General features: G+C 68.7%; 110 protein-coding genes and 1 pseudogene (1 of these 111 cut by a window edge). 59 read left to right on the top strand and 52 right to left on the bottom strand.

What is annotated here, in order from left to right:
• Positions 1-64: 64 nt before the first annotated feature.
• Positions 65-292, bottom strand: a complete 228-nt coding sequence (locus PQI07_RS31070) for a hypothetical protein (RefSeq protein ID WP_274928748.1) — start codon at positions 290-292, stop codon at positions 65-67.
• A gap of 1660 nt (positions 293-1952) precedes the next feature.
• On the opposite strand from PQI07_RS31070, the gene PQI07_RS37805 reads away from it, so the two are divergent.
• The 3 genes from PQI07_RS37805 (at position 1953) to PQI07_RS31060 (ending at position 3930) form a co-directional block, all read left to right on the top strand.
• A complete protein-coding gene (locus PQI07_RS37805; protein ID WP_342462676.1) occupies positions 1953-2573 on the top strand; it encodes a DUF6634 family protein in 621 nt (206 codons plus the stop codon).
• Between the two features lie 476 nt (positions 2574-3049).
• Positions 3050-3361 (top strand): hypothetical protein, encoded by a 312-nt coding sequence (locus PQI07_RS31065; protein ID WP_274928747.1) that lies wholly within the window; start codon positions 3050-3052, stop codon positions 3359-3361.
• Between the two features lie 2 nt (positions 3362-3363).
• Positions 3364-3930, top strand: a complete 567-nt coding sequence (locus tag PQI07_RS31060) for a type II toxin-antitoxin system VapC family toxin (protein WP_274928746.1) — start codon at positions 3364-3366, stop codon at positions 3928-3930.
• Between the two features lie 386 nt (positions 3931-4316).
• Here the strand turns inward: PQI07_RS31060 and PQI07_RS31055 are convergent.
• The 6 genes and pseudogenes from PQI07_RS31055 to PQI07_RS31030 all read right to left on the bottom strand — a co-directional run bounded on the left by PQI07_RS31055 (position 4317) and on the right by PQI07_RS31030 (position 9887).
• Positions 4317-5553: pseudogene (locus PQI07_RS31055) on the bottom strand (IS3 family transposase).
• Between the two features lie 438 nt (positions 5554-5991).
• Positions 5992-6729 (bottom strand): hypothetical protein, encoded by a 738-nt coding sequence (locus PQI07_RS31050; RefSeq protein ID WP_274928745.1) that lies wholly within the window; start codon positions 6727-6729, stop codon positions 5992-5994.
• A 200-nt stretch (positions 6730-6929) separates the two neighbouring features.
• On the bottom strand, positions 6930-7661 hold the full coding sequence (locus tag PQI07_RS31045; RefSeq protein ID WP_274928744.1) for a hypothetical protein: 732 nt from the start codon (positions 7659-7661) through the stop codon (positions 6930-6932).
• Positions 7661-8374, bottom strand: coding sequence for a hypothetical protein (locus PQI07_RS31040; RefSeq protein ID WP_274928743.1), 714 nt, complete (start codon positions 8372-8374; stop codon positions 7661-7663). The genes PQI07_RS31045 and PQI07_RS31040 overlap by 1 nt, the downstream gene beginning before the upstream one ends.
• Positions 8375-8402: 28 nt before the next feature.
• Positions 8403-9137 carry a hypothetical protein gene (locus PQI07_RS31035; protein ID WP_274928742.1) on the bottom strand — a complete coding sequence of 245 codons (735 nt, stop codon included), beginning with the start codon at positions 9135-9137 and terminating at the stop codon, positions 8403-8405.
• A 498-nt stretch (positions 9138-9635) separates the two neighbouring features.
• Positions 9636-9887, bottom strand: a complete 252-nt coding sequence (locus PQI07_RS31030) for a hypothetical protein (RefSeq protein ID WP_053609012.1) — start codon at positions 9885-9887, stop codon at positions 9636-9638.
• Positions 9888-10094: 207 nt separating this feature from the next.
• Between PQI07_RS31030 and PQI07_RS31025 the strand changes: the two genes are divergently transcribed.
• Genes PQI07_RS31025 through PQI07_RS31015 form a run of 3 tightly spaced genes read left to right on the top strand, consistent with a single transcriptional unit; the run spans position 10095 to position 13407 of the window.
• The gene (locus PQI07_RS31025; protein ID WP_053609013.1) at positions 10095-10772 is read left to right on the top strand and encodes a recombinase family protein; all 678 of its coding nucleotides are present in this window, start codon (positions 10095-10097) and stop codon (positions 10770-10772) included.
• Between the two features lie 17 nt (positions 10773-10789).
• Entirely contained in the window at positions 10790-12436 is a 1647-nt protein-coding gene (locus PQI07_RS31020) for a DDE-type integrase/transposase/recombinase (RefSeq protein ID WP_164891434.1), read from the top strand.
• Positions 12436-13407 (top strand): ExeA family protein, encoded by a 972-nt coding sequence (locus PQI07_RS31015; protein ID WP_127993251.1) that lies wholly within the window; start codon positions 12436-12438, stop codon positions 13405-13407. Before PQI07_RS31020 ends, PQI07_RS31015 begins: the two co-directional genes overlap by 1 nt.
• Positions 13408-13413: 6 nt before the next feature.
• Here PQI07_RS31015 and PQI07_RS31010 read toward each other — a convergent pair whose 3' ends face one another.
• The gene (locus PQI07_RS31010; protein WP_274928741.1) at positions 13414-14304 is read right to left on the bottom strand and encodes a hypothetical protein; all 891 of its coding nucleotides are present in this window, start codon (positions 14302-14304) and stop codon (positions 13414-13416) included.
• Positions 14305-14467: 163 nt separating this feature from the next.
• Here PQI07_RS31010 and PQI07_RS31005 point away from each other — a divergent pair, with 163 nt between their 5' ends.
• Positions 14468-15271, top strand: coding sequence for a hypothetical protein (locus tag PQI07_RS31005; RefSeq protein WP_274928740.1), 804 nt, complete (start codon positions 14468-14470; stop codon positions 15269-15271).
• Between the two features lie 10 nt (positions 15272-15281).
• Here PQI07_RS31005 and PQI07_RS31000 read toward each other — a convergent pair whose 3' ends face one another.
• A complete protein-coding gene (locus PQI07_RS31000; RefSeq protein ID WP_274928739.1) occupies positions 15282-15770 on the bottom strand; it encodes a hypothetical protein in 489 nt (162 codons plus the stop codon).
• A gap of 333 nt (positions 15771-16103) precedes the next feature.
• Positions 16104-17963, bottom strand: a complete 1860-nt coding sequence (locus PQI07_RS30995; protein WP_274928738.1) for a hypothetical protein — start codon at positions 17961-17963, stop codon at positions 16104-16106.
• A 299-nt stretch (positions 17964-18262) separates the two neighbouring features.
• Between PQI07_RS30995 and PQI07_RS30990 the strand changes: the two genes are divergently transcribed.
• A complete protein-coding gene (locus tag PQI07_RS30990; RefSeq protein ID WP_274928737.1) occupies positions 18263-19606 on the top strand; it encodes a hypothetical protein in 1344 nt (447 codons plus the stop codon).
• 75 nt (positions 19607-19681) lie between these two features.
• Here PQI07_RS30990 and PQI07_RS30985 read toward each other — a convergent pair whose 3' ends face one another.
• A complete protein-coding gene (locus PQI07_RS30985; protein ID WP_274928736.1) occupies positions 19682-20275 on the bottom strand; it encodes a hypothetical protein in 594 nt (197 codons plus the stop codon).
• 210 nt (positions 20276-20485) lie between these two features.
• On the opposite strand from PQI07_RS30985, the gene PQI07_RS30980 reads away from it, so the two are divergent.
• The 3 genes from PQI07_RS30980 to PQI07_RS30970 all read left to right on the top strand — a co-directional run bounded on the left by PQI07_RS30980 (position 20486) and on the right by PQI07_RS30970 (position 22534).
• The gene (locus tag PQI07_RS30980) at positions 20486-20836 is read left to right on the top strand and encodes a hypothetical protein (protein WP_274928735.1); all 351 of its coding nucleotides are present in this window, start codon (positions 20486-20488) and stop codon (positions 20834-20836) included.
• Complete coding sequence (locus tag PQI07_RS30975) at positions 20833-21633, top strand: metallophosphoesterase (protein WP_274928734.1); 801 nt, start codon at positions 20833-20835, stop codon at positions 21631-21633. The genes PQI07_RS30980 and PQI07_RS30975 overlap by 4 nt, the downstream gene beginning before the upstream one ends.
• Before the next feature lie 61 nt (positions 21634-21694).
• Entirely contained in the window at positions 21695-22534 is an 840-nt protein-coding gene (locus PQI07_RS30970) for a metallophosphoesterase (RefSeq protein ID WP_274928733.1), read from the top strand.
• A gap of 84 nt (positions 22535-22618) precedes the next feature.
• Here PQI07_RS30970 and PQI07_RS30965 read toward each other — a convergent pair whose 3' ends face one another.
• Entirely contained in the window at positions 22619-23794 is a 1176-nt protein-coding gene (locus tag PQI07_RS30965) for a hypothetical protein (protein WP_274928732.1), read from the bottom strand.
• Positions 23795-23920: 126 nt separating this feature from the next.
• On the opposite strand from PQI07_RS30965, the gene PQI07_RS30960 reads away from it, so the two are divergent.
• Together PQI07_RS30960 and PQI07_RS30955 are read left to right on the top strand one after the other, a co-directional pair.
• On the top strand, positions 23921-24385 hold the full coding sequence (locus tag PQI07_RS30960) for a hypothetical protein (RefSeq protein WP_274928731.1): 465 nt from the start codon (positions 23921-23923) through the stop codon (positions 24383-24385).
• Positions 24386-24756: 371 nt separating this feature from the next.
• Positions 24757-25632, top strand: coding sequence for a metallophosphoesterase (locus PQI07_RS30955; protein ID WP_274928730.1), 876 nt, complete (start codon positions 24757-24759; stop codon positions 25630-25632).
• A gap of 190 nt (positions 25633-25822) precedes the next feature.
• On the opposite strand, the gene PQI07_RS30950 is transcribed toward PQI07_RS30955, so the two are convergent.
• The 3 genes from PQI07_RS30950 to PQI07_RS30940 are packed head-to-tail and all read right to left on the bottom strand — an operon-like array spanning position 25823 to position 29572.
• Positions 25823-27346: a coiled-coil domain-containing protein gene (locus tag PQI07_RS30950; protein ID WP_274928729.1), complete on the bottom strand. Its 1524-nt coding sequence runs from the start codon at positions 27344-27346 to the stop codon at positions 25823-25825.
• Between the two features lie 15 nt (positions 27347-27361).
• On the bottom strand, positions 27362-28372 hold the full coding sequence (locus tag PQI07_RS30945; RefSeq protein WP_274928728.1) for a DUF6384 family protein: 1011 nt from the start codon (positions 28370-28372) through the stop codon (positions 27362-27364).
• Positions 28373-28396: 24 nt separating this feature from the next.
• Positions 28397-29572: a cell surface protein gene (locus tag PQI07_RS30940; protein ID WP_274928727.1), complete on the bottom strand. Its 1176-nt coding sequence runs from the start codon at positions 29570-29572 to the stop codon at positions 28397-28399.
• A gap of 295 nt (positions 29573-29867) precedes the next feature.
• Here PQI07_RS30940 and PQI07_RS30935 point away from each other — a divergent pair, with 295 nt between their 5' ends.
• From PQI07_RS30935 to PQI07_RS30890, 10 genes are all read left to right on the top strand, one after another.
• Entirely contained in the window at positions 29868-30353 is a 486-nt protein-coding gene (locus PQI07_RS30935) for a MarR family transcriptional regulator (RefSeq protein WP_274928726.1), read from the top strand.
• A gap of 53 nt (positions 30354-30406) precedes the next feature.
• Positions 30407-30982, top strand: a complete 576-nt coding sequence (locus PQI07_RS30930) for a hypothetical protein (RefSeq protein WP_274928725.1) — start codon at positions 30407-30409, stop codon at positions 30980-30982.
• On the top strand, positions 30979-33183 hold the full coding sequence (locus PQI07_RS30925; protein ID WP_274928724.1) for a penicillin-binding protein 1A: 2205 nt from the start codon (positions 30979-30981) through the stop codon (positions 33181-33183). The genes PQI07_RS30930 and PQI07_RS30925 overlap by 4 nt, the downstream gene beginning before the upstream one ends.
• Positions 33184-33306: 123 nt before the next feature.
• Positions 33307-34068 carry a sigma-70 family RNA polymerase sigma factor gene (locus tag PQI07_RS30920; protein ID WP_274928723.1) on the top strand — a complete coding sequence of 254 codons (762 nt, stop codon included), beginning with the start codon at positions 33307-33309 and terminating at the stop codon, positions 34066-34068.
• A gap of 107 nt (positions 34069-34175) precedes the next feature.
• Positions 34176-34517: a hypothetical protein gene (locus PQI07_RS30915; RefSeq protein WP_274928722.1), complete on the top strand. Its 342-nt coding sequence runs from the start codon at positions 34176-34178 to the stop codon at positions 34515-34517.
• 56 nt (positions 34518-34573) lie between these two features.
• The gene (locus PQI07_RS30910; RefSeq protein ID WP_274928721.1) at positions 34574-34942 is read left to right on the top strand and encodes a hypothetical protein; all 369 of its coding nucleotides are present in this window, start codon (positions 34574-34576) and stop codon (positions 34940-34942) included.
• A 31-nt stretch (positions 34943-34973) separates the two neighbouring features.
• A complete protein-coding gene (locus PQI07_RS30905) occupies positions 34974-36425 on the top strand; it encodes a hypothetical protein (RefSeq protein WP_274928720.1) in 1452 nt (483 codons plus the stop codon).
• A gap of 7 nt (positions 36426-36432) precedes the next feature.
• Positions 36433-37170 (top strand): hypothetical protein, encoded by a 738-nt coding sequence (locus tag PQI07_RS30900; RefSeq protein ID WP_274928719.1) that lies wholly within the window; start codon positions 36433-36435, stop codon positions 37168-37170.
• Positions 37167-38525 (top strand): tRNA-guanine transglycosylase DpdA, encoded by a 1359-nt coding sequence (gene dpdA / locus PQI07_RS30895; protein ID WP_274928718.1) that lies wholly within the window; start codon positions 37167-37169, stop codon positions 38523-38525. The genes PQI07_RS30900 and dpdA overlap by 4 nt, the downstream gene beginning before the upstream one ends.
• Positions 38526-38610: 85 nt before the next feature.
• Entirely contained in the window at positions 38611-38997 is a 387-nt protein-coding gene (locus PQI07_RS30890; protein WP_274928717.1) for a hypothetical protein, read from the top strand.
• A gap of 77 nt (positions 38998-39074) precedes the next feature.
• Here the strand turns inward: PQI07_RS30890 and PQI07_RS30885 are convergent, their stop codons facing one another.
• The gene (locus PQI07_RS30885; protein ID WP_274928716.1) at positions 39075-39557 is read right to left on the bottom strand and encodes a hypothetical protein; all 483 of its coding nucleotides are present in this window, start codon (positions 39555-39557) and stop codon (positions 39075-39077) included.
• Positions 39558-39611: 54 nt separating this feature from the next.
• On the bottom strand, positions 39612-40109 hold the full coding sequence (locus tag PQI07_RS30880; protein ID WP_274928715.1) for a hypothetical protein: 498 nt from the start codon (positions 40107-40109) through the stop codon (positions 39612-39614).
• A 143-nt stretch (positions 40110-40252) separates the two neighbouring features.
• Here PQI07_RS30880 and PQI07_RS30875 point away from each other — a divergent pair, with 143 nt between their 5' ends.
• On the top strand, positions 40253-41638 hold the full coding sequence (locus PQI07_RS30875; RefSeq protein WP_274928714.1) for a hypothetical protein: 1386 nt from the start codon (positions 40253-40255) through the stop codon (positions 41636-41638).
• A 72-nt stretch (positions 41639-41710) separates the two neighbouring features.
• On the opposite strand, the gene recD2 is transcribed toward PQI07_RS30875, so the two are convergent.
• The gene (gene recD2 / locus PQI07_RS30870) at positions 41711-44032 is read right to left on the bottom strand and encodes an SF1B family DNA helicase RecD2 (RefSeq protein ID WP_274928713.1); all 2322 of its coding nucleotides are present in this window, start codon (positions 44030-44032) and stop codon (positions 41711-41713) included.
• 498 nt (positions 44033-44530) lie between these two features.
• Between recD2 and PQI07_RS30865 the strand changes: the two genes are divergently transcribed.
• Positions 44531-45556: a hypothetical protein gene (locus PQI07_RS30865; RefSeq protein ID WP_274928712.1), complete on the top strand. Its 1026-nt coding sequence runs from the start codon at positions 44531-44533 to the stop codon at positions 45554-45556.
• Between the two features lie 29 nt (positions 45557-45585).
• Complete coding sequence (locus PQI07_RS30860) at positions 45586-46248, top strand: hypothetical protein (RefSeq protein ID WP_274928711.1); 663 nt, start codon at positions 45586-45588, stop codon at positions 46246-46248.
• Between the two features lie 56 nt (positions 46249-46304).
• Here the strand turns inward: PQI07_RS30860 and PQI07_RS30855 are convergent, their stop codons facing one another.
• On the bottom strand, positions 46305-46994 hold the full coding sequence (locus PQI07_RS30855) for a DsbA family protein (protein WP_274928710.1): 690 nt from the start codon (positions 46992-46994) through the stop codon (positions 46305-46307).
• A gap of 231 nt (positions 46995-47225) precedes the next feature.
• Here PQI07_RS30855 and PQI07_RS30850 point away from each other — a divergent pair, with 231 nt between their 5' ends.
• A complete protein-coding gene (locus PQI07_RS30850) occupies positions 47226-48053 on the top strand; it encodes a DnaJ C-terminal domain-containing protein (RefSeq protein ID WP_274928709.1) in 828 nt (275 codons plus the stop codon).
• Between the two features lie 4 nt (positions 48054-48057).
• Here PQI07_RS30850 and PQI07_RS30845 read toward each other — a convergent pair whose 3' ends face one another.
• Positions 48058-48507: a ribbon-helix-helix domain-containing protein gene (locus tag PQI07_RS30845; protein ID WP_274928708.1), complete on the bottom strand. Its 450-nt coding sequence runs from the start codon at positions 48505-48507 to the stop codon at positions 48058-48060.
• Positions 48508-48663: 156 nt separating this feature from the next.
• Here PQI07_RS30845 and PQI07_RS30840 point away from each other — a divergent pair, with 156 nt between their 5' ends.
• Both PQI07_RS30840 and PQI07_RS30835 read left to right on the top strand, forming a co-directional pair.
• Positions 48664-51123, top strand: coding sequence for a DNA gyrase subunit B (locus PQI07_RS30840; protein ID WP_274928707.1), 2460 nt, complete (start codon positions 48664-48666; stop codon positions 51121-51123).
• Positions 51124-51299: 176 nt separating this feature from the next.
• Positions 51300-52148, top strand: a complete 849-nt coding sequence (locus PQI07_RS30835; protein WP_274928706.1) for a hypothetical protein — start codon at positions 51300-51302, stop codon at positions 52146-52148.
• Between the two features lie 10 nt (positions 52149-52158).
• Here PQI07_RS30835 and PQI07_RS30830 read toward each other — a convergent pair whose 3' ends face one another.
• The gene (locus PQI07_RS30830; RefSeq protein WP_274928705.1) at positions 52159-53316 is read right to left on the bottom strand and encodes a DNA cytosine methyltransferase; all 1158 of its coding nucleotides are present in this window, start codon (positions 53314-53316) and stop codon (positions 52159-52161) included.
• 146 nt (positions 53317-53462) lie between these two features.
• Between PQI07_RS30830 and PQI07_RS30825 the strand changes: the two genes are divergently transcribed.
• The 3 genes from PQI07_RS30825 to PQI07_RS30815 all read left to right on the top strand — a co-directional run bounded on the left by PQI07_RS30825 (position 53463) and on the right by PQI07_RS30815 (position 57950).
• Positions 53463-53996, top strand: a complete 534-nt coding sequence (locus PQI07_RS30825) for a bactofilin family protein (protein ID WP_274928704.1) — start codon at positions 53463-53465, stop codon at positions 53994-53996.
• Positions 53997-54022: 26 nt separating this feature from the next.
• Positions 54023-56698: a DNA gyrase subunit A gene (gyrA, locus tag PQI07_RS30820; protein WP_274928703.1), complete on the top strand. Its 2676-nt coding sequence runs from the start codon at positions 54023-54025 to the stop codon at positions 56696-56698.
• A 160-nt stretch (positions 56699-56858) separates the two neighbouring features.
• Positions 56859-57950: a phospholipase effector Tle1 domain-containing protein gene (locus PQI07_RS30815; RefSeq protein WP_274928702.1), complete on the top strand. Its 1092-nt coding sequence runs from the start codon at positions 56859-56861 to the stop codon at positions 57948-57950.
• 30 nt (positions 57951-57980) lie between these two features.
• Here PQI07_RS30815 and PQI07_RS30810 read toward each other — a convergent pair whose 3' ends face one another.
• From PQI07_RS30810 to PQI07_RS30795, 4 genes are all read right to left on the bottom strand, one after another.
• A complete protein-coding gene (locus tag PQI07_RS30810; protein WP_274928701.1) occupies positions 57981-58655 on the bottom strand; it encodes a hypothetical protein in 675 nt (224 codons plus the stop codon).
• Entirely contained in the window at positions 58655-60295 is a 1641-nt protein-coding gene (locus PQI07_RS30805; protein ID WP_274928700.1) for an extensin family protein, read from the bottom strand. Before PQI07_RS30805 ends, PQI07_RS30810 begins: the two co-directional genes overlap by 1 nt.
• Before the next feature lie 73 nt (positions 60296-60368).
• Complete coding sequence (locus PQI07_RS30800; protein WP_274928699.1) at positions 60369-60821, bottom strand: hypothetical protein; 453 nt, start codon at positions 60819-60821, stop codon at positions 60369-60371.
• 13 nt (positions 60822-60834) lie between these two features.
• Positions 60835-61275: a hypothetical protein gene (locus PQI07_RS30795; protein ID WP_274928698.1), complete on the bottom strand. Its 441-nt coding sequence runs from the start codon at positions 61273-61275 to the stop codon at positions 60835-60837.
• Between the two features lie 175 nt (positions 61276-61450).
• On the opposite strand from PQI07_RS30795, the gene PQI07_RS30790 reads away from it, so the two are divergent.
• Positions 61451-62458: a hypothetical protein gene (locus PQI07_RS30790; RefSeq protein ID WP_274928697.1), complete on the top strand. Its 1008-nt coding sequence runs from the start codon at positions 61451-61453 to the stop codon at positions 62456-62458.
• Positions 62459-62567: 109 nt separating this feature from the next.
• Here PQI07_RS30790 and PQI07_RS30785 read toward each other — a convergent pair whose 3' ends face one another.
• The 4 genes from PQI07_RS30785 to PQI07_RS30770 form a co-directional block, all read right to left on the bottom strand.
• Entirely contained in the window at positions 62568-63749 is a 1182-nt protein-coding gene (locus PQI07_RS30785) for a lytic transglycosylase domain-containing protein (RefSeq protein ID WP_274928696.1), read from the bottom strand.
• Positions 63746-64033 carry a hypothetical protein gene (locus PQI07_RS30780; RefSeq protein ID WP_274928695.1) on the bottom strand — a complete coding sequence of 96 codons (288 nt, stop codon included), beginning with the start codon at positions 64031-64033 and terminating at the stop codon, positions 63746-63748. The genes PQI07_RS30785 and PQI07_RS30780 overlap by 4 nt, the downstream gene beginning before the upstream one ends.
• Positions 64033-65034, bottom strand: a complete 1002-nt coding sequence (locus PQI07_RS30775) for a hypothetical protein (RefSeq protein ID WP_274928694.1) — start codon at positions 65032-65034, stop codon at positions 64033-64035. The genes PQI07_RS30780 and PQI07_RS30775 overlap by 1 nt, the downstream gene beginning before the upstream one ends.
• Before the next feature lie 124 nt (positions 65035-65158).
• A complete protein-coding gene (locus PQI07_RS30770) occupies positions 65159-65908 on the bottom strand; it encodes a hypothetical protein (RefSeq protein ID WP_274928693.1) in 750 nt (249 codons plus the stop codon).
• Between the two features lie 655 nt (positions 65909-66563).
• On the opposite strand from PQI07_RS30770, the gene PQI07_RS30765 reads away from it, so the two are divergent.
• Positions 66564-67610: a tyrosine-type recombinase/integrase gene (locus PQI07_RS30765; RefSeq protein ID WP_274928692.1), complete on the top strand. Its 1047-nt coding sequence runs from the start codon at positions 66564-66566 to the stop codon at positions 67608-67610.
• 2 nt (positions 67611-67612) lie between these two features.
• On the opposite strand, the gene PQI07_RS30760 is transcribed toward PQI07_RS30765, so the two are convergent.
• From PQI07_RS30760 to PQI07_RS30730, 7 genes are all read right to left on the bottom strand, one after another.
• Entirely contained in the window at positions 67613-68002 is a 390-nt protein-coding gene (locus PQI07_RS30760; RefSeq protein ID WP_274928691.1) for a hypothetical protein, read from the bottom strand.
• Positions 68003-68015: 13 nt separating this feature from the next.
• Positions 68016-68468, bottom strand: coding sequence for a hypothetical protein (locus PQI07_RS30755; RefSeq protein WP_274928690.1), 453 nt, complete (start codon positions 68466-68468; stop codon positions 68016-68018).
• An 8-nt stretch (positions 68469-68476) separates the two neighbouring features.
• Positions 68477-70945, bottom strand: a complete 2469-nt coding sequence (locus PQI07_RS30750) for an ATP-binding protein (RefSeq protein WP_274928689.1) — start codon at positions 70943-70945, stop codon at positions 68477-68479.
• Positions 70946-70957: 12 nt separating this feature from the next.
• Positions 70958-71227, bottom strand: a complete 270-nt coding sequence (locus PQI07_RS30745) for a hypothetical protein (protein WP_274928688.1) — start codon at positions 71225-71227, stop codon at positions 70958-70960.
• Between the two features lie 128 nt (positions 71228-71355).
• Complete coding sequence (locus PQI07_RS30740; protein ID WP_274928687.1) at positions 71356-71625, bottom strand: hypothetical protein; 270 nt, start codon at positions 71623-71625, stop codon at positions 71356-71358.
• Positions 71626-71682: 57 nt separating this feature from the next.
• Complete coding sequence (locus PQI07_RS30735) at positions 71683-72480, bottom strand: hypothetical protein (RefSeq protein WP_274928686.1); 798 nt, start codon at positions 72478-72480, stop codon at positions 71683-71685.
• A gap of 187 nt (positions 72481-72667) precedes the next feature.
• Positions 72668-73174 carry a YcbK family protein gene (locus PQI07_RS30730; RefSeq protein WP_274928685.1) on the bottom strand — a complete coding sequence of 169 codons (507 nt, stop codon included), beginning with the start codon at positions 73172-73174 and terminating at the stop codon, positions 72668-72670.
• Between the two features lie 218 nt (positions 73175-73392).
• Between PQI07_RS30730 and PQI07_RS30725 the strand changes: the two genes are divergently transcribed.
• Entirely contained in the window at positions 73393-74013 is a 621-nt protein-coding gene (locus PQI07_RS30725) for a hypothetical protein (RefSeq protein WP_274928684.1), read from the top strand.
• Between the two features lie 9 nt (positions 74014-74022).
• On the opposite strand, the gene PQI07_RS30720 is transcribed toward PQI07_RS30725, so the two are convergent.
• A complete protein-coding gene (locus PQI07_RS30720) occupies positions 74023-74373 on the bottom strand; it encodes a hypothetical protein (protein ID WP_274928683.1) in 351 nt (116 codons plus the stop codon).
• 117 nt (positions 74374-74490) lie between these two features.
• Here PQI07_RS30720 and PQI07_RS30715 point away from each other — a divergent pair, with 117 nt between their 5' ends.
• From PQI07_RS30715 to PQI07_RS30705, 3 genes are all read left to right on the top strand, one after another.
• Positions 74491-75510, top strand: a complete 1020-nt coding sequence (locus PQI07_RS30715; protein ID WP_274928682.1) for an alpha/beta hydrolase family protein — start codon at positions 74491-74493, stop codon at positions 75508-75510.
• Positions 75511-75669: 159 nt separating this feature from the next.
• Positions 75670-76488: an outer membrane protein gene (locus tag PQI07_RS30710; RefSeq protein WP_274928681.1), complete on the top strand. Its 819-nt coding sequence runs from the start codon at positions 75670-75672 to the stop codon at positions 76486-76488.
• 114 nt (positions 76489-76602) lie between these two features.
• Entirely contained in the window at positions 76603-77844 is a 1242-nt protein-coding gene (locus PQI07_RS30705; RefSeq protein WP_274928680.1) for a methyltransferase, read from the top strand.
• A 39-nt stretch (positions 77845-77883) separates the two neighbouring features.
• Here PQI07_RS30705 and PQI07_RS30700 read toward each other — a convergent pair whose 3' ends face one another.
• The 5 genes from PQI07_RS30700 to PQI07_RS30680 form a co-directional block, all read right to left on the bottom strand.
• Positions 77884-78552, bottom strand: coding sequence for a DedA family protein (locus PQI07_RS30700; RefSeq protein ID WP_274928679.1), 669 nt, complete (start codon positions 78550-78552; stop codon positions 77884-77886).
• 127 nt (positions 78553-78679) lie between these two features.
• Positions 78680-79594, bottom strand: a complete 915-nt coding sequence (locus PQI07_RS30695; protein ID WP_274928678.1) for a hypothetical protein — start codon at positions 79592-79594, stop codon at positions 78680-78682.
• 38 nt (positions 79595-79632) lie between these two features.
• On the bottom strand, positions 79633-80550 hold the full coding sequence (locus PQI07_RS30690) for a hypothetical protein (RefSeq protein WP_274928677.1): 918 nt from the start codon (positions 80548-80550) through the stop codon (positions 79633-79635).
• Positions 80551-80573: 23 nt separating this feature from the next.
• The gene (locus PQI07_RS30685) at positions 80574-80837 is read right to left on the bottom strand and encodes a hypothetical protein (protein WP_274928676.1); all 264 of its coding nucleotides are present in this window, start codon (positions 80835-80837) and stop codon (positions 80574-80576) included.
• 38 nt (positions 80838-80875) lie between these two features.
• Positions 80876-82339, bottom strand: coding sequence for a hypothetical protein (locus PQI07_RS30680; RefSeq protein ID WP_274928675.1), 1464 nt, complete (start codon positions 82337-82339; stop codon positions 80876-80878).
• Positions 82340-82488: 149 nt separating this feature from the next.
• On the opposite strand from PQI07_RS30680, the gene PQI07_RS30675 reads away from it, so the two are divergent.
• From PQI07_RS30675 to PQI07_RS30630, 10 genes are all read left to right on the top strand, one after another.
• Positions 82489-83019: a hypothetical protein gene (locus PQI07_RS30675; RefSeq protein WP_274928674.1), complete on the top strand. Its 531-nt coding sequence runs from the start codon at positions 82489-82491 to the stop codon at positions 83017-83019.
• The gene (locus PQI07_RS30670; protein WP_274928673.1) at positions 82961-84661 is read left to right on the top strand and encodes a secretin GspD/PilQ domain-containing protein; all 1701 of its coding nucleotides are present in this window, start codon (positions 82961-82963) and stop codon (positions 84659-84661) included. The genes PQI07_RS30675 and PQI07_RS30670 overlap by 59 nt, the downstream gene beginning before the upstream one ends.
• Positions 84658-85467 (top strand): hypothetical protein, encoded by an 810-nt coding sequence (locus tag PQI07_RS30665; protein ID WP_274928672.1) that lies wholly within the window; start codon positions 84658-84660, stop codon positions 85465-85467. The genes PQI07_RS30670 and PQI07_RS30665 overlap by 4 nt, the downstream gene beginning before the upstream one ends.
• Positions 85464-85859 (top strand): hypothetical protein, encoded by a 396-nt coding sequence (locus PQI07_RS30660; RefSeq protein ID WP_274928671.1) that lies wholly within the window; start codon positions 85464-85466, stop codon positions 85857-85859. The genes PQI07_RS30665 and PQI07_RS30660 overlap by 4 nt, the downstream gene beginning before the upstream one ends.
• A gap of 4 nt (positions 85860-85863) precedes the next feature.
• Positions 85864-86094, top strand: coding sequence for a hypothetical protein (locus tag PQI07_RS30655; protein WP_274928670.1), 231 nt, complete (start codon positions 85864-85866; stop codon positions 86092-86094).
• 11 nt (positions 86095-86105) lie between these two features.
• Complete coding sequence (locus tag PQI07_RS30650; RefSeq protein WP_274928669.1) at positions 86106-87809, top strand: GspE/PulE family protein; 1704 nt, start codon at positions 86106-86108, stop codon at positions 87807-87809.
• The gene (locus PQI07_RS30645) at positions 87806-88258 is read left to right on the top strand and encodes a hypothetical protein (RefSeq protein WP_274928668.1); all 453 of its coding nucleotides are present in this window, start codon (positions 87806-87808) and stop codon (positions 88256-88258) included. The genes PQI07_RS30650 and PQI07_RS30645 overlap by 4 nt, the downstream gene beginning before the upstream one ends.
• A gap of 3 nt (positions 88259-88261) precedes the next feature.
• Positions 88262-89437: a type II secretion system F family protein gene (locus PQI07_RS30640; RefSeq protein WP_274928667.1), complete on the top strand. Its 1176-nt coding sequence runs from the start codon at positions 88262-88264 to the stop codon at positions 89435-89437.
• Positions 89438-89746: 309 nt separating this feature from the next.
• Complete coding sequence (locus PQI07_RS30635; RefSeq protein WP_274928666.1) at positions 89747-90253, top strand: hypothetical protein; 507 nt, start codon at positions 89747-89749, stop codon at positions 90251-90253.
• Positions 90254-90505: 252 nt separating this feature from the next.
• A complete protein-coding gene (locus PQI07_RS30630; protein ID WP_274928665.1) occupies positions 90506-90934 on the top strand; it encodes a type II secretion system protein in 429 nt (142 codons plus the stop codon).
• A 545-nt stretch (positions 90935-91479) separates the two neighbouring features.
• Here PQI07_RS30630 and PQI07_RS30625 read toward each other — a convergent pair.
• On the bottom strand, positions 91480-93111 hold the full coding sequence (locus PQI07_RS30625) for a hypothetical protein (protein ID WP_274928664.1): 1632 nt from the start codon (positions 93109-93111) through the stop codon (positions 91480-91482).
• Positions 93112-93608: 497 nt separating this feature from the next.
• Between PQI07_RS30625 and PQI07_RS30620 the strand changes: the two genes are divergently transcribed.
• From PQI07_RS30620 to PQI07_RS30605, 4 genes are all read left to right on the top strand, one after another.
• The gene (locus PQI07_RS30620) at positions 93609-94691 is read left to right on the top strand and encodes a MucR family transcriptional regulator (protein WP_274928663.1); all 1083 of its coding nucleotides are present in this window, start codon (positions 93609-93611) and stop codon (positions 94689-94691) included.
• Positions 94692-94831: 140 nt separating this feature from the next.
• Positions 94832-95860: a hypothetical protein gene (locus PQI07_RS30615; RefSeq protein ID WP_274928662.1), complete on the top strand. Its 1029-nt coding sequence runs from the start codon at positions 94832-94834 to the stop codon at positions 95858-95860.
• Positions 95861-95951: 91 nt separating this feature from the next.
• Complete coding sequence (locus tag PQI07_RS30610; protein WP_274928661.1) at positions 95952-96797, top strand: L,D-transpeptidase family protein; 846 nt, start codon at positions 95952-95954, stop codon at positions 96795-96797.
• Positions 96794-97120, top strand: coding sequence for a hypothetical protein (locus PQI07_RS30605; RefSeq protein ID WP_274928660.1), 327 nt, complete (start codon positions 96794-96796; stop codon positions 97118-97120). Before PQI07_RS30610 ends, PQI07_RS30605 begins: the two co-directional genes overlap by 4 nt.
• A gap of 26 nt (positions 97121-97146) precedes the next feature.
• On the opposite strand, the gene PQI07_RS30600 is transcribed toward PQI07_RS30605, so the two are convergent.
• Complete coding sequence (locus PQI07_RS30600) at positions 97147-98622, bottom strand: exodeoxyribonuclease I (protein WP_274928659.1); 1476 nt, start codon at positions 98620-98622, stop codon at positions 97147-97149.
• 113 nt (positions 98623-98735) lie between these two features.
• Between PQI07_RS30600 and PQI07_RS30595 the strand changes: the two genes are divergently transcribed.
• The 3 genes from PQI07_RS30595 (at position 98736) to repB (ending at position 102662) form a co-directional block, all read left to right on the top strand.
• On the top strand, positions 98736-99566 hold the full coding sequence (locus tag PQI07_RS30595) for a hypothetical protein (protein ID WP_274928658.1): 831 nt from the start codon (positions 98736-98738) through the stop codon (positions 99564-99566).
• A gap of 745 nt (positions 99567-100311) precedes the next feature.
• Positions 100312-101625, top strand: a complete 1314-nt coding sequence (gene repA / locus PQI07_RS30590) for a plasmid partitioning protein RepA (RefSeq protein ID WP_274928657.1) — start codon at positions 100312-100314, stop codon at positions 101623-101625.
• Positions 101625-102662 (top strand): plasmid partitioning protein RepB, encoded by a 1038-nt coding sequence (gene repB, locus PQI07_RS30585; RefSeq protein WP_274928656.1) that lies wholly within the window; start codon positions 101625-101627, stop codon positions 102660-102662. Before repA ends, repB begins: the two co-directional genes overlap by 1 nt.
• Before the next feature lie 12 nt (positions 102663-102674).
• Here repB and PQI07_RS30580 read toward each other — a convergent pair whose 3' ends face one another.
• From PQI07_RS30580 to PQI07_RS30550, 7 genes are read right to left on the bottom strand one after another with little or no spacing between them, the layout of a single operon-like run.
• Entirely contained in the window at positions 102675-104345 is a 1671-nt protein-coding gene (locus PQI07_RS30580; RefSeq protein ID WP_274928655.1) for a toprim domain-containing protein, read from the bottom strand.
• Positions 104346-104353: 8 nt separating this feature from the next.
• A complete protein-coding gene (locus PQI07_RS30575) occupies positions 104354-105637 on the bottom strand; it encodes a hypothetical protein (protein WP_274928654.1) in 1284 nt (427 codons plus the stop codon).
• Between the two features lie 20 nt (positions 105638-105657).
• Complete coding sequence (locus PQI07_RS30570) at positions 105658-106854, bottom strand: hypothetical protein (protein WP_274928653.1); 1197 nt, start codon at positions 106852-106854, stop codon at positions 105658-105660.
• A 12-nt stretch (positions 106855-106866) separates the two neighbouring features.
• Positions 106867-107973 (bottom strand): hypothetical protein, encoded by a 1107-nt coding sequence (locus PQI07_RS30565; protein WP_274928652.1) that lies wholly within the window; start codon positions 107971-107973, stop codon positions 106867-106869.
• Between the two features lie 2 nt (positions 107974-107975).
• A complete protein-coding gene (locus tag PQI07_RS30560) occupies positions 107976-108803 on the bottom strand; it encodes a hypothetical protein (RefSeq protein ID WP_274928651.1) in 828 nt (275 codons plus the stop codon).
• A complete protein-coding gene (locus PQI07_RS30555) occupies positions 108800-109339 on the bottom strand; it encodes a hypothetical protein (protein WP_274928650.1) in 540 nt (179 codons plus the stop codon). The genes PQI07_RS30560 and PQI07_RS30555 overlap by 4 nt, the downstream gene beginning before the upstream one ends.
• Entirely contained in the window at positions 109336-109827 is a 492-nt protein-coding gene (locus PQI07_RS30550) for a hypothetical protein (protein WP_274928649.1), read from the bottom strand. Before PQI07_RS30550 ends, PQI07_RS30555 begins: the two co-directional genes overlap by 4 nt.
• Positions 109828-109929: 102 nt before the next feature.
• Here PQI07_RS30550 and PQI07_RS30545 point away from each other — a divergent pair, with 102 nt between their 5' ends.
• Positions 109930-110154, top strand: a complete 225-nt coding sequence (locus PQI07_RS30545; RefSeq protein WP_274928648.1) for a hypothetical protein — start codon at positions 109930-109932, stop codon at positions 110152-110154.
• Positions 110155-110262: 108 nt separating this feature from the next.
• Positions 110263-110547, top strand: coding sequence for a DUF2312 domain-containing protein (locus tag PQI07_RS30540; RefSeq protein ID WP_274928647.1), 285 nt, complete (start codon positions 110263-110265; stop codon positions 110545-110547).
• 86 nt (positions 110548-110633) lie between these two features.
• Here the strand turns inward: PQI07_RS30540 and PQI07_RS30535 are convergent, their stop codons facing one another.
• Positions 110634-111197 (bottom strand): hypothetical protein, encoded by a 564-nt coding sequence (locus PQI07_RS30535; RefSeq protein ID WP_274928646.1) that lies wholly within the window; start codon positions 111195-111197, stop codon positions 110634-110636.
• A gap of 38 nt (positions 111198-111235) precedes the next feature.
• Here PQI07_RS30535 and PQI07_RS30530 point away from each other — a divergent pair, with 38 nt between their 5' ends.
• The gene (locus PQI07_RS30530; protein WP_274928645.1) at positions 111236-112270 is read left to right on the top strand and encodes a hypothetical protein; all 1035 of its coding nucleotides are present in this window, start codon (positions 111236-111238) and stop codon (positions 112268-112270) included.
• Positions 112271-112281: 11 nt separating this feature from the next.
• Positions 112282-112394, top strand: partial view of a hypothetical protein gene (locus tag PQI07_RS30525; RefSeq protein WP_274928644.1) — the start only. It continues 754 nt past the right edge of the window; only the first 113 of its 867 coding nucleotides appear in the window; it begins with the start codon at positions 112282-112284; its stop codon lies beyond the right edge, outside the window.

The following is a 112394-nucleotide window of genomic DNA, read 5'->3' as shown; positions in this document are numbered from 1 at the left end:
GAAGCTACACCACGCCAGGGGACACAACCTGCCGGAGACTGGTAGCGAAGCCATCGACTACGCACTAACCGCGCTTGCAGGCGTCGTCCGGCGATCCATCGAAGGCGCCGATGTTCTCCAACTTGACCAGCTTGCCACTGCAGCAATCGTCCACGATCCGGCAGAATTGGCGAGCGAGGCCGACGATCCGGGCTGCCTCCTTATCCTGCAGCACGCGCGTGACCGCCACTGCGACGTCGGTGTCGAGGTTCTTTGGCTCGCACGGGAGATGCGAGGAAAGCTGCTTCGGCAAGGGCAGGGGCAGCCATCGGCGCAGAAGGCTGTGTCTGATCGCTTCGTCCGCGGTCGTAGTCCGACGCTAGCGTCGTTCGCTAAATCCGGCCTTGCCTCACAGTGTCGGGAAAGCCGAGGACGCGCCGTTCGCGACAGAGCTGATCTCGTTCTCGAAGCCTTCCCCGTTTAGCGCACGTAGGTGGTCGAAATGGACGTTGAGGTGCCTGCGCCCCGAATGACGCGGATTGTGTTCGGTCAAGGCGAACTTATGAACTGTGGCGCAGTCCGGTTTCGCACCCGATCCGCTGGAGCAACTGCCCGGTCGAACGGCGGCTGCGCATTCCTTGTAGAGCGCGTCGCACGCCTGGACCGCTGCGGTGCAGACGAGGGTTCCCGAGTATCTATTGGCTCGGCGGTTGAAGACTATTAACTCTCCTTCGCAATTGCATATTCAAGATTCGTCATCATGCCCACATTTTTCCATCGATATCATGCCGGACATCTGTTTTAATACAAGTTTTTTTCAGTATTTGTCAAACCTCGCTGGCCGATCGATTTCGAGCATTCGTGATTAAGCAGCTCCCCAATAGCGGAATAATTCTCAAAAACGTATCAGGTCGGTGTGGCTCGAAGAATCGTTAGCGAGCACAAAACGACATAGGTTTCCGCTTGCACCGGACGCGGCATACGCTATCGTAGTTTGTAGAACTCGGCGCTTTGTTCCAGTTGATTCTGAACCAGAGCGCGATCTGGGAAGCCGATAGGCGCGGACCCGAAACAGGAACCGCCAGCATCGGATTTACGCGCGGCTTCGTCCAGCGAGACAATCCGCGACGATCCTCCCATTGAGGGAGCACGCACGTTAGGCGCTCAATGGTGCCGCGCGGCGAAATCTCTTCGATCGGAACCCGCATACGCACGGCTGGATCTCCGGCCGAGAGCAAAGCTGCCTCATGCACCCAAGCCAGGTCCGTACGCGAAGACTCGCAGCGTTGCAATTCGTCAGCCGCTTGCAGCAAGTCGGATGCGCTTTCATGAAGTGCGACGGTGGATGCCATCTCCTCCGCTCGGATCGTCAGGACGTGCCGATCTATCGAGGAGAACCGTGGCAGAATCTATCATCGTCGCTGAAGCCTGCCGAAACATTCGCCGATCATGTTGCTGCAATGGGGCAAAACAACTTCCGTGATCACCGAGCGGCATCGACATTGCCGGCGAGGAAGACAGAAGCGGGCCGATCCCGATCGCTTAGGGCTGATCTACATCTACGTCGACTCCGAACCATCGTTCAGCGGCGTCTAGAGACGAAATTCGAATTCCCGGGCGTCGCTTGCAAGCATTCTGCCGCCGAGGCGGCGCTCGACCGGCGTGGCGATGTCGATGCCGGGTCGTGTGAAGAAGTCCAACGTTCTATCCTACTGGAGCGTCGGCCGTCCGCGATCGAAGTGACGGTCATCCGTGTACCCCTGGAATCGCGTCAGCTTCGCAATCGTCCGATCGATGCTTCTCTGGAAGCACGGCACTACCACCTTCGCCTTCCAAGATCGACGCGGACCGATCAAACATCAAGGTCATCGGCATCCTAGTCGGATCCCTGCGGTGGATCATTCTCGACGTAGTCGCGTGGTGATGCCGATCGCTTGGTGGCCGGTGAACAAATTCTAGGTGCATTCGCCGACATGACTCGAGGGACGTTTGCCGCTGCCCTACGCAGCGTTGCTGCGAGGGGCGACAGATGCGGCCACATCCCTCCTGTCGAGATCCTGAGCTACCTTGGAGCATCTTGCCGACGTGCTGACCGGCCAATGCATGCTCGACGGTGGCCAGTTCACGACCATTTCCGACACGTGTTCGACCTCGTAGCGCTATTTAGCTCGAACCATAACCGATGGCTTCTAGGACGATCGCAAAAAGAAGCGGACGAACAACGTTGTAGGACGAATTGGAGAAGATCTATGACGATCTTGAACACCGGCGCTGGACCGTTTCCCGAGCTTGCAAGAACAGCAAGAAAGTATTTTGCACTAGCTGAAGATCTGACCCACATTGCTCGCGGCGAACACCCGACGGAGAACGCATTGCAAACTGCTCCGCAATTGACGGGTTGGCGGGTCTACATAGCACCGCGCCCTCATTTGGTCGGTGTAGTAATGGGGCACCCCTACCTTGAAAACGGCCGTGTGATAACGACTAGCGAGCTATTCACGTTCGATCCGTTCACCGGCTATGCGAGGACGTACTCGCGCTTCTATCGTCTCGGTCCGCACTTCCAAGCGCGCTCCGCCGTTCGCGAGCCATAGTGGTCGATGTCGCTGCAGCGCATGCGTGCCGCCTGACCGCCGTTCAACTGCTGACCTTCAACCCGTTAGGACTGGCGGCGCAGCGGATAAGGCAGCCGCGGCCTAGCCCTTCTCAAAACATTCAACCGTGTTCCTCGGCGGCGCCGGCAGAACCTGTGCCTCCCGTCGGCCGCTTGTGGTCACCATATTCCGTGTTTAACATATATAGGGTTGTGTTAAACGAGCGCGAACGCGAGAGAACCATGGCACCCGCGCCGACTGATGGCCGAGCTGGTAAGAGGGGCAAATTCCCGGGCAGCTTGGCTGTTTGCACGCTGCGCGTGGAAAGCCGTCTCAGCGATTTCAACGACTTGTAGCGGTCCAGGAACGAGCAAGCTTGGCGTTTGCCCGGGAATTTGCCCCGCTTACGCCGAGCTGTCCGTAAGTCACGGAAGCGACTGACTGAGACCGAGACCAGGAGCGCCGAGACGCACGCGGTGAAACTCGAACGCGCCAAGGGTCCGGTCGCGTTCGCCGGCGGGTCCGCGGTGTCGGTCAAAACTGGCATGCTCGTCCCCGCGGTGATGGTCCGGGCCGCCGACATGGCGCTGATTTCGAAAGAGACCCAACAGGTCGGTGCACGGCTCCCCGCAAAGTTGCTCGAACAAGCCAAGCGCCGCACCGGCATCGTGTCGACGACCGACCTTCTGGCCTTTGCGCTCGCCAACGTCGCGGTGGAGGACAACTTCGCCAGAGTGTTCGCGAACGCACGCGGCAAGCTCGACCCGGATCTAGACATCGGGTTCTGAAGGTGGCGCTTCTCGCGACGCACACGGATAAGCTCCGATCGCGTCATGACCTCGCTAGGATCACCCTGCGGACCCGCGACCAACTTGCCTACGTCGACGACGCGGCGGTGGCGGCCGGCGGGCCGCTTCTGCTCGACACCGGCGTCTACATTCATCAGTTGAAAGGTCGGACGCCGGTGCTCTTGGACCACCTGATTGGGGTCCGCCAAGTCAACCACAGCATCGTCGCTGTGCAGGAGATGCTGCACGCCATCGGCGTGCTGGACCCGATCGACCCCCGCACCGAGGCCAACGTCGCCGTCATCCGGGACGTGCTCGATGGAATCCCCACGCACCGCCTCTACCAGCCAAGCAGGCAGGCGATGGCGGATGCCGCAGTATACGCCGGCATCCTGTGCAGGCTCAGGTCCTACGTCAAGGACCGGCGGATGAAGGCCCTGCATGACTGCACGCTGTTCCTACAGGCCCGGGAGATGGGTTGCACGCTGGTCTCAGCCAATGTCGTCGACTTCGACCTGCTGCAGCAGCTCGGCCCGGAGGTCCGCCTGCTGTTCTACGAAGCCTCCTGACCGGCACCGGGACTTGCGGACCACCTTCCGAGCGATGACCACGCGTCGGCGGAGGATGCGGGCCCTTCCTGCGGAAAACCGTGCCGCGTCCATTCCGAACGATGCTCGTTAGGACCGGCGAAAAGGCCGGCATGATCCGCGGTCTCGCCGGGCTTGAGTGGGTCTACTGTGCCGTCCAGTGTAACCGCCAGCATGGTGATCTGCGGACGCCACATGAGCCTCGCCGCATATTGCGAGCCGTGCTCGCCCTGGTGGTCAAATACCATCCGGACCGCGCGCTCGCGAACCTCAGGTGAAAAGGGTGTGCGGCGCTTCGTCATGGCTCCATGCTCTCAAGAGTTGGAGCCTCCGGGAAACTCGGCGCGGTTCAACTGGAGTCGCCCCCATCAAATCGGACACGGGGCTGGTTGCATTCGAGCACGGATGAACTCGCGCGGCGAGCGCATGCCGAGCCCACGATGGGGATGGTGTTCGTTGTAGTCGGTGATCCAGGCGCCGATCCGAGCCAGAACGGTGTCGGCGTCGGACGGGGCTGTACGCGGGCATAGTCGCGCTTGAGCGTCTTCACGAACGCCTCGCTCACCCCGTTGCTCTCGGGCGAGCGCACCGGCGTGAAGCAGGGCACGAGGTTCAGGGCCGCCGCGAAGGACAGCGTCTCGGCGGCCGTGTAAGCAGAGCCGTTATCGGCCAGCCACTGCACGGGATGGGTCGGGCGCAGGCCGCTGAGCGAGCTTCCAGGCTGCCGAAGCGAGCCTCCACGCAGGTCAGCATGAGATCGCGCACCATCTGGCCGGTGACTCCGCCCGTCGAGGCCACCCAGGCGATCATCTCGCGATCACTCGCGATCATGGGTGTCGATGGCGAAGGCTACCCACACCACCTCGCCGTTCCAGCAGCCGATCTCCAGCCCATCCGAGGACCAGCTCTGGTTCGGGGCCGCGGCGATCACACGACCCGCGTGGGCGCGCACGGGTCGCCCACCCGTGTGGCGCTGGAGGAGCAGGCTGTCCCGCTTCATCAGGCGGAACACCCTCTTGTGGTTCAGGGCGGGCTCGCCAGTGGCGCGCCGCGTCCGGTTCAGGATCGCCGTCACTCGCCGATAGCCGTAGGTCGGCCGCACGTCCGTGATAGCGCGGATGGCGATCAGGACGGCCTCATCGTCGGCACGACGATAGCGACCGCGCGACCGCGACCCACTCCGTATCTGCTCGACGAGGTTGGAGCGGGCGACGCCGAGCACGTCGGCCACGGCCTTCACCGGGAACAGCCCGCAGGCGGTGACGGCAGCGGCCACGCGGCTTTTTTTACCCGTGCAGCGGCCAGCGCCTCCTTGAGCACCTCGACCTCCAACGTCTTGCGTCCCAGCAGCCGCTCCAGATCGCGCACGCGCGCTTCCAACTCGCGCATCCGGCTAGCAGCGACCACCTCGTCGTCAGCCTGCACCGCCACCTGTCCGCCCTCGGCCATGCGACGCCTCCACCCGAATAGAAGGCTCGGTGAGTGCCCATGGATCCGCGCCACTGCCGAGACGGTCATGCCGGGCTGCATCGTCTCCTCGACGAAGCGCACTTTCTCGTGGGCGGTGTAGCGCCTGCGGCGCTCGCGCCCGGTGATGATCTCGATACGCTGCGTGTCGTTCGGCCTAGGCGCACGCCTAGGCTTCCGCCTAGGCCCTCACGGCTGCGCCCGGTGTCCGGTCGAATTGGGGGCCACACCAGATCCACACGTGACCCTGAACGAAGGAACGACCTGTGCGAGTTACCGACACATCGGTTCGTTGAGCTCTGTGGCAGACTTCACAACTCCGAAGGAACGAGGTAGCAATAGAGCACTCCTTTCTGAGCGCTGGCGACCTCCCAGCGAAGATCCGATTTAGTCGCCTCTCAGAGACACGTATTTTGGCTTCTATTAGCTGGAAAAGAAAACTAACTACAGGTTGTGCAGCCGGAAATGCATATTTTATTCATCTCCCGAAATGGGCACTACCTGTCGGGGATTCGTCGGGACTTTGGCTTCCCATTCGTTCCCATAAAGGAACAACGATTCTCTACCATTGGGTCGTCACCAAGGTCTAAACTGGGGCCAGAGATCGAAAAAGATTGTGAGTTCAAGGGGATCCGCGAAAGTTAGCTTGAGAGGCACCGCATGCCTTATCACTATCTCGAAGGTGTAGCTCCCGGGCGTTGTCGGCGACCCGGACAGCACGACCGACCACACGCCCGTGTTGACGTCCTGTTGCGTCGACAGGGAGAGCCCCGGAGGCAGATCGCCGGTGGCGCGGGAGACGTTGAAGGGCTGGCGGCCGCCGGAGATGCGGAGCGACCCGCTGTACGGGATGCCGACCGATCCGGTGAAAGGGAAGTTGTAGGTGCCGAGCGTCGGCGAAGGAGCGGAGACGTAGATGGTCGGCGCGTTGTCCCGCACGACCATGCCGTTCGCATCCGTCAGCTGGACGATGACGCCCGAATAGTTACCCTCGTTGGCGAAGGTGCAGGACGTCGAGAGGATCGAGCCGGACTGCAAAGGAGTGGAGCAGCCCGGCGGGAGGGGCGATCCGACCATCTCGAACAGGTATGGCGACCGTCCGCCGGTGCCCTGCCAGGAGATGGAGTAGCTGCGGCCGTCGACCTTGTAGTAGGTTTGAGAGGTGACGACGTTGTTGGTGATGGTGGGGATCGGGTAGGTGCCGGCGGTCGTCGGCTGGCGGAACACGTAGGACGCGGCCAGCACCTCGGCCGGCTGGCCGAAGGCCATCACGGCGGACAGTGTGAGCGCGATCGCGCGACGAAGCAGCGGCATGACAGGTCCGGTCGTTCCTTCGCGACCAGATTAAGGCAGCAGGCCCGTCAGCGCAAAGGAACAAATCCGTTTATTTGCCGTTCGTTCCCACCCGATATGGAGCGGCGTCGGCCTTCTTCGGTCCGAATGCGCTCGTGATGCATGGTTTCCCGGGTTCGAGGCTTGTGGGCGGGCGCTCGAATCCGGCCTCCTTCAGCCCCTCAACCCTCGAACAGCACCCTCATCGACGTCGGGCTGACGGTCTCGATATCCTCGTGGCGGAGTTGGTAGCTCTTCGCCTTCGACTTGCCTGGCTCGAAGCCTTGGCAGCGCACGTCGAAGCGCGACGCGGGATCTCCCGCACGCTCGGCCACGAAGGAATCGCAGATCAGGAAGGCCATGCGCCCGATCTCGCCTACCGGGGTGAAGGCGCCCCAGCTTTCGAGCCCGACGGCCTTGCGGTTGCGGACCGTCGCCCAGACGGCGTGGACGAGCCTGTTCTCGAGGCTCGGGAACCTGCTGCCCCGCATCGTGTCCAGCAGGACCTCGGGCCGGCACCGCCAGAACTCGTGGAGCTTCACCACCCGCCTCTCGACGCGGCGGGTGGTGCCGTCGACGAGCTGGACCACGTACTCGCCCTGCATGGAGTGCCCGCGCTCGAACCGGACGATCGTCACCGGCTGGCCGTAGGACAGCGACGGCGGCTCGATCACGAACTTGCCCGGCCCGATCTCCCGGCTGGTCGTGGCGCTCGCCCACTGCGCAAGGGGGCGGCGGGCAATGGCGCCGGCATCCTCGTAGATCCAGGCCTTCCGTCCGACCGTCGTGGCCGGATCCACCGAACGCAGGTCGACGGGTCTGCATCCTTCCGCGATCGCCGGAGCTGCGGCTGCGATCGCGCCGGCTGCGATCAGCGTGCGGATGAGCGAGAGACGCATGCCGACGATACCCATCAGGACGCGAAGAGGATCTTCATCGAGGTCGGCGAGATGGTCTCCACGGCGGAGGGTTCGATGTAGAACGACTTGCCGCCGTGGTGGTCAGGGGAGAAGCCCATGCATCGAAGTGGCTCCTGCCACGAGTAGAACTTCTTGATGTTGGGGTCGTACACGTCGCAGATCGCGAAGGCGTACCCCGCCAGCTTCTCCTCAGGAACCCATTGACGTTTGTCGTCGACCGCCGTGGCCTTGGTATTGGAAATCCTCACCCAGGCAGAATGCACATGCTTCACGTCCGCGACGCCGGACATGCCCGAGGGGTGCTTCTCAAGGAGCGTCGCCGCCGAACAACTCCAGAATTCGAAGAACTGGACGGCCTGACCGTTTACGAAACGGAAGGTGCCGTCGGGCATTTTGACCTTGTAGATGCCGGATCCGAAGTTGGCCTGCTGCCACTCCACGATCTCGACCGGCTGCCCGTAGTCGAGGCGCCCGAGCTTGGAGTCCAAGGCGAAGTTGCCCGGTCCGACGGCCACGTAGAGGTCCGCCTTCGGCCATTCGGACGGCGACGAGAATGCCCTGGTGTTGACGGGGTCGTAGATCCAGGCCTTCATCCCGGCGGCCTGCGCGGGCACGATCTTCGTCCTGTCGACGGGCCTGCATTCGCCGGCATGCGCGACGGTCGACATGGTGACGGCTAGGACGGCCGCGGCGAGAAGCGACTTCATCGATCGGGTCCTTCGTGTTCCGGCCTGCTCAGGAGCCGAGGAGGATCTTCAGCGAGGTCGGCGAGACCGTCTCGACCGCCTTGGGATCGAGGGACATGCCGGGACCCCAGCCCCTCGGCGTGACGGCGTTGCAGCCGGCGAGATCGAACTCCCATTCGTTTCCCTTCCGGAGCGGTCCCCTCACCGACTTGCACAGCATCAGATCGACCTTCGCCACGTCGGCCGGGCTCATCCAGAGGCGGTCCTTCTCGATCGGGGTCGTCTTGTCGATGAGACGCACCCAGACGCCCTGGGTCCATTGCACGTCCTCGTTGAACGGATATTTGCCGTCCTTCGTCGGGACGCGGCGCACCTCAAGCAGTTGCCGAGCCGTGCAATGCCAGAACTCGTACAGGTGGACGGTGGGACCCGGGACAACGACCTGTCGCCCATCCTGGAGCCCGACGGTCACGCGCGCCCATCCCTGAGGCACCGGCTCGTACTTGATGATCTCGGCCGGTTCGCCGTAGGGGACGGCGTCGTTCTCGTCGATGTACCAGCTGATCGGCCCGTTCTGCTTCATCGTCGGCGCAGAAGCGAAGCCCTTGGCGCTCTTGACCATCATCCCGACGTTCTCGGCCCAGATCCATGCCTTCCGGCCAGGAAGCGAAGAGAGATCCACGGCCGCGACATCGATCGGGCTGCACCCTTCGTCGGCTTTGGCGGCCGGCGGTCCGAACAGTGCGACGACCAGAACGAGGGCGAAGATTGCGTGCGCTTTCATGGTCGTTCCGGATGGGCAAGTGCGGTTATCCTCGCCCGGCAACATTGAAGAATCGCCTCACTGGAATACCCGCAATCTTATCGATCCACCCGCTCGAGCCGCCGTTTGAAGGAATGGTGAATGCAGGGTTCATCCGGTGCCGGGGTGTGTGGCGACACGGGGCCGCGAAGCAGGTGAGACCCCGGACTTCCAGATGCCCCCGCCCAACCCGAGCCGGCATCTCGGATGCCCTCGGATCGGCGCAGGGTCACCACCGTTGGGGGACGATGAGGCCCCTGCCCGTCGTCACGATCCAGTCCCTACCTGTAGCGGCGCGCAATCGAACTGTGGCGGAGGCGCAATCGAGGGCGTTTTCCGGCGCACGATCGGTGAGACTGGAGACGGTCTCCGACGCACATTCCGTGAGACTGGGCGCACGATCGGTGAGACCGACGCGAGATCATCCGAGCCGACGCACGCTGCGTGAGACGGATCAGGTCGGCAGGCAAGATGAGCCTGTTATCCGACGCGTGTAGGTCCCTTCCTGTTGCCTGACTTGGCCGTGCTGCCGGCAGCCGCCAGGGCGGCGATCAACGCCTCACGTGGGACCGTGACGGTCACGAAGCGGTTCTTCTCGGGATCGCGATCCTCGGTTGCGGTCATCGTGATCTGGATCGTGGTCGCGCTCATGGCGACATCGAGCAGGACGGGATCGTCTTCGAAGTCCACCTCATACCGCCGGCCGCCGGCTTGTCGGAGAATGGCGAACATGGGCGATCTCTTTTCCGGACCAGGCGCCGTTCATCCGGCCCCTGGCCGTAGCGCCTCACGCACCACGACGACAAGGAAAACGGCCGGTTTTCTTGTGAGGCTCGGGTGCCGCTGAACAAAGCTCGGGGAGCGTCAGAAAACTCGTTGCGGAAATGAGCGCGAGATTGCAGGATGGACAGTATCTTTCCTGGCGGCCTCGGGGAGCTCATGCTGATCGGCTACGTCCGGGTCTCGAAGAGCGACGGCAGCCAGACGCTCGCTCCGCAACGCGACGCGCTTCTCGCCGCCGGCGTCGCCGATGAACGCATCTACCAGGATCTCGCCTCCGGCCGGCATGATGCCCGCCCCGGCTTGCTGGCCTGCCTGAAAGCCCTTCAGCCGGGTAACACCCTGGTGTTGTGGAAGCTCGATCGTCTTGGCCGCGACCTTCGGCATCTCGTCACCACGGCCGAGGACCTCCGCCTTCGTGGCGTCGGCCTCAAGGTTCTGGCCGGGGCCGGAGCGCAGATCGACACCACCACCGCCAACGGCCGTCTCGCCTTCGGCATCTTCGCGGCCTTCGCCGAGTTCGAGCGGGCGCTCATCACCGAGCGCACGACGGCGGGGCTCGCCGCGGCCCGGGCCCGTGGGCGCATGGGCGGGCGGCCACGCAAGATGGACCATGCAACGCTGACCATGGCCATGGCCGCCATGGCCGACCCGAAGGCTGTCGCGGCGGACGTCGCCAAACGCCTCGGCGTCACCACCACGACACTCTACGCCTATGTGAACGGCGACGGCACACCCAAGGCGGCCGGGCAGGTGCTGCTGGACGGCGCGGCCACGATCCGCAAGGGTGCGAAGCCGAGCGCACCTTCACCATCCAGCCAGACCGGTCTGGCGTGATGCCGGCCGGGGGCGCCGTGCCGACCGAGGCCCTGGTGACCCTCCGGCAGCGGCTTGCCGCACTCCCCGCCCGTCATCCGGAACGGACCACCCTGATCCGGTCGACCGCCGCGCTTTATGCCGTCAGCCGGGCGACCTTGTACCGCCTGCTGCGTGGCGGACGTCGCCCCCATGCCGCTCACCGCGCCGACCAGGGGCGGCCGAGGTCGATGTCGGCCTCCGAGATCGAACGCTGGTGCGAGATCGTCGCGGCCATGAAGGTCCGCACCACGAACCGCAAGGGCCGCCACCTGTCGACGGTGCGTATCCTCGGCCTGCTTGTCGAGCACGGGGTCGACACGCCCGATGGCTTCATGAAGCTGGCACCAGGCCGCCTGACCGCATCCACCCTCAACCGACACCTGCGGCGTCTCGGCTACGATCATGCCCGCATGGTCCGCGAGCCGCCCGCCGTCCGCTTCCAGGCCGCGCAAGCCAACGCGCTCTGGCACTTCGACATGAGCCCCTCGGATCTCAAGCAGATCGAAGTTCCGCCCTGGCTCGATCATGACCGCTCGGGCGCGCCCATGCTGATGCTGTTCAGCGTCGTCGACGACCGCTCCGGCGTCGCCTACCAGGAATATCGGTGCGTCTACGGCGAGGACGTCGAGAGCGCGCTGCGCTTCCTGTTCAACGCCATGGCCCGCAAGGAGACCGACGAGAACGGGAGCCCGTTCGGCGGCATTCCGGCGGCTCTCTACCTCGACAACGGCCCGGTCGCGAAGTCGGCTGTGTTCGGACGCGTGATGGAGAGCTTGGGTGTCGCGGTGACGACGCACAGGCCGGCCGGGTCGGATGGTCGGCGCACCACGGCACGCTCCAAGGGCAAGGTCGAGCGGCCCTTCCGCACCGTGAAGGAGGCCCACGAGACCCTGTACCACTTCCACCGGCCCGAGACGGAGGCGGAGGCCAATCGGTGGCTGGCGCGCTTCATCGACAGCTACAACCGTGGCGATCATCGCATCGAACCGCACAGCCGTATCGAGGACTGGCTGGCGCACCTGCCCGACGACGGTCTGCGGGAGATGTGCGGCTGGGATCGGTTCTGCGCCTTTGCCCGGGAACCGGAACGACGGGTCGTGGCGCTCGACTGCCGGATGACGATCGCCGGCGTGACCTACGAGATCGATCCCGAGTTCGCCGGCGAGACGGTCGTGGTGTGGTGGGGCCTCTTCGACCAGGAACTCTGGGTGGAATGCGAGGATCGGCGGTCCGGCCCCTTTCTTCCGGTCGGAGGCCCGATCCCGCTGCATCGCTATCGCAAGCACCGCAAATCCAGGCGTGAGGTCAAGGCCGAGCGGGTCGAGGACCTGGCGCGCCGGCTCGCGCTGCCGCGTGCGGCGCTGTCGGGCGAGGCCGACGTCGTCATGGCCGAGGCGCGACCGCCTCTGTCCGTCCCGGTGCGTCCCTTCCGCGATCCCGACCCATTCGGACAGCTGAGCTTCGCCAATCTGCTCGTCGCCCGGCGCGCCATCGCCGAGGCCATCAGGCTGCCCCTCGCCACCCTCCCGGCTGAGGATCGCGCCTTCATCGACGCCTTGCTGGCGCGGACCTTGGCCCGTCCCGAGGTCCTGGCCGCCGTCCGAGAGCGCTTCCCGCCCGGGCAGAGGGGAGGCGTCGGCTGATGCTCACCGAAGTGATGCGCTTCTACGACCTGTTGCGACCGCCGACCGACGTCGGCTTCTTCGAGACAGAGCACCATACCCAGGTCGCCCGCGATATCCGCGCCGCCATCGCGGGTGGTCGCCTGATCGCTGTCACGGCCGTCATCGGCTCGGGCAAGACACTGCTGTCGCGCCGCCTGCGTGCCGACCTCGAGCGAGAAGGCCGGGTGATCGTGTCGCGCTCGCTGTCGGTCGACAAGGCCAAGATCACCGTGCCGCTCCTGCTGGCTGCCTTGTTCTATGACCTGTCGCCGGAAAAGACGGTGACGATCTCCAGCCAGTCGGAACGCCGCGAGCGAGACCTGCAGGAGCTGTTCCGGCGCGCCAGGAAGCCCGTGGCGCTCTTCATCGACGACGCGCACGACCTCCACCCCAAGACGCTGACGGCGCTCAAGCGCCTCATCGAGCTGGTGGCGGAGGGCGGAGGGCAGCTCTCGATCGTGCTGATCGGCCATCCCAAGCTGAAGAACGACCTGCGGCGTCCCAAGATGGAGGAAATCGGCGACCGCACGACGGTGTTCGAGTTCGGAGGGCTGCGTGATCGGCAACGCGACTATATCGACTGGGTGATGAAGGCCTCGCTCCAGGATGGCATCGCGCAGGCCGACGTACTGACCGACGGCGCCGCCACCTTGCTCGCCGCCAAGCTGAAGACGCCGCTCCAGATCGGGCAGCATCTCGTGCGCGCCTTCGAAGCCGCCTTCGAGATCGGGGCCAAGCCGGTCGATGCCGACATGATCGATGCTGTGCTATCGCGCCAGCTCGACGAGTTGGAGCCCCGGCTGACGCGGAACGGCTACGACCTTCGCAGTCTGGCCGAGCAGTTCGACGCCAAGCCCGGCGAGGTCCGACGGCTCCTCCGCGGCGAACTCGAAGCGGCCCGGGCCGCCGAACTCCTGGACGAGATGCGGGCCGCCGGCCTGCCGACCTGATCCGTCTCACGCAGCGTGCGTCGGCTCGGATGATCTCGCGTCGGTCTCACCGATCGTGCGCCCAGTCTCACGGAATGTGCGTCGGAGACCGTCTCCAGTCTCACCGATCGTGCGCCGGAAAACGCCCTCGATTGCGCCTCCGCCACAGTTCGATTGCGCGCCGCTACACCTACCGCGGCGCTCGACCGCCTCGATGCGTCCCAGACCTGGAACGACGTCGCCTTTCGCGACCTCGAGAACCCGATGCGTTCGATCCTCGATCACGGCGACCCCGTCCTGGACCTCGCGCAGGGCCCAATCCGAAATTCGATCCGACGCCGCGGCCGCGGTCGCGATGGCGCCGGTCGTGGCCGGCTGCGGCACGGCGGCCGGTGTCGATCCTGCGGCAGTCGATCCCGCGTTCCCGATCCTGTCCGCGAGCGAGCCGAGCGACGTGCCGAGCTCCCTTTCCGAACGCTCGCGGTCAGCCTTGGCTTCCGCGAAGCGGAACGAGAGCAGCTTCTCCAGGCGATCGCCGCGGTCGGTGGCGGACGCTTCCGTACGCGTTGCCGTGCCGGCCGCCGCATCGAGCTGGTCTCGGATCCGCGCCAGCGCGTCCGTCGAGCCGCCGGCGGCACCGGACAACCGGGCGACGTCCTCCCTCAGACCGGCGATCTCCGCCTTCAGGGTCGTGGCCATTTCCCGGGACCCGTCGCGAGGAGCCGTGGCGACGCCCAGGACGGTTCCGAGGGCGAGCCCCGCGGCCGCGACCGAGACGATGCGGGGGTCGACCGCCTGCGCGAACCTCGCCCGCAAGGAACTGAAACGGGACGGCCCACGGTCGTTGCGCGGACCGGCCTCGTCGGCGGCTCCACCGGGTTTCTGCGCGCTCTCCAACGTGATCAGCTCTCCGGCCATGGCCCATCCCCTGAGTCGTTTCGGGACAAGCCTGGCGCGGAGTCGTTTACGAACGGTTCACTACAAGGGACGGGCGGGCTGGACCGGCCCTTCGCTCGTGGCCTGGTGCCGATCGCCCGGCTTGCGCGTTGTCGAGACCGTAGGCACGGCGGAGGAGGCGGAGATGGACGGACGCAGGCGCTCGCTCGGAACGGAGCCTTCGGCCGTGCCGCCGATCGTCGTCCGCCCCGTGCTCGACGGAGCCGCCGCGCATTCCCGGGAGGCCGCGCGTCTCGCCGAGGCCGCGGGGCTGCCGGCAGGCGCGATCTGGAACAGGTTCCAGCCCTGGGCCCCCGTCGACGACGGGGAACTCGCCGTCGGACGACACCTGATCCAGACGACCGGAGCCTACGACGACGACAGGGAGCGCAATCCGGACCCGACGGAGCCGCCGGTCGCCTTCGTCTGGGCGCTGGGCTCGATCGAGGAGATCGACGAGGCGCTGGACGGCATCGAGCGTCTGGGCGCAGGCGGCCGCCTGTCCAACGAGATACGCGACGTCGCCCGTCAGCTGCTCGGCCTGCCTGAGGCCGCGATGTTCGCGGCGCGCCGCGCCTCCTCGAGACGCGTATCCGGGATCCTGGTGCTGCGCCGATCCGTCGGCATCGCGATGGCGGGCGCCCCCTATGCCACCTACCGCGCCTGCATCGAGAGCTACGCGGTCCTCGCCGGCGGCACCGATCTGCGGGCCGCGCTGCTGGCTGCCGCCGGCTTCCAGATACAGGCGGACCTTCTCGCCCTCTCCGACGGCCTCCGGCGCGCCGGCCACGAGGGCGAGATCTTCTGTTCGGTGACCGAGGCGCCCTCCGCCAAGGGAGCGGCCGGTACGCTGCGGTCCGTGGCCGATTTTGCGGCCGACCTCGTGAAGCACCGGTACCGGGAGGAGACCGAGCGGGTCGGATTCACGACCTTCTCGGCACCGCGCTGAGACGGCCCGTCTACGCCCGCGGCGCAGGGATCGAGGTGATGCTCAGGTCGAGTTCCGGTCCGTGCAGATCGACGAGATCCCAGCCGAGATCGAGAGCCTGACCCTGTTGGCGGATCTCGTCGGCCAGGGCCACGTCCTCGTCGGCCATTTCGGGGTCGTAGGCCTGCGAAGCGAGGTCGAGGCAGAGCCGGAGGTAGTTCGACGGGATCGTCATGTCGGCGTCCGCGGACAGCTTCTCGCGACGCTCCGGCCGTTCCGCGGCCCGCTCCGGGGGCTGGAAGGAGCCGTCGATCTGGTCGGAGTAGTTCACGACGAGATCGTGGAGCATGTCCACGGCCTCGGTCTGGCGCGCCTGCTCCGCCTGGAGGACGACGTCTCCGCCGGTCTGGCCCTCGTTGAGGATGTTCGACGAGGCCAGCTCGTGGACGAGCTCCAGAGCCTCGGAGAAGGTCATGTGGTCGTGCTGGATGCCGTCGGAATCGACGTAGCTCGGTGACATGGGCGGGCCTGTTCGCGGAATGCGCGCCCTCGCGGAAGGAGCGGCGGCTGGATCGATGGAAGCAGGCTAGGTCGGATGGTCGAAAACCGCCATGTGCCCGACCGCTAAAAAGGCGAAGCCCGGTACCTTTCGGCGACCGGGCTGCTCTTTCGGATCCGATGTCATCCGCGTCGATGACGTTCTCCGGTCGGGGCGCGGGTACATCCGCCGTCGCCCCTGAGCCGCTCCGAAGACGCATTCGTCGTCGGCACCGGCCGGATCCGGGATTTCCATCCTATGCCACCGAGAGACCGTCGCGTCAAGAAGGAACGAAGCCCGACCGCTTCGTTCCTTTCAGTTGAGGACGACGTGGTCCGGCGCGCCGCCCTGCGGAGGCGACCGCCAGCCGTAGACGATCAGGTCGCCTCCCGCCTCGGTCCAGAGGAAGTCGCATCCTTCCCGTCTCACCCCGATCAGGTCGCCCTTCGGCGTCGGCCGGGTTCCGACCATCTCGCCGCTGACGAGCCAGTCCTTGAGGGGGCCGGCATGCTCCGCGTCGACCGTTAGGGCGCCGGGTTCGTCGACGATCTTCGTCTCCCAGGGCCCGAACAGGTCCCTGGCGGCGAGGAGCATCGCCACCATCTCGCGTTCGGGCATCCCGCGCTTCGAGCGCCACGCGTGAGGCGGGATCCCGAGCGATCGCGCGACCACCCGGGGAGCCTGACCGCGGCAACGGGCCGAGATCTCCTCGCGGAGCCTCTCCTGGTTGCGGTCGATCAGCTCCTCCAGGGCCTCCTCGCTGGCGAAGTCCTCGTCGTCGGCGTTCGCGACCGTCGCGGCCAGGAGCGCGTCGACCAGCTGCCCCTCGGGCGTGTCGGCATCGAGCAGGCGGGCGTCGCCCTCGGCCAGGATGTGGCCGATGTGGTTGTCGTCGAGACCCAGGTTGCGGAGCGTGAACATCTGCGCCGCGAGCGGGAGGGCGCAGGGTATCGTCGGACGTCCCCAGCGGTCGGCGCGGACCAGTCCCGCCTCGACGTTCGCGGTGTGGGCGTCCAGCCACTTCGTCGGCTGGACCCGAACCCAGCGCTCGACGCGCGCCGGGAACGGCCGGAACTCGCGCAGGAACTGGTCCCAGGGCAGACGGACCGGGGTGCCGAACCCCTCTTCGGCGATCAGGCCGGCCTCGAGCAGGCCTCCGGGCGCTTCGGCGTCGATGTCGAGCGCGTAGCACGGGCCGGAAAGGTAGGGTGCGTTCTCGTCCAGGCCGCGCGGCGCGGCCTGACGCGGCGCCTCCGTAGGCCAAGCCATGACGTGCAGCATGTCCGACATCTCGAAGACGAGGATGTCGTGGATGCCGAACCGGCGATGCGCGCTCGACCACCGCCCGTCGCCGAACCATGCGCGGCGCCAGTCCAGCGCCCATTGCGGCGTGTCGGCGTCAACCTGCTCCCCGTCCTCGGCCTGGGTCGACAGAAGGTCGGTTCCCTCCAGCCATATCTCGGCCGCGGCGACGACGTCCTCCACCTCCCGGTTGAGCACCATCACGACGGCGTGGTCGATGCGCGAAGCGAGGTCGGCTCCGGCGTAGCGGTCCATCATGGAGGCTATGTTCGCGGCCGACGACGTCTCGTACGAGCGGACCGGCTTCCAGAGGGAGCGGGGGATGCCGGTATCCCGGCAGAAGCGGTCGGCGAAGACGGAGGGAGCCCAGTCCACCGCGGCGCGGGCGCATGCGGCGTTCACGGCCTCGGCGCGCTTCGGAGCCGGGGCGGCCGCGCAGGTCAGCATCGCCGTGGCGGCCGCCGCGTCGACGTATTCGGCGACGGACACGACCGAAGCCCGAAGGATCTTTCTGGCCTCATCGGCGATGTGGGCGGCATGATCCGCCTCCTCGGCGAGCGGTCCGATCGCGGCCGCCTGTGCGGATAGCGGCGCCGACACCGGGACGACGGGCTCTCCCCGGCCGGACATGCGCACGGCACCCGAGGATGGGGCATCGGTGCGGACGACGGCGGCGTCGCGCGCCAAGGCCGACTTCGGCGACGAGGCGAGCACGGCGAACCGCGCGTCGAACTCGCTCCTGTCGAGCGTGAAGGTGCGGCCGTCCGGTCCGGTCACGTCCACGACCGCACCGTATTCGGTCGACCGATGTTCGATCGCCTGAATGGGCGCCTGTCCGAACAGGGGAAGACGGTCGTATCCGTTCGCGGCCATGCGAGGCCCTTTCAAATCCGACGGCATCTAGTACCGACCAGCTTGTAGCGTCAAACGCGTTCGGCGCCCGCTAGTTGCCGAGGACGTCAACTTGCGCGTCTTCGAAGGAGCGGATCGAAAACGCGCTGCGGATGCGCGAGCATTGTCCACGGCAAAGGTTAACGTCCCGCCAGGCCCGGGAAGGAACGCCGAAGGAGCGGCCATTCCGGTTTTCGGACGCCTCGCGTATCGTTCCCGAGCGCAGGGTGCACTCCTTACGGGAAGGGCGGCCCTCACATCCGACCATACGAGGACAGGACATGCCCGCACCCAGTCAGGAACAGTTCGAAGCCGCTCCTCTCTACCGTTTCCATCGCCCCGTCGAGGAGCCGGCACCCCGCGACTGGACGCAGTCCGAAGTCGTCATCGAAGGCCTGAATCTCGTACGGACCGACGGTCAGGACGACGCCTTCGAGTACCGCCTGGAGAACGTGCTCGTGGCCGTGGGCGGCCGGCACGAGCACGAAGGCGAGCAGGGCTTCCGCATCCAGTACCTGTCGAAGGACGAGCAGTTCCAGATCTTCGCGTCCGACCGCGAGGAGGCCGTCGCCCGCTTCGGCCGGATGATGGAACGCTCGATCGAGAACCGCGACGAGGTGCTGTTCGCCCGTCTGCGCGAACACGACGTCGAAGTCGACGAGATCGTCGAGAACCACGAGCCGGAGGACGAGGCCGACGATCCCGACTTCGATGGCGACGGCCCCGAGGACGGCGGGGAGATCGACGTCTACGGCGATGCCTACTTCGATCCCGTGCGGGTGGTCCGCGACGGGATGCGCATGTGGGTGCAGGGCGAGGATGCCTCCCGGTTGTGGCTCGAGGCCCGGCACGAGATGGCCCGCGTCGGAGAGGACGGCCAAGTCCTGTGCGGCGCCGGCGGGCCGATGCTGGAGCAGCTGCACCGGATCGGCCGCGGCAACGAGAACGGCGCGCGGCACATCGCCGACATCCGCGCCATCCGGGCCGGCATCGGTGCGGCCGACCGCATCGCTCCGACGGACACCCGGTACGCGGTCCATTACTTCGACCTGCACGACTCGGGCGTCGTCGACGATGTCGTCCCCCAGGAGAGCCTGGAGGCCTACCGCAGTCCGGGCATCGCCTACCACGACGGGCAGGAAGGCGGGACGGAACTGCCGGTCCCGGTCGATCCGTCCATGGTGCCGCACGACCGCACCTTCGAGCGGCACATCGGCGAGATCATGCGCGAAGAAGCCGGCATGCACGTCTACTTCGAGGAGATCCGCACCGGCGCCGTCTACCGGAACCCCACGATCCGCGGCGTGATGCGCGAGCAGATGTCGCCCTACCTCGGCGGCTTCCCGATGGAGCACGTCATGCGGGCCCAGGCCCCGCGGGATCCGGAGGGCCATGCGGCCTTCGTGGCGTTCTGGAGCGAGGGCGAGGTGGTCATGGACGTGCCGGTCCAGACGCACCCGAGCCAGCCGGGCTACCGCACCGAGCCGGGTCACGTCTTCCGCCGCGACGGCTGGGACGCGCTGGTCTTCTCCGATGCGATGGGCACCTACGCCTACGCATTCCCCTCGCCGCCGGACGTGGTCGCGAAGCCGGACGAGTCCGAGGCCTACGCGCCTCGCATGTGATCCGACCGATGTCTGCATGAGAAGGGCGCCCGGATCCGGTCCGGGCGCCCTTCTTCCGTCATGGGAGCGCGTGCCTCAGACCCTGGGTGCGCCAGACGGCATCGGTGCGTCGGCGGGCTCGATCTCGATCTTCCAGCCCGGCATGCGGACGTCCGGCGCGGCCTGATAGCTGCCCGAGAAGACGTGCTGGATGTGGAAGTCGCCGGAGAGCGAGTGTTCCAGCGCCTCCCGCAGGTCGAACGAATCCCACCGCATGTCGATGGCGACGAGGAAGGCGGTCCCGTCCTCGCGAACCCCGAGCCAGGCTGCGGTCGGAGCAGCCTCGGACCCGGGGTCCGCCACGATGATCTCGCCGGCCTCCTCGGCGGCGCCGGCGGCCGCCTTTCCGCGGCCGTACGTATGCCCCCCGGTCAGGTACGCCCCCTTCGTCGTCGTGCCGGCGAGCTGCATGACGCCCTGTCTGACGTGCCGGACGTGCTGGTAGAGCGGACCGCGGCGCGACCGGTTCTCGATCTCGAGCCAAGTCGAGGGCGGCAGATCGTGCGCACCGATCCCTACGAGATCGGGGAGCCCCTCGCCCTGGAGCAGGACCACGCCGGACCGCCTCCCGACGACCGGCACAGCCATCTCCATCAGATCGTCCCTGCCGTCGAACGTCCGCTTAGCCATGATGCACCTCGTGGGCCTACCTGTTCCTTCGATCCTGGCAGGGGACGGCGCCAGACGGAAGCCGGTTCCTTCTTGACGGAGACGGATCTTAATCGACGCTTCATTCCTTCGCGTCACCATCGTTCCGTCATGACGCTTGCATTCGCCACGATCGCCGATCGGACCGACGCGCCCGGCTGCGGATTTGCGGCCGCCCGACGTCGGCTGCGCATGCTCGAGGTCCTGCTCACCCCGGTTGCAGCTCGGCTGGGCGGCGTGTTCGTGGCCACGGGACCGTTCGTGTCCGGGGTGGCCGCGCCTGCCGGCCAAGCGGACCTTGTCGTCGCCCTGGTCTTCTACGCCGTCGGCCTTCCGGCGGCCGAAAGGGCCGTCGTCGCGGCTGCCGCGGTCGCGGGGCTCGCGCTGCGCATCGATACCCAGGTGCCTGCCGACGGGGCTTCCGCTCCGCGCGACCGCCTCGTATTCGGTGAACGGCGGTCCCTCTCCGACGGACGCCGTCCCGTCAGGCCGGCCTGGACCAGGGCCTCGGCGGACAACCGTCCCGGAGCGACGTTCCCGTGAAGCTCGCAGTCTATTCGGACCTTCATTTCGAGCTGACGCGCTTCGCCTGGAGCCCGCGCCTGTCCTCCGACGTGGACGTGCTCGTCGTCGCCGGAGACGTCTACGAGGGCGACATCGCCCGCGGCATCGCGTGGACGGCCCGGGCCGCCGGCGGCCGGCCATCGGTGTTCGTGCCCGGAAACCACGAGATGTGGGGGCGGACCCTCGAAGACGAGATCGAGAAGGGGCGAGAGAGGGCGGTCGCGCTCGGGGTGACGATGCTGGACGGCGAAGGGTGGGTCGACGTCGCCGGCTGCCTGTTCTGCGGCGGCACCCTCTGGACGGACCTCTCCCTCAACGTGCCTGCCGGCCAGCGCATCCACGGACGCCATCTCGGGGAGCACATCGACGTCCGCGGCGCCGGCATCGATCGGCGCGCCAAGCCTGCGGACGCCGTCCGCTGGCACCGTCGGATCGCCTCCGCCATCGAACGGGCGCTCGCGGAGCCCAGGGACGGCCGGCCGAGGGTCGTGGTGACCCATCACGCTCCTTCCGCCCTCAGCCTGCCTGCCGCCTTCCGCAAGGATCCTCGGGCGGCCTTCGCAGCGTCGGCCCTCGACCACCTTCTCGCGTCGGGCCCAGACGTGTGGATCCACGGTCACGTGCACCATTCGGTCGACCTCGTGTGCGAGGGCGGCACCCGCCTCGTGTGCAACCCGTTCGGCTATCACGGCGCCAACGCCGGCTTCGACGACGCGAAGGTCGTCGAACTGGGGACGCCGGGCGGTCCGAAGGTCGGTGTCGACGCCGGCGATTGACCCTTGCGTCGAGGTCGAACCAATTTCGTCATCGCAGGCATGTCCCTGCCCGGAGACCGACGTGCGCATCTGGCCCCTCAGCGACCTCCACGAGGAGTTCACGCGCTTCGAACCGCCCCCGATGCCCGAGCACGACGTCGTGGTGATCGCCGGCGATCTGGCCACGCGCATGCGCCGCGGGCCGGCGCGGATCCATGAGATGGGTCTGGACGCCAAGCCGGTCGTGTACGTGGGCGGCAACCACGAGTTCTACGGCGAGACGAGGGACCGGGAGCTGGAGAAGGCGCGTGAGGCCGCGCGGGCGTTCCCGAACATCCACATCCTTCAGGACGACGAGGTCGTCATCGACGGGACGCGGTTCCTCGGAGCGACGCTGTGGACGGACTTCCGCCTCTTCGGGGACGATCGCCAGCGGGAAGCCATGAGGCTCGCCGGCGAGAAGGGAGCGGGCATGAACGACTTCCAGCGGATCAGGCTCGCCTCAAAGGACTACGCCCGGTTCCGGCCCGACGATGCGGCGGCGGAGCATGCCAGGACGGTTGCATGGCTGCGGTCGCGGTTCGCCGAGCCGTTCGACGGTCCGACCGTGGTCGTCACGCACCATGCCCCCAGCGCCAGGAGCGTCATGGCCGGGACGGAGGAGGATCTGATCACGTCGGCCTACGCCTCGAACCTCGACGACCTAGTCGAATCCTCGGGAGCGTGTCTATGGCTGCACGGGCACGTCCACGAGGCGCACGACTACGAGATCGGCGGGACACGGGTGCTGTCCAACCCGCGCGGATACGTCGAGAGGATGGGCCACGGCCGCCACACCTGGATCCGAGCCCAGGACACGGGCTTCGATCCCCGTCTCGTCGTCGAGGTCGCCCCCGCCCCGAGGCCCGACCCGCGGCCGTGACGAGCGAGGCCGCGGTCGCCCGCGGCCTGCGTCTGCGTTGCGGATGAAGATGCTTCGGGGACCGCAGGGCACCCGGAGCCGGGATCACATCGCCGGCGCGGGCAGGTTTGCCGGCTCTTCGGGGGCGGCTTCCTGCCTGGGGCCGTCCGAGAAGGCGACGTCCAGATAGGACTTCATCATGTCGTAGACGCTGGCGTAGCCGTAGGCCGTGGTCTCCGTGGAGATGAAGCCGCCGCGGCCGGCGGGCAGCGTGACCGCCTCGGTGTTCGCGCGGGTGTGGCCGCCGCCGTGGATGAAGTTGTGCAGACCGAGTTCCCCGACGCCCCCGCGGGGACCGGGGGCGAGGTGGAGCGGAGCATCCCAGTCGCGCGTCAGGAAGTCCTTCAGCGGCACGCGGAACGCGAGCGTCGGGACCGAGCAGTAGCCCGCGTTCTCCATGACCTCCAGGATCTGTTCGGGCGTCTGCAGCCGGGGTCTGGCAGGATCGGTCGGCCAATCGAACGCCGCCCACTGCGTCGCCCGCTCCACCCTGCGCTCGAAGGCGTAGTCGGTGTCGTGGGCGAGACGGAGAGGGTTCACCGGATCGACCGCGAGCTCCGCCCAGCCCTCCAGGAGTTCCGCCTTCGGCACGTTGACGAACGAAAGGTAGGCGGCGAGCAACCGCTCCGGCACGACGTACTCCGGGTGGATCGACTTGTCCGCGCCCTGGATCGATTCGTCCTCGACGTTCGGGATGCCGTCCTCCTGCCCGGGCATGAAGCCGACGATCACGCGGATCGAGGACGCGATGCCGTCCATCGGCTTCGACGTGTCGGCCGCCTCGAGAGCCTCCGCCATCCGGCCGCGGAGCATGTCGCCGGCAGCGTCGAGCAGCTCGTCGAGATCCTCGTCGGGGAATGCCTTCGTCAGTCCCTTGGCGATGGCCGCGACCATCCGTTTGATGCCCTTCTGGGAGGCTAGGTTCGCATCGTAGTAGTCCTCCGCCGAGCGGGCGATCGTCTCGGCGACGAAGTCCTCCGCCGCATCGGGTCCCTCGCGAAGGAACGTCTCGAGGACCTTCTGGCCCCAGCTCTCGCTGCCGTTGCCTTCGTACTGGTCGTATTTGTCGAACCGTTCGAAACTTTCCTTCCCGGCGAGGGTTGCCAGCGCCGCCGTGAAGGCGTCGTGCGTTCCGAGTTCCTCCAGCACGGCCTCGAACCCGTCGCCGGTGATCTCGATGGGCTTGCGATGGTCGGGAAGGGTGATCGATACGGGGGTCATGGCAATCTCCTCGCGGAAGGAAAGCGTGTCGCGGCGAAAGGCGCAACGCGAGGTCGGGTCGCTGTCGTCTTGCGGAGCACGACGGTACCTTCGCCCGCCTATCCGCCATGATGCAGGAAGTTTCCCGTGATCGGACCCGACGTGGCGAACCTCGAAGGATTGACCGAGCGCTCGCTCGAGACCGACTGGCTGCTGCGCGATCACGACGGGCGCATCGAGGCGTCGTCCGACAACATCGCCACGGCCACGGCGTTCGCCTTCGAACGATGGCGCGAGCGGGCGTCCGAACTCGGCCACGACGATCCCCGGGATCTCTCGAGCGCCTGCAAGTTCTGCGCGCTGTTCGCGAAGGCGCTGTTCGGAGGGTCGGTCGACGGCAATTCCGACCACGTCTTCGTTCGCGTGGACGGGGTGATCGTCGATCTCTCCGCCGCATCGGCCGACGTGGCCGCCCTGGACGATCCCTATGGAACCGATGTCGACCATCTCGAGCATGAGGATCTGACCTACTCGTTCGGGACGTGCGTTCGTCGGGTCCGGGCGTGGCTGGCGGCCTATCCCATGCCGGCGCATTCCCGCCCGGCTCCCTGAAGAAGGGTCCGTTAAGGAGGTTCGAAGGAACTGGAGTCGAATGGTTGCGCGGTTGCTCGCCCTGGGCGATATCCGATGCCCCTGCAATCGAGGAGGTCGCCATGAACGGCCGATACAAGGACATGACGATCGACGGCGTCGACGGGAGCCAAGCCTCCTTCGCCGACGGTTCGTCGCATGCCCCGGCCCGATGCGGGGGCGTTCGATCGCGGTAGGATTCGGCGGCTGGTCCGTCTCTCCTCGTAGCGACCCGACGCCCTCCCGGAAACCGGCGAGGGCGTTTCGTTTCGAGACCGCGCGCGTCGCGGAGAGTGGCGGAATCGGTAGACGCAGGCGATACGGTCGTTGACCGGTCGCCGGGACCCAGGTCCATGAGGGTTTCGAGACCCTCCGCCGCGACCACGGCCGGCTCGACCGGCGGAACGACCGTCATGCACGAACTCAAGCTCTGGATCTGGTCGGATCTCCATCTGGAGCTCGACCCCTGGTGGTTCCCGAAGCGCCTCCCCCGGGCCGACGTCGCCGTCGTCGCGGGGGACGTCCACCGCGCGCCCGACTCCATCGCGTGGCTGGTCCGGCAGCTCGACGCAGGCGTCCTCAAGGTCCGCCGCGTCGTCTACGTTCCGGGAAACCACGAGTACTATCGGCGCGAGATGTGCGACGCGCTGAGCCGGGCGCGCGATGCCGCCCGGACCCTCGGCATCGACCTCCTGGACATGGACGAGGTCGTGATCGACGGGGTGCGCTTCCTGGGCGGGACGCTCTGGACCGACTACGCGCTCGACGGCGACGTACGGGGCGCTGCGGCCGCCTGCTACGCGCGGATGAACGACCACAAGCTGATTGAGGTCGAAGAGGTCGGCCGGACGCGGCTTCTCCGCACCGACGACGCGCGCGAGATGCACCGTGCCTATGTGGAATGGTTCGAACGGAAGCTGCGGACCGTGCATCCGGGGCCGACGGTCTGCGTCACGCATCATGGCGTGGCGCAGGCGTCGATAGGTCCGAAGTTCGAGGACGCGGCGACCAATCCCGGCTATGCGTCGGATCTGACGTGGCTGATCGACCGGTATCAGCCGGAGCTCTGGTGCCATGGACATGTCCATGCGAGCCGCGACTATCGGCTCGGACGCACGAGGGTCGTCTGCAACCCCAAGGGCTACGGCAGCCCGGGCTTCGAGGAGAATCTCGGTTTCATGCCCCGTCTGGTCGTGAGGGTTCCAGTGCCCGGCGGTCAGCTCGGCTGACGCGGTCCCGTGAGGTCCGCAGGCACGAAAAAGCGGCCGCTCGTGGAGCGGCCGCGAAGTTGATGCCGTATGCAGGGGTCGACGCGATCCTCGCCCACCCCGTCGGGACCCCTATTGTCGTTTTCATTCCTTCGTGTCAAGCCGGTCGGCTTCCGTTCCTTCCGGCCGGCGCAAGGAACGGATCGCCCGATCAGAAGTCTCCGCCGGTCGTGAAATCCGGCGCCGCGTCCGCCTGGGCTGCATCTCCTCCGAGCGCTGCACCGACGACGGCCCCGATGACCCCGCCCGTGACGAAGCCGCCCGAGCCGCCGATCGTGCCGCCCGTCCGGAACTCGTCGGATTGCGACGTCCTGCGCGAGCCCGCGTCCTCGTCCGACGATCCGCCGCGTCCCCAGACGCTGCCGGCATCACGGCTCCACGACGGCTCGTCGCGAACGACGGGCCGCGGCTTGGATTTCCGGCGCAGGTTGAGCTTCACCCGGTACGAATACGGCGAGAGCTTGCCTTCGGCCATCTGGACCAGGGCGGCGTTCCCGAGCTCGTCCTCGAAGAGGCTCTCGTCGTCGTCCCAGCCCTGGGCGGCCAGGAACTCGGCCTCGCCCTCGACCCCCTTCCGACGTTTCCGTACGTCGGCGAGCTCCTCCGAGGCCGCGGCCGAGACTCGCTCGGCTTCCGCGATGCGGCTCCGAGCGGCACGGATGGCCGCGACGAGCGCGTCGTCCTCCGGGTCCGGCGTAAGGGCCGCCGCCTTCTCGATCACATCCAGGTTGTCGCCGGCGAGAGAGCGTCCGAGGGCCGCTGCGGCCTCGATCCAATCCGCGTCGGTCCGCTCGGCCGCCTTCCTCAGTTCGCGGCCGTGCCGTCCGAGTTCCGGCCTCAGTCGATCCAGCCGCTTCCGCAGGTCCTCCGCCTCGGATTTCCGCCGGTCGGCCTCGGCCTCGGCCTCCTCCGCGGGGCCCGTATGGATCCGGCTCGCGGCGTCCAGGGAAGCCTGCGCGGCCGCGAGATCGGTCTGCAGCCGTTCGGTGTGCGAGGCGAGGCGTCGCGGTATCTCGTTCAGGTTATGGAAGTCGAGGCGCGCCCGGTCGTAGCCGACGAGCCGGGCGATCCAGCGGTCGAGCATCCGGAAGACGCCCCGGCCGGCGTAGGTCCCCGTCCCGTAGCCGCGTTCCCACAGATAGGCGAACATGGGTTCGGCGAGATAGGGCCGCGCCTTGCCGTCGAGTTCGGCGCGTGCGGCGGCCGTCTTCTCTCCCGCCCTGGCGGCCTGTCCCCGCAGGGCCGCGACGCCGGCGGCGGCGGTCCTGCAGACCTCGTCCTTCTCAAGCGCCTCCAGGGCCTCGTTCCGCCTGCGCCCGGCCGCGTCGGCCGCGTCGGCCGCGATCCGGACGGCGTGTTCGAGATCCGCGGTCAGCGTCTCGGCGCGTCCCTCGAGGGCCTTGATCTCGGCTCTCGTCTCGTCGATGCGCCGCTCGCGTCGTTCAAGGATCGAGGCGGCCTCCCGCGCCGAACCGTCGATGCGCCCCGAGAGGGCTCCGGCCTCGGCCGCCAACCTCAGGCCGGCGAGCCTGGCCCAGACCTTCGCCTCCTCGGCCCGGGAATTGGAGAGCAGCCGGCCGGCGTCGTCGGCGACGGTCGCGAGACGACGCTCGTCCCGCCAAAGCCGGTCCTTCCGCTTGTCGATCCGGCGCGCGAGTTCACGTCCATCGATCATCGCCGTCTCCTATCCTCAGCGGTTCCTGGAGCCGGGGGCCGGCTCCCACTTGGTGACCGCCCCGTCCCGCACGGCCATCCGCCAGTCGATCGAGAGCCTGCCCGCCTCCTTCACGCCGACCAGCTTGTTCGAGATGATCCCGTCGTCGGCCTTGTCGCGGCGGACCGCCTCGAACACCTCGTCGGGAACCCGCACGCCCCACTTCGTGACGGTGTCGACCATGTTGGTCTCCTCGTTGAGGATCCGCCGCGGAAGGGGGCCGTTCGGTCCGGCCGCCTCGACCACGAGGTAGTAGTTCCGGGCGCCGGGGTTGTCGCGCGGCACGCGCCAGAAGCCGGACGCCTCGTGCGGGCCGGTCACGATGCGGACCTCGTAGGCGAGGCGCATCTCCTCGACCATGCGGTCCGCGGCGGCGAGTTCGGCGCGGGCGCGGGTCGGATCGTTCGCGGCCAGCGCGTTCCGGGCGGCCTGGGCGAACGCGGCGGCCTTGATCCTGGGCTCCTGCTCCCTGGCCTCGCGATCGACCGTCGCGAGCATGGCCGCGATCCGGTTGGGGATCACATGCTGCCGTTCGTCCACGGCGGCGCTTTCCGTCGTCCGCCGCGACTGGTCGGCGAAGTGCAGGACCGCCACCGGAGCCAGTCCGATCCCGAGCGCTGCGGCAGATAGAAGGCCGGCCTTCCGCGCCCATCGCCTGCGGGTGGCATAGAGGCGGCCGAGCCGGACCTGCAGGCCGTCCGGCGGCGGGACGAAGACGAACCTCTTCTCGTCCTGCGCGCGGATCGCCTCCTCGATCAGCGCGTCGGAGACCTGGATGCCCTGCGCCTCGTACTGGGAGCGCACCCTGCGCACGAGCTCGGCGCGCGCCTCGTCCCCGGAGAGATCCTTCGCGACCGAGTTCCGCTCGTGTCGGATGGCGTCGACCGCATCCATCGCGAGCAGAACCTCGTCGAGAGGCGGCGCCGCATGCACTCCTCCGCCGACCGGCAGGGTCGGCATCGCCGTTCGTTCAAGCGTCTCGGCCATGATCCGTCTCGGAAGGATTGGACGTCAGGAAGCCCGGGCGGCCAAGGCGGCGAACCGCCGGCGGCCGGCCTCCACGGCTTCGCGGATCTCGGCCGAATTGCGCGTGGAGAGTTCGCGCTCCTCCGCGATGATGGAGGCCTGCCGTTCCTGGAAGCCCACGATGCTGTCCACGAGCTTGCGCACCGAGTCCGCCTTCGTGGTCGCGCCGTAGCCCGTCCGTAGGCCCTGCTCGAGGATCCTGTCGCCGGTCCCGGCGAGCGCCTCCAGACCCTTGGAGACCCCGGCCTTCATCGCCTCGATCGACTGGGTCGCCTCGTTGAGCCCCTTGAGACCCGTGAACGACACCTTCAGGCCGGTGAGCACGATCTCGTTCGTCGCGAAGAAGGAGACGCCCTGCTTGTAGACGCGGTCCTTCACGTCGGTCGCCTGCCGCGCCCTGGCCATCACGACGTCGGCCGTGTTGACGCCGATCGCGAGATTGTCGGCCAGATCCTTCGCGATCTGATAGGTCTCGTCGGCGGCCTGGAAGGCCGAGAGCCGGCCGTCGCGGTCCATCTCCAGGCGCGCTCTGGCGGCCGCGTCGTCGCCCGAATGCGCCTCCAGCGCAGCCGATGCCGATTTGACGTCGTCCCCGGCTGCGGACAGGGCCTCGTGCGCCTTGTTGGCAACTTCGATCGCGGCGATCTCGGCCTCCTTGAGGGCGACGCGGAAGTCGCCGTAGGCCGCGATGATCGCGCGTTCCCGCTCGACCTGCGTCGCCGCATCCTTCATCACCGCCTTGTAGGTCGCGGAGATCCGGTCGAACCGGTCGGAGATGTCGCCGCGAGTGACCTTCATGATCATCAGCGCGATGCGCTCGGACAGATCGATCCTTCCGTCGGCCAGCTGCTCGGTGAGCATCTTCAGATCGTCGATGATGGAATCGAAGTCGCCCGCGATCCCGCCGAACCGCTCGCCGACGGTCATCTCGGCGATGTGGCCGCGCACCACCTCGTTGAACCAGGACTGCTGCGACAACGTCCGGGCGATCGTCCCGACGCGCACCGGATCCACACCTTCGATCCGCGCGAGCAGGCGGACGACGGGCTGATCGGCCGCCGCGGCCGGAGGAGCGAGGCCGAGATCGCGAAGCACCATGACGGCACGGTCGAGGATCGCGCCGCCGGATGCGGCGGTCGTGGCGGGAAGACGGCTGTCCATCGGGAACTCCGGTTGCGGCCCGAGCGGGTCGGTGCTTCGCGGGCGCCAACAAGGTGGTCATCGCGGGCGCCGTGTCAACATTGGCGGTTCCTTCGATCGGGCGCCCCGCCGCACTTGGTTACCGGCCGCATGGAAGCAGCACGGGATCGATGTCCGCGATCGCTTGCCAGATGCCCGACCCGGCTGCATGTTCGGAAGTCGTTCCTTCGTCGAGCCTTTTCAACGGATGTCGTCCGGAGCTCAGCCAAATGACCGGCTGGACTGGTGCGCCGTCGCAGTCCGGATGGACCGGGCCGTGCGGGCGTTCGAGGATTTCGTGCGCGCCGAGCTCGCCCGGCACCGCGTCGACGGGCTGACGCCCCAGCAGGCGCTGTTCCTCCTGGCCCTCGAGGACCGCCCCCGGCGTCTGGTCGACGTCGTCAAGGCGCAACGCATCGTCGCCTCGAACGCGACCTACCTGGTCAAGAGCCTCGTGCAGACCGGCTTCCTCGAGCGGTATCCCGACCCGGACGATCGACGCACCGCCATCATCGCGCCGACGCCGAAGGCGGTCGCGGCGACCGAACTTCTCCGGAAGGCCCTCGTCCCCTCTCCTACCGAGGTGCATCGACTGCGCACCGCGTCGGCGGCGGCCGGCATGCTCGAGACGGCCTGTTCCGCGGAGACATCCCCGGCACCCCCGGTCGTCGAGGCGGCGCCGGCCGAGCCGCCGGCCCGCCGGGCGATCACCCGCATCCTTCTCCAGCCCCCATTCCGTGCCCAGGGGGGGCACGGCCGCTGAGACGGGTTGCGCCGCCGTTCCTTCCGGGCAATGTCGGAAGGAACGGAGCGACCATGTTCGGCATAGGCTTCCTCAACGAGAGACGGGCGAGACGCGCGGTCTCCGCGGCGAGCGCCGCGATCGCCGACGCCTTCGCCGGCCAGCCGGCGCACGAGCGTGCCGCCATCATGGCGATCTCGAACGCCATCCTCGCCGCAGTCGCGTCCGAGCACGGCGACCTCGTCCTGACGCGGCCGGCGGCACTCAAGCGCGCGACCGCGTCGACGATCCTGGGCGAACTCTCGACGTCGCTCTCCAAGCTCTCCGCCGTTCTCGACGCCCTGTCCGACCGCGACCACGGCGACCCCGTGCTCGACGGCGTCCACCGCCAGATGCGCGCCACCGAACTCGTCGTGGCGACCCTGGGCATCTCACTCGATCCCAAGGCCCGCAGCCCCGTGCTGGAGGCGTGGCGCGCCCTGTACCGGGCCCGACGCCACGCCGGCGAGGCCGTCGCGGCCCTGACCGCGTTCCGGGAGGAGACCGGCACGTCTCCCGTCCCCGAAGGCGTGCCCTCGACCCGCGGCGATCTGCTGGCGCTTGCGACGACGCCGCCGCCGTTCCTGATCCCGAAGGCGCGGTCCGCATGAAGCTTCTCCGGCTCGTCGTCGCGGGCGCGTTGGTCGGGACCGTGTCCGCGGGCGCGGTCGGAGGTGGGTTCGCGCTGGCCCTGGCCAGGCGGGAGATCCCGACGCTGCCCGACCCTTCCCAGCTCAGAACCTACGTCCCGGCACTCGCCTCGGAGATCAGGGCCGGAGACGGCAGTCTGATCGCGCGCGTCGCGGACGAGAACCGCCGCTTCGTGCCGATCGCGGCCATCCCGCCCCTCGTCGTCTCGGCCTTCCTTTCGGCCGAGGACCGCAACTTCCGCCGCCACCACGGCATCGACGTGTCGGCCCTGTTCAGGGCTGCCCTCGTCAAGCTCCGCGGCGGCGCAAGGCAGATCGGCGGATCGACGATCACCCAGCAGGTGGTCAAGAACCTGCTCGTCGGCGACGAGCGGACGATCCGCCGGAAGATCCGGGAGGCCGTCGTCGCGCTGCGGCTCGAACGCGAGGTCGGCAAGGACCGCATCCTGGAGATCTACCTCAACGAGGTCTACCTGGGGTCCGGCGCCTACGGGGTCGCGGCTGCCGCGGACGCGTATTTCGGGAAGCCGCTCGACCGGCTGGACGCCGGCGAGGCCGCTCTCCTCGCGGGCATGCCGAAGGCGCCGACCGCTGCCGACCCGCGCCGGCACCCGGAGCGGGCCCGCGAGCGGCGCGACTACGTCCTGCGCCGCATGGCCGAGGACGGCGCGATCGACGCCGCGACCGCGCGCGCCTTCGCATCGCGTTCGGTCGCGGTCGTCCGTCGGGGTCCCGCCGCCGAGCCGCGGTACGGCTGGTTCGCCTCCGCTGCCAAGCGGTCCCTCTCCGAGCGTCTCGGGCCTTCGGTGGTCGGGCGCGGCGGGCTCCAGGTCCGGACCACGCTCGACCCCTTCCTGCAGGACAAGGCCGAGGAGGTGCTGAGACGGAACCTCGTGCAGATCGATCGCAGGAGCGGATGGAGAGGGGCGGAGGAGCGGCTGAAGCCGCCGTTCGCCGCAGCCTCGATACCGGAGGAGCCCGCGGGCGCCGATCCCTGGCGTTCGGGCGTCGTGGTGGAGGCGGGGCGCTCGGCGCGGATCCTTCTGCGAGACGGACGGTACGTCGACGTCGGCCCGGACGGCTTCGCCTGGACGGGGCGGCGGACCGCCTCGGCCCTGCTCGCGCCCGGCGACGTCGTCCTCGTCGACCCCGGTCCGAAGCCTTCGCTCCAGCAGATGCCGGACGTCGAAGGTTCGATGGCCGTGCTCGACCCGCGGAACGGCGACGTGCTCGCGCTGGTCGGCGGCTGGTCGCGCGCGAGATCGGAGTTCGACCGCGCCAGCCAGGCGCGCAGACAGCCGGGCTCGTCCTTCAAGACCTTCGTCTATCTCGCCGCGGTCGGGATCGGCTTCGACGGATCGTCGCCCGTCCTCGACGTGCCGATCGCCATCGACCAGGGGCCCGGCCGCGGATGGTGGCGTCCCTCGTCCGAGAGCCGCGAGGGCGGGATGGGGCTGATGCCGATGCGGCGGGCCCTCGAGCTGTCGCGGAACATGGCATCGGCCCGCCTGCTCAACGACGTCGGCATGCCCACCGTCGAGACCCTCCTGCGCAAACTCGGCTTCGAGCTGCCCTACCCCATGCCGATGTCGGCGGCGCTCGGCACGGTGGAGACGACCCCGCTGTCGATGGCGGCGGGCTACGCGGCCATCGCGAACGGAGGGGTTGCCGTCAGACCGCGGTTCGTGGCCGCCGTTTCGCGGGATTCCCGGGAGATCGAGCCCGGCGCCTGGAGCGGCACCGGGGAACGCGTGGTCGGAGAGGTCGATGCCGCCATCGTCGCCGACGAGCTCAAGGGCGTGGTGACGCGAGGTACGGCCCGGAGCGCGTTCGCCGGCTTCCCGGACCCGCTCGGCGGCAAGACCGGGACCACCAACGACAACAAGGACGCGTGGTTCGTGGCGGTCGCGCCCAACGTCGTGGTGTCGACCTGGATCGGGCGGGACGACGCGAGGCCTCTGCCGTCCGGCGCATCGGGAGGGCACACGGCGGCGCCGGTGGCGCGTGAATTCCTGGACGCGATCCGCCCCAGGCTGCGGCCCGAACCCTTCCCCCTCCCCGCGGGCGCCCGGACGGAACTCGTCGATCCGGCCACCGGCGAGCCTTCGGCGCGCGGCGTTGAAGTCGTCGTCCGGGACGGTCCCGTTCCTTCCGATGACTGATACCGAAGGCCGGTTCCATTCCGTTGCAGGCCTTCGATTGCGTTTTTCATTCCTTTACCATTGACACGGATCTGCCCTTGGACTCTCCATGGGCCTGCGACTTCCCGTTTGCGAAAGATCGGCATGACACTGACGCACAAGGTCGCGTTCCGCGAGACCATGCTCACTCTGGACGAGGAGAGCGGTCTGGTGGACCGCTACAGGACCGATGGGTGCCGCAAGTCGCTGGACCGTCTCGTCCGAACCCACGCACGCATGGCCTTCTCGGTCGCGAGGCGCTGGTCGAACAACGAGGCCCACATGCAGGATCTCGCCCAGGAGGGCATGATCGGCATCATGAAGGCCGCCGACAAGTTCAACCCCAGCTTCGGCAAGCGCTTCGCCCAGTATTGCCGCTGGTGGATCCTGAGCAGCATCTCGTCGAAGGCCTCCGAGGTCGTCTGCGTCGTGGACATGCCCGACCGAGTCTTCATCGCGCACCGCCGCAAGCGCCTGGAGGGCGACGACGCGGCCATCGTCGGAGCCGCCGTCAACAGCCTGTCGATCTCGGAGCCGCTGAGCGGCGAGGAAGGTTCGGCGACGATCGGCGACACCCTGGTGAGCGAGGAGGCGTCGCCGGAGGCGGAGGCCCTCCGTTCGCAGACGAACCTCTACTTCCGGCAGGCCGTCGAGAAGGCGATGGAAGGCCTCAACGATCGGGAGCGGGAGATCCTGCGCCGCCGCCGTCTGACCGAAACCCAGGAGACCCTGGAGGACATCGCCGCCGGCTTCGACCTCACGCGCGAGCGCATCCGTCAGATCGAGAACGCGGCGATGAGGAAGGTCGAGAGGAACCTCCGCGAGGCCGGCTTCCGCCCGGAGGAGCTGGAGGATCTCGGAGCCTGACCGCGGCGGACGCGCGCCCGGAACTCCCCGAGGCATCCGAAGGAACCGATCGGGAATCGGCCTACCCCGCGAAGACGCGGCGGCATCTGAGCATACGGACGGCGGCCATGACGACGAGCACGGAGCAACCGGTCGACCAGCTGCTCGAGATCCTCTCGACGGCGGGCGGAGCGGTCGGCCTGGGCGTCGAGGATTTCGAGCGCCGCGACGACGGGATCGCGATCCGGCCGGCCGGCATCGTGGTCGAGATCGCCGAGCCCCTGGAGGGCGAGCGGCGCTGGCGGATCGGCTTCTTCTACGAGGTCGCCTCCCTGGGGGCCGAGAAGTCCACGCCCCGGCGCGAGACGCTGCAGGTCGCTCCCTTCGACGATCTGATCGGCGTCGCCAAGCTGGCGCTGGTGGCCGCGTCCGAGAAGATGATCGACAGGGCGATCGACGCACGGGCCTGATTGCGACTTTCAGGGCTCTTCTCCATCCTCGGGGAAGGTCCTCGAAGGTATCGTACATGGCCAGGATTGCAGTCCACGACGACGTTCTCGAAGGACTGATGAAGGCGGCGCAGACCGTGGCCCGCCTTGTCGAGGAAGGGCTGCTGGCAGCCGACTCCGTCGCCGCCACCGTGTCCGCCCGCGCCCTCGAGAGCGTCGGCACGCCCTTTCTGCCGGATGGCCGTCTCGGTCCGGACGCGGAGCGGGCCCTCGTCTGGGTGGGTCGCGATCAGATCGAAGCCCGCATCGCCGGCATTCCGGACGAAGGCGTGGCCGAGATCCTGAACGGCGACTGGAGCGGCATCGGCCAGGAGGCCTTCGACGCCCGCGACGACCTCATCGCTTCGTTCGGCGAGGCGTACGCCCCGCCCTCCCCGACCGTCTGATCCCGCTCCGCTCCGACCTCAGGAGGGTCTCATGGCATCCGCCGCAAGGACACGCCCGGCTCCCACCGGTTCCTTCGACTTCCGGAGCGTCGCCCGCCGGCTCCGGGAGAGCACGATGCTCACCCGCGCCTCCGCGCCGGGCTACGCGTCCTTCGGCGCCCTCGCCGCCGTCGAGCTCGGCGCCGTGACCGGCCTGCGCACGCGCCTCGTGACGGCCGCCCAGACGGCCGCCTTCACCGTCGACGAGGCCCGGACGCGGCTTCGGGACCTCGTGTCCGGCGGCTTCCGGCCGAAGAGCATGAAGGACCTCGACCGGCACCTGGGCGCCAGGAAGCTGAAGGTCGAGATGCGCGCCTACGGGGCGGGCTCGGCCGCGACCTACATCGTCGACCAGGTCACCAAGGGCGCCGTGCCGGCCGCCCAGGTCCATCGGAGCCTGTCCGCGGCCTCCCTCGAGCGTCGCTTCGGAGCCGACGTCGCTCCCCGGGGCATGCGTCCGTCCGAGCGGCCGACTCCGCCCGATCCGAACGTGGTGCGCGTGCGCCGCCTGCTCCACGGAATCCTGCCGCGGACGAAGGACGCCCCTGCGTTCGGCAGCTGGGAGCAGCTGCAGATGTCGCTCCCCGTCCTCACGGACGGTCTCGCCTACACGGTCCAGGGCGGCAAGGGTTACATCGGACGGCCGTTCGCGACCGCCTCGGCGGATCCGGCCGAGAACCGGCGCATCCTGGAGGATGCGCGTCGGCAGGGGCTCAAGCTCATCCTCCCGGCCTCCGAGCGCGAGGACGCGCTCGAGGGGCGTCTGGTGCCGGGGATGCCGGTGCTCGTGGCCGCCGACAGCGTTCCCGCCCGCAAGGTCGATCCGCGCCTCGACCACGACTTCATGGCCGACGCATTCGGCGAGGGGTTCGAGGAGAACGTCCTTTCGATCCGCTCCACCGCGGCCGAACGGGAGATGTTCTCGAACCCGTCCGCCGTCGCCGCGGACCCGTCCTCGAACGTCGTCGACATCGCCCGCTTCCGGGCCGACGAGTTCAGGAACCGCTTCACGCGGCGGCCGGAGCCGGCGGCGGCCGAGGCGTCGGCCGCGCCGAAGCTGTCGGTGCGCACGACCCAGACGCTCGACGGCCGCGAGATCGTCAGCGCCTGGGACGGCGCCAGGAGCCAGGATCTGGGGCCGGCCTCGGCGATGGCTCCGGGGACGTATCTGAAGGAATGCGCCTTCGAGATTCCGCGGGGCTACGTCCGCGTCGACGAGGAGGGCTCGGTCCATCACTTCAGCATGGACATGAAGCCCCACAATCCGAACGGGCCGGCGGTCGTCCACGCCCCCGGATCCGGTCGCGATCCCGAATGGGCGCTCGACGGCGTCATGATCTCCGAGGCGGAATTCCTCGACCGGACCGCCCACGGGCCCGAGGTGCACGCGTCCGAACCGGTCGACCCGGCTCCGGAGGCGATGCGCAGCCGCGCGGTCGGGTGAGGCCGCCTTGCGCATCCTGACGACCTGCTCCGCCGTCAAGAGCGTCGAGCCGCACCCGGACCTGCTCGCGAGAGCGCTGGACCGGGCGCCGCTCGCGGCCGTCTCGGCCCGGTGGAACGACCGGCTGCACGCCGCAACTCCGGCGTGCTGCGCGGCCGCCCTCTACGCCGGACGCGGGTTCGGACATGCGCTCGCGGCCGCGGACGGGTACCCCTGGGTGGCCTCGGCCGGGCTCGGGCTGTTGTCGCCGGACACGCAGGTGCCCTCCTACGGCGCGACCGTGGCGACCGGCCCCGAGGACGACGTCTTCCGTCGCGTCGTCGGGCCGCGCGATCCGGCGGGCTGGTGGCGCGGGCTCCGCAGGTCGCCCTACGCTTCGCCCATCGGCGACCTGTTCGACGGTACAGGCCCCGTCCTGGCCGCGCTGTCGGCCCCCTATCTCGCGATGCTGGCCGACGATCTCGCGGGTCTGCCCCCGACCGATCTGGGCCGGCTGAGGATCTTCACCGCCACGGCCGTCGCCGCAGTCGATCCGCGGCTGCAGGCCCTCGTCATGCCCTGCGACCGGGCCCGCCAGGAGGACGTCGGCGGCTACCGCGGCGTGGTGGCCGACTACGCGCAGCGCGCGCTCCGCCATTTCGCGGAGACGATCCTCCCCTACGCGCCCGACGCCGATGCGGACGAGCACGCCGAGCTGATGGCCGGCCTGCGCCCGGCGGTTGCACCCGGCTTCGCGCCGCGATGAGCCGTTTCCTCTATTCGGACAGCCTCGACATGGTCGACCCGGGCTTCGACTTCGCCCGGGAGAGGTTCACGACGGGTCGGACGGACCCGTTCAACGACGACGTGTTCGCGCACGAGTTCTTCGGAACCGCCCCCTACGACGGCATCCTCCTGTCCTACGCGACCGTCGGCCACCCCGGGGAGCCCTCGGCCGGCGGACGGTACTCCTTCTCCCGCGCCATGCGTCTCCGGCGCGTCGGCGCGAAGCGCTTCTTCCGGTGCGAAGAACGACCTGCCGACTGGATGATGATGGGGGACTGCGGGTCGTTCAGCTACGCCCGCGAGACCGATCCCCGATGGGACGTCGACTCGGTCCTCGAATTCTATCGGGACGCCCAGTTCACGCACGGATGCTCCCTGGATCACATCGTCTTCTCGTTCGACGAGACGGTGTCGGGGCTGTCCGGCGGCACGGACCAGGACCGGTACCGCTTCGACGTGACCCTGGAGAATGCGGAAGCCTTCCTGCGCGGCGCGGCCGATCTGGGCCCGGGCTTCACGCCGATCGGCGTGGTCCAGGGCTGGAGCCCCGACAGCATGGCCGAGGCGGCCAGGCGTCTCGTCGCCATGGGGTACGACTACATCGCGGTCGGCGGCATGGTTCCGCTGAAGGTGCCGCAGATCAAGAGCGCCCTCGCGGCCGTGCGCGAGGCGGCACCCGACGTCGCGATGCATGTGCTGGGCTTCGCGAAGGCCGACAACATCCACGAATTCCAGAGGTTCGGGATCGACAGCTTCGACACGACGAGCCCCTTGCTGCGGGCATTCAAGGACGCCAAGAGCAACTACTATCTCCGGAACCCCGATGGAGGAATGGAATACTTCACCGCCATCCGGATCCCGCAGGCGATCGAGAACCGCGATCTGAACGCGCTCAGTCGGATGGGCGTCACGAACCAGGAGCAGCTGCAGCGCCTGGAGCGCGAGGCGCTTGAGGCCGTCCGCGGCTACGCGCGCCACGAAGTCGGCTTGGAGACGACGCTCGACGCCGTGATGACCTATGCAGCCGCGGGGATCGACGGAAGCGACGCACGCGGGGCCGAGGCGCAGGCCCGGCTGCCCGGAGCCGCCAGCAAGGCCGGGCTGAGGGAGCGGTACGAGCGCACCCTGGCATCCCGTTGCTGGGACCGGTGCGGCTGCAGGGCGTGCGGCGAGATCGGGGTCGAGATCGTGCTGTACCGTGGCCTGCAGCGGAACCGGCGCCGCGGGTATCACAACCTCGCGGAATTCCATTCCCTGGTCCGGGACCTCCGATGCGAGGCCCTGCCGGAGCTGGAACCGGAGCCGGCGGTACCGGCCTACGGGCCGCGCCCCTGACCGCCGCGCCCAGCCTGCCTTAGGGGCATGGGAGAGCCGCTCCACGCCACATGGCATTCGCGGGACGCGTGCCGTAGCCCGGGACATGTCGTTCGATCAGGCCGTCGCCACCCCTCGCAATCCTGCCGCCCGGTGGCACCTTTCCTTCGAGAGCCTCTCACCGCACGCCTCGCCCTGCCGGTATCTCACGCCGACCCGCTGGGCCGCGATGCGGGAGAACTGCCTGGACTTCATCGACCGTTTCGGCGGACAGGCCCACGACCTCGGCTGGACGGCGCGCCAGCTGTTCGGCGTCCATCCGGACCACGGCACCCTCCGCGTGGACTACTGCGGCGCGCTCGTGGTCGGCCTCGGCGCCGTCAGGGGCGTCGAGGCGGAACGGGTCCTGTTCACGAGAACCTCGGCCTACAGGAACAGGCCGGGGCAGGAATGGGGACCGACGATCTGGGAGTTCGCCGCGAAGGCGGGATGAGGATCGACCAGGGAGCCAGTGCGAAGAAGGCGGCCCCGCTCTCGGGACTGGAGCGACCCTCCCCGGGCGGTCGCCGATCAGAAGACCACGGACGTGAAGTTCGAGGTGACCACCCGGCGCGGCGCGAACTGGACGCGATGCTCGGTGGCCCTGCGTTCCAGGACGTCGACCTCCACCGCCATGAAGGTCGCGTACAGGTCGATGACCAATCGCACGAAGACGGGGCCGTGATGGACGCCGGCCTGGAGCTCGCGCCGCCCTTCCGGATCGACCAACTGTGCGAGATGGGCGCACTCGTGAATCACAACCGGCGGCGTCCGACCCCAATCCGCGAATTCGAGGCGGTAGGTGCCGCCGCCGACGACGGCACGGCACGCCAGATCGGTGGACCCGCGATAGCGGATCTCCGGAACGGGCGCGCCGGTGAGGCGGCACAGCTTGTCGACGAGAGCCGCGATGTCGTCGCGGGAGAGGAGGAAGTGCGCGATCGGCTCCACGACTTCCTGCTCGAAACCGTAGACGCGGTGCTGCTGGTAGTCGCGCGGGCGTGGATCCGACATGGGGACCCGAGATCGGGAGCTTGGACGGGCTGGCGAAGGGTGCGGACGCGTGTCTCAGCGCGCCGCGGTATGGGTGGACGGCCTGCCGCAGGCGCGGTCCGCAGCGAGCTTGCTCTCGCGGAAGCCCTGGAGCGAATAGTTGTCGACGATCGTCGTGCCGTCGATGCTCGACGACCATACGACCTTCATCGTGCCCGGACGTGACATGGCGGCGAGCACCTCCTGCTCTGGCTTGCCGGCCCGGACGAAGGCGGCGTTGTTGAAGGGGAGCAGCTCGAAGGATTGGCCCTCGATCTCGATCTTGGCGTTCGAACTGGTGACGTCGGGAAAGCCCGACACCACGCTGACGGCGTCGTAGTTGCGTTCCGCCTTGTTGTGGACCACCGCGATGTACGCGGGGCCTCGGCCCGGAGGGGCGTTCGTCGAGGCTACGGGCTGGGCCTTGACGAAGCAGGTCGATCCCTTCGTACGCGCCTGCCAGTCGCCGGATGCGACGGCCGGCGAGCTGCCTGCAACGGCGGCGATCAGGAGCGCTGCGATGGCGGCACGCATGGCGGATCCGTTCCTTCGTTCCTTCGAAGTTTCAACATGGCGGCAGATTCCGGAAGGCGTCAAGAAGAGCGGGATTCCGCTTTTTCGTGGGTTCCTGGCACTGTCACGGCCAGATGGCGGGGAGCGGAGCCGCGAGGCGTGCGATGAAACTCATACTGACGGTCGACACCTTCAAATCGGGCGAGAAGAACGGCATCGCCTGGGCCTCGGCCAGCGGCATCGACGCCGCCGGCCGCCGCGCCCGCGCGGCTTTCCGCGATCCGCGGGAGGGTGACGGCCGCAAGCGCGCCACCGCGATGATCGACCAGATGGCCCGCACCATTCCCGACGGGCAGGACGTGACCGATATCCGCCCGGTCGTCGAATGCCTCGGCAGCTGGCGGGATCGTCCGCTCTACCGCGAAGGCAAGCCGATCATGAAGGGCGGCGAGCCGGTGAAGGAGCGCTACTTCGAGGTGGCCTCCTTCAACATCCTGTCCGGCCCGGCGCTCGAACTGCGTCGCACGAAGCAGCGCGCCTCCGAGGTGGTGGATGCGGTCGCCGCCGCACTGGAGTCCGGCGACAACGTGAAGGCAGCCGAGACAGCGCTGGAGTTCCTCCGGCTGTTCTCCGGTCGCCCGGCGGACGAGATCGAGGACGTCGATGCCGATGAGCCCGACGAGCCCGTGGCCCACGCGCCGGCCGCGGACGCGGTCGCCGGCGAGCCGGTGGCGGCATCCGAGGTCGACGGCATGGTCGCTCCGATCGAGGCCGTGACCCTCGAAGTCCAGCCCACTTCGGTCGCGCCGACGGCTCCGACGCCGGTCGAGATCGAGGCCGTCGCGCTGCCGACGGAAGCGGTCGCGGATCTCCCCGCCGTCGGGCCGGAAGCGGCCGACGTCGACCAGCCCCCGCCGACCGGGACCTTCCAGGCCGACGTCGCCGACCAGGTGCCGCCCTCGAAGCCGGCCGACGGCGGGGAGGTGGCGAAGCAGGCTGCATCGAGCGACGACTTCGAGAGCCTCGTCGCCGCCGTCGAGGCTGCCCCGCCCGTCCATCCCGAGGCGGCCCCGGAGGTCTCCGCCAAGCCGGCATCCGCCGCCCCCGCGCGACCGGATCTGGGCGGCCGCCCGACGACGGGCGCGCGCCCCGCCCTGCCGCCGCGGCCCGCGATGGGTGGTCTCGTGCGTCCGGGCGGTCCCGTACCGGCCCGTGGAGCCGGGCCCGTCGTCCAGTCCGCTGCGACGTCGCAGCCGGCCCGGACGGGCCAGGCGGCCAATCCGCCGGTGGGCGGCCCGGCACCGAACAGGGGCGCGGCGCCGCAGTCGGCGCCGGCACGCGTTGGCGGGGCTCCGAGCGTTTCCCGTCCGGCCACGCCGCCGCGCCTCGCGCCCTCCTCGGCCGTGGCTCCCCCCGGCGGGACGGGCTACCGGACTCCGGCTCCCGGCGAAGACCCGGAGGCGCTGGCTGCGGCGCTCTCCGCCAGGACGTCGCGTCCGGGCATGCCGCAGTCGCTCCGCCCCGCTCCGGCGCGGCCCGGCACGCGCTGAGACCTGACCGATCGACGTGACCAGGGGAAGCCGGCGCAAGCCGGCTTTTCCTTTTCGTGCCCGCCTTGCCGCTCAGCGCGGCGACGGGCCCGTCATCGGGGCTTCGTCGGGATCGTGGACGGGTGCTTCGGCCGGTGCCGAGAGGCGCAAGGCGAGACCGGTGAACCGGCGCGTGGTGTCCGCCTTGCCGATCGCGGACCGCAGGGCCCGCAAGTCGCCGACGAGATGGCACTCCTGCTTGGCGCGCGTCACCGCCGTGTAAAGCAGATTGCGCGAGAGCATGCTCTGGTGGGAGCTCGGCATCGCGAACAGGACGACCGGAAACTCGCAGCCCTGGCTCTTGTGGACCGTCGTGGCCCACGCGTAGTCGATGTCGTCGGCATCCTCGGCCGTGTAGAAGACCTTGTCGCCCGGATACTCGACCTGGATCGCCGGGACCTTGTCCTTGTCCCCGCGCTTGGTCTCGCCGACCCAGCAGATCCGGCCGACCTCTCCGTTGAAGACCTTCTTCTCGTAGTTGTTGCGCATCTGCATGACGCGGTCGCCGGACGTGAAGAGCCGATGGCCGAGCCTGACGGTGCGCTCGTCCTCCGTCGCCGGGTTGAGCGTCGCCTTCATGATCTCGTTGAGCTTCGCGACGCCGATCTCTCCCTGCCGCATGCCGGCCAGGATCTGGACGTCGCGCGCCACGTCGATGCCCCGCCCGGGCAGATCCCGCGACACGGTCCGGACGAGGTGGTCGGCGATGCCGGAGGCTCCGAAGGCCTCGGTGAAGGAGAAGCCGTCCCCCGGCCGTCCGCCGGCGACCGGCAGCGCGCCGGCGTTGATGTTGTGGGCCGCGGCGACGATGCCGTTGCCGTCCTTCTGCCGATGGACGACGGCGAGGCGGCAGACGGGTACCGCTCCCGACGCGATGAGGTCGCGCAGCACCTGTCCGGGGCCGACCGACGGCAGCTGGTCGACGTCGCCCACGATGGTGATCGCGCTGCCGGTGGCGACGGCTTCGAAGAAGGCCGATGCGAGACGGGTGTCGACCATCGAGAACTCGTCGACGATGATCTGGTCCTCCTCGAGAGGACGGCGCTGGTTGCGGGTGAAGCCGCCGGCCGCGGCCTCCCATTCCAGCATGCGGTGCAGCGTGGAGGTCTTGGCGCCCGTCACGTCCGCCGCGCGCTTCGCCGAGCGGCCGGTGGGTCCGGCGATGGCCACCTTGCGCTCGAGGACCTGCAGCACCTTGAGGATGACCCGCATCGTGGTCGTCTTGCCGGTGCCGGGGCCGCCGGTGATGATGCAGATGCCCTCCGACAGCGCCGCGACGGCGGCATCGCGCTGGCTCGGATCAAGGGAGATGGCGAGATCCCCGGACGCCTCGTCGACGAGGCGCTCGGCCTCGTCCGCCGTGTCGACCGCAGGGCGCGCCTCCGCCATCAGCATCGAGACCCGGTCGGCGATCTCGCGCTCGTCGCGCAGCAGCGGGATCGGATAGATCAGGTTCGTCACCGGATCGTGGGCGTGGGTGCGTCCGTCCGCCACCTCGTCCAGCTCGGCCCGGACGGCGTCGGCCGTGACGCCGATCTCGTCCGACACGATCTCGACGAGCATCGACGGCGGCAGGCCGCAGTGCCCGCCCTCCCGCGTCCGCGTGTCGAGGAAGAAGCGCAGGGCCGCCCGGATGCGCTTGGGGTCCCCGAGCCTGTGGCCGGCGGTGTGCGCGACCTCGTCGGCGGACCGGAAGGCGATGCCCTCGATCGTTTCGGCGAGGATCCAGGGATTGTCCTCGATGATCTGCTTCGACCGGGCGCCGAACTGCTTGATGATCTTCTTGATCGTAAGAGGCCCGACGCCGAAGCGCCCGAGCCAAGCCACGAGCTCGGCCTGTCCGGCGTTCGACGCCCAGGCTTCGGCGATCGCGTTCGCCTTCTCCCGGGGGACGAACTTGGCCAACGCCTCGGCGTCGCCCACCACGTTCTCCAGATCCTCGCCGAACGCCTCGGCGAGCTTGTTCGCCGTGGCGGGACCCACTCCCTTGACGCTCTGGTTGCGGAGCCAGCTCACGATGCCCTTCGCCCCCTTCGGCAGCACGGGGGTCATCACGGCCGCACGGAAGGTCGGTTGGTTCCTGTACATGCCCCACTTGCCGTGGAGCACGACCTGTTCCTTCGGCTTCGGCCTCGTCGTGGGATGCGTGGTCGAGAACTTGAACTCCTCGCCGGCCGCGTTCTTCGCGAGATAGACGTAGTAGCTCCGGTCCGGGCTCTCGTGGACCTCGCGCACGATCCGGACCGTCATCTCGACGGTTTCGGCCGCGGGGGCCGCCCGCGAGGCCGTGTCGGAAGGCGGCTCGGCAGTTCGGCCGCCGGCCGCCGGGGGGCGGACCAGGACCTGCGGGGTCATGGGACGTGCGGACGGAGCCGGAGCCGGAGTCGCGACCGGCGTCGCCGGAACCTGGGGAGTCGAGGTCGGAGCCTGGTGAGCGGCTGCCGAAGCCTGGGGAGCCTGCATTCTGACCGCGGTCGGAGGGGCCACGATCCTGGGAGGGCCGGGCGGAAGCCGGCGCGTCGGCGTGGACGCCACGTGGCCGAACAGATCGCCGAACGGAGCCGGTCCAACCGGCTGCGGCGCCCGATCGGGGGCGGCCGGGGAAGCGTGCGAAGGAACGTGTGCGGAGACGGCGACGGCGGGGGACGTCTGCGCGCGCGGCGGCGCTGCGACGGGAGCCGGCGGCCTTCGCAGCATCAGGACGCGGGGCAGCGCCTTCGCCTTCGTCTCGTCCAACGGCATCCGGTCTCCTCGATTCCTTCGTAGACGGCTTCCCCGCACGGGAAAAGTCCCTCCTGTTGACGAAGGAACGGAAAAACCAGAAGGTCTGGTTGCATCTCCGGAAGGCACGTCATGCTCAAAAGGGTGGGATACCTGCTTTTGCTGTTGGCGTTCTGCCGCGGCGACGCCGCGGCGGCTGCCGCGACTTGCGAGCCCGGCCCCTATCTCAAGGGGGTTCCGTTCCTTGCCGAGCAGATGACGTCCGCCGCGGGGCCGGACGGCACCGTGATCTACAGACACAAGGAGGACCCGCGCATCGAGGTCGCGTTCGCGACGACGTCGAGCGAGCCGGTGTCGGCCACGACCCGGCTGGGCTTCGCGGCCGAGATCTCCCGGCGGATGGCGCCCGAGGAGGCCGCGACACGGTCCCGCGGCGGTCAGATGCTCGTGGCCGCGATCCCGTTCTCGCCCGTCGCCTACCGGGTCGTGCGCCGCGCGGATCCGGAGATCGGATCCGATCTGATCGCCGGCAGGCTGGTCGTCTACGTGAACGCGGGGTGCGAACTGGTCGCCACCTACGCCGCGCCCGACGCCATGGTCCTGCGGGCCCGGTTCGGCGAGGTCGTCGGAGCCATCGACGCCGTGCGCGACGCGGTCGGCCGCATGGCGCCGTCGATCCAGCTGCGCGACGAGAACAACGCGCCTCGAGGCGGGCTGGCCTACCTGGTCGGCATCGGCCTGCCGGCCGTCGCGGCGATCATCCTCTCCTTCCTGCTCAACCGGTCGGTGGCCAAGGGAAGACCGGGAGCCCTGTCGAAGGCGGCGATGATCTTCGTGGCCGCCGCCTCGGGCATGGTCATGCTCGGCTCCGCGTACGCGGGCTTTCCTCCCGCGCTGCCGCCGGAGATCGGGGCTCTGATCCTGATCGTCGCCGCGAGCGCGGTCCTGACGTCCTTCATCCCCTCGGGGGTGCCGCTGCGGTTCGCCATCGCATTCGGTTGCGCGGCCGGCTTCGCCATCGTCGGGTACGCGGTGCTGGGCTGGGTCTCCGAACCCTACGGGATCGCCCTCGCGGGCGCCTGCATCTGTCTCGGTTCGATCCTCGCCGCGCTGTGGTGGACCCGGGCGACCGGCCGGTTCATGAGGCCCCTGCGCTGACCTCCCGCCGACCGCCGAGCGCGCGGCCCGTGGACGGGCGGACGACGGGCGGCGCGGCCGCTCCGGGCATTCCGGCGGCTGCCGCCGGCGAGATGATCGCGCGGTTCCTCGCTTCGCCCGAAATGCAGGCCCGCAGGGCGGCGCGGGAGCAGGAGCGTTCCCTCCGGCGCGCCGCAGCCATCGCCGAGTACGGATCCGAGGAGGTGGTCTGGCGCCCCTGCCGGGCGGAGGCGGCCCTCGAGGCGGCCTGCCGGCCGCTGATCGTGCTCAAGCCGATCCTGGGCGACGATCTCGTCACTCTGATGGGGTGGGACGGCGGCCGGTACCGGCTGATGCCGCCGGAGGTGCGCGGGGTCGTATCGGCAGCCTGTCCGGTTCCGGCCACCGTGCGAGAGGCCTGGAGGGAGCACGGCCATTGGGAGAAGCGTCGCGAGGACCGCCGCGCGTTCTTCGAGGATTTCGACGACGATGCCTGGGTGAAGGCCCGCGTCGCCCTGCTGGAGCATCTCCTCGACGGCCTTCCCGCCGGATCTCTCAACGACGTCAGGGCGCGGATGGACTGGGTGGAGCATCTCAACGGGATCGGGTTTGCCCGCGGCAATCCCGAGGATGGCGAGCTCCTAGCCACGCTCCGCGCAGACATCGAGAGGATGGGCGCTCTGATCAGGGGCTTCGCGGCCGAACGCGGCTGAGGCCGGACGGCCGGGGATGAGGCCGGGGACGGCCGGGGACGGCGCGGACCCGTCCGTCAGCTACCGCCGGCCAGACGCTTCGCGGCTGCCCGCACGGCCTCGACGCCGACGTCCTCGGTGAGGATCTCCATGCGGCCGTCCCGCACGACGGCGAGCGCCGGGAGACTGCGGATGCCGAGCCGGGCGGCGTCGCTCCTGGCTCGCTTGAGCAGCGACAGTGCGAACGGCCTGTTCTCCTCTCGGCCGAAGGGGAGTCCGCGGCCGGCGAGGAGGGCCTGCCGCCATTCGTCGTAGCGGCCGGTGCTCTTGAAGGCATCCAGAGCCGCGACCGAGATCGTCACGCCCTCGCTGGTGAGCGGCATGTCCCGATGCACGACGCGGATCTCGCCCGATTTCGCCAGATCGTCCAGGGCACGGCCGGCGACCCTGCAGGGTGCGCAGGTGTAGTCGACGAATTCGACGACCGTCGTGGGAGCGTCGGGCCGCCCGGTCGCGGGCGCGTCGTCCGGAACGATGCCGAGGCCGGCGTCGGCCCTCTCCGCGCGACGGAACCGCAGCAGCGTCTCGACCAGGATCTCCGGATCCGCGCGCAGCCGGGCCACGAGCTCGTCGACGATGGCGGCCCGATCGGCACGCGAAAGGCGCGGCGCCGCATCCGCTGCAGGGTTGAGTGCTCCGTCCGCAGCCGTGCATACGCCGGTCGCCGATAGCAGGAGCGCGGCCGCGCAGAGGTGTCGTGCAAACATCTTGGTCGGACGGCTCGAAGGATCGAAGCGACATCCTTTCCTTCGCCGCGCGGCGCGTCAATCCTTCGCCACCTCCGTGGTTACCCGCCGACAGCCGCGCCACGACGCAAGGACCGGTGGACCGGCCTCCGCAGCGGACCGCAGGAACCCGCTTCGCGCCTTGCGTCTTGCGGCATCGTGGACTGAGATCTCGCCTTCGGGAGGACGCGAGGTTCTCCGAAAGGGTCGGCCATGACGATGGAAGGCGTTGCGGGCAATCCCTGGGCGGTCCTGGGCGTACCGTTCGGATCCTCCCGCGAGGTTTCGCGCGCGGCCTACCGCCGCCTCGCGATGGACCTGCATCCCGACCGCAATCCGGGCGACGAGAAGTCGGCCGCGGCGCGCCTCGTCGTCCTGAACGAGGCCTGGGCGGAGATCTCCAGCGCTCCGAAGCCGGTCCGGCCGACCAGCCCCTTCGCGGCGGCCTTCGAGGACCTGGTCCGGGAATCCGAGGATTTCGAGGCCGCGCTTCGGCCCGGCACCCCCGAGCGCGGCTCAGACGCCGAGGCCGTCGTCCATCTCGGCTTCGCCGAGTCCCTCTCGGACCGGCAGCACACCATCACGGCGCGCACCTCCGACGGGCGCGTGCGGACCACGACCGTGGTCATTCCCGGTGGGGTGGCGGACGGTGAAGTGATCGTCTTCCGCGGGTTGGGCGAACCCGGGAAGGCCGGTGGCCGCCGTGGAGATCTCAAGCTGAAGGTCGCCGTCGAGCCGGGCACAGGCTTCGAGCTCAGGGGCCTGGACGTGCACCGCGAGGTCAAGCTTCCTGTCTGGGACGCCGCGCTCGGATGCGAGATCCCCGTGCCGCTGCCGCGCGGGGGCACCCGGCACCTTCGGCTGCCGGCCGGATCCGCCGCGACGGTCGAGTGCCGGCTCGCGGGAGAAGGGGTGGCGACGGGCGCGGCCAGAGGAGACTACGTCGTGCTGGTCTCGGTGCAGGTTCCGGACGCCGTCGCCGACCCGAAGCTCTCGAAGCTGTTCGCCGCGATGAGGCCCGGGCGGCTCGTGGCGGCCTGAGCCGTCAGGCGGCGGAGGGATCGAGGGCCGCGGGCGTCTCGATCTGCAGGGTCGGGTCGGCGAGGAGGCGCCTCGCGCCCTCCTCGCCGATGGCCTGGACCGACGTTCCGCGCTCGACCGCGAAACTCAGTGCCGCGTCGACGATCGAGCCCTCGAACCAGCCCGCGAGACCGTTCAGGCCCCTGCGGGACGGACGCGTGTCGTCGCCTCCCCGAGGCTTCGCGCGGCGCATGGACCGGACGAACATCCGGCGGTGCTCGACGACGAAGAGCGGCGGGTGGCCGAGCGGCTGCAGGCCTTCGTTGATGCAGGCGGCGAGCACCTCCTGCATGGTCCGCTCCTCGTCGCGGGCGCGCGCCCTCAGCCGTCCCAGAACGTCCGGGTCGAGGAAGACGACGATCTGCTTCTTCCCGGCGCGGCTGGCTGGCCGGCCGAATCCGGGCGGTGTGCGCACCTGTCCGAGCTCCTTGCGTCGGATCAGATTGACCGGATCGCCCCGGCGGGCAAGCCGTTCCTTCGTCTTGCCACCCGGGATTTCCTGGTCCATTCCTTTGACAGGTACCTGCGCCCGCCTCGATGGCCGCGCCGTGCACGAACGCGAAGGATCGTCATGCAGTCCGCAGACATGCCCGTGGCCACAGAGGCGGCCGTCTACGACGCCAGCTCAATCCAGGTGCTGGAGGGGCTCGAGGCCGTGAAGAAGCGGCCCGGCATGTACATCGGCGACACGAACGACGGCAGCGGCTTCCATCACATGATCTGGGAGGTCGTCGACAACGGCATCGACGAGTGCCTCGCCGGGCACGCGGACCGCGTGACCGTCACGCTGAATGCGGACGGCTCCGTCACCGTGATCGACAACGGGCGCGGCATCCCGGTGGATCCGCATCCGAAGTACCCCGGCAAGTCGGCCGCCGAGATCATCATGACGGTGCTGCACGCCGGCGGTAAGTTCGACCAGAACTCCTACAAGGTCTCCGGCGGTCTGCACGGCGTCGGCGTCTCGGTCGTCAACGCCCTCTCGTCGCTGCTCGAGCTGACGATCTGGCGCGGCGGCCGCGAGTTCCGGATGGCCTTCGAGCACGGCGACCCGGTCGGCCCCCTGCGGGAGGTCGGCGACGCCAAGGGCCGCCGCGGCACCTCGGTGACCTTCACGCCTTCGCTCCGCACATTCTCGGGCGTCGTCGAGTTCAGCGCCGACCGCATCGAGCGCCGGCTGCGCGAGCTCGCCTTCCTGAACTCGGGCGTTCGGATCATCTTCCACGACCGGCGCGTCAAGGACGTCGATCCGATCGAGATGATGTACGAGGGCGGCGTCGGCGAGTACGTCGGCTACATCGACCGGACCGCCGGGCGCGACCGCGTGATCGCGCGCCCGATCGTGATCCGTGCCGAGCGCACGGTGGAGTACGAGGGCAGCACGATCCCGATCGGGGTCGAGGTGGCCATGCAGTGGAACGACTCCGAGACCGATTCGGTCCTGGCGTTCACGAACAACATCCCGCAGAGCGACGGCGGCACCCACGTCCAGGGCTTCAAGCAGGCCCTGACCCGCTCCTTCATGAGCTACATCGAGCGCAACCCGCCGAAGACGAAGACCGTCGTATCGGGGGACGATCTCCGCGAGGGCCTGACGGCGATCGTCTCGGTGAAGCTGCCGGATCCGAAGTTCTCCGCGCAGACGAAGTCGAAGCTCGTCTCGGGCGAGGTCCTCGGTCCGGTCCAGTCGCTCGTCGGCGAGGCGCTCGGCACGTGGCTGGACGAGAATCCGGGCGACGTGAAGAAGGTCCTGGAGAAGGCGGTCGAGGCGGCCGCGGCGCGCGAGGCCGCCAAGAAGGCGCGGGAGATGACCCGCCGCAAATCCGTCATGGACGACGTCAACTCGCTGCCGGGCAAGCTCGCCGACTGCCGCGAGCGCGATCCGGCCAAGTCCGAGATCCTGATCGTCGAGGGCGACTCCGCCGGCGGCTCGGCCAAGCAGGGCCGGAACAGCGAGTTCCAGGCGGTCCTGCCGCTCCGCGGCAAGATCCTGAACACGGAGCGGGCCCGGATCGACAAGGTCATGAAGAACCCGGCCGTCGGAACGCTGATCAAGGCGCTCGGCTGCGGCATCGGCAAGGACAACCACAATCCCGACAAGGTGCGCTACCACCGCATCATCATCATGACCGACGCCGACGTCGACGGCGCCCACATCCGCACGCTGCTGCTCGCATTCTTCTTCAGGCGGATGCCGGAGCTGGTCCGGCGCGGCTACGTGTACAAGGCCGAGCCGCCGCTCTACTCGATCGAGAAGAAGGGGCGGAAGACCTTCCTCCACGACGATGCGGCTCTGGATCGCGAGCTCGTCCGGCTGGGGACCGAAGGCCTGGAGTACCGTCGTCCCGACGGATCGATCATCGCCGGCGACGAGCTCGCCGCGGCCGCCCTCCAGGCCAAGGCCGACGGCCACCTGTTCTCCGCCCTCGACACCGACGTGGGCTTCGCTCCTCTCAGCGACATGATCGCCATCTCGGGCGCGCTGACACCCGGGCACTGGGAGGACGAGAACGCCATGGCGGCCACCGGCGAGGAGATCTGCGCCCGCATGCCGGAGTCGGTCCCCGGCTCGCGCTGGTCGTGCGATATCGACCCGGCCGGCATACGCTTCCGCTGGATCCTCAAGGGCGTCTCGTACGAGCGCGCGGTGCCGAAGGAGCTGGCGGAGGGTGCCGTGGCCCACACGCTGCTGCGCCGGCACGATCAGATCGCCAGGTCCTACGGGACCCGGGGCGTGGTCTCGGACGCCGGCGGCGAGCGGCCGGTGCGCGGTCCTTCGGATCTCTACGGCCTCGTGCGCGAACGGGGCGCCAAGGGCATCACGATCGGTCGCTACAAGGGTCTCGGCGAGATGACCTCGAAGCAGCTGTGGGAGACCACCCTCGACCCCAGCGTCCGTTCCATCGTGCAGATCCGGGTCGAGGATGCCGAGGCTGCGAGCGTGAAGGTCGACCAGCTGATGGGCACCAAGCCCGAGACCCGCAAGCAGATGCTGGAGACCCGCGGCCACCTCGCCGACATCGACGCGTGAGGCCGGCCCGCGAGCGCGGCATTCTCGCAACGGCGGAAACCGCCATTTAACCCCGACGACCCTCCGACGGCCCGGCACGCCGGGCCGTTGTTGCTTAGGCCATCTCCTTCGGATAGGCCGGAACGGCGGTCGAAGGCAGTCGGCGAAAGCACGGCTGGGGCGCCCGGGAGTGCAGATTGTCCACGGTTTCGATCGGTCAGCAGGTCAAGGACTGGTACGGCGCAACCATCGCCAAGGTGGCCACGCACGAGACCGTCCGGGCGCTCGCGAGCCAATGGCAGCATATCCGCGACGAGCGCGAGCCGCTGCTGGAGGACTTCTGGCACAAGCCGCAGTCGGGCATCGCCGACCACGCCATCGTCCTTCAGAAGGGACGGAAGGACTACACCTACTTCCATCACGGGAAGGCGCTCCAGGAGAAGATCGGCTTCGGGATGCAGGGCAAGACCCTGTCCGAGCTGCGCACCCCGATCCAGCGGCGCATGCGCGAAGTCTTCGACCGGTGCACCGCCGAGGACGTGCCCTCCTACTTCCAGTGCTTCGACGAGTACGAGGCCGCCGGCACGCTGTGGGGCTATCTCTGCCTGCCGGTCCGGACCTCGAGCGACATCGAGACCATGTCGCTCGTGATCTACTGCCACTTCATCGAGGACAAGCCGTCGATCTTCCGCTCCCTGTTCGACCGGTCGAGCAGCGCCGTCATCGTGGCCGAGCCCATCCCGAACCAGTTCGGGCAGATCGAGAACGCCTGGATCGTATCTCGCAACGAGCGGGGCGACCGGTACTGCCGCAACGCGGCGACCGACTCGTACGAGGTCCTGCTGCGTGGCACCCACCTCTTCAGCATTCCCCACGTCTGGGAGGCCGTGGTGGAGGCGGCGCCCCGGGGCGTGAGCCACATCACGATCCAGCCGCGAGAGCCGACCAAGCCGTCGCTCCAGGTGACCGTCGAGATGATCGACGAACGGATCGTGCTGCGGATCACCGAGTCGGATCGCGCGCCCCGGATGCTGTCCCTGGACTGACCCTTGGCCCTCACGCCGCGAGGTCGAACAGATCGGCCTCGGCCCCGCTGGCCCGCTCCGCGGTCAGCAGATGCGCACGGACGGCATCCAGGAAGCCGGGCGCGAAGTTCATGCGGCCCCGATCGGCCCTGGCCAGGAAGCCTCGCGTCGCGCGCGCCGAAAGCGGCTGGGCGTCGCCGATGAAGGCCGCGATCGGAAGCCTGTCCCGCCAGAACGGCAGCGTCCCGATCTCCACGCGTCTGCGTGCGGCGCCCGGCCCGCCCCTCGCGGCCCTGGGCCACGTCCGGATCGGTCCGTCCATGCAGTGTTCCCGGACGTCCTCAAGCCGCCCGTGGCAGGCCAGCCGCGCGCCGATCCACTCGGCGACCGGGAGCGCGACGGCGTTGCCGACGATGCGCCACCGGGCTCCGTCGCCGCCGGCCGGCTCCGTCGCTCCCGTCGCCATGCCCTGGAGCCGCTCCGCGTCACCGAGGGCGATCCGCACCAGCCGGCCGTCGGGGAGCAGGACCGCCGGTCCCGACGGGATGCCCTTCGCGGATCCGCCCTGGATCGGCGGCGTGCAGTGGGGAGCCCAGCCGAGGCCCGAGGCTCCCCGCGTCCAGTAGAAGCCGACCGCGTCGCGTCCCAGGGCGAACGGCACCGACGGGTCGGCCGCCTCGTCGGCGAAAAGGATCTCCGCCGGGTCCAGGATTCGCGATGCGAGCATGAAGAAGCGCTCCCGGCGCTGCGGCAGCGCGGCCCGGGCATCCACGATCCTGTAGGCCCAGCGGTAGCCGCGGTCCTCGAACGCCCTCGCCAGGGTCTCCACCCAGCGTCCGCCATGGAGGCGCACGATGTTGGCGACGTTCTCCAGCAGGACCGTGGGCATCGGAGAGGCGTCGATCAGCCGGAAGATCTCGCGCACCAGCCCCGACCGCGCTCCGTCGAAGCCCTCCTTCGGACCCGACAGACTCACGTCCTGGCAGGGAAATCCGGCCGACAGCAGATCCGCCTGCGGCAGGTGGCGCATCAGGGAGACGTCGCGCTCGATGGCGACGCCGGGGAACCTGGCCGAGAGGACGCGGCGCGCGGGCTCGGCGATCTCGCACAGCAGCTCGCATGCATGGCCGCTTCGCTCGAGGCCGGCCTCGAGCGAGCCCGACCCGGCGAACAATCCCACAGTCCGCATGTGCTGGTTCCTTCCGTGGAAACCTTGTCACCCAAGCGCGGCAGGCGCAACCGGAAGGAACGGCACCCGGCAACGAAGGAACGGATCGTTGACACCCCGGCTGAAGCGGCGTTAGCTCGTCCGAAGCGATCAACGGAGAACGGGACATGGCGTCGGCAGCGGCGAATTCAGCCGAGCAGGCAGTACTGCACGTCGGACCGAGTTCGAAGCAGACGGGCGACCTCGTCCACGACGGCATCGTGCTGATCGAAGGTGCGGTCACCGGCCGGATCCATGCCCGGGAGGTCCGGATCCTCGCCTCCGGCGTCGTCGATGCGAGCATCCACGCCGACGTGGTCAAGGTCATGGGGACGGTCAGGGGCTCCGTGAAGAGCGCCACCGTGCTCGTCGGGCGCGGGGCCGAGGTCGCCGACGCCGACATCCAGTGCGAGATGATCGGCATCGAGCCGGGTGCCCGCTTCGACGCTTCGACGCGGACGCTGCAGCCGGGCGCGGTCCCGCGGTTCGACTACGACTCATCCTGGGCCCGCCTCAACCCTCAGGGCATGGCGCGCCCCGTCCACCCGCACGGCCGAACTGGGTTCGCCGTGGTGGAGGGCGGAGCCGGCCGCGCCTTCCCGCGGGACGAGATCCCGCACGCTTATCCCGAAGAGCGTTCCTTCCCCTCGTCGCGCATGTGACGCGCCGCAACAGTCACGATCGGAGCATGCCGACGATGGAAGTCGAAGAAGGTCTCATCAATCCCATCCGCGCGATCTCGTTGGAAGACGAGATGGACAGGTCGTACCTCGACTACATGATGTCGACGGTCACGGCGCGGGCCCTGCCGGACGTCCGCGACGGGATGAAGCCCGTGCACCGGCGCGTCCTCTACGCGATGGCCGAAAGCGGCTACACCGCGGACCGCAAGCACGTGAAGTCGGCCAAGGTGGTCGGCGACGTGATGGGTCAGTACCATCCCCACGGCGACTCCTCGATCTACGATGCGCTCGTGCGCATGGGGCAGCCCTGGTCGCTGCGCTACCCGCTGATCGACCCGCAGGGCAACTTCGGCTCGATCGACAACGATCCGCCCGCAGCGATGCGCTACACCGAGAGCAGGCTCGAGCGTCTCGCCGGCCGGATGGTCGCCGATCTCGACGAGGACGTCGTCGACTTCCGCCCCAACTACGACCACACCAGCCGCGAGCCGAAGGTCCTGCCGGCGCGCTTCCCCAACCTGCTCGTGAACGGGCAGATCGGAATCGCCGTCGGCCTCGCCACGAACATCCCGCCCCACCATCTCGGCGAGGCCATCGACGCGTGCCTCCTGGTGCTCGGCAACGCCGCAGCCACCCTCGACGACGTGCTGCGGGTCCTGCCCGGACCGGACCTGCCGACGTCGGGCGTCATCCACGGCCGCGCCGGCATCCGCCAGGCCTATCAGACCGGGAAGGGCGCGATCCGGGTGTCGGGCGAGGCGTCCGTCGAGACGTTCAAGGGCAACCGCCAGCGGATCGTCGTGACCCAGCTGCCCTACCTCGTGGTCAAGCAGGCCTTCGTCGAGAAGCTCGCCGAGCTGGTCGAGGACGCGAAGATCGACGGCATCGCCGACATCCGCGACGAGTCCTCCGACAAGGTCGGCATCCGAGTGGCGATCGACCTGCGCAAGGACGTCGATCCGGCGGTTGTGCTCAACCACCTCCGCGAGAAGACCGACTTCGTCCGGAACTTCAACGTCAACATGACGTGCCTCGACAGCCGGGGCCGTCCCCGCCAGATGGGCGTGCTCCAGATCCTTGGCGAATTCGTCCAGTTCCGGCGCGAGGTCGTCCGCCGGCGCACGCTCCACCGCCTCGAAAAGGCCCGTTCGGATCTCCACCGGCAGATCGGCCTCTACGCCGCGACCCTGCGGATCGACGAGGTCGTCGCCACGATCCGAGCCTCGAGCGATCCCGACGTCGCCCGCGAAGCACTCCTCCGAATGGAGTTCGAGACGCGGGGCGGGTTCGCCCAGCTCCTGTCGGAGGTCGATCCCGACATCGAGATCGGCGAGACCTTCCGCCTGTCCGACGTCCAGGCCCGTGGCATCCTCGAGATGCGCCTCGCGCGCCTGACCGGACTGGAGCGCGACAAGATCGCCGACCGGGCCCGCGAACTCTCGGGCGAGATCCGGGGACACCTCGAGATCCTCAACGACCGGACCGTGCTCGACGGCGTCGTCCGCCTCGAGTTCGAGGAGATCAAGGCGGCCTATCCCGACGAGCGCCGGACCAGGATCGAGGACTCGGCGCTCGACGCCCTCAGCGACGAGGATCTCGTCGAGCTGAAGGACATCGTCGTCACCATCACCGCCGGCGGCTACGTCAAGCGCACCGACCTCGCCGCGTACCGGCAGGGCCGCAGGGCGGCCGCCAAGGAGGCGGACGAGGACGTCGTCGCGACGACCATCGTCTGCACGACGAAGACGCCGCTGGTGTTCTTCACGAGCCGGGGCCTCGCCCACGCCGAGATGGCCCACAAGCTGCCCGAGGCCGCGGCGAACGCCCGGGGACGCGCGCTCGTCAACTTCCTGGAACTCAAGCCCGAGGAGACGGTGCAGGCGCTGGTGGCCCTGCCCGAGGACAAGGCCGCGCTCGACGCCCTCTCGCTGGTGTTCGTGACGGATTTCGGCACCGTCCGGCGCAACGACGCCTCCGACTTCGCCAAGGTGAACAAGGGCGGAAAGCTGGCGATCAAGCTCGAGGACGAGAACGGCGAGCCCAGGGGGCGCCTCGTGTCGGTCGTGCTGGTCTCGGCGGAGGACGACGTGGCCCTGGCCAGCCGCGACGGCCTGTGCTGCCGGTTCAACGTCGGCGACCTGCGCGTCATGAAGAGCCGCGATTCCACCGGCGTGGCGGGCATCTCCCTCGCCCGGAAGGACAAGGTCATCTCCGTCGCGGTGCTGCGCCACTTCGAGGCCACCGGCACTGAGCGCGAGGCCTACCTCGCCGGCGGGACGGCCAAGGCCAAGGACGAGGCCAGCGGCGAGATCGTCCCGTTCGAGCTGCCCTCGGACCGGATGCTGGCCATGCAGGAGGCCGAGCAGATGGTGCTGACGGTCACCGAAACCGGCTTCGCCAAGCGGACGTCCAGCCACGCCTACCGCATCACGGCGCGCGGCGGCCAGGGCGTCGAGGTCGCGAAGCTCGCCGACCGCACGGGCGATCTCGTGGCGCTGCTTCCGGTCGGGGAGAACGACGTCCTGGTGCTGACCACCGATGCCGGAAAGACGATCCGCGCGAACGCGGCCGACATCCCGATCATGGCGCGGGGCACGCAGGGGACGCGGGTCTTCGCGCTCGAAGGCAGACAGCAGATCGTGTCCGTCCTGCGGGTGGCGGCCGACCCGGCCGGCAGTTAGCCCGACGCCGACCCGACGATCATCGGAGGCCGCTGGAGCGATCCGGCGGCCTTCTTCGTCCGCGGGCCCGTTCGTAACCTCCGGGATCGAAGCGATCTCGCCCGACATCCGAACGCGTGCATACTGGATCCGCACCCGTCGGATCGGGCCGGAGTATCGGATGAGCGGACGTCGTCACCTGTTGTTCTTCGATGGAACCTCGAACAGCCTCGGCAGCCCGACGGACGTCCATCCGACCAACATCTTCCGGCTGATACGGGCGTTCACCTACGGCTTCTCCGGCGTTCCGCAGATATCGTACTACTTCTCAGGAGTCGGAACCCGCGGCGACCGCGTGTCCGCCGTCACCGGACGCGGCTTCGACGAGATCGTGGCCGAGGGATACGTCAACCTCGCGTCCAACTACATGGACGGCGACGCCATCTACATCTTCGGCTTCTCCAGGGGGGCAGCCGCCGCGCGGGCGCTGACCGGACTGCTGACCGATCCCGGACTGATCCCGGCGGACAACCTGGGCGTGTTTCCCGACGTGTGGCGGTACTTCATCCGGGACTCCGCCCTGTTCACGCGAACCCGCAGGATCCTGAAGGCGCGCTTCGACGACAAGCTCTTCCAGCCCCAGCCCCGCGTGAGGTTCCTCGGTGTCTTCGACACGGTACCGGGGACCGACTGGGACTTCATGAACCTGTTCACCAAGGTACGCTTCAGGAGCCTGACCCTCGACAGATGCGTCGATGCGGCGACGCACATCCTCTCGATCGACGACGACCGGATGCCGTCCTTCGCCCCCCTGCTGTGGGAGCGGTCCGCTCCCGGACAGGTCATGGAGCAGATCTGGCTGCCGGGGGTCCACGGCGATGTCGGCGGATCGTCGGAGGGAGAGGTGATCGGCAACGTCGCTCTTCTGACGATGCTCGATCGGATCAGGGCCCATTGCCGGGAACTGGAATTCGACGAGCACTACATCGAATCCGTGCGGGAGGATCTGCGGTCGGCCGCGGCCATCTCCATCAGCAGCGAGCGTCCGGGCGTGAAGCTGAAGCTTCTGAGAAGCGGACGGCGCAGCATCGGCGGGACCGGCACGGAGTCCCGCGGGAGGTTGCTCGAGCTGCTCAGCGGCAGGGAGTTCGCGGTCAAGGGCAGGAAGGCGACCTACGCACCCGAGGGCATGCCCGTGCTGCCGCTTCTGGCCACCCGCGAGGATCGCCTGTTCGAAGAGGTGGTGGAGCGTATCCTCGGACCACGCATCTGAGGGTCGGCACCGCCGGCGGTCCCGGTCCCGTCAGGGCGGGGTCGCGCCCGGCGGCGGAGATGCCGCAGCGGCCCGCAGCTCCTCGGCGGTGCGGCGGACGTTCTCGAAGGAGACGAACCGGCCGTCCTCGTACCTATGGAAACGCACGCCGTCCGACTCGGAGATGGTCGCGATCTGGCTGGGCTGCTCGTCCCAGCCGGGCTTCACGCCGACCTCCTGGGTCCGCACGTCGAGCAGGACGCGCCACTTCCTCTCGTCGTCGAACGAGAACACCAGGGTCCGGCACCCTTCCGTGTCCTTGCACGTGCTCGGCGACGTGATCTGGACGACCATCTCCGCCAGGCCGTCGCCCGTAAGATCGATCTGGCTGAACGAGAGGCCGATCGGATTGGTCTCGTGGAGCGCCGGCAGGATGTCGGCCAGCAGCTTGTCGCGCACGAGGACGTAGTCCGCGGCCTCCGCGTCCTGACGGATGAACAGCTGCAGGATCTTGAACCCGCGGTCCTCCGCCAGGTAGGTGTCGATGTCCATGCCGATCTCGTCGGCGTTCCATTCCGGATTGACCCCGACCTCGTTCGACTTCCGCATCTCCTCGATGTCGGGGACGGTGCTGGAGGGCGGAAGCGAGAGCTCGCGTGCGGGGTCGGCCAGAGCGGGGTGGCAGGCGAACAGCGCCACGGCCAGGATCGTGCGGAGGCGCTTCATCAGATCTTCGGCGAGCAGTTGTCGCGGACGCCCAGATGGATGTGTCCGACGATCAGGGGTTGGGTCTTCGACTTGTACCACCACGGCGTGAGGATGCAGCGGAAGCCGACGCCGGGGCCTCTCGACGTCACCTGCAGGTAGATCGGATCGGACCGGTTGGTCCAATGGGGCTTCCAGGTGCCGCTCGACCCCACCCAGTTGGTGACGTCGAAGGCCAGGCCCTGCCCGTGCTCGGACAGCTTGCTCCTCGCCGAGGCCGAGCCGTTGTTGACGCCGCGGCACACGAACGATCCGTACGACGTCACCTTGGACACGCCGATCTGCGAGGAGAGCTTCTCGAAGGCCTCCGCGGTGCTGCAGTTCATGATGGTGCCAGGGTTGGACATCTGGGTCCGGGAGAACGACTTGATCGCGAGGGCGGTGGGCACCGTGCAGTTGAAGCCGCCCTTGTTCTCCGTGATCTTGTTCATGCGCGTGAACTTCACGCCCATCTTCTCGAGCCGATCGTAGCAGCCGGGATCGTCGGCGGCGCCGGCCGGAGACGCCTTCGACGCATCCGAGTTGGTACCCGATCCGTTGCCGGAGCTGCCGCCCTTCCCTTCCAGGTCGTTGAGCTGGTTCGAGGAGTTGAAGGCGGGCTCGTCCTTGGCCTTCGAGCAGGCCAGGACGTAGCTCCACGACATCGTGCCCTGCGCGTCGGACTGCTTCGCGCACTTGTCGCGGTGCTGGCCCATGCTCTGGTTCTTGGCCCACTTCTCGGCCTCGTCGCACCCCTTTGCCGTCATCATGTAGGGCTTGTAGGTGTTGCAGAAGGCCTGGATCTTCGCCGGGAACCGGCCGCACTCGACGCCCTGGATGATCTTCATGGTCGGCGGACAGGTCCGGGAGGCCGCGTTGGTGCTGCCCTGATCGTTGGGCTTCTTGCCGTTCTGACCGTCGCCGCTGCCGCTGCCGCCACCTCCGCCGCAGCTCCCGGAGCCGCCCGACGAGCCGCCCGAGCCGCCCGTGATCGACGAGACGTCGTAGCCGCTGCCGCCGGCGATGTAGTCGCCGATGCACTTGCCGTTGCCGTCCGTCCCGGCACCGCCGCTGCACGACATGCCGTTGTTGAAGAACTGCTTCATGCGCACGTTGCCGAACTGCATGCCCTTCAGCAGTCCGGATTCCGTGATCGTGGTGCCGTTGATCGTCTGGCCGACGTACTTGTCGAAGCCGAACGCCTTGACCTGACTCCAGTTGGATCCGAGGTACGAGCTGTAGGCCGATTCCTGAGCCGCAGGGCTGTTCAGGAAGGCCTGACTGGAGTTGATCCCGTCCTTGCCGGACCACGTGATCTTGTTGTCGTTGCTGTTGCCGTCGCGGACGGCGTACCCGGACTCGATGAGGGCGGATTCGCCCATCTGGTACTTGCCGAGGTAGCCGTACTGGTTCTGCGCCTGATATCCGCCCGAACCTTGGGATTCACTGCCGGCGACGTTGGCCTTGAAGGCGTCGGCCCCGCAGTTCGCCGATCCCGATGACGACGAGCCGTCGGCGCCCGATCCGGATCCGCCGCTTCCCGCGGATCCCGCGTCCTGCCCGGATGCAAGGCCGGAGACGAGCGTCGCAGCGACGAACAGAAGGATCGAGGCGCGTCTCATAGCTCACCGTCGGAAGGAACGACATGAGCTTGGTTCCATTCGCCGACAAAATCCAGCCCGTTCCTTCGCCGGGCTACCGCTTCGGTGGGATCGCGTAGGGCCGGTCGCAGGCCGTGAGCGTCTCCGCGTCCGCGGACACGAAATGCCCGTCGATGTTGCTGCAGACCCGGCCGTCGAAGATGACCCGCCCGTCCTCGTAGATGCGCTCCGGGCAGTCCTGGCTGCCGCAGGTGGCGCTGCCCGAGATCATGGTGAAGGTCAGCGTGCGTCCCTCCGGAAACTTGACGGTCGTGGCTTCGATCTCGGTCGGAGACGTCGGCTGCGCGAGCACGGAGGCCGGGATGTCGGAGAGGTAGTCCCTCCAGAGCTTCGAGAACTCGGCATCGCTCGCCGGCTTGCGGACGTACTGCAGCTTGAACGCCGGCACGGGCGCGCCCTCGCGCGTCAGCGACTCCGCGGCCGTCTGTCCGACGAGCGCGAGGAGGAGCCCGCTCGCGGCGAGTGCCGTCTTGGCCTTCGAGATCATGGTACGGTCCCTTTCAGTGTGGTGCAGTCCAGGTGGCGAGGTACCGGCCGTTCCTGACGCAGTCTCCCTCGCGTTCGAACGCGATCGCCACGACGCCGTCGCCCAGATCGCGGATCTCGATGCCACCCAGGCGATCGAGGCGTCCCGAGACGGTTCCGGCCGCCCCCGGTGCGGCAGTGCCGGTCAGAGTGCAACCAGGAAGCTCGCGTGTCTCCGTGGACAGCACCCTGCGCGACGTGATCGACAGGTCGTAGCGGTCTCCCCGTCTCTCGAGATGGACGAACGGCACGAGGAAGCCGCCGGGCCGCGCCTCGTCGGCGTCGCCCGTCTGGTACGACAGGAAGACCTCCGGAGCCGTCCACCACGGCCCCGTGGTCGGATCGGCCTGATCCGAGAGGGACGGCGACGCGGCGAGGATGGCGGCGGCCGCCGTCATGGCCAGGAAAGAGCGCATGGGGCGATGGTACATCGCGTGCGGCGCCTTCGGAAGAGCCGTCCGGCGGAGAAGCGGATGGGGGTTAACCGATGTCCCACGTGCACGGACTCGTTCCTTCGTTTCGCTTGATCGCGAGCCCGTTCCGTGATGTGGTCGCAGGGATGCGAAGGAATGGAGCGGACGCACGGAACCGATGAAGCCGCTCTTCCGACCATTGGCGACCGCATCCGCGGCAGCCCTTCTCGCCGGTTGCGTGCCGCAGGGCGGTCCGTCCGTCGGCCTGCAGCCGGATGTCCGGAACCAGCAGGTTGCAGGCACGTCGAAGGTCGACGCCGAGGTCCAGAGGATCTTCGCGGTGGCCGGCCTGGATCCGGACGACCCGCAGAAGGCCAAGGCGGTCGACCGGCAGGCCGTCGGCACGGTCCTGGCTGTCCGGAGCGGCGGCCGGAAGGTGGGCATGGCGGTCGCGAGGCTGGGCCGCGACCGGATCGTCCTGCAGGACCCCGAAGCGGTGGCCCGGCTCGTTCCGGACGCGGACCAGGAGAAGCTCTCGCAGTCCCTCGGCGGCGTGATACCCACGACGGGTTCCGTCCAGGGCGCCCGCATCTCGTTCGACCGGCGTCACCTCGCCCTCGACATCGAGGCCGACCGTTCGTCGCCTGCCACGCTCCTGGCTTCGGCACCACTTCCCACGTCGCGGTTCGTCCCGTCGGGCCGCGTCGGGGAGCCCATCCCGGCCGACGTCGTCGCCTCCATCCGCGCGGGACGCGATCACGTCCAGGCCTCCGAATCCCAGGTCGCGGAGAACGCAGCCGCCGGCCTTCCCCAACCCTCCTCGCAGCCCAAGCCGGCCGAACGGAGCATCTTCGCTTCGCTGTTCGAGCCGCGCCCCGCGGCCGCGACGCCCGCCGCGCCGGCGCCGATCGCCGCCGCGCCGATACCCGTTCCCGAGCCGGCCCAGCCGCCGGCTCCGCCCGCAGAGCGCCCGACGGGACTGCGCATCCCGCCTGCCCTGGCGACCTACGCGTCGGGCCCCGCGGTCGTCACCGTCGAAGACGACTTCTACGCGTCGGCAAGACCGGGTCGGGCGGCCAACGCCATGGCGTATGCGCCCGCCACCACTCCTACCCCTCATGCCGCCAGCCTCGCGGCCGAACCGGACCAGGAGCCGCCGGCTTCACCGACGGTCAGGCGCTGGTAGTCCGACGGCGCGATCGGATCGGACGATCGGCGAATCCGACCGCCAGCGGTGGCGTGCCGGCGCCCGGGCTCACGACCGTCGAGGACGACCTCGCTCCGGCGAACCGACGCTACCTGCCGGCATCGGCGGACTGCACCCTCCCCTTCGCTAGGTACACCACGTAGTTGGCGACCACCTTCTTCACGTAGTTGCGCGTCTCCGAGAACGGGATCTCCTCGATCCAGTCGACGACGTCGACGGCTCCGGTCCGGGGATCGCCCCGGGCGGCCAGCCACTCGTTCACCCGTTGCGGACCGGCATTGTACGCCGCAACGGCAAGGACCGGATTTCCGGCGAACTGGGCGAGCAGGCCCGCGAGATAGTTCGAACCGACGGCGACGTTGTAGTCTCGGTTGATCCGCATCTGCACGGGATCGATGGCGATGCCGGCGCGCCGTCCGATGTGCTGCGCGGTCCCGGGCATCACCTGCATGAAGCCCTGCGCGCCCTTCCCGCTCTGCTGGATCTGGTCGAACTTGGACTCCTCGCGCGCGACGGCCCAGACGAGCTCGCGCGGCCCCCGCGGATCGGTCCAGCCGACCTTCACCTGGGGCCAGCCGCAGTCCACCAGCGAGATGCCGCTCCGCTCGCCCTGGCGCGCCATGTCGACGGCGAAGTCGTAGGCTCCGATCTCGCTGGCGACGCCGCAGCCGATGACGAGGCGGCGCGCGTCCCCCGCGGAGATGCGCTTCAGCGCCGCGTTCCTGACGGCCTTGTTGCCGGCGACCTGGGCGGCGCGCGCGAGCTGGCCTTCCGGCGTCGCGAGCGCCGCCTGGATGTCGGTCGCGGTCGCCAGCCGGCGGGCGGCCGCGGGCAGCTCGATCTTCACGCCCGTCCTGGCCGCGGCGGCCTGGCCGTAGAAGGTGTGCGCGTGCTGCGCCGAGGCGAGATAGGCCTTCCTGGCGTCGTCCGCGCGGCCCATGGCGGCAAGCGCCCTGCCGAGCCAGAAGCCGGCCTTGGACTTCTCGGCCGGCTCGTCGGTCAGCAGCGCCATCTGCTTGAAATGCTCGGCCGCGATGTCGGGCCGGTTCAAGTACCGGAAGGCGATCATGCCCGCGAGGAAGCTTCCGTCCATGGCGTAGCGGCCGGCGGCGACGCTCCTGGCGGACGCGTAGGCATCGACGATCGCGCCCCGATGCGCGCCGTCGAGCACGGCGTTGCGGAGCTTGGCGAACTCGCGGGTCTCCGCCTTGCCCTGGACCGGCGCCAGGAGGACGGCAATCGCGGCCGCCGCCGCGAGCAGGTGCTTCATCGTCCCGTCTCCGCCAGTTCGGTCGCCCGCGACACGAGCCGCGCGATCGCGTGGTTGAGGGCGAGCTTCGCCGCGTCGCCCGGAACGGAGCGCGGGACGCGCCCGACCGGTACGAGGCTCTCGCCGTCGCCGCCGACCGCCTCGACGACGAGGTCCTCGTCGTCGGCCGTGACGATGACGTCGAGGAAGGTCACGGCATCGCCGGAGAGCGTCGGCGAGAGGGCCCGCAGGGAGGCCAGCGCGGTCTCGACCATTCCGAACACGGTCGCGAGCTCGGTCGCCATCACACCGCCTCGGCCGCCCGGGGACAGACGAACGTGCGGTTCTTCTGCTTGTCGTCGCGCTGCTCGAGGATGCCGGCGGCCTTCAACCTGAGGAAGATCAGCCCTGCTCCGCGGCCGGTGATGGCGAGCGTCCTGGCCGCGTTGCCGATGGAGGAGACCGGGTGCGAGAGGAGGTAGTCGACCGTAGGCTCGATCAGCGGGGAGCGGCGGCGGTAGCGTCGGTTGACGTCGGCCAGGAGGTTGCGGCGCAGCCGTTCCACGTCGCCGATCTGCCGGGCCGCAGCCTCGAGGTCCGCGCGCCAGTGGGCGAAGAGGACGGAATGGAAGCCGTCGCGATCCTCGGCGGCGTCCTTGAGTGCCGACCGGTTCTGCGCGATGCCGCGCGAGAGGCCGGCGGGGAAGCCGATCGTCCGTTCGGACAGACGCAGGGAGAGCAGCCGCACCAGACGGCGGGCGTGACGGTCGGCCTGATTGAGTTCCGGGCGCCGGTAGATCCACCGGAGGAATTCGGCGGCGTCGGCCGGCTCGGCGGTCCGCTCGGCCTCGACCAGCGCCTCGGACATCGCCTGGACGATCGACTGCAGATCCGCCGCCGTCTCCGCGCGGCTCGCGGAGGGGTCCTCGGGATCGGGCCGGAGCGACCGGCCTCCGCCGAGGATGCCCGTCGCCAGATCGTCGGCCATGTCGAAGAGTTCGACCGGCCCAAGGGTCGCGCCCCTGAGCCCCCGTTCACGGAGGAGTGCTCCGTGCGCGGCCCTCGCGAAGCGGGCATTCTTCTCGACGTGGGTGGCCGCATCCTCCGATAGGATCCGGCAAAGCTCCGTCATGCCGACCGGAGCGAACCCCTCCGCCTCGGTCGCGTAGAGCGCCTCGCGCCGGCGACGGAGGGCGTCGACCGGCCCGGCGAGTCCGGAGGCGTCGTAGGCGGCCGAGGCACGTCCGGCCTGGAAGACCGCCTGACGAAGCGCCGTTGAAGGAGAGGATTCGATCGCGAGGGTCACCCATCCGAGATGACCCGGATCAGAGGGCTTGTCGAGCCGTTCCTTCGAGGCCGATCCACTCCTTCAAACGCAAAGAGCCCGGGCGCATGGCCCGGGCTCCTCGTGGATGTCCGATTTTCTGGTCTCAGGCGAAGGCGGCCATCTGGGGAGCCGGACGGATCTCCTGGCCGGTCAGGGCGTGGCCGCGCTCGACGAGCTCCATGACGCTCTGGCCGATCGTGGTCGTGAGGTGGGGCAGCGGGTACCAGCCCTGCAGGCTGTCCTCGAACAGGTCGACGACCAGACGCTCCAGCACGGCCTTCTCCGTCTTCACCCGGGTCTCGAAGTCGAAGAGGTTCTGGAGGTTGCGGCGGCCATCGACCTCCTCGTAGGTCCGGTAGAAGGCGTAGTCGAGGATCGCGTCGTAGAGATAGGAGTGCTCAAGCTCGTTCGGGCCCGCCTCCATGCGCCAGTCGTCGCGATTGGACAGCAGCAGCAGCATCGCGGCGGAGGTGAAGAGGAAGGCTCCCTCGACGCCGGCGTGACGGGCGTCCGCCTCGCGCTCGTGCAGGACCTTGCCGATGATGCGTGCGCAGACGAGGTCGCTGAGCGTGCCGGAGCGGGCCAGGGCCTCGAGGTCCATGTCGTGGCCGACCTCGACGATGATGTCGCCGGTGCTGGCGGAGGGGACAGCGTTGTCGCCGGCGCGGGCGGTGCGGTGGGTGACGGCGGCACCCTCGACCGCCACGACGTGGAAGGAGGCCGACTGCGGCGCGATCATCTCGCGGAAGGTGGCGCTCAGGATGCGGATCGCCTCGGGCATGAGGCTCGCGGAGTTCGTGTTGGCGGCGTTGGCGATGGTGGCGGAAGCGGGAACAACGGAAAGAATCGGCATCGGAACAAGTCCTGTTCTTATGACTGATTGGAGATGAGCAGACGGGCTTGAAAATCGCCAACGGCCGGTCGCAGACGCACGGACCCCGAGGGGGCGGACGCTGCATGCTCGCAAAGACGGGTGAGTTTCCGATGTCGTTTCGACGCGCGCAGAAGCGCGGTCGGTCGTGACGCCTGTGCGTCCCGACAGTCGGCCGGGAGTGAAAGCCCGGCGACCAACGGAAGTCCGCCTTTGGAACGCCGCCATCGAAGCCCTGGAAAAAGGGGTGGGCCCCGACGGTCGCAAGAGAACGAAACGTCTCTTGTGTTCCGTTTAGTAGGATCAGTTCAGAAACTGGAACTGGTTATAGCGGCGCTTCGGACGGCGGAAAAGCCCCCATTTTCGGGGACGTGCGCGACGCGGTTAACGACCCTAGGGGCCGATAAATACCCTTATAGGCCCCCAGGTTCGGGGGCCGGGCCCGGAGGCCTTCGGGTGTCGGGCCGGCGGGTTCTAGCGTCGGATTCGGCTTCCGTTAAGCCTGATAATCGATGCTCGTTAACGGAACGTTACGCGGCTTAAGGTTCCTTGCGGGCGGTTTCCGACCGATCTTCCGACGCGCCCTTGCGCGTCTCGGACCGCCGACTCATCCTCCTTTGATCGCAGGAGGTTAGTGGTGTCGGCAGGCTCGCTTGCCATGGTCGTCGAGACGGATCCGGCCCAGGCGCACGCCCTGGCCGCGCCGGAGATCCGCGCCCGCTTCTCGCGCCTCGTCGACGACGGCACGCCGCCCAACACCCGCCGCAGCTACGCGGCGGATCTGCGCTACTTCCGCTCCTGGTTCGAGATCTCGGGCTTCGGCGAGCCGTCGTTGCCGATCCGAACCGACATCCTGGTCCGGTTCGTGGTCGACCACGTGGAAGGGCTGCCCGAGCAGGTCGACGCGGCCCTGGTCGCCGCCGGCGTGAAGATGCGGGCCGGCCTGCCGCGGATCGCGACGGTCAGCAGGAAGATGGCGGCCGTCGCGTCCTGGCATCGCACCGCCGGATTCCGCTCGCCTCTCGCCGACGGCCCTGTCCGGGACGTCATGCGGCGCGCACGCCAGGCGGCGGCCCGCCGCGGTCAGCGACCGAGGAAGAAGAAGGCGGCGCTACGCGAGACCGTCCAGGCGCTGCTGGCGAACAGGTCGGCGCCGTCGGCCGCCGACGTGCGCGACGACGCGATGATCCTGTTCGCCTTCGCGTCGGGCGGACGGCGCCGCTCGGAGGTCGTCGAGGCGCGGATCGAGAACCTCGAGGAGATCGACGGCGAATACGTCTATCGCCTGGGCATCACCAAGACCGAGCAGGAAGGCTCGGATCGGACGGTTCCTGTCGCCGGCCGGGCCGCGGTGGCGTTGAGGGCCTGGCTCGCGCTGGTAGGCGAGGCGGACGGGCCGATCTTCCGGGCGGTCGACCGGCACGGCAACATCGGGCGGACGCCGCTCAACGGCCGGGCCGTGGCCCGAGTCGTCCAGCGTCGGGCCGCAGCGGCCGGCCTGGATGCCAGGGCCTACGGGGGGCACAGCCTCAGGTCGGGCTTCATCACGGAGAGCGGCCGGCAGGGGAAGAGCATCTTCGATGCGATGCAGCTCTCCGGCCACCGGAGCATGCAGACCGTCGCCGGATACCATCAGGCCGGCACCGCCCTCGCGAACGAGGCGGGCCGGCTGTTCGATCTCTGACTTCAGACCGTCGGTCCGGCGGCAGGGGCGAGATCCCTGGCGATCGCGGACTCTTCGAACCGCGCCATCTCCTCCGGGCCCATCCGGCTCCAGGCCGCGCGGGCGAGTGCCTGCAGATCGCCGAACTCGTGGTCGGGATCCTCGTCCGACCCGTGCTGCTCCGCGGCCAGCAGCCAGGTCGCCGGATCGGTCCGATCCAGCCCGACCTGCGTGTCGTGGAGGTTGAATTCGAGATTGTCGCCGACCTCGTCGTCCGCCGCGACGGCGGCGCGCGCCTCCTGGTCGAGCAGCGCGGCGGCGGTCGTGACGATCGACTTCAGCGCGTCGAGTTCACCCCTGCTTCCGCGGCCGCGGGCCTCGGCGGCGTCGATGTACGTCTGGATGTCGGCCATGGCGTCTTCGTCCTCAAGGCGCGGGAGCCGACACGGTCCGCTCCTCGTCGTCGTCTTCCTCCTCGTCCCCGTCAGGCGCGGGACCGAGCTCGTCGGCGAGTTCGGCCTCGGCCGCGTCCGGATCCCATTCGTCCACGGCCGCCCAGCGGTGAAGCAGGGCGGCCAGATCGACGTCCGAGGTCGGGGCGTCCGTGGTGGTGGCGATCTCGTCGAGCGTATGCCAAGCGTGGTCGGACGAGTGCCAGAAGCCGTTGGCGAGCCTCTGGAGCATTGGCATTCCGACGTCCCGGGGGACGAACTCGCCTCCGGGCGCCAGCTTGTCGACGAGCGCGGCCGCCTGTTCGGCGGTGATGCGCCCGGCCAGCACCAGGTCCGACGTGAACTTGTGGTTGGTGCCGTCGGTGTATGTCACGACGAGGCGGGTCGCCTCGCCCGGCCCGCCGATCTCGATCCTCGGTCCGCGCATCGACGCCTCTATATCCCCGGCCGCGGCGCGACCGGTTCGTCCGGCTGCGCGAAGACGTCCGCCGGCTCCCGGCCGACGAGGGCGGATTCCAGCATGTCGATACGGTCGCAGTCCAGTTCGCGCGTCCCGTCGGGAGCCATGATGGCGAGGACCTGGGCGGCCTCGCGCGGGAGCGCCTCCATCAGCACGTCCCCGGGACGCGGCCCGGGTTCGTCGTCGAGCGGCTGCACCCGGGTCCGGGCTCCGGCATAGACGGCATCGACGGCCGAGATCGCCGCGTCCATCGAGCGGTTGACCTCCCGGATCCAGCTCGGCGTCATCTTGCCTAGCATGAACGTCAGGGCGCCGGCGAAGCGCTCGTTGTGCGCGTCCGGTGCCACGACGTGCGCGACCTCGTGCATGGCGCGCGAGACCATGTCGGAGCGGTCGGCCGCCTGGGACGGGTTGAAGGCGAGGGAGAAGTCCTCGTCCTTCAGCGGATTGAGAAGGAAGTATCGCGTCTCGTCGGAATCGTCCGGACGCGTGAAGATCGCCAGAGCGTTCGACCACCCGTCCTCGCCGGTGTGCGGCTGGTGCTGCCACTTCGGATGGGCGAAGTAGAAGCCCGCCGCGTAGGGGAACGGCTTCTGGCGGGGCTGGGTCTCCATCAGGAGATCGACGCAGGCGTCGATCGCGACCTGCCACATCGCCAGGATCTTGCGCGGGCGCATGCCCTTGCCGCTCGCCGGATCCCAGCCGCGCGGGTCCGCCCGGCCGATCGCGGACAGGAGCTTCGTCCGCCGCTCCTTCGCGACCTTCTCGCCCAGCCGATCGGCATCGGGCCTCAGGTTCTCCTTCAGGATCGGAACGTCGTGCAGATCGCTCAGCTTGTCGGCATGACGACGGGATTCGTCGAAGTCGGCCTTGGCGCGCCGCTCGCGCAGCTCGTTGCAGAGGAAGGCCAGCATCTCGCCGCCAGCGGCCTCGAGCGCAGCGCTCTCGCCGTTCCTTTGCAGCGTGGTGACGAAGTTCCGGGCCTGGAGCGGATCCTCCCATCGACCGAGGAAGGTGTCGTCCAGAACGGTCGACCTCCTCAGAGCGTCGAAGAAGGCCGCGAAGTCCGCATGGGGAACACCCCCGATCCCGCCCTTCAGGAATTCATCGAAATCGTACTTGTTGTAGCGGACGTAGGTCCGCTTCTGCACCTGCGGGGCCGGAGCGGCGGCACCGCCCGCGCCGGACTCCGTCGCTCCCGGAGAGGACAGGGCCGAGGCGGCGAAATCGACGGAGAAGTCCATCTCCGCGCGACGCGCCACGCGACGCCCCTTCCCTCCCGACAGCACCGTGAACTGCTTCTCGTCGCGCTTCTCGAGCGCGGCCCGGGCATCCGTGCTCATCAGCTTCTGGAAATGGTCGACGGCGCGCTGGTACGGCTCCTTCAGCGAATCCCGGTTCGAAGTCATGACCTCGCGGGCCAACGCCGGCACCAGCTCGATCACGAGGTTCTTCGGCGAGTCCCACAGCGTCCGTTTGAACATCGATGCGCCGGAGACGCGGACGATCAGGTCGTTGCCGGCATCCTCCGAGACCAGGATCTTGCCGAAGGCGACGTCCTTGCGGCCGTCGGGCCTGTCGAGGATCTTGATGCGGGGATTGTCCTTCCAGGCGTCGAGCACCTCCTGCGGGTCCAGGGTGGCGAAGATGTCCTTGCGGGCCTCCCGCTTCTTCGCCGGCCGGACGCGCTCGACGCCGTCGATGAAGACGCGGCAGCGCAGGTCGCTCTGGGAAAGGTACTGCTCGAGCTGCCGCTGCATGTGTTCGACGGTCGGCTTCGACCAGCTGTTCTTTCCGGTGGACGGATCGAGATCGACCTCGAAACGGCACCCCTTGAGGAACCGGTCGTCGCCACGCATCTCGATGGCGTCTCGTTGCCGGGCTTCCGCGGCGGCCTCGACGAAATCGCGCTCCTCCCCCGGGGGCATGCCGGCCGCCCGTTCGCGGGTGCGGGCTGCCCAGTCTTCCATGACGCGATGCGCCTGCTTCATCCGGAAGCCGCGGTAGTCGCTGCCGTCGCCCTCGACCAGAAGATCCCGGGTGCGCACCGAGTAGCGGACCTGGCTGAAGTTCTGCATGATCCGGGCGCGGCCGAAGCCGCCCACCGAGTCGTCGCCGGTCTTCGTCGTCTCGCCGAGGCGGAAGTACACCTTGTTGAGGACGTCCAGGCTCATCCCGCCGCCGTCGTCCTCGAACACGAGGCGCGTCACGTTCCGCGCATCCGGCGGTCGGCCATCGAAGCCCTTCGGCACGGCGGAGGCGATCGAGATGTCGATCCTCGTGGCGCCGGAGTCGATCGAATTCTGCACGTACTCGCGGAAAATACTGAGCGTCCAGTCGTCGTAGGCGCGGTCGCGCTCGCGTACGTGGAACGACTTCGGGATCTGGACGGTGCCGCTCAGGGCATCGACCGGGAGTTCGTCGAGATCACTGCTGTCCGACATGTCCGATCTCCGTCAGAAGGAAGCCGCGAGGCGGAGGCAGGCGAAGTTCTGGCTGGCGACGTGGCGGCCCAGAACGCGGAACAGGCGGACCTGCATCCCGTCGCGCAGATGTTCGCGCATCGAAGGAGCGAGGAGGCCCGGAACGCGGGATACGGTACCGTCGTCCAGGCGGATGGCCATGCGTCCGTCGGTGCGGACGAAGACGGTCTCGGCCCGGTCGAGCTCGATCTGGTCGTGGGCCAGGGAGAGGCCGGTCTCGGCATTGGAGAAGGCGTCGATCATACCCGAACCCTCCGTGCGCGGCGTGACGGCCGCTGCGGGACGGACGCCGACGATCCCGGCTCCGATCCTTCCGCAAGGGGAAGAGATAACGGATCGACGCAAGGCGCAAGGAAGGAGTGGTGCGCCGGTCAGCGCGGACCGGGCGCGCGGCTCTCCGGCTCCTCTCCGAGGCGTTCGCGTACGCGATCCAGAACGCCTTCGGGGTCGTCGATCAGATCGTCGGCGCCTGCGGGCAGGACGGTCGAGATCACGGCGTCGGCGGATGCGAGCAGGGCTCTGATCCGTCCGATGATCTCGTTGGCTTCCTGCTGCTGCGCGGCACCCTCCAGATCGGGCACCATGCGCTCCAGGTCGTCCACGTCGGATGCGAGACGGCGGATGGGTTCGAGGCGGATCATCGTCGTCTATCGATCTGTTCGAAGTGTCGGTCGCGAGAGGAGTTCGCGGGCATTCGTTCAGGGACGCGGGCCCGCACGCTCCTGCTCAGCGGCGAACTTCGCCGAGAACACGGCATCCAGGTTCAGCGAGACCTCGACCAGAAGGTCGGCGACGTCGACGCCCTTGGGCACCGCCTTGAGGGTCCGGCCGCTCCAGGCCCGGTCCTGCGTGCCCTCCGGCCAGGGCGGCGCGACCGCATCCGGTATGTCGAGGACGTGGTATCCGGGTATGTACGCGCGTTCGATCATGAGTCTCCCCAGGTCGGGGACGACCGCGTTCAGCCGGACGACGGGGTTCTCGACGTGGTCCTGCCACCGTACCTCCGCCCCGTAGTCGTCGAGGCCGAGCGCGAAGGAGGCGATGCTCTCGCGGAATGCGACCATCTCCGGAGACGGCATGAGCTCGACCACCTCGGGGTGATACTCCTGCAGCTGCCGCCCGGCGGCGTTTCGGACCGAAGCATACTCGAGCGGCCGCGCCTCGCTGCGCGGGATCTCCCGGACCAGGCCGGTCTTCGCCATGGCGCGGAGCGTGTCGGAGTCGGGGAGCGTGCCGTAGCTCTTCTCGAGCGGAGGCTTGGGCGGCGAGAGCCGGGCCGGCGCGGCCGACGGCGTGCCGCCCGGGCCGACGCGATCGGCGACGAACAGTCCGCCCACCAGGGCATGCATCTCGTCGCCAGGCTGCGCGTTCAGCGCGTGGTAGACGTTCGAGATGATGCGCGACGACCCGATCCAGGTGTTCGATGGGCTCTGACCGAATTGCCGGTAGAACCGGAAGGGTCGTTCGACCCGGAAGAACGCGTTCATGAAGGACATGCCGGCACCTCGTTCGGCCGGACGGTATAGGGAGCCCTCGAAAAGGGCGAGGTCCGGAACGGGTGTCGTCGTCAGGGCGCCCTACAATCGCGGGTGCCGCGACAGGACACCCGGGCTTGCCATCGTCTGCCGCCGATCTTAGCATCGGCACGTTTTGGCGTGCCTATATACGACCGCTTGAGCGTATTCAGTAGCTCAGACCCCAGTGTCGGTCCGGGTTTCCGGTGTCCATGTGTATGAAGTTGTTGTACAGCGCTACCGCGCCGATATGGAATCCCTTGGCGACCCGGGCGATTTCCGGCAGCGTCGCGTTGGGATTGGGGATCAGATAGTCGACCGCGCGCGCCTTGGTGTGGAACGACTCGCGGGCCGCTCCGTAGCCCTGCCGACGCAGCATCTCGTTCGTGATCGTCGTGCGGAAGCCCGAGTTCACCTTCACGAAGCCGTCGCCGACGAAGGCGCGTTGCAGGACGTACAGGGCCGCGTAGAGCCGGCGATCGTTCTGGACCACGAGGTTCTGCCGGAAGTCCCGAAGCATGTAGTCCGCCTGCACGAGGCCGGTGGGGTTCCAGTTGGATCCGACGAAGAGGTCGATCGACAGCTTGTCGCCGGTGTTCGTGCTGTGGAGCCGCAAAGGAATGGATTTGACGTCGGCCTTGGCGTCCTCTGTCAGGAGGGCGACGAGTGCCGGCATCGACAGCGCCGCTGCAGCGAATGCCCCGACCGGTAGGCCCGTCAACGAACCGGCGGGTGCCAGCGCGCACGAGGCGAGACCCCGCATGAAGGAGCGACGGGAGAGGTTCGTTGACATGGTGCCGAGATGCCATTCCTTCGAACGATGGAATGGAGCTATCATGATTTCTTAACCGGTGCCAAGCCGGCACATGCCGGTCGATCACCTGGAGAACGTTCGTGACCGGATTGCCCGACGTGCTGGAAAGCGTCCGCGCCCTTGCCACCGGCCGGCGCCAGCGGCATCCTACCCTGCTGTCAGCGCTGTGCTGGCGCGAGGTCGGGGCCGGACCGGCCATGCGTTGGCGGGACGGACGTCTCGTCGATCTCGGCGCCAGCGCCGACGAGCCGGCCGCCGACGAGGCGACGCTGGCTCTGCCGCGACGGATCGACGACGTGGGGCTCGGAGCCCGCAGGTTCATGGAGCGCGTGGAGGAGCTCGTTCCCGATAGGCGTGGCGTGCTGGCGCTCATAGGAGGCGCCGATCTCGTGGTGCCTACGGACCCGCCCGTCCTGCGGATTCCCTTCGAGGCCGAGGCCGCGGAGATCGGCGCCTGCGCGATCGCCGCGCGCTGCTTGTTCCTGTGCGGACCGTGGCTCGTGGAGAGCGCCGGGCCACCGGGAGAGGTCCGCAAGCGCGTCGCGGCCTCGCTGTACCTCGCCGGCGTGGTGGCCGAGCGGGCCGGGGTGGTCGACGACGCCTTGGATGCTGCCGAGCACGTGGCCTCGACCGTGTTCGACGACCCCGGGATCAGGGCCTGGGGCCGAGGGCGCGTCGTCGAGTTCGCCGGACGAGTCTGATCCCCGCCGTCAGGCCTCGACGATCCTGCAGCGGCCCGACGCCAGGAGCATGCGGACCTGCCGGCGGAATCCGGCGAGCACGCCCCGCGGATCCTCGGGCGACGAGGTCTCGCCCGTATCGTCGACGCCTCTGAGGTCCACCTCGTCCGAAAGGACGCGCGCCTCGAAATGGATGAGCGGCTCCTCCGCCCCCCGCTCGACGACGCCTCCCGAGATCAGGCCGGCCGCCGCGTCCCAGGCCATGGTCGCCCGGGCACCCCCGCCGTCGGGATTGTCGACGATCCAGTCGACGCTGCGCCCCGGGCCGAACGTCGTCGGCGCCTGGGACCTCTCGAGGAATTCGCTGAGGGCGATCGTCACGTCGGGATCTCCAATCGATCGGATCCTGCCCCGTTCCGAAGCGCCGTCAAGACCGTCGTTGACGGCGGAACGAAGCAATGCGCTACTGATCCTCCGAATTCATGCCGGTTCCTTGCAATGTCGTTGACGCGCCGCGGCTTCGCCGCCGCCTGCATGGCAGCTCCGTTCTCGGTCGCGCGGGCGGACGACTTCCTCAGACCTCCGCCGTCCAGCACCGACCCGCGTTATGCGATGTACTCGCTCCAGGGTTCCTACGCCCCGACGGAGGCGCCGGTGGGCATGGCGCTTCCGGCGAGCGGAACCCGGGTCCTGATCTTCCACCCGCTGGGCGCTCCCTCCGGTCGGCTGGTCGTCTTCTCGCACGGGCTGCTCTCCGAGCCGCAGGTGTACCGGTCGCTCCTCAGCCACCTCGCCTCGCACGGCTTCATCGTGGCCTGTCCGATCCACGACGACAGCCTGATGGAGCGCGGGCTGCGTCTCCGCAGCGCCGCAGTGGACGGCGGCGCCGCCTGGAACCTGGGCGGCATCTCGGGCGACGCCGACGCGTGGGCTGCGCGCGCGAGAGCCTGCGCATCGGTGCTCGACGAGGCGGCCGTCGTATCGAACGCGGTCAACATGGTGGCGCTGACGGAACGCCCCCTGCTCGTCGGGCACGGGCTCGGCGCGTTCACGGCCATGCTCCTGATGGGCGCGTCCGCCCGATCCGGCGACGGACGAACCCTCTCGCTGGCCGATCAGCGATTCTACGGCGCCGCGCTGCTGTCGCCCTACGGCGAAGGCGCGTTCGGTCTCGACGCGAACTCATGGTCCGGGATGACCCGACCGATCCTGGCGGTGACGGGCAAGGGCGATTTCGACGCGAGCGGCCAGGACGGCGACCGCCGGGCGGATGTCTTCAACAAGACGCCGCCGGGATACAAGCACCTTGCGATGCTCCGCGACGCCTCGCCCAGCATGTTCTCGGGGCAGAGGGCGAGGACCGAACCGAAGGAGCTGATGCGTTTCGACGACGTGAAGGCCGTCACCACGGCGTTCCTGAAGGCCTACGGCTATCACGACCGACAGGCCTTCGCAGACATCGTCGGCGACTGGTTTCTTCAGGCCTCCATGCGCCGGCTCGACTTCCTGTACCGGTGAGCGGCCATGCGTGGCAGTTCGGCCACGCGATCATGGACGTTGGGGTGTCCTCCAAGAAAATATGGACCTCCATACCTTCGCGCCTTGCCAACTCGAAGGAATGATGCCCATGAAAGAGCAGTGCCGTTCCTTCAAGAGCACTGACTGGAGTTCGAACCGATGAAGGCGTTCCTTCTGACGATGACTGCCGCCGCCGCCTTCGCGGCCGCGCTTCCCGCACATGCCGCCGATCTCGGCGTTCCGGTTCCGGAGGTGCCCATGGAGGCGCCGACGCTGGCCGCCCCCGCTCCGACCATCGAGCGCGTCGCCCCGCGCGTCAGCGGCCTGATCGACTGGTCCGGCGCCTACGTCGGCTTCCAGGTCGGCGGCGCCTTCGACGGCCGCCTCGACGTCGGTTCCGACCCTGTGAGCCGTAGCCTTCTGCGCAACGGCCGCGACTACAGCGGCTTCATCGGCGGCGGCCACGTCGGGTTCGACTATCAGGTCGGCTCGGTCGTGGTCGGCGGCATCGGCGACATCAACTACGTGAACCTGCGCGGCAAGTCGGCCGGCCCGTTCTCCTATTCCGCCGACGGCAGCGTCAACAACTACTTCGCCTCCGGTTCGGCCGGGCTCGACGTCGAAGGCACGGTCCGTGCGCGCCTCGGTTTCGCCGGCCTCGATCTGCCGATCCTTCCCTACGTGACCGGCGGTCTGGCGATCGCCCAGGGCTCCGCGAACTTCCGTCTCGCGGGCACGACCACGGACGCCGTCGGCGTCACGACGGCCTCGAACATCACCCTGAAGGACACGCGCACGAACCTCGGCTACGCCGTTGGCGGTGGCTTCGACTACGCCTTCACGGACAACATCCGCGGCCGCGTCGAATACCTGTATCACGACCTTTCGCAGGCCCGATACTTCAAGGACATCCAGGGTGGTGTCGATGCCGGCGGCAGCTATTCGACCGTTACGGGTGGTGTCAGCTATCGCTGGTGAGCCTATAGATACCTAACAAGATCATATTCATACATAGAACGCCGGTCTGATTTGGGCAATCCGCCCCTCAGATCGGCGTTTTTCATTGCAAGCGATCTATCGGTAGGCGGTGACGTGCTCGATCGAGCGACCTGCGGGCGATCGCCTGTCCCACACGACGATCCCTATGCGGCCGCTTCGACGTCGGGGCAGCCGCGGGATCCGCTGTCCCGCTTCTACTCGAACACGATCGTTGGGAGCGTCGTGGTCCGCCGCGTCTCCATAGGCGCGCCCGGCACGGTGCTGGATCTTGGATCGGGATCGGGCGTCCTCGCTGCAGCCGCCTCGAAGATGTGGCCCACGGCGCGCGTGACCACGGTGGACGTGGATCCGGCCGCCCGATTTGCGAGCCTTGTCCTGGGTCTGGACCATCTGACCGCCGACGCGACCGATTTCGATCTCCCGGGACGGTTCGGCGGGAACGGCGTCGACGTCGTCCTATCCAACCCTCCGTTCGGAGGGCTGCCGCCTGCCGCCGCCTTCGCCGGCATCCTGGCAGCGGCCGGGCTCGACGCGATCGACGGGTTCGCGCCCAGCCTGGAGCTGCTGTTCGCGGCGCAGGCATTGAGGCTTGCCCGGCCAGGCGGGGCCGTCGTGCTGATCCTGTCCGACGGCCTCGCCACCGGACGACGGAACATCGCGGCACGACGGGCGCTGCTGGGCGCGCACGGGATCGCCTCGGTCACGCAGATGCCGGCGGGTTCCTTCCGACGCACGGAGGCGGCCGGCTTCGTGCTCTCGCTGATCAAGGGCGCCCCGCCTTCCGATCGGATCGAGTTGCGCAGGGTCCGCGTCGACGGCCGCGAGGATCCGCCGGTCGTCGTGGATTCCACCGAGGCGGCGACGCGTCTGGATCACGGATTCCACGCTGCGATCCGGTCCGGCAGCGAAGGACGTTGCCTGCGCGATCTGGGTGCCTCGATCGTCCGCGGCAGTGTGGAGCTCGGATCCGCCGAGCTGCCGCGCGAAGCCATCTTCCACACGACGGACTTCCCGTCCGGCGATGTCCGGAGCGCTTTGTGGCTGCCCTGCGGAGCGGTCCGTCCCGAGCGGCGGGTCGTCGTCGCGGAGCGCGGCGACATCCTGGTGGCGCGCCTCGGGAGGCGACTCGAGGACAAGGTCTGCCACGTCGCCGGCGGTTGGACCGTCCCCACGTCGGCCGTCCTGAGGGTCAGGCTGCCCGGGGAAGTCGGAAGCGCCATCGCGAAGGTCCTCATGACGCGTGCCGGTACCGCCCGCCTCGCCGCAACCGCCCGGGGGACCGGCGCCCGAATGCTCGGGCGCGAGGACCTCCTGACGATGCCGCTCCCGATCTGAAGGTCCCGGACGGCCGAACGGCGGGGCGGACCGGAGGTCTCAGCGGCTTCCGCCGGCAGGCGCGTCGGACAGCATCCTGTCGGCCTCGGCCTGCAGCTCGGCTCCTCGACGCTTGAGCAGGACGGCGCCGACGACAAGAGCGGCGGCCGCAACCGCGAGGAGCGCGAGCGACGCCGGCCAGGACCATGCGCGCACGCGTTGACCGAGGAGATAGGCTCCGCCTCCGACCGCGCCGGCCCAGACGACGGCCCCGGCGATGTTGCAGGCCAGGAAGCGGGGCCAGGGCATGCGCGTGGTGCCCGCCAGCAGGCTCACGGCCGTTCGCAGGACCGAGACGAAGCGGGCGACGATCACGACGCGCCCGCCGTAGCGCTGGAAGAGGTATCGGCCGAGACGCTGGCGGTCCGGGCCGAGGCCGATGCGCGGCCCGAACCGCGCCAGGATCCTCCTGCCGGCGCCCCGGCCGATCGCGTAGCCGAAATTGTCCCCGATCACGGCACCGGCTATCGCTGCGAGAACGACCGTGGTGATGGCGGGGGCGTGCGGGTCGCTGCCTGCCGCGAGCGCGGCGACGGCGACCAGAATGCTCTCGCTCGGCACGGGCACGCCCGTGCTCTCCACCATGACCGACAGGAAGACCGCCCAGGCGCCGTAGGATACGGCGAGATGCACAAGCGACGCTTCCGAGAGGATGTGGAACGAGCCCATGCCAGCTCGTGCTGGCACGCTTGGACGAAAGCAAGTGCTCCCAGGGCGCAAGCGCCCGTCCGGATGGGGGCCGCTCGGAATCGTGACAGCCGTCCCCGAGGCCGTCCCCTCGCCTTCCGGGCGCGCCTCAGCGCTGGGAGAGCTTCCCCGCCTGGTCCCATACGTAGCTTGCGGCGGCCTGCATGGATCCGAAGGTCTTCAAGGGCGTCCACGGCTGCGGCGGCGCACCCAGGCGCGTCTGGTACATCCAGATCCACAGGTTCGCGTCCGTCATGCGGCCGGATCTCGGGCCGCCCGACTGGCCGGCCGGAATGCAGACGTCGTCGGGGGCGATCTGCCGGTCGCGAGCGATCAGATCGACGTCGAGACGGCTGGAGGTGTCGGCTACCAGCACGCATCCCGTCCGGGCCTGGACGACGCCGGCCGCCTCGGCCTTCCAGGTGTCGAGCAGGATCCGCTCGCCGAGATTGACCGCCCATCGGTTCGCGTCGGCGTTGCGGTAGTAGGCGAACACGCGCGCCGGGCTCTTGTTGCCGGGGGCCGCGAACGACGGATCGCCGAAGATGAGCGTCGTGCCGAGCGATGCGAAGGCGTCGGCCCGCTTGTCCTCGCCTGCGCCGCCGTCCACGTCCAGGCAGTGCGCCGCGTTCTCCAGCATCAGCCAGACCCGGGCCGCGGCGGACGACGGCAGATCCTCCCAGGAATAGGTGTTGCCGCCGCTGACGCCCGTGGCGGTCAGCATGGGCGACACGTCCTCCGCCGGCGGGAGCACCGCGCAGACGCGCCGGCGCTCCCCGTTCGGCCCGGTGTATCGGATGACCCGCGCGAGCCCGAGCGGATTCGTGTTGTCGCGCATCATCGTCATGGGGAGGGAGCACAGGTTGTCCCCCGTCTTGCCGCACAGGATCTGTGCGCTGCGGTTCCAGAACGCCTCCGTGTCGTCGCCGGTCCGCTCGAGGACGGCGATCGGCACGTTCCCGATCGCCTCCAGACCGGAGACGAGATTCAGGGCGGCGATCATGTAGACGGTCGTGGCGGGCACGTCTGGACCTCGGCTCTCATGCCCGGGCGGGCGGCGCGCTACGGCTGCTCGGAGAAGATGTCCCGCGAGATCCGCTCCTTGACCGCGTCCGCCCAGACGAGCTCGACGCGGGACTTCGCCTCGGCGGCGATCGCCGAGGCCTCCTTGTTCATCGCCTCGATCTGGTCGGCGGGTAGGCGCTGGCGGGCGGCGGCATACCGATCGAGATCGCGCACGAGGCTCTGAGTCCGTCGGGATGCCATGGTCGAGGGGATGGCGTGCCCGTCCATGTAGGCGACCATGTCGGTGTTGCGCTGGCCGGCGTTGCGCCGTTCGGCGAGGGCGCCCTGCAGGCTGCCGTAGACCTCCAGGATCGACTGCAGCTTCCGCTGGGTCTCGTCCTCGCGTTGCTTCAGGCGCGCGGAGGCGATCCGGATCACGGCCGGCGCGCAGACCTTCACGTAGGCCATCACCGCGTCGAGATCCTCGTAGGGGGTGTTGAGGAAGTCCCGCCCGAAGATGGCCGCCGAGTTGTTCCTGTACTCGCGCGGGTCGTGGGACCAGTCCAGCAGCCGGTCGCAGGACGGCAGCGTCACCGCCTTCGGGTGCATGTCCTGCCGGCGCGCCTCGGCATCGCGGAGCGCCACGACCGTGCCCAGGACCGCCTCGCGGGCCGGATCGAGGTTGGCCCTCCAGGTGGAGGACCGGATCATGGAGTTCGTGCCGGCGTCGTGGACGCCGTCGCAGTAGTCGGCGGCGCGGTAGACCCGGTCGAAGTCGTCCTCGTTCCAGGCGAGCGGCGCTTTGCCGAGCACGGGTGCGGACATCTCAAGCAGGCCGTCCCGCAGGATCCTGGGCTCGTGCGCCACGAGGGCGTCGCACACGGGCCGTCCGGTCCGCGAGGGTCCGGCCGCGGCGGCCGTCGCGAAGACGGTCGACGCGAGGACGAACAGAAGGGATCGAAGCCCTTTGGACATGTGCCCGCTCCTCGGCCTGGCCGTCATTGGAATGCGATCGGTTCGCGGGACGGGTGCGGCGGCATGTCGGTCTTCGGCTGGACGCCGGACACGGCTATGACGCCTTCGTTGAAGTAGTCCTGGGCGAAATGTCCGATCCACACTCCGCCGGAGAGGGCTACGGCGAGCGCGATCAGAACGACGAGCGGCGAGATGCCCTTCCGGCGCGGGCGCGCCTTCTTGGGCTTCGGGCGCCATGCCTTGGCGGTGCTTTTCGGGCCGGATCTGCCGGCGGCCGGCTTGGCCATCGACTTCGCTCCTTTGGAAGGAATGATGCGATCCTGCCTCAAGGACGAGACCATGCCAAGCGCAGCCGTGGCGCATCCTCAAGCAAGGAGTGCTGAAGGGCCTGGGCGTCGCGTGCCGGGAAGCGCCGTCCGTCGTCGGCGGTGAACGCGATGCCGGCCACGTCCTCCGGGGCGAACCCCGCCGCGTTTCCTGCCAGGAAGACCGGATCGGTGTCGGCCATGTAGTCCTGGGCCGCGAGGTGCGAGAGGTCGAGGATCCAGCGGTCGACGCCGCGCGTGCGGTTCCACTCCTCCGCGGAGCGCGCGAGGTGGACGTCGAGCTCTTCGGGAGACATGCCGTTGATGTCCATCTGCCGCTCGCGGATGAAGGCCGCGGCCTCCTCGAAGCGGGCGTCGCGGCGTGCGCGCGTGGTCGCGTTCGACGCGTGGAAGCAGGCGTGGCAGGCGGGGCAGAGCGTCATGATCCGTTCCAGCCGCTGGATGCCGATGCCGACGGACGGATCGTCGTCCGGCATCGACCAGCTCCACACCTCGTGCGCGTCGACGGGACCCCTTCCGGATCCGCCGTCGGCCGCGCGGGTGTTCTGCTCCCCGCAGAGTACGCAGCGGTATCCGGACCGGGCGTAGTTCGTCGTGCGGACGTGGTCCCAGGTGGACTTGTCGAAGAGGGTCCAGAGGTTCTGGCCGGCCGCCTTGGCGGCGATGGGCGGGAAGGCGAACGGCTCGGGTCTTCTCGCCCTGTGCATCAGCGGCAGCATGCGCTGGAAGGGGCGGAGATCCTGCGTGCCGGTCACGAAGAGGTCGCTGCCCTTGCCGGCGGACATGTCGACCTTGGCGCCCGCGGCGATCGCCTCCCGTCTGCGGTTCCACGGGATCGGCAGCCAGATCCGCTCGGTCCCCGCCGTCCTGAGGGTCACGGCGGTCGAGGGTGGCGGGCGCACGGCCTCCGTCTCGATGCGGGCCGCGGCCGTCGCCCATCCCTGCACGAATTCGATCAGTCCCACCGCGGACTTGCGCACGTCCTCGACCCGCCTCGTTTCGCTCCGCCGGAGCAGCGACGCGATCCCCGACCCGAGGGGCTCGAAGGTCTGACGGACGAACAGCGGCGCCGGGCCGAGATGCGCGCAGGCCGCGTGGGCGCGCTCGGATCTCGCGAGAAGCCTTCCGAGTTCGCGGCGCACGAGGGTGGCTTCCTCCACGCGCCGCAGAAGACGCTCGGCCCGACCCCTGGCCGACCTCGCGGTCCGGTCAGCCTCCGCGAAGTCGAACTCGAGCGGCGACAGGACCGCGGCTCCGAGAAGCGGAAGCGGCCGGAGGAATTCGTACTGGGCGATCCTGCGGGCGGCGCTGCGTCTTCTCGCGTTCGAGCCGTTGAACTCGGCGACGGCCGCGCGGGCGCGTTCCTTCGCGTCCCGCTCGTCGACGCCGGCCTGCGTGCCGGCCGTCCGCAGCATCGCCGCGACGCGATCGAACGCGATGTCTATGTCGCTGGGTTTCGTCATCGGATCTCGCACTGCAACCCTGCACGAAGGAGTCGAAAGAGCAAAGCCGCCATTTCGTTGGTGGTCACCCTTCGGCAAGCTTGACCTCCCCTTCTTTTCTGGCCAAACATCCTGAAGCCGTTCCTTCGATGCCGGCCGAGGAGCCCTGGATGCCATTCCTTCGTCGCCTTCGTAGAGGAGCGGCGTCCGTCCTACTGGCCGGACTCGGCGTCCTCCCGGTGGCGGCGCAGGAGCGGAGCAATCCGTTCGTTCCGCCGCCGACGGACTACGAGAGGCAGCTCGAGGCGGAGGAGCGCACGCGGGGCATCGTGCGCCAGATGCTCCAGCAGTACGAGAATTCCATGCTCGACAAGATCGACGCACGCTTCGGCGACACGATGCTGAAGATGCTCGACGAGCAGATGAAGGCGATCAAGCCGGCGGAGGGGTCCGACGCCGGCAAGGGTTCAGTTTCGGTTCCTTCGGCCGCGGTTCCGTCCGCGCCGCTCGTCAAGGAGGCGTCCCTGCCCGGGAACGCCTCGACCAACCCGCCACCCGCCGAGAAGGCGGGCGGCAAGCTGCCAGCCGGGGTCAAGTTCGTGGCCTGCGTCAAGGGCAAGCCCCTCTACCGGGAGCAGACAAGTGGAACCGAGTTCTTTTCCGAGGCCCGCTCTGCGTCTGGCATCGATTATTGCCGTTAGCGGCCTCCTCTCGGCCTGCGCCCTCCCCCAGGTCCGCTCCCTCCCCGACGGGAAGTCGCTCCGCCTCGACGAGGCGCGTTCCCTCGCGGACGCCGAACCCATCGCCATCGAGCGCGTGAGGGTTCCGCGCGGCTCGTTCAAGCCGCAGCGCAACGCGACCCCGATCCCGGCGGCCCTTCGCGCGGTCCCCCTGGAGATCCGCTTCCCCCAGGACGCGACCTTGAGGGATCTGGTCTCCGCCACGACCGCCTCCGCGCCCAACGTCCAGATCGCCTTCCGCTTCACGAAGGACAAGAGCGAGGACATCCTCAAGCGCAAGATCCCGTTCGTCCGGTACGAAGGCACCCTCGGCAACTTCCTCGACTCGCTGCGGACCGCGATGGGGGTCGTCGTCTTCCACGAGAACGGCCTGATCTACATCTCGGACCGCGAGCAGTACTCGGTCGTCGTTCCGCAGAACGAGGACATGCTCGACAGTCTGACGAAGGAGCTGAAGGACCTCGGCGCCGACGACATCGTCGGCTCGGTCCGCAGCGGCCGCATCGTCTACTCCGCGTCGGCCGCGACCCAGCGGGACGTGATCGCTCCCTACCTCGACCGCTACTCGCGGAACATGGCCGTCGTGACCATCCAGGCCGCGCTGGTCTCGGTGTCGATCAACGACACCAGCAGCACGGGCTTCGATTGGAACCAGCTCAAGGTCGCGTTCGACGGACGGCAGTCCAAGCTGAATGCGCTGACCTCCGGAACCACGGCAGGAACGGCGGGCGCGCTGGCGACGGCCACCACGGCCGCGACGACCTCCACGGGGGTCGCCAATTCGACGACGGGTCTCGCGTCGGCCGTCGGCGGCGCCCTGGGCGCCACAGGTGTCGGCGCCACCTCGGCCGCCACGTCGACCGCCTCGGGCATCGGACTGACGACGGTCGATCCGGGGCGGGTCATGGACCTGACCAAGAGCGGTCTCGTCGTGAGCTCCACGTCGCTGGGCCGTCTGGGCGGCGCCTTCGGCGCGACGAGCATCACCGGCGCGATCGACTTCCTGTCGAACTTCGGCAACACGAAGGTCGACCAGAACGTCCAGATGAAGACGCTCTCCGGCACCGAGGTGAAGCTGAGGTCCGGGCAGCAGGTGCCCTACGTCCGGGGCGTCCAGCTGTCGGGCGCGGGCTACGGCAACGGGTACGGCGGCGGCTACGGTGCCGGGCTCGGCTCCAGCCTGACCGACAAGGTCGATACCGGCCTGACGATGGAGGTCACGCCCTACTACGATGCGGACGCCGAAGTCGTCACGATGGAGGTCGGCGTCAAGCTGAAGGAGATCCTCGCCTTCGTCGACCTCAACGCGGGCAATCAGATCGGCTCCTTCACGCAGCCTTTGACGCAGGACCAGGAACTCACGAACCTCGTGCGCATCCAGGCCGGCCGGACCGTCGTGATCGGCGGCCTCCAGAAGGATTCGGAATCGTACACCGGCGTCGAGCCGACGGCCCTGCGGAACGTGACCGCCACCCGGGCTGCCGGATCCGGCGTGTTCGGCAACCGCAGCCAGACCGTCAAGCGGGATGCGCTCTTCATCATCCTGCGGCCGGCGGTGACCGTGTTCGTCCCCGAGGACCGCGTGGCGGGGGTGCGCAAATGAAGCGCCTCCTCCGCTTTCGTCGCCCGAAGGTCGAGTTGATAGAGCCGCCCGCGGCCGTGGAGCCGCCGGCGTCCGCCCACGTCGCGTGGGACCCGATCCGGCAGGGGCGGGACGCGCAGGCGGCCGCGCGCGCCTACGCGCTCCGCAAGTTCGGCCCCAACGACCGCGCATGGTACGCGGTCCGCAAGTTCGCCGACGGCCATCTCTGGGAGGTGCACCAGGGCGGCGCGGGATTGTCGTACCTGCCGGGCATCGTCGAAGGCCTGTCGGGCGCCGACCAGGGCAAGGTCTGGATCCCCTCCGAAGGGCGGGCGCTTGAGATCGTCGTGCGCAACGGCCGGCCGATCTGCGCCCTGCTCACCGAGAGCCGCAGCGCCGCGGTGTTCGCGTCCGGGTCGCCCTCGGTTCCCGCCTCGGGGCGGATGCACCGGGTGCTCAAGTCCGGGATGCCGGCCGTCTATGCCGGGGCCGCGGCGCTGCTCGGCGCGGTCGTGGTGCTGGCCGTCTCGGGGATGTTCTGGCTGTACGCGGCCAAGGTCGTCTCGATCAATCCGCCCGTCCAGGCCGACCAGCTGCCGCACAGGCAGTGGAACCTCGTCCGCGAGGCCGGCGAGACCCGCTGGGTCCAGCGGCTCGAATACGCGAACGGACGCTGGACCGTCCTGTGGCGCGAGGCGCCGCGGCGGCAGGCTTCGACGCCGGCGGAGACGCCGGCCGCCGTCGTGCCCGCCTCGACCGCGGAGCCGGTCCGTCCGGGCGGGGCCGTGCCGTCCGGGCCCATCCCACAGCAGGGAGTGAAACCGTGAGGCGCTTCCGCATCGTCGTGGGATCGACGCTGGGTGTGCTCGCCCTGATCGCGACCGGCATGGCCTTCATGGTCGCCCGGAGCGCGGTCGAGGCGTCGGCGCTGGCCGACGAGCAGCGGGTCCAGACCGACCGTGCCTGCCGCACGGCGGCCCAGGCCCTCGGACAGGTCAAGGGCGAGGCCGGCGCCATCGACATCCGCGTCTCCAGCGTGTCCGACCCCCGGCAGGCGCTGGCCGACGCCAGCGCGCTGCTGATCCAGTGCCCCACCCGCGTGCTCGCCCCCGAACGGGGCTTCTGCCTCGGCCAGGGGTGCGCGAACGCCGACCGGAACGCCCCCGTCCCCGAGAAGGGGCCCGTCGTCATGACGATGCGGCTGATCCCCAGGAAGTAGCCCGATGAACCTCAGAACCATGGCCGTCCGCTACGCCTCCATCGACTGGAGCTCGCCCCGGCTCAAGCTGCTCGACTACGGCCTCTCGGCGGCGACAGTCGCGTACGGCCTCCATCAGCAGTCCTGGCTGATCGTCGGCGTCGGCATCGCCGGCGCCGCGGCCACCGCCTACGGCCTCAACGCCCGCATCGTCCGCGGCGTCCAGGGCGTGGTCCGGCGCCGGACCGGCCGCTGAGGCCCGACGCCATGGAGCTCGCGATCCACCCCGAGGACGCTCCTGTCCGGCTGCCGGCGGCCGCGGGTTTCACGCAGCCTTCGGCCCACTGGGTGCCGAGCGCTCCGGTGCTGGCCGCCTCGTACGCGCCGATCCCGGGGCGCCTGGGCGGATACCTGGTGGCCAAGGGCCTGATCACGCCGGAGATCCTCCGCGTCGCCCTCATGGAGCAGACGGTCACGAAGCAGCGCCTCGGACAGATCCTCGTCGCCAACGACATGGTCGGCCGCAAGGCGCTGATCGACGCCCTGATCGAGCTCGATCCCGCAAGCCTCGCGACCGAATTCGTCAACCGCTCGCCGGTGCCGCCGCAGCTCCTGGAGGAGCACGAGATCATCGTGATCGCCGAGACCGAGGACACGATCTACGTGTCAACCGGCGGCTCGGAGGCGTTGGCCCGCCTCGTCATTGAGGACTACTACCCGGGCATGGAGGTCGAGTTCGCCGACTACGTCGCGGCGAACCAGGACAAGTTCGTCGAGATCATCGCCCGCCACTCCGCGCTCCTCACCCAGCGGCGGGAGGAGGACATGCTCGACGGCCTTCTCTTCGACGCGATCACGGGCGCGGCCTCCGACATCCACATCGAACCGAAGCTGATGAGCTACTCGGTCCTGTTCCGCCGGCTCGGGCGTCGCGAGGTGGTCTACGAGGGCAATCCGAGCGAGTACGACAAGCTCGTCACCCTCATCAAGACGCGGGCCGCGCTCGACATCGCCGAAAGGCAGCGGCCGCAGAGCGGCAGCTTCAACATGCCGTATTCGGGCAAGTTCATCGACTTCCGCGTCGAGTGCCTTCCCATCAAGAGCGCGAACAGCCGCGAGAAGGTCGTGATCCGCGTCCTGGACACGGAACGGATCAATCCCGTTCTCGGCAGGCTCGGCATCACACGGCTCGACCAGTGGCGGCGGGCCTACGACCAGCCGAACGGCATCGTCATCGTCTCGGGCATGACCGGCTCGGGCAAGTCGACCACGCTCCACGCCACCGAGCGCGAGCTCGATCGCCTGGATCTGGCCGTCTACAGCGTCGAGGACCCCGTCGAATACCAGCTCCCCTTCATCTCCCAGGTGCAGGTCAACATCGACAAGGGGATGGACTTCAAGAACTCGATCCGGTCGTTCCTGCGCATGGATCCGGACGTCATCATCCTCGGCGAGGTGCGCGACGAGGAGACGGCGCGGATGGCGGTACGCGCGGCCGAAACCGGCCACATGGTGTTCATCACCCTCCACGCCACGGACGTCCGGGGCGTGTTCTCCCGGCTCGAGGATCTCGGGGTGAACCGGGCCAGCCTGAAGGGCCTGTGCCGCGGGATCATGGTCCAGTCGCTCGTCCGGACCCTGTGCACGAGGTGCGGCGGCTCCCGATGCGCCGCCTGCAGCGGCAGCGGCTATGCGGGCCGGACGATCGTATCCGAATGCGTCGCGTTCGCGGACGACCGCGAGGTCGAACGCGCCATCGAGGGCGACGTCTGGTGGCCCCGCCAGATCGACGACGCCATCGGCAAGGCCGTCTCGGGCGTGACGGACATGGCTGAGATCCGCAGCTACTTCGGCGCGCAGGTCGACATCTGGGAGGAGCGCAACGGGCCCGTTCCGCCGACAGGCGGGCAGATGCCCGTCCTCTCGGCTCCGGTCGTGCCCGTCGACGCGGGCGACGGGGCGGTCCGGTGAGGGACCTCGTCATCGCCGTCCTGGCGCTCTCGCTGGCGGCCGTCGTCGCCGTCGGCGGGGTCGGATACCTCGACGCCGGCGTGGCGGGCCGTATCGAGGCCGGCGCGGCCGGGGCCGCCGGCTTCCGGATCTACGGCGGGGCCCTGACGGCCTACCGGCTCTCGAACCGCGCCCTCCCCGCGGAGGACGGCTGGCGGGACGAACTCGCACCGTACATCATCGGCGGGGAGCCCAAGGCGCCGAGCGGCTGGAAGTGGTCCTACGGCCGCGACGCGGCGGGTCCGTGGTTCTGCTTCTCCGGCGCGAACGCCGAAGCCCGCCAGCACGTCCTGCGCAAGGCCGCCGACGCGTTCCCGGCCGGCTCGGTCACGATCTCGGGCGAATGCGCGGCCCCCGCAGTGGACGGGGCCGAACGCGCCGCCGCAACCTATCGTCCCATCGGGAGCTGAAGGATGGCCCACTATCGGGTGAAGGTGTCCACGTCGGAGGGCGTGCGGACGCTCGACGTCGATGCCGCCGATCCGCACGCGGCCGAGGCGCAGTGCCGGCGCAACGGCACCGTCATCGAAGTGAGGCGGGAGCGGGCTTCGATCCTCAAGCGGGGTATGAGCGCGGCGGACCGCTTCACGTTCATGATCCGGCTCTCCGGCATGCTGTCGAGCCGCATGCCGACGGACCGCGCCCTCGAGATGATGGCGAACTCCTTCGGAGGGAAGATCGGCACCGCGGCCAAGGACATGCTGGAGCGCATCCGCTCCGGGATGTCCCATGTGGAGGCCATGGAGTTCGACCGGCGGAACTTCCCGCCCGCGCTGATCGCGCTGGTACGCGCGGGCGGGGCGGGCAAGTCGACCGCGGAGGCCATGCGCGGCGCGGCCGAGTTCGAGATCCAGATGACGCGGATCAAGCGGACGTCGACCAAGGACGTCTGGACCGCGATGTTCTCGTTCGCCCTGGCGATGGGAGTGATGATCTCGACCACGCAGTTCTTCGCTCCCTGGGTCCTCGACAGCAGCCTCTTCAAGCAGAACAAGGACGTCGACGTCGCCTGGATCAAGACGGCGGCCTCCGTGAGCACCTGGGCGATCGGCATCGCGTTCGCGTGCTTCTTCATCCTGTTCGTGCTGGGGACGGTGGGCCGTTGGATCGCTCCCCTCTTCTGCGAGGAGGCGGTGATCCAGATACCCTACTACCGCGAGCTCGTGCTCGGGCAGGACCAGTACATCGCCTACTACCGCTTCGCGAAGCTCGTGGAGTTCGGGGTCCCGGTCGCGGAGGCGCTCAACATCCTGGTCGGATCCACGCGCAACGGCATCATACGCGAGGATCTGAAGGCCGCGCTGGAGGCGGTGAACGCCGGCAAGGAGTGGGCGCCCGCGATGACGCGCCTGCCTGCCACGGACCGGGCGGCCCTCTCGTTCGCGCTCGACAAGAAGGACGTGGCCCAGACGCTCGACGTCCTCGCGAGCACCACCAGGGACATATACACGAGCCGCGTCGAGAACTTCGGCCCAGCCCTCAACATCGTCGCCGCGGTCGCCATGGGGCTCTCGTCGATCATCATGTTCGGCCTGACCGTGATGCCGATGCTGCAGCTCTCGTCATCCCTGTCCCAGACGCTCCAGTAGCGACGCATCCCGCGACGTAGTCGAAGGCCCCGGATCAGCCGATCCGGGGCCTTTTTCGTTTCATTCCTTCAAAGCCCACGCTTCGATGCGTCTCCATTCCTTTCCTGTAGGGGGATAGCGCATACCGCACTACAGATAAAACTTTGATTTTGCGACGCTTTTTTCCTTAACGATCTATTGACGGCGAGCCCTCCTTGCAGAAATCTCACCCTTGTCGCAACCGAAACGGTTCCTTCGTGGGGCCCCGAGGCGGCGACGACCCCACGGGGTCCGTTCCCCACGAAGCATTGAAAACAAGCGAGATCACCGATGTTCAACCTGATCGTCTCCGTCATCGCCATCGCTCTGTCGGCCGCTCTCGCCGCCGCGTCGATCTACTACGGCGGCAGCGCCTTCACGAACTCGACCGCCAAGGCGAACGTCACGACCCTGGTGAACCAGGGCCAGCAGATCGCCGGCGCCGGCGCGCTCTACAAGGTCGACAACGCCGGCACCCCGCCGGCCTCGCTGGCCGACCTGACCCAGCCCGACGACCTCGCCACCGGCACCGTGAACTACCTGCAGGCCTCGCCGGTCGCCCCGACCTTCGCTCAGGGCGCCTGGGAGACCAACGGCTCGGTCGCCTACGTGCAGATCAAGGCGTCGGCCGTGACCAACCTCTGCGCCGAGGTCGAGAAGCAGAACGGCTCGCTCGTCCAGAACAGCAGCCAGCCCTGGTCGATCACGGACGCCAAGGGCCGCCTGGACTCCGCTTCGGCGCAGTTCTCCTGCCAGGGTTCGGACCCGGTCGCCTCGTACTTCGTGTTCAAAATGTAACAATCCTCCTACCCAATACTGTGGGTGGGAATGAAATTACATTAGAGCGGGGGCCAGAGCGATCTGGCCCCTTCTTTTTGTTGCGATCGCGCAATTTATACTTTCGCTCGCAGCCATCGAAACGCACAGGAACCGCGTAAAATCGGCATCTCTCGAAGGAACGGATTTGCAGGGCGATTGCGCTTGCACTAATCTGTTCAGGCGGACCCGGCAGCGACTCCGAGAAGGAGCGGCCTCGGAAGGAGTCGTCCCATGTTCAATTTGCTGGTTTCCGGCATCGCGCTTCTGCTCATGGGCGTCATGACGCTCGTGGGCATGTTCTATCTCGGGGACGCCTTCACCGACACGCGCGACAAGCAGCTCTACGCGCAGTCGATCAACACCGCCCAGCAGATCGAGGGCGCGCTCAAGATGTACCAGGCCGACAACGGCTACTACCCGTCCGGCACGAGCGACGCGATCCTGAAGGAACTCGTCGGCGGCAACTACCTCAGCTTCGTCCCGTCGGGCGACTGGGTCGTCGGCAAGGGCATGCTCATCCGGGCGCTCGAGGGGCCGGACCAGTGCGCCGGCGTGAACAAGGTCGCGGGCTACGACGTCTCCCTGGTGGGCGACAAGACGGGGTGCCCGGTCTGCACCGACGACAAGTTCAAGCAGTGGCCGGCCTGCAAGAATCTCTGATCCTCGCGGGGGCGTCCGGCCCCTCCCCATACTCGGACCGGATCCGCATGGGCCTCCTTCTCGGGGGCCCTTTTCGTTTCCGCCGTCCGTAGGCTGGGGTGCCGTGACGGATGTCCGAACCCTTCCGAGCGCTTCGGGGCTCGGTCCACCTCTGCAACCGTCCGTATGGGTGCCGGGCCTGCGGCGCGGCCGACCTCCTTCCCGTGATCGCGTCACCTGCCGCGCGGAAGCTTTCGGCGGTGCCGGCGTCTCCAGTCCGGGTACCTCGACGCCGACGCGTCATCGTCAACCCGAGGGCATGAGGACGCCAGGGCATAGGACGGCGATCCGGGGAAAGGCGCGATCGACCGGTCTCCCGCCATGGGGACGGCGCCGACAGGGTGCTCCTCCGACCGCACGGAGCGGCGGTCGGTGCAACGGCCGCTACGACCGACTCGAATGTCGAAGTGTGCGAGAGGCCTCGCGAACGGACGGCGGGTGGCTGCGGACCTTGTGCACCCTGGCGTCGTCCATTGTTCGGGCGAGGCCGCGAGGCGGCCCCGTGATCAGCGCAGGCGGCCGCAGCTCGCCCGCGCGGTCGAACTCTGGGACTGCTGCTGGTTCGCGGAAATGGCCGTCCAGGCGCAGTTCCACGAGGTGGTCCCGCCCCCGGTCCCGAACGAGGCCAAGGCCCAACCTGGACCCGGAGCCTCGCAGTCGCCGGACACGACATGCCGGTCGGTCGGACATGTGGCCGAGCAGCTGGATCCCTCGCAGGTTTCCGTGACCTGGATCATCCCGACATCCACGCCCCTGTCGTCGACCGTGGCGCCGCCGGCTCCATAGGCGGTCCTGGACAGGATCTCGACTGGAGCCGCCCCGCCTACGGTCACCGAAGGTGCGACCATGGTGGATCCGGCATAGCGCGGGATTGCGGAGATGCGGCCGCCGTTCTCGACGACTGCCCAGTCGGTCGCTTCGTCCGCGACGACGTCCGCTCCATTGACGACGAGGGTTCCGCCCTGGAGCACGAATGCCGGGCGGCCGGCCCCGGCCGAGATCGTCTTGCGATCGCCGGGGCGTTCCTCGACCAGCAGGGTGCCGCCGCGGACGCGTGCGGCTGCGCCGGGATCGAGCGACGGATCGAGCACGATGCCAGAACCCGGGCCGAGCACCGCATCGCCGCCGTCGAGCAGCAGGTGCTTCAGGGAGGACCCCGTGGCGTTCAACCGTCCGCCCTGCCCGACCGCTACCCCGAGCGCGTTGGCGAAGGACACGCCGGTGAGGGAAAGGTCGATGCCGACCTGCAGGCGGCCGCCGGCGGATGGACCTGCCAGCGCGGCCCGATCGCTCTGGTCGGAGACGAGCTCGAGAGTGCCTTCGCGCCCGCCGGTTCGTGCCGTCATGGATAGATCGTCGGCTTCGACGCGGTGCGGCCCGACGCCGACCAGCCTGACGACCTCCCGCGTGGGTCGGGTCGACCGCCATTCGGCGAGGATCGTCGAGAGTGGCGCGGCGGATCCCTTCGAGCGGCCGTCGCCCGTCCCGGTCGGTGAGGCCCAGCGAAGGACCGCCCCGAGCCCGGTCGCCGCGTCGCGCAGCCTTTCGGGTGTGAGGACGGAGACGATGCCCGGAACGGATCCGGCGATGCGGAACCGACCACCCCTCCAGACGACGGAACCGCAATCGGGAACGTCCGACGCTCCCGGTACGGGCGAGATGAGGAAGGCGGCCACGGCGGGGGCGTCCGCGTCGTCGTCGGTCCGGGCGGGGCGCTGACCCACGACCACGTAGGGTCTGTCGGCACCTTCGGCGTTCAGGGTCACGGTGGATATGTCGCGACGCTCCCCCTGCCCTCCGACGGCCTGGGTGGCCGTCGATGGCAGGTCCGGACGGTCGGGCAGCGCGTACGGACAGTATCCGTATGACACGCCCCAGGGCGTGGCGCCGTCGGTCGAAACCCAGCTCGGAAGGATGGCGCGCCCCGTCGCGTCGGCTGCAGGTGCCGGAACGACCGGCTGGCCGCCCGACAACGGGCGCGCGGCTGCCGCTAGGGCGGACACGGCGGCGTCCATCCTGGGAGCGTTCCGCCCCGCCATGGATACGATTTCGGAGGTCCTGATCTCCGATATCAGGCCGTATCCGACCGCGGCGACGATCGCGACGACGACCACCGCGAGGATGAAGATCCCGATCATTCGGCTGGTCCCGCCCCGTTCCTTCCGTGCCTGAATCGGACATAGATCGGTTGCGGGCAGCGGTCGAGCCGGTCACGACCTCGTGTTCAGGCCTTCGGAGCGCATCGTAAACGAAGAGATGAATCCATTCCGGCAAGGAGTCGGAAAGGCTGTCCTCCAAACTCTACCGATCGAGCCTCGCACTCCTTTCGTTCTCAGCGGACCGATGCAACCGGGACGCGAAATCGGCACCTTCGCGTTGAAGCGGGAACCCCCGCTTTCGAAGGTACGTTCTCAGAACGACGTGATTCACGCGGTTCGGAGGCGGAAAATGCATCCCGCGAGGGCGTGATCCCTTTACACGGACCAACTTTTTTGCAACTTTTCACGCACAGGATCTTCGGCGGTCCATCACGAAGGACAAAATCCGGAATGATGGGTCGAACGGAATGCACGGACAACGTGCCCAGGTCCGCCCACAGACGACAGTACGATCCGACCCCGACAAGGAGCGTCAAGTGACCTCAGCCACGAACCCGGGCGTCCCGGCACCCACCCGCCCAGTCTCGACCCTTTCCCCCTCGACGCACGTCACGATGACCGCCGGCATCGCGACCTCGTACCTGGGCAACAACCCGATCGCGCCCGAGCGCGTGAAGGACGTGATCCGCTCGATCCACGAGGCGCTGCTCGAAGTCCACGACAGCACGGCCGGCCGCACCGTCGGCAACGGCATGCGTGAACTGGTCGAGAGCACGATCGCCGGGAGCGGAGCCATTCCGCAGATCCCGGTGCCGGTCCAGGAGCCCGTCTCCGAGATCCGCGAGACGCCCGCTTCCGAGCCGACGCGCGATGCCAAGCCCGAAGCGACCCCCGAGGCCGCGACGGACACGGCCAAGCCCGCCGCTCGGGGCCGCAAGGCCCGCGGCGTCCCCACGGTCAGCGTCCCCGAGCCTCTGGCGGACGGCGGTCGCCTGCGTCGTCGGCCCCGGCTCGAAGCCGTCGCCGGCGACAAGGCCGCCAAGCCCGAGGCGGCCCAGACCGAGGTTGCGGAGACCGTGGAACCCGCGAAGACCGCGAGGGGCGGCCGGAAGGCCGCGGCTGCGGCCTCGCAGGCCCCTGCCGCGACGGCGTCGAAGCAGCCCGAGCTGGAGCTCGAGCAGCAGGCCGGTGCCCAGGCCGAGAGCAAGCCCTGGGCCGTCACGGAACTCGGTCTCGAGCCGACCTACGCTCCCCGGAGCAAGGCGGAGATCGCCCGGATCCGCAAGGCGGTGTTCGTGCCGGAGTACGACGGCAAGACCGGCGGCTTCGTGCGCTGCCTGGAGGACGGACAGATCCGCCGGATGCTCAAGAAGCACCTCAAGTTCCTCGAGATCCCGCCCGCCGAGTACCTCGCCAAGTGGGGCCTCCCGGCGGACTTCCCGCTCGTCCATCCGGAGTTCTCGGCGTCTCGCGCCAACCAGATCAAGACGGCCGGGCTCTGGGAGCAGCGGCGGGCGGTCCGTGCCAAGCGCGGCGAGCCCGTGGACTTCGATGCTCCGAACGTGAAGGAGATGCAGCGTCGGGAGCGCGAGGCGCGCAAGGCCGCCAAGGCGGCCTGACCCCGAACTCCCATCCGAATGCGGAAGGGCGCCCCACCGGGGCGCCCTTCTTCTTTGTCCGGACGCCGGACGACCGACCGGTCCGTATTGCCCGTGGCGATGATCCGGGACACTGTCGTGGGGCCACCGAGGCCTCACCAATGGACATCGCCGCAACCGAAGCTTCCACATCCTCCCCGAGGAGTCGGGTCGAGGCGTCGCTGTCGGGCCACCTCAGGTCCGTTGCCCCGCTACTGGCGGAACGCGGCCTGGAGGCAAGGTCCGCACTGGGCCTCTGGCACGCGTCCATGGGGGCGTTGCTCAACGGGATCGGTACGGACGCGGCAGCCAAGCTGATCGCGCAGCGCTCGAAGACGATCCGGGGCCACGGTGCGAATGCCGACGCAGCCTCCTCCGACCTGACGCCCGAGACCGAAGCCCAGGTGCTCGAAGAAGTCGAGGCAGCGGCCTCCGAGATCGTGGAGGCCATCGGCGACGCCTACGAGGACGCACTGGACGACGGTCTCGAACACCTGTTCGGCGAGGTCCTGGTGGACGTTCTGGCGAAAACGCTGGTCGAGGTCTGGGGGCCGTACCACACCAGGAAGGCATTCGGAGACCAATGGGTCGAATTCGCCGCCGGCCGCGAGGTGGTCATCCATCCGGCCGAACCGGACGAGTCCGTCCGCGCGCGTAGATCCGAACCGGCGAGGGAGATCCGGCGCGAGGAGCCCACCTCCCCTCCCCTTACCCGGGCGGCTTCGGAACGGCATGTCGACATGAGGGTGGAGGCCGAAGTCGAAGGTGCCGCAGGCGCCTACGCGGTCGCCATGGAGACGTCCGAGCGGGGTGGGCGCGGCGAGCGTCGGGACATCGTCTCGCCCTGCACGGAGGGATCAGTCCGGAAGGCGGTTCTGACGGCCGCCGTCGAAGGACTGAGAGCGGTTGCGGAGACCACCGGTACGGCCGTCGTGAGGGTGGCCTCGTCGGCGGCGTTCCTTGCCGGCGGCATGGCTCCTCCCGAGCGTAGATCGGCAACCGCCCGGCTCGGGTCGGAAGAAGCGATGTGGAGGCTGTTGGACGCGTTCGCCGATCTGCAAAGGATCGAATGGCGTCATGTCGCCGGCGGTCTTTCCGACGATCTGGCGGAGCGGTGCGACCGACTGATCCGTCGACAGCTGTCGGCTTGAGCATTGACGGCGCGCCGATCCTGAAGCCAAATCGTTCCTTCAGAGGCAGGTTCATTCCTTCATGAGGTTCACGAGGAGATCATTCCTCGGCATGGCGGCCGTCGCCGCCGTCCGCCCGGGTCGCGCTGCGGCCGAGGACATGCATCCGATCGCGGCGCGTCTGGCACGCGAGCTGGATGGCACCGTCGACTGCGCGGAGCACGCCGCGATCACCGGCACGCTGTCGCGATTGAAGCGGCTCGCCCTCCCCTCCTCCGGGCGTCTGATCGTCGTCAACATCGCGGGCCGGTTCCTGGCGGCGTACGGCGACGGCGAGCCCGAACTCGAGAGCCGCGTCGTCGTCGGACGGGACGGCTGGCGCACGCCCGATCTGTCGACGACGGTCGATGCCGTGACCATCAACCCGACCTGGACGGTGCCGGAAACCATCCTGAGGGACGAAGGGTGGCGGAGCGAGATCGCCGCCGACCCGGAATGGGCCGTCCGCAACGGGTTCGACGTCGTGATCGGTGGGCGCCGCGTGCAACCCGACAGGCTCGCCCGCGGCGACCTCTCCAAGGCCACGCTGGTCCAACGACCGGGTGCCGACAACGCGCTCGGTCGCGTGAAGATCTCGATGCGCAACGCCGGATCGATCTACCTGCACTCGACGAACGCCGTCGAAGGCTACGACGACCCCGAGCGCACGGATTCCCACGGTTGCGTCCGCGTGGAGCAGGCCGTGGATCTAGCGGCCTGGATCCTGGGCGCTTCGCCCGACGCCCTCAGGTCGGAGATCGAAGCAGACGTGAGGGCCGTGCGGCGCGGCCCTCGGCCGGTCGCGGTCGTCTTCGGGTACTTCACCGCCTGGCCCGATGCGTCCGACAAGGTCGTCTTCTACCCGGACGTCTACCGCCGGGACGCTGCGCGCTGCGATGAGGAGGATACGTACCGGTGACCAGTCGCACGTCCACTCTCCCGAAGACGCTTCGTCGCGCCGGCGACGTCCTCGGCCTCGTCCTTACCGTCGGGTTCGTCGTCGCGACGCTCGTATGCTGGTCCCGGTACGGCCTTCACCTCGCGATCGCCGGCGTGCCGCACTTCGACGTCCCCACGCTCCTGCTTTATGCGAAGGAACCTGCGCTGCCGCTCAGGGCACTCCATTGGCTCCTGGCCTGGGCATGGCTCGTCGCGACCGGGGGATGCGTCGTCCTCGCGGTCGCCGGCCTACGCTGGACCGCCGTCCGTATCCGCGAGCTCCTAGTCGAGACCGCGGGCTGAAGCCCCCTCCCCCGGCGAGTTCGACGTCAGAAGCTCCACCCGAGCTGACCCCGCCTATCCGCTTCGACTTCGAAGACCGGGGGCGGGATCGGTGCGACAGGCGTCGCCAGATCCTCAAGCCAGGTCCGGAACCGATCGTCGTGTCGGCCTTCGATCCTCGCCCGGGCGATCGTCATCCACCTCGAGCCTTCGGAGGCGAACGGCCGCTCGAACGCGACGTCGGCGAGATCGGCAATCTCGTCCGCCATCGACTGGCCCGCGGCCTCCACGAGCTCAAGAGGCGTTAGGCCGCCGTGCTCGACCACGGCCCTAGCGGCAAACTCCCGTACCCGCCGGTCGCCGAACAGTCGGACCATGCCGGCCCGTTCGAACCACGATCCGGCGAGCCGGAATCGTTGCATTGTCTCCTTCTCGGCCCAGCTCGTGAAGCCGGAATAGATCCGCTCCTCCGCGGTCGGGTCCGGCGGATCGGCCCAGGGATCCGCTCTGGCCGAGAGGTCGGCCAACCGCGCTCTGAAGTCGGCCCATTCCGGCCCCGGTCCGTCCAGGGCTTCGACTGGAACCGCGAAGGCTTGGGGATGAAGCTTCTGCAGGGCCAGCGCATCCGACTTGGAGAGGAGGATCGGCATCCGGTTGGTCCGGCACCGGACGAGGGGACCGTCCCTCCATTCGGCCGTGGCCACCGCCTCGTGGCCTTCGCGAAGCGCCTCCTCCACACGGTCGGCCCGGAGCGACAGCAGCATGCGCCCTTCCTTCGAAACCGGTAGGACGGCTTCGAGGATCGGGGTGTTTCCGCCGGTCATGATCCATACGGGCTCGCCGCGGCGCGAGGCCTGATCGAAGACGCGCTCGGCCTCGTAGCGGTCCGAAGCCCGGAGAGCGGTATCCCATGCAGCCGGAACGGCTTCGCGGATCCGCCGTGCGAGGGCCAAGGTGGCCCGGGTGTCCTCAAGCGCGTCGTGAGCCCTCAGGCGGATCCCGTTGGCTGGCGCTATGCGCTCCAGCCGGAAGGAGACCCCGCCTTCGTCGTCGACGCCAGCGGGGAAACTCCCGGGGTCCAGAGCATGCGCGAGACGTGCGGCCGGCAGCAGATCGAAGCGGCGGACGCCCTTGGCGGAGGTCGGATACGGGTCGAGCAGATTCCGGAAGAAGAGGGACCGCGCCATCTCCTCGTCGAACGAAAGGATGTTGTAGCCGAGCACGACGAGCGGGCGCCCCCGTACCGGACTAAGCGCCTCGTGGATCGCCGCTGCCGCCGTGAATTCGTCGAGGCGCTCCGGGCCGTCGAGTTCGTAGGGATCCAGGCTGTTGGTGCTGAGTGCTCCGTAAGCGGGTATGCAGTAGGAGAGCCGCCTGATTCGGACCGATCTGCTTCCGGTCTCCACGAGGTCCGTCAAGTTGGAAGTGACCGCCGCGAAATCGAAGATCTGGCCATGCCGGACGTCGGTGTCCGAAGTCTCCGTATCCCAGCAGACGACGTCGCAGTTCACGGTGCCGGACACGTGGCCCTCTCTTCGATGGGAAAGGCCAAGGTTTGCGTCGGGCGTCGAAAGGGTCAACCAGGCCCCATATCTTCCCCACGTTTTTGAGAGGAAAGACGGGAATGACGGCTAACGTGCCGGCGGTGGTGGTCGGCTGGGAAGAGGACGGGCTCCGCGTTCGCCTCATAGAGCCGTTCGGAAAGTTCGACGTGGATGCCGAGGTGTCGGCTAGACCGGCCGTCGCCAAGCGCGGGGACAGCGACGTCACGATCCAGAAGAAGCGTCAGGGCCTGCGGCTCGGAGGTGTCGTCGTCCTGCTTAAGGCGACTGAAGGCGAAAACGGCCTGGAGTGGCGCGGGCTCGACACGCTCAAGGAGAAGGCCGACCAGAGCGAGGTCCGCGTGTTCCGCAGGACGCCGGTCACCATCTTCCCCCCGGCCGAGAAGCAGCTCCTCGTCGATCGTGCGGCGATCCTGCTCGTATCCTCCGCGGTGTCCTTCCAGAGCATCACGGCCAGCATCAAGGCCATCGAGTATGCCGTGGAGGAGGGTTGCCTCTACGGGAGGTGCGGCCTCCTGATCCGGGGTCCCGACAAGAAGGGAAGGGTACACCACCACTTCGTCCCTCCCCCGGAGGAGCGCAGCGCGGCTGTCGTCATGCGGACGTTGATGCGGCAGCGCCTCGGCGACATGCTTAGGCATGCCCGGGACGGTCGAGGCAGTTGGAAGGCCATTCCCTACGTCGAGATGGCCACCGACCGCCTTCATTCCTCGCGCATGTCGGCCGACCGCATCAATCTCCCCTATTCGCTTCCCGACGGATCACCCGGGTTCAAGCTCTGCACCGTCGCCATCCGATACTCGTCGGACGACTGGACGCTTTCCGACGCAACGCCGTTGGCTGCTGCACCGGAGGTGTTCGGATTCGACGCGCCGGATGCAGTCGCGGGCCTCGCGGTGGCGTGACCTCGCGGCCGCTGTGACAGGATCGTGTGGCCGCCCGGCCTGCGGGGAAGGGCTCTCCCGGCCGGCTCATCCTCCCGCGGCGCCGACCTGACAGCTGTCAGGATCGTGCGGTCGCCCGGCCTGCGGGGCAGGGCTCTCCCGGCCAGCTCATCCTCCCGCGGCGCCGACCTGACAGCTGTCAGGATCGTGCGGTCGCCCGGCCTGCGGGGAAGGGCTCTCCCGGCCAGCTCATCCTCCCGCGGCGCCGACCTGACAGCTGTCAGGATCGTGCGGTCGCCCGGCCTGCGGGGCAGGGCTCTCCCGGCCAGCTCATCCTCCCGCGGCGCCGACCTGACAGCTGTCAGGATCGTGCGGTCGCCCGGCCTGCGGGGCAGGGCTCTCCCGGCCAGCTCATCCTCCCGCGGCGCCGACCTGACAGCTGTCAGGATCGTGAGGCCGCCGGTCTGAGGGGCAGGGCTCTCCCGGCCAACCCATTCTCCCGCGGCGCCGACCTGACAGCTGTCAGGATCGTGCGGTCGCTGGTCTGAGGGGCAGGGCTCTCCCGACCAGCCCATCCTCCCCGGCGCCGACCTGACAGCTGTCAGGTCGGGGCCGCATCAGGAGACGCAATGGCCGAAATCGCGGATCGGGAAGGTATTTCGGGCCCCTGTGCCGGCGATCTTAAAGGCTCGTTAACTCCAGCGGCCGAAGGTTGGAACGCGGACAAGCCCGATTCGAGCTTGTCACGCGTGACAAGGGATTTCCGATGGACACTCTTCCAAGCCGCACGGCGGACCAGGAGCACGCCACCGAAGTCGCCCTGGAGGGCGAAGCTTCGACAGGATCCGCCTCTCCCGCAGTCCCGCACGCTTCATCGACGACGCGCGAGACACAGACGCTGGACGCGCTCCTGGGAGGCCAGGCCCAGAAGCTCACCGCTCGCCTGAAGCTGCTACGGCAGAAGATGTACCCGCCGGACGCGGCGAAGACCCTTCGCACGTTCTCCTCCCCGGAGGCCGCTTCGTTCATCGGGGTGGATCCCAGCTACCTGCGGAAGCTCGACCTCGACGGCCGGATGCCGCGTCCCGCGACGGACAATCTCGGACGCCGATCGTTCACGGTCCGCGAAATGAACGAGATACGGACGCTCCTCGACCAGAACGGGAAGGATGGCCGCCGCTACGTGCGCCACAGGACGCCCGGCGAACACCTCCAGGTCATCTGCGTCACCAACTTCAAGGGTGGATCCGGCAAGACGACGACGGCCTCGCATCTCGCGCAGTATCTCGCGCTGCGGGGCTATCGGGTCCTTGGCCTGGACCTCGATCCGCAGGCCTCGTTCACGGCCCTTCACGGCCTGCAGCCCGAACTGGACGTCGCGGAGAACGCGTCGCTGCACAGCGCAATCCGCTACGGCACCCAGCGGCGGCCGATGGCCGAGCTCGTGCGGAAGACGTACTTCGAAGGCCTGGATCTCGTCCCGGGCAACATCGACATCCAGGACTTCGAGCATGAGGTCCCCAAGGATCTCATGGCGCGCCAGAGCGGGCGCAACACCGGCGAGACCCAGTTCTATCTCCGCCTGCAGAAGGCCATCCGAGAGGTCGAGAACGACTACGACGTCGTCGTGATCGATTGCCCGCCTCAGATGGGCTACCTGACCATGGCCGCGCTTTCCGCCGCGACATCGCTCCTCATCACCGTCCATCCTGCGATGGTCGACGTCATGAGCATGGCCCAGTTCCTCCTGATGACGTCCGACTACATGCGCATCGTGGCAGAGCGCGGGGTCAAGCTGAACCTGGACTTCTCGCGGTATCTGGTCACCCGGTACGAGCCCGGCGATGCCCCTCAGAACGACATGCTGAACCTCATGCGCACGATGTTCGGCGACCACGTCATGAAGAACCCCATGCTCAAGACGACCGCGGTGGCGGATGCGAACCTGACGAAGCAGACCATCTTCGAGGTTCCCCGCGAGAAGTTCACCCGCTCCACCTACGACCGGGCCATGGAGAGCCTTCTGGCTGTCAACAGCGAGATCGAAGGTCTCATCAACGCGGCCTGGGGGAGGAACTGATGAGCAGGTCCCGCAGAGGTCTTCTGGACTTCGACGATGCCGCTCTGGAGGGTGCGCCCGCCGATGGCGTCGCGCCGGCCGACGGCCGAGCGGCGGAACCCGCTCACGGCGAGCCGTCGGCACCCTCGGTCAGCCGGGTCGGTGCCGTGAGGGACATGGCCGCGAGCATCGCCCTCCTGGAGGAGGATTCGACGAAGCGCGCCCACCTGGAGGAGATCCTGCGCAACGGGCAGCAGGTGGTCTGCCTGGATCCGGACCTGTTCGATCCGTCGCCCATCAGGGACCGGATCGACAACGACGTCGGCGATCTGATCTCATCCATAAGGGAGCACGGGCAGCGGAGCCCGATCCTGGCACGCCCCCACCCCACGGAGCCCGGGCGCTACCAGATCGCCTTCGGCAATCGTCGGCAGCAGGTCTGCCAGGGCCTTGGCATCGAAGTCCGGGCCATCATCGTCGACCTGACCGACGAGCAGATGGCCGTGGCCCAGGGCCAGGAGAACACGGCTCGGCAGGATCTCAGCTACATCGAGCAGGCCCGATTCGTCGCGAAGTTGAAGGAGAAGTACGCGACGAGCGTCGTGGTGTCCGCGATCAACTCGGAGGAGACCGCGGTCTACAAGATGCTGAAGATCGCGAAGACGCTCCCGGAGGATCTGATCCTGGCGATCGGCAGGGCTCCGAAGATCGGAAGGCCGCGCTGGGCATCCCTGGCCGAAGCCGTCGGGACGCCCGAACTTGCCCGGGCGGCCATCGAGGCGGCCACCAGAGCGGCTTCGAAGGGGCGTGCGACGGACGCGCGCTTCGAAGCCGCCTACCAAGCCGTCGTGGAGCGGCAGGAAAGCCGCGTCCAGGAGATCAAGGTGGACGGAGGACGCTCGATCGCCGCCCGGAGGACCAGCCGGAAGGGCGATAGCCTCGTGATCAGCGAGCCCGCCTTCCTCGAGCACGTTCTCGCCCACCTGCCGGATCTCTACAGGCAGTACGTCGCCAATCTCTCGTCCGATGGGGAGCCCACGAGACTGGCCGCCGAATGATGGTGTGGGGCGTCACAGATCCGGGGCGTACTCGGGTCTGTTGACGTACTGGGTGAGGCGCTCGACCAGATCCGGCCGGGCGTCGAGCTTCTCGACCCAGTCGATCCTGCTCCGCGGCGGCTCGTGGGCGATCGCATCCCGGATCGGGTCCCGGACCTTGGGCGGGAGCAGGTTGACGATCTGATCGACCATCACCTCCCAGGGCTCCCGTTCCGGATCGTCGAAGAGCGAGGGATCGACGCGCTCGCACGCGACCTCGATGGCGGCCGAGAGGCGGGGATCGAGCAGGGGAGGGAAGCTGCCCTCGACCCAGGCCCGCCCCTTGGGGGTCAGCTTGAGGTCGTCGTCGGCGAGGCCGCGCTCCATGAAGTTCGCGACATGCCGGGGCCAGGTCGACGGCCGGCCAAGACCCGCCTTCACGACGGCCTCGAGCAGAACGGTGTCGGGTCGGCGCCTCTCGATGCAGGACCGGGCCCAGTTGTCCTGGCCCGGGTAGGCGGGCCCGTGTTCGCGGTACCACGTGACCATCGTGCGGTTCGCGTCGGGCCTGAGGCCGGCGATGAAGTCCGCGGCCTCGCCCGGGATGCCCTGGGCCCGCAGGAAGGGCGCAAGGTCGCGGGCGAAGGCGGTCTCGCGGCTGTGCTCCATGCCGGCCTTCAGGAGATCGGCCGCAACGAGGGTGCGCACGCCGTCGTCGGCACCCAGGCGTTCCGGCTTCAGCCGCGGGTCGACGCTGCCGATCGGATGGGGCGCGTCGTGCGTGTCGCCCTCCTTCTTGAGCGCATAGTTCTCCGTCTTGACCTGGGACCAGCCGCTCTTCCGGAAGATGTCGGAGATGACCTTGGCCGTCTCGGGCGTCACGCCTCGGGATCCGGCGCGCGGGTACGACATGCGTCCCGCCTCGTACAGACGTTGCATGCTCTGCGATGCCTCGGCCGGGGACATGTCGAGGCGGTCGCCGGCGCGGACCATGATGTCGCCGGTGTGTCCGGGGGCCGTCGCGTGCGGCTTCGGATCGCCGGTGGATCCGAGGGGAGGGAGATCGAGAGCCACCAGACGCTCGGCGGTCTTGGCGTCGAGCGGAGCCGCGAGGTCGAACTCCGCGATCCAGGGGCGTCTGCGGTCCTTCGCAGGCGCCGCCAGCCGGATCTTCAGGACCGAAGGCTGTCCGGACGCCACGAGCCCCAGAATGGCCGTGGAGACCCGTCCTGCCGGCACCTGGGGCGATCCGAAGACGCCACCGATCATCCGGTCCAGGATCCCGCGGGCCCGGCCGGGAACGGCCGCAGCCTTCTCGACGGGGCCGGCAGCCGCGATCGCCTCCCGGATCGAGGCATGGTCCATCCCCTTCAGCTTCACCCGGCGGGGGAGGGGATGGATGTCGCGCGTCGCCTCGTGCACGTCCCAGGCGATGACGTCGCCTTCCTGGTCGGCATCGGTGGCGATCAGGAGGTTGTCGGCCTCGCGCGCCATGTCGCGTAGCCGCATGAAGACCTCGGGATTCGACGGCACGCGCATGAATTCGCGCATCCGGCGGTCGATGCCGAGCGGCCTGAGCTTGCCCGGCATCGACATGAAGTGTCCGCGCGTGGCCTGGACCTTCGCGTCGATGCGCAGCTCCCGGAGGATGCCCTCGAGGAGCTTGGCCTTTCCGGGAGCTTCGATGACGAAGAGGTCGGGCACGGCGGACGTCAGCCTTTCGGACGGATGACGGACTGGATCATCTTGGAGATGGCCTCGACAAGAGCCTTGATCCCCTCGGCCATCTTGGCCAGCCGCTTTTCCAGCGTCTGATCGGGTTCGACGCCCGGCTCCGCCACCGGCTTCGGCGTCTCCTTGGCGATCCGGTCGAACGCCTTGACGACCTCCTCGGTCCCCTCGCGGGAGATCTGCTCCGGGAAGTTCTTCTGCAGCAGCTGGTAGTCCGCTCCGAACTTGCCCGCCGACGCCTCCAACTGAGCGGCGCTGTCGTTCATGGCGGCCCGCGCGGCGGCCACGCGGGGATCCTTGGAGGCCTCCGCAGCGTCCTCCTTGGCGCCGACGACGTTGCCCTCCCGGACGAACGCCTGCGCCGCGTCGCGCTGCATGCCGCCGGCGACGAGGCGCTCGATCTTGTCGAGGTATCGGCGACCGGGTTCGGTCGCACCGAAGGCCGCGTTGTACGAGTTCACGGACTGCGCGAGCGTGGCTTGCCGGGCGGCGAGGTCGGCGGCGGTCCGGACGAAGTCGCGCTGTTTCAGGCGCAGGTAGTTCTCGCCCACGTAGCCGGACTGCAGGAAGGCCTCGCGGCTGCGGAAGTCGCTCTCGCGACGCTCGAGGGTGTTGCGGCGGGGGAGCAGGGCGTGGGCGAGCATCGCCAGCCCCGTGACGGGCGGCGCCGCTTCGGCGCGCTTGCGCTCCATCTCGAGCCTGCGCCGGTCGGCCTCGAGCCGCTCGCGCTCGCTACGGAGCCGATGCTTGATCTCCTCGCGCTCCTCCTCGCCGAGGCTGTCGAACAGCCGCTGCTGATCCGGAGTGAGGCCGAGATCCTCCCGCTCGGGCCCAGGCGCCTGCTCGGCCGCCGGGGCTTCGAGGGCGGAAGTCGGGCGGGCATCTCCGCCGGTGGGGGAGGGGGCCTCGGGGGCGGCACCCGGCGTCGGAGGACGCACGGTGAAGGCGGAGCGGGGGATGGCGGGCGCGGCGTCGGCGGCCGGCAACGTCGACTCCGCCTGCTGCGCGAGGATCTCGCCGAGGCGCTCCTCAAGCGAGCCGGCCGACGGATCGGCGAGATGGAGGACGGCCGCTCCTTCGTCGTTCGCGGCCGGTGGGAGTTCTGGCGCAACGAAAGGAACTGCCTCCACCGGCGACCCGATGCCGTCGGCGGCGAATTCGATCGCCTCGGAAGGAACGGGCGGGACGTAGGCCTGGACGACGTCGTCCTCAGGGCCGTCGTCCGGATCCTCGTCGACGAGAGCGTTGCTTTTCCCGAAGCCCATGGCGGCTGCCCATTCCTTCGTTAGCGGAGCGTCCTGGACCTTCCGGTCGCCTGCTCCTGCTGGATAGACAACATCGCCGCAAGAGTCGCGTTGGTCTTCTCGAGCTGCGACCAGATCTCGTAGTTCTGGTAGGCCATCCACTGGACGGCGAGGCCCATGTCCTTGATCGCCTGTCCGGCGGACGAACCCTGCGTGGCGACGTTCTGGGTCGTGTCGAAGAAGAAGCCCTTCGACCGGAGCTCGAAGTAGTCGAGCCAGGAGACGCCGTTGGGGAACTGCGTGCTGGAGTACCCGACGACGCGCTGGGCCGTCTCCTTCGCCCACTTCTCGACCGTGCCGCCGGTGGCGTTGGCGGTGCTGCTGCCGAACTTGCCTTCGCGGCGGGCGAGCTGGTCGGCGAGGACCGCGGCCGGCACCGAGTCGCGCGCGGCGACCTCCATGCGTGCGGCGGCGGCCTCGCGGCCGGCGCTCGTCCGGGCCGCGTTCTCCGGCAGGCCGCCGAGCGGGACGGGGGCGATGGCGTTGATGATGTAGGCGCGCGCCGCGTCGGCGCGATCCTTCGATAGCGTGCGCGTGGTGCCGTCCTCGGAGAACCAGAGCGACTGCGCGATGTCCTGGTTGGCGTCCGGCATCTGCGAGCTTCCGCCCCCGGTGCACATGCCCGACGACACGTCCGCTGGGGAGGCGTACTTGGAGCAGTGCAGATCGATCCGGGCCTTGATGCCCTTGTCGGTCCCCTCGGCGCTCGGCATCCCGTTCCGGCCGAGGTTGAAGTTGGAGATGTCCTTGGCTTGGGCGGCCACGGACTGGTTGATCGCGGCACCCAGCGTACCGCCGGCGGCGGAGGTGATGACGTTGCAGCTCGTCGCGCCGGAGGCGGCTTCGCGGATGGCGTCCAGACGGGCCTTCTCGATGTTGCCCACGACGTTCCGGTCGTCCTGCACGTCCGCCATGTTGGCCCGGGCGGTCGACTGTTCGCGGAGGTTGCCGGTCAGCTGGCCCGTCCCGAGACGCATGGCCTCGATGATCGCCAGCTGCATGGCGTTGATCTGCTTCGTGAAGCTGTCGATGACCTGGTCGCGGTTCCCGTCCGCGTTCTTGTGGTCGTAGTAGCCGACGCAGCAGGTGATCTCGGCGCGCGCCGGCGCCGGGTGGAGAAGGACTGCGGCCATGGTCGCCGCGAGGGCCGCGAGAGGGAGGTGGAGCTTCTTTGCCATGTCGCGTCTCCGTCAGCGTCGACCGAACAGCGCGCCGTAGCCGCCGTTGGTCTGACCGGAACTGGTGCCGTAGTTCGACCCGGACGTGCCCATGATCGAGGTCAGCGCGGGGATCTGGAAGCCGCCGAGCCCGCCTCCGCCGGAGGCGCCGTTCAGGCCGCCGCCCATCGAGTTGAGGAACGCTCCAGGGAAGAAGCCGCCCATGTTCGCCGTCGAGAAGAAGCTGCGGCTGATCGCTTGGTTGGCCTGCCCGATCGCGGACAGTGCCGCGCCGCAGGTCAGGTTCTGGACCTGGTTCATCAGGCTCTGCATGGTCGGCGGCCGGAACAGGTTGTCGAGGACCTTCGCCTGCGAGAACAGGTTCGACAGGCACGAGAGGCCGCCCAGGCTGCCGTTGCTCATGAACGGCTTCTTGCTGCCGACCTCGCTCTCGTAGGAGGGCTGCGCCCCCCTGCCGTCCTTCCGCGTGAAGCCCATGTCGGATCGGCTGATCTGATCCATGTCCTCGACGTATTTCGACGCCGCCTGGACGACCATCTGCGAGACGCGCGAGTCGCAGCCGGGCGGCGAATCCCCGTCCGTGTTCATCGAGGACGTGCCGGACGACGACATGCCCGAGGATGACGGACTGGAGGACGACGAAGCCAGATTGGACAGGCCCGGGATCGACGACAGCGGAGAACCGGAGGTCGACGATCCCGACGAGGCGGCGAAGGTCGAATTCGGATCGTAGCTGGCCGCCTGGACCGACGAGTCCGTCTTCCCGATCTCGGCGCTGATGTCGACGCCGGCCACCGAACCCATGGCCGTCTTGACCACGGAGGCGAGGCCCGGATCCATGGACCCGCCCCTCATGACCCGATCCATCTCGACGGGCCCGACGACGATCGCACCCGCCACCAGGGCGGCCGGGCCGACCGACACGTCCAGGAATGTCGCCCCGAGCAGCTGGTCGGTCCCCATCGCCGTCAGGGCGTTCCAGGTCGGCGCGATCGCCGCCTGCTCCGCTTCGGCCGAGCAGGACACGGCAGAGCAGAGCCGGACCCCGAAGTCGTCCGCCATCGCCGGCGCGAGCGGCAGGGCGACCGAGACGGCGAGCGTCGCCAGGAGAAGTCTCATGCTCATCTCCTCGGTCCGTCCGCGACGTAGCGACGGCCGTCGAACGCGTAGGCCACCGGCCCGACGGCACTGTCGAGAACCATGGCGCGCACTCCGTCCCGCCCGGAGCCCATCACCCAGACGTCGCCCTTTGCGAAGCCTTCGAGGACGACCACGTCCCGGCCTCCCTTGCGGACGATCGTCCGGACCGGGCAGCCCACGAGACCGCACGCGACGGAACCCTCCAGCCGGTAGACCGCCTGCGGACCGCTCTTCGCGTCCAGTTCGGCGGTGCCCGCCGAGACCTTGAGGTCGGCCTTCCTGTCCAGCAGCCGCACGGCGCCGGGGCCGAACGAGGCCGCTATCTCGCGGGCCTTCGGTCCGACCGACGGCGAGAAACGGACCTTCGTGGCGCCGGAGGCCGCGGCGTCGACGCGGAACGTGCCGGACTTCAGCGTCCGCACCTCGTCTCCGTCCACGATCAGCGGGCGCTGGCCTCGCGTATCGGCGTCGCCGAGAGCGAGCGACTTTGCCGGCACGTCCAGGACGCGGCGCCAGGTGCGGCCGTCGTGGCGGAAGACCGCCGTGCGGCAGAACTGGCGCGTGCCGTCGCAGGTGCTGCCGTGGACGATGCGCACGACGACCTCGCCGATGCCGTCTCCGTCGACGTCGACCATCGCGGTCTCGACATGGGCGCCCGGGACGGCACCGATCTCGCGCGACATCAGGACTTCGGCGGTCGGCCGCTCGCGGGCGGTCCGGTCGTCCTTGAGCGGGACCGGCTGCGCCGCCGCTGCGGCCTGGGTCGCGACCAGCACGGGCAGCAGCATGAGGGTGCGGGAGGGCCTCACTTCAGGAGATCCCTGTAGCCGCCCGTCGTGGAGCCGTAGGACGCCCCGCCGCCGCCGGTGTACTGGAGCATGTTCACGGAGTTCAGGCCGCCGTCGCCGGGCCCCGTTCCGAACCGCAGGTTGAGCCCGCCGCCCGTCAGGCCGCTCAGGCTTCCGCCCGAAAGCAGCGAGCCGATGCCGCCGGAACTGCTGCCGAGCTGCCCGGTGAAGGAGCCCAGAGCCTGATTGATGTACTGCGACCCGGCTTGGCAGGCCATCGTCATCACCGACTGCAGCAGCGACTGCATGGAGGGCGGCTGGAAGAAGATGTCCAGGTTCTGGTTGCCGAGCGAGAACAGCTTCTCCATGCAGCTCATGTCCTTGAAGCTCGAGCCTCGGCGCGAGAACAGGGAGTCGGCCATGGATGCACGGGACTGGATGTAGGAGCGCCGGGCCTGATCCTGGGCCTGCTGCACGGAGGAGTCGCACCCGCCGTCACCCAGAGCGGGGCCGGCCAGGAGGCTCAGGACGACGGCTGCTGCGACGAGCTTCCTCATGGCGCTCCTCCGGGGGTGGGAGTTTCGATGACGTCCTGGGCGGCCCGCGCCACGATCCTGACGTTCTCGCCGTCGCCGATGCGGGCGACAACGAGGGCCGCGAGCGGATCCTTCAGGCAGCGGATGTCGTCGATGAACAGATCGACGATGTCGTTCAGGCCGGATGCCGTTCCTTCGCCGCCATCCTCACCCTCGGCGTCCTTCTCGAACAGCCGCGCCCATGCCGAAGGCCGGTCCGGGGTCGACCGCCGGGCCGCCCAGGCGAGAAAGCGCAGGCGGCGGGCCCTTCCCATGCGGCGGAACAGGTCCGCTTCGGACGCGACGATCCTGTGCGCATCCTCGACCTTCGCGGCGGAGATGCGCGCCGAGAGCGCGACGTAGTCCTCTGTCCCTTCGCGGAAGTCCTCGGGTATCGCCGCGCGGACGTCGGCCGGCATGCGCCCGTGCCACGCCTCCATCTCCGTCGCGCCTAGAAGCTGGCCCGTCACTGGGGATCTCCGTGGCCCCCTCGCTCCTTGCAAGGGTCCATGTCATGTTGGATGACGACCATGCAAATGGCCAGTCGTCAACCCTTCCGGAAGGAATGAACCATGCGCACGAACACCCTCAGCGTCCTGCCGGCGAGCGGTTCGACGCTTCTCGACGGCCCGCTTCCGGCGGACGCACACGACGTGGCGGCGGTGCGCCAGAAGAGCCCCGGCATGGCCGCGGCCTTCACGCCCGCGCCCGCGCCCGGCTCGGCTCCGACCCCGCAGAGCCCGGAGGCGCTGCCGGAGCCGACCCCCGACATGATCCCGCGTCCCCGGGGCATGTAGGAGCCCGTTAATTCCGTTCCTTCGTTCAATGTTGACACGAAGCCTGGCCGCTGGTTTGTTGGCGGCATTCGATTCGAAGGAACGGACCGTTCCTAGCTGGAGATCTCCATGAACGCCCATTCGATGCCTACCGCCGGCAGCGGCGACGTCTCGTCCGCCGAAGGCGTCGCGGCCGACGAGCTGAAGCAGTTCATCGAGCGCCTGGAGCGCCTCGAGGAGGAGAAGGCCGGCATCATGGGCGACATGAAGGAGGTCTTCGCCGAGCTGAAGGGTCGCGGTTTCGACGCGAAGGCGATCCGCACCATCCTGCGTATCCGCAAGCAGGACCACAGCGAGCGCCAAGAGCAGGAGGCGATCCTCGAGCTCTACATGCAGGCGCTGGGCATGAGCTGACCTGTATACGTAAGCGATTTACCGGAATATTATTAGGGCGGCACCTTGCGGAGCCGCCCTTTCCATTTGAACCTATTGACGCGGTGCTAGGCGACACCGATCTTCTTGAACGGGAGCGCCATGATGGGCCGCCCCTCGGCCGAGATCCGCCCGTTGGCCGTCGGCAGGGACACCAGCTGGATCTTGCCGTCGGGCAGCGCCTTCACCGCCTCGTAGACCACCAGATCGAGCGGGATGAACAGCCGGAGCTGCTTCGGGCTGAGTTCGCGCGCGTTGCCGACGCGGGCATCGCGGGCGGAGAGCGCGATCCATTCGCGCCCGTTGACGCCGGCCAGCAAGGCTGCGGAGGTCCAGGGCATCGCTCGGATCGGTTCGGCGTCGCGCTCGACGATGCCCAGCACCGCCATCTTCTTCTCGCGGTCGATGCCCGGCGCGAAGCGTGCGGCCGCCTTCTCGCCCAGGATGACGTCGTCGCCCTGGAACTCGACCGCGCCCTCCCGCAGGCATCCGGCCACCCAGAGTTCGAACGGGTGCACGTCCTCGATGCCGTTCGACGTGGTGATGCGGCCGTCCGGGCCGAGGGCTGCCGAGTTCATCTGCACCGAATTCCACTTGCGCTTGGCGAAGGAATGACGCGAAGTTGCGTCCATTCGTTCCTTCTGGCAAGTCGGACGGGGAGGCCCGACGAATGGCTCGCTTCGTACCCGCAAGACCGCTGCCGGACCTCGCAGAGGATCTGAAGGAACCGCTCTTCGCGGCCGAGGACTATCTCGACGACGTCCACGTGGTCATCCAGCCGCTCCGCGGCGAGCCCGGCGTCGTGCTGCATCCGGAGAGCGGCGTCTTCGCGATCATCTGCCTTCCGGGTCTCAGGCGCCGACCCGATCCCGCCCGCGAGATCTGGCTCGGCCCGGGAGGCGCCCAGGTCGACGTGGACGGCCAAGCCGCCGCCGCGGCCGGAGGCGTCGCCAAGCGTCTCGGGATCCAGCCCGAGGCGGTCGCGGGGATCGTCTTCGTGCCAGACCGGCCGCGGGGCGAGTCCGGACAGCGTGTCGTCACCGGAACGGGCGACGATCTCGGCGAGGCGATCCTCGCCGCGGTCCAGCGCCTCGCGACCCGTCCCCTCGGCAACAGGGGCGTCCAGGACGCGATGACCCGCCTCGCCGCCGTGCCGGGCGGATCGCCCTACGTGCCGTACGAGGTGACCCCTCAGCAGGAGGCATGGCGCGAGGAGCGCTCGCAGGAGGCATTCGAACGCGACCTCGCCCCGCCGCAGCTGCCCCGCGTCGACGACGAGCGGCTCCTGCGCTTCGCCACGGCCGTGGTCGGCCACGCCACCGGCGGCCGCGAGGCCCGCATCAGCTCGATCACCGTCGCTCCCGACGATCTCGCGGATCCGCAACGTTTCCTCCCGGCCTTCCTGGTCGCGGCGAGCGACATCGCGGCTCCCGTCGTGGCGAGACACCGCGGCAGAGGCGGCTTCCGGGTGCAGCTCGCCAGCGACGGCGACAACGCCCTCCTGGGCTACCGCGTGGCGGCCCTCTCGTCCTCCTCGCCCCTGCTGCTCATGCTTTCCCTCTCGGAGGCGGTCCGCCGGACCGTGTCCGGCGACGAGATCGCGCTGGAGGCCGTGAACAACCTCTTCCGTCGCTTCCTGCGCCGGAACGACCTGGACCACCGCATCGCCGACGACGCCGACGTGCGCGCCGCGACCGATTTCTGAGGACTACGGACATGGGCTTCTCCAGCGCCCGACAGGGCGAGATCGACACCAACGAGGCGGAGCGCGCGGCGCGCGACATGCGGGTCGCCTTCCAGCAGTTCCTCAACCAGAACGCGGCGATCTT

This window comes from Methylobacterium sp. 092160098-2 (assembly GCF_028920805.1).
Taxonomy (GTDB): Bacteria; Pseudomonadota; Alphaproteobacteria; order Rhizobiales; family Beijerinckiaceae; genus Methylobacterium; species Methylobacterium fujisawaense.
Note: the sequence above shows the minus strand (reverse complement) of the source record. Positions and strands in the feature narration are given on the sequence as shown.

Excerpts from the sequence above, each read along its gene's own strand:
- PQI07_RS37805 (WP_342462676.1), top strand. The coding sequence starts at position 1,953 with ATGACTCGAGGGACGTTTGCCGCTGCCCTACGCAGCGTTGCTGCGAGG.
- PQI07_RS31050 (WP_274928745.1), bottom strand. The coding sequence starts at position 6,729 with ATGCCGCTGCTTCGTCGCGCGATCGCGCTCACACTGTCCGCCGTGATG.
- PQI07_RS31045 (WP_274928744.1), bottom strand. The coding sequence starts at position 7,661 with ATGGGTATCGTCGGCATGCGTCTCTCGCTCATCCGCACGCTGATCGCA.
- PQI07_RS31040 (WP_274928743.1), bottom strand. The coding sequence starts at position 8,374 with ATGAAGTCGCTTCTCGCCGCGGCCGTCCTAGCCGTCACCATGTCGACC.
- PQI07_RS31035 (WP_274928742.1), bottom strand. The coding sequence starts at position 9,137 with ATGAAAGCGCACGCAATCTTCGCCCTCGTTCTGGTCGTCGCACTGTTC.
- PQI07_RS31030 (WP_053609012.1), bottom strand. The coding sequence starts at position 9,887 with ATGTTCGCCATTCTCCGACAAGCCGGCGGCCGGCGGTATGAGGTGGAC.
- PQI07_RS31025 (WP_053609013.1), top strand. The coding sequence starts at position 10,095 with ATGCTGATCGGCTACGTCCGGGTCTCGAAGAGCGACGGCAGCCAGACG.
- PQI07_RS31015 (WP_127993251.1), top strand. The coding sequence starts at position 12,436 with ATGCTCACCGAAGTGATGCGCTTCTACGACCTGTTGCGACCGCCGACC.
- PQI07_RS31010 (WP_274928741.1), bottom strand. The coding sequence starts at position 14,304 with ATGGCCGGAGAGCTGATCACGTTGGAGAGCGCGCAGAAACCCGGTGGA.
- PQI07_RS31005 (WP_274928740.1), top strand. The coding sequence starts at position 14,468 with ATGGACGGACGCAGGCGCTCGCTCGGAACGGAGCCTTCGGCCGTGCCG.
- PQI07_RS31000 (WP_274928739.1), bottom strand. The coding sequence starts at position 15,770 with ATGTCACCGAGCTACGTCGATTCCGACGGCATCCAGCACGACCACATG.
- PQI07_RS30995 (WP_274928738.1), bottom strand. The coding sequence starts at position 17,963 with ATGGCCGCGAACGGATACGACCGTCTTCCCCTGTTCGGACAGGCGCCC.
- PQI07_RS30990 (WP_274928737.1), top strand. The coding sequence starts at position 18,263 with ATGCCCGCACCCAGTCAGGAACAGTTCGAAGCCGCTCCTCTCTACCGT.
- PQI07_RS30985 (WP_274928736.1), bottom strand. The coding sequence starts at position 20,275 with ATGGCTAAGCGGACGTTCGACGGCAGGGACGATCTGATGGAGATGGCT.
- PQI07_RS30980 (WP_274928735.1), top strand. The coding sequence starts at position 20,486 with ATGCTCGAGGTCCTGCTCACCCCGGTTGCAGCTCGGCTGGGCGGCGTG.
- PQI07_RS30965 (WP_274928732.1), bottom strand. The coding sequence starts at position 23,794 with ATGACCCCCGTATCGATCACCCTTCCCGACCATCGCAAGCCCATCGAG.
- PQI07_RS30955 (WP_274928730.1), top strand. The coding sequence starts at position 24,757 with ATGAGGGTTTCGAGACCCTCCGCCGCGACCACGGCCGGCTCGACCGGC.
- PQI07_RS30950 (WP_274928729.1), bottom strand. The coding sequence starts at position 27,346 with ATGATCGATGGACGTGAACTCGCGCGCCGGATCGACAAGCGGAAGGAC.
- PQI07_RS30945 (WP_274928728.1), bottom strand. The coding sequence starts at position 28,372 with ATGGCCGAGACGCTTGAACGAACGGCGATGCCGACCCTGCCGGTCGGC.
- PQI07_RS30940 (WP_274928727.1), bottom strand. The coding sequence starts at position 29,572 with ATGGACAGCCGTCTTCCCGCCACGACCGCCGCATCCGGCGGCGCGATC.
- PQI07_RS30930 (WP_274928725.1), top strand. The coding sequence starts at position 30,407 with ATGTTCGGCATAGGCTTCCTCAACGAGAGACGGGCGAGACGCGCGGTC.
- PQI07_RS30925 (WP_274928724.1), top strand. The coding sequence starts at position 30,979 with ATGAAGCTTCTCCGGCTCGTCGTCGCGGGCGCGTTGGTCGGGACCGTG.
- PQI07_RS30920 (WP_274928723.1), top strand. The coding sequence starts at position 33,307 with ATGACACTGACGCACAAGGTCGCGTTCCGCGAGACCATGCTCACTCTG.
- PQI07_RS30915 (WP_274928722.1), top strand. The coding sequence starts at position 34,176 with ATGACGACGAGCACGGAGCAACCGGTCGACCAGCTGCTCGAGATCCTC.
- PQI07_RS30910 (WP_274928721.1), top strand. The coding sequence starts at position 34,574 with ATGGCCAGGATTGCAGTCCACGACGACGTTCTCGAAGGACTGATGAAG.
- PQI07_RS30905 (WP_274928720.1), top strand. The coding sequence starts at position 34,974 with ATGGCATCCGCCGCAAGGACACGCCCGGCTCCCACCGGTTCCTTCGAC.
- dpdA (WP_274928718.1), top strand. The coding sequence starts at position 37,167 with ATGAGCCGTTTCCTCTATTCGGACAGCCTCGACATGGTCGACCCGGGC.
- PQI07_RS30890 (WP_274928717.1), top strand. The coding sequence starts at position 38,611 with ATGTCGTTCGATCAGGCCGTCGCCACCCCTCGCAATCCTGCCGCCCGG.
- PQI07_RS30885 (WP_274928716.1), bottom strand. The coding sequence starts at position 39,557 with ATGTCGGATCCACGCCCGCGCGACTACCAGCAGCACCGCGTCTACGGT.
- PQI07_RS30880 (WP_274928715.1), bottom strand. The coding sequence starts at position 40,109 with ATGCGTGCCGCCATCGCAGCGCTCCTGATCGCCGCCGTTGCAGGCAGC.
- PQI07_RS30875 (WP_274928714.1), top strand. The coding sequence starts at position 40,253 with ATGAAACTCATACTGACGGTCGACACCTTCAAATCGGGCGAGAAGAAC.
- recD2 (WP_274928713.1), bottom strand. The coding sequence starts at position 44,032 with ATGACCCCGCAGGTCCTGGTCCGCCCCCCGGCGGCCGGCGGCCGAACT.
- PQI07_RS30865 (WP_274928712.1), top strand. The coding sequence starts at position 44,531 with ATGCTCAAAAGGGTGGGATACCTGCTTTTGCTGTTGGCGTTCTGCCGC.
- PQI07_RS30855 (WP_274928710.1), bottom strand. The coding sequence starts at position 46,994 with ATGTTTGCACGACACCTCTGCGCGGCCGCGCTCCTGCTATCGGCGACC.
- PQI07_RS30850 (WP_274928709.1), top strand. The coding sequence starts at position 47,226 with ATGACGATGGAAGGCGTTGCGGGCAATCCCTGGGCGGTCCTGGGCGTA.
- PQI07_RS30840 (WP_274928707.1), top strand. The coding sequence starts at position 48,664 with ATGCAGTCCGCAGACATGCCCGTGGCCACAGAGGCGGCCGTCTACGAC.
- PQI07_RS30830 (WP_274928705.1), bottom strand. The coding sequence starts at position 53,316 with ATGCGGACTGTGGGATTGTTCGCCGGGTCGGGCTCGCTCGAGGCCGGC.
- PQI07_RS30825 (WP_274928704.1), top strand. The coding sequence starts at position 53,463 with ATGGCGTCGGCAGCGGCGAATTCAGCCGAGCAGGCAGTACTGCACGTC.
- gyrA (WP_274928703.1), top strand. The coding sequence starts at position 54,023 with ATGCCGACGATGGAAGTCGAAGAAGGTCTCATCAATCCCATCCGCGCG.
- PQI07_RS30815 (WP_274928702.1), top strand. The coding sequence starts at position 56,859 with ATGAGCGGACGTCGTCACCTGTTGTTCTTCGATGGAACCTCGAACAGC.
- PQI07_RS30810 (WP_274928701.1), bottom strand. The coding sequence starts at position 58,655 with ATGAAGCGCCTCCGCACGATCCTGGCCGTGGCGCTGTTCGCCTGCCAC.
- PQI07_RS30805 (WP_274928700.1), bottom strand. The coding sequence starts at position 60,295 with ATGAGACGCGCCTCGATCCTTCTGTTCGTCGCTGCGACGCTCGTCTCC.
- PQI07_RS30800 (WP_274928699.1), bottom strand. The coding sequence starts at position 60,821 with ATGATCTCGAAGGCCAAGACGGCACTCGCCGCGAGCGGGCTCCTCCTC.
- PQI07_RS30795 (WP_274928698.1), bottom strand. The coding sequence starts at position 61,275 with ATGCGCTCTTTCCTGGCCATGACGGCGGCCGCCGCCATCCTCGCCGCG.
- PQI07_RS30790 (WP_274928697.1), top strand. The coding sequence starts at position 61,451 with ATGAAGCCGCTCTTCCGACCATTGGCGACCGCATCCGCGGCAGCCCTT.
- PQI07_RS30785 (WP_274928696.1), bottom strand. The coding sequence starts at position 63,749 with ATGAAGCACCTGCTCGCGGCGGCGGCCGCGATTGCCGTCCTCCTGGCG.
- PQI07_RS30780 (WP_274928695.1), bottom strand. The coding sequence starts at position 64,033 with ATGGCGACCGAGCTCGCGACCGTGTTCGGAATGGTCGAGACCGCGCTG.
- PQI07_RS30770 (WP_274928693.1), bottom strand. The coding sequence starts at position 65,908 with ATGCCGATTCTTTCCGTTGTTCCCGCTTCCGCCACCATCGCCAACGCC.
- PQI07_RS30760 (WP_274928691.1), bottom strand. The coding sequence starts at position 68,002 with ATGGCCGACATCCAGACGTACATCGACGCCGCCGAGGCCCGCGGCCGC.
- PQI07_RS30755 (WP_274928690.1), bottom strand. The coding sequence starts at position 68,468 with ATGCGCGGACCGAGGATCGAGATCGGCGGGCCGGGCGAGGCGACCCGC.
- PQI07_RS30750 (WP_274928689.1), bottom strand. The coding sequence starts at position 70,945 with ATGTCGGACAGCAGTGATCTCGACGAACTCCCGGTCGATGCCCTGAGC.
- PQI07_RS30745 (WP_274928688.1), bottom strand. The coding sequence starts at position 71,227 with ATGATCGACGCCTTCTCCAATGCCGAGACCGGCCTCTCCCTGGCCCAC.
- PQI07_RS30740 (WP_274928687.1), bottom strand. The coding sequence starts at position 71,625 with ATGATCCGCCTCGAACCCATCCGCCGTCTCGCATCCGACGTGGACGAC.
- PQI07_RS30735 (WP_274928686.1), bottom strand. The coding sequence starts at position 72,480 with ATGTCCTTCATGAACGCGTTCTTCCGGGTCGAACGACCCTTCCGGTTC.
- PQI07_RS30730 (WP_274928685.1), bottom strand. The coding sequence starts at position 73,174 with ATGCCGGCACTCGTCGCCCTCCTGACAGAGGACGCCAAGGCCGACGTC.
- PQI07_RS30715 (WP_274928682.1), top strand. The coding sequence starts at position 74,491 with ATGTCGTTGACGCGCCGCGGCTTCGCCGCCGCCTGCATGGCAGCTCCG.
- PQI07_RS30710 (WP_274928681.1), top strand. The coding sequence starts at position 75,670 with ATGAAGGCGTTCCTTCTGACGATGACTGCCGCCGCCGCCTTCGCGGCC.
- PQI07_RS30700 (WP_274928679.1), bottom strand. The coding sequence starts at position 78,552 with ATGGGCTCGTTCCACATCCTCTCGGAAGCGTCGCTTGTGCATCTCGCC.
- PQI07_RS30690 (WP_274928677.1), bottom strand. The coding sequence starts at position 80,550 with ATGTCCAAAGGGCTTCGATCCCTTCTGTTCGTCCTCGCGTCGACCGTC.
- PQI07_RS30685 (WP_274928676.1), bottom strand. The coding sequence starts at position 80,837 with ATGGCCAAGCCGGCCGCCGGCAGATCCGGCCCGAAAAGCACCGCCAAG.
- PQI07_RS30680 (WP_274928675.1), bottom strand. The coding sequence starts at position 82,339 with ATGACGAAACCCAGCGACATAGACATCGCGTTCGATCGCGTCGCGGCG.
- PQI07_RS30675 (WP_274928674.1), top strand. The coding sequence starts at position 82,489 with ATGCCATTCCTTCGTCGCCTTCGTAGAGGAGCGGCGTCCGTCCTACTG.
- PQI07_RS30665 (WP_274928672.1), top strand. The coding sequence starts at position 84,658 with ATGAAGCGCCTCCTCCGCTTTCGTCGCCCGAAGGTCGAGTTGATAGAG.
- PQI07_RS30655 (WP_274928670.1), top strand. The coding sequence starts at position 85,864 with ATGAACCTCAGAACCATGGCCGTCCGCTACGCCTCCATCGACTGGAGC.
- PQI07_RS30650 (WP_274928669.1), top strand. The coding sequence starts at position 86,106 with ATGGAGCTCGCGATCCACCCCGAGGACGCTCCTGTCCGGCTGCCGGCG.
- PQI07_RS30640 (WP_274928667.1), top strand. The coding sequence starts at position 88,262 with ATGGCCCACTATCGGGTGAAGGTGTCCACGTCGGAGGGCGTGCGGACG.
- PQI07_RS30635 (WP_274928666.1), top strand. The coding sequence starts at position 89,747 with ATGTTCAACCTGATCGTCTCCGTCATCGCCATCGCTCTGTCGGCCGCT.
- PQI07_RS30630 (WP_274928665.1), top strand. The coding sequence starts at position 90,506 with ATGTTCAATTTGCTGGTTTCCGGCATCGCGCTTCTGCTCATGGGCGTC.
- PQI07_RS30625 (WP_274928664.1), bottom strand. The coding sequence starts at position 93,111 with ATGATCGGGATCTTCATCCTCGCGGTGGTCGTCGTCGCGATCGTCGCC.
- PQI07_RS30615 (WP_274928662.1), top strand. The coding sequence starts at position 94,832 with ATGGACATCGCCGCAACCGAAGCTTCCACATCCTCCCCGAGGAGTCGG.
- PQI07_RS30610 (WP_274928661.1), top strand. The coding sequence starts at position 95,952 with ATGGCGGCCGTCGCCGCCGTCCGCCCGGGTCGCGCTGCGGCCGAGGAC.
- repA (WP_274928657.1), top strand. The coding sequence starts at position 100,312 with ATGGACACTCTTCCAAGCCGCACGGCGGACCAGGAGCACGCCACCGAA.
- repB (WP_274928656.1), top strand. The coding sequence starts at position 101,625 with ATGAGCAGGTCCCGCAGAGGTCTTCTGGACTTCGACGATGCCGCTCTG.
- PQI07_RS30575 (WP_274928654.1), bottom strand. The coding sequence starts at position 105,637 with ATGGGCTTCGGGAAAAGCAACGCTCTCGTCGACGAGGATCCGGACGAC.
- PQI07_RS30570 (WP_274928653.1), bottom strand. The coding sequence starts at position 106,854 with ATGGCAAAGAAGCTCCACCTCCCTCTCGCGGCCCTCGCGGCGACCATG.
- PQI07_RS30565 (WP_274928652.1), bottom strand. The coding sequence starts at position 107,973 with ATGAGACTTCTCCTGGCGACGCTCGCCGTCTCGGTCGCCCTGCCGCTC.
- PQI07_RS30555 (WP_274928650.1), bottom strand. The coding sequence starts at position 109,339 with ATGAGGAAGCTCGTCGCAGCAGCCGTCGTCCTGAGCCTCCTGGCCGGC.
- PQI07_RS30545 (WP_274928648.1), top strand. The coding sequence starts at position 109,930 with ATGCGCACGAACACCCTCAGCGTCCTGCCGGCGAGCGGTTCGACGCTT.
- PQI07_RS30540 (WP_274928647.1), top strand. The coding sequence starts at position 110,263 with ATGAACGCCCATTCGATGCCTACCGCCGGCAGCGGCGACGTCTCGTCC.
- PQI07_RS30535 (WP_274928646.1), bottom strand. The coding sequence starts at position 111,197 with ATGGACGCAACTTCGCGTCATTCCTTCGCCAAGCGCAAGTGGAATTCG.
- PQI07_RS30530 (WP_274928645.1), top strand. The coding sequence starts at position 111,236 with ATGGCTCGCTTCGTACCCGCAAGACCGCTGCCGGACCTCGCAGAGGAT.